Origin of the sequence: Pseudomonas sp. Irchel s3a12 (assembly GCF_900187485.1) — a bacterium.
In the GTDB taxonomy this organism is placed as follows: domain Bacteria; phylum Pseudomonadota; class Gammaproteobacteria; order Pseudomonadales; family Pseudomonadaceae; genus Aquipseudomonas; species Aquipseudomonas neuropathica.
The window spans coordinates 1-105,699 of record NZ_FYDN01000020.1 but is presented as its reverse complement, the minus strand read 5'-3'; the positions used below and the strand labels follow the sequence as shown (position 1 = coordinate 105,699).

101 protein-coding genes and 1 pseudogene are annotated in these 105,699 nt (G+C 59.3%); 22 read left to right on the top strand and 80 right to left on the bottom strand.

What is annotated here, in order from left to right:
- Window positions 1-953 precede the first annotated feature (953 nt).
- The 3 genes from CKW14_RS27525 to CKW14_RS27515 form a co-directional block, all read right to left on the bottom strand.
- Window positions 954-2,612: a cation acetate symporter gene (locus tag CKW14_RS27525; protein WP_095050218.1), complete on the bottom strand. Its 1,659-nt coding sequence runs from the start codon at window positions 2,610-2,612 to the stop codon at window positions 954-956.
- Window positions 2,609-2,920, bottom strand: a complete 312-nt coding sequence (locus CKW14_RS27520; protein WP_007919908.1) for a DUF485 domain-containing protein — start codon at window positions 2,918-2,920, stop codon at window positions 2,609-2,611. The genes CKW14_RS27525 and CKW14_RS27520 overlap by 4 nt, the downstream gene beginning before the upstream one ends.
- 242 nt (window positions 2,921-3,162) lie before the next feature.
- Entirely contained in the window at window positions 3,163-4,014 is an 852-nt protein-coding gene (locus tag CKW14_RS27515; RefSeq protein ID WP_095050217.1) for a glycine betaine ABC transporter substrate-binding protein, read from the bottom strand.
- A gap of 286 nt (window positions 4,015-4,300) precedes the next feature.
- Between CKW14_RS27515 and CKW14_RS27505 the strand changes: the two genes are divergently transcribed.
- Complete coding sequence (locus CKW14_RS27505; protein ID WP_095126521.1) at window positions 4,301-5,896, top strand: beta (1-6) glucans synthase; 1,596 nt, start codon at window positions 4,301-4,303, stop codon at window positions 5,894-5,896.
- A 95-nt stretch (window positions 5,897-5,991) separates the two neighbouring features.
- Here CKW14_RS27505 and CKW14_RS27500 read toward each other — a convergent pair whose 3' ends face one another.
- On the bottom strand, window positions 5,992-6,360 hold the full coding sequence (locus tag CKW14_RS27500) for a hypothetical protein (protein WP_095050215.1): 369 nt from the start codon (window positions 6,358-6,360) through the stop codon (window positions 5,992-5,994).
- 224 nt (window positions 6,361-6,584) lie between these two features.
- Here CKW14_RS27500 and CKW14_RS27495 point away from each other — a divergent pair, with 224 nt between their 5' ends.
- The gene (locus tag CKW14_RS27495; protein WP_007919928.1) at window positions 6,585-7,883 is read left to right on the top strand and encodes a serine protein kinase PrkA; all 1,299 of its coding nucleotides are present in this window, start codon (window positions 6,585-6,587) and stop codon (window positions 7,881-7,883) included.
- Window positions 7,876-8,664, top strand: a complete 789-nt coding sequence (locus CKW14_RS27490) for a VacJ family lipoprotein (protein ID WP_034151542.1) — start codon at window positions 7,876-7,878, stop codon at window positions 8,662-8,664. Before CKW14_RS27495 ends, CKW14_RS27490 begins: the two co-directional genes overlap by 8 nt.
- A 181-nt stretch (window positions 8,665-8,845) precedes the next feature.
- Here CKW14_RS27490 and CKW14_RS27485 read toward each other — a convergent pair whose 3' ends face one another.
- Window positions 8,846-9,760 (bottom strand): DUF808 domain-containing protein, encoded by a 915-nt coding sequence (locus CKW14_RS27485; RefSeq protein WP_095126520.1) that lies wholly within the window; start codon window positions 9,758-9,760, stop codon window positions 8,846-8,848.
- A 135-nt stretch (window positions 9,761-9,895) separates the two neighbouring features.
- Between CKW14_RS27485 and CKW14_RS27480 the strand changes: the two genes are divergently transcribed.
- Window positions 9,896-10,504: a TetR/AcrR family transcriptional regulator gene (locus CKW14_RS27480; protein WP_008083515.1), complete on the top strand. Its 609-nt coding sequence runs from the start codon at window positions 9,896-9,898 to the stop codon at window positions 10,502-10,504.
- 100 nt (window positions 10,505-10,604) lie between these two features.
- Here CKW14_RS27480 and CKW14_RS27475 read toward each other — a convergent pair whose 3' ends face one another.
- Entirely contained in the window at window positions 10,605-11,063 is a 459-nt protein-coding gene (locus CKW14_RS27475) for a transposase (RefSeq protein WP_095126519.1), read from the bottom strand.
- A gap of 212 nt (window positions 11,064-11,275) precedes the next feature.
- On the bottom strand, window positions 11,276-11,716 hold the full coding sequence (locus CKW14_RS27470) for a heme-binding protein (protein WP_095050212.1): 441 nt from the start codon (window positions 11,714-11,716) through the stop codon (window positions 11,276-11,278).
- 268 nt (window positions 11,717-11,984) lie between these two features.
- Between CKW14_RS27470 and gcl the strand changes: the two genes are divergently transcribed.
- The 8 genes from gcl to CKW14_RS27430 all read left to right on the top strand — a co-directional run bounded on the left by gcl (window position 11,985) and on the right by CKW14_RS27430 (window position 21,674).
- The gene (gcl, locus tag CKW14_RS27465; RefSeq protein WP_007919935.1) at window positions 11,985-13,760 is read left to right on the top strand and encodes a glyoxylate carboligase; all 1,776 of its coding nucleotides are present in this window, start codon (window positions 11,985-11,987) and stop codon (window positions 13,758-13,760) included.
- 138 nt (window positions 13,761-13,898) lie between these two features.
- On the top strand, window positions 13,899-14,681 hold the full coding sequence (gene hyi / locus CKW14_RS27460; RefSeq protein ID WP_095050211.1) for a hydroxypyruvate isomerase: 783 nt from the start codon (window positions 13,899-13,901) through the stop codon (window positions 14,679-14,681).
- Between the two features lie 152 nt (window positions 14,682-14,833).
- On the top strand, window positions 14,834-15,727 hold the full coding sequence (locus CKW14_RS27455) for a 2-hydroxy-3-oxopropionate reductase (protein WP_007919937.1): 894 nt from the start codon (window positions 14,834-14,836) through the stop codon (window positions 15,725-15,727).
- 163 nt (window positions 15,728-15,890) lie between these two features.
- Complete coding sequence (locus CKW14_RS27450) at window positions 15,891-17,165, top strand: glycerate kinase (RefSeq protein WP_095126518.1); 1,275 nt, start codon at window positions 15,891-15,893, stop codon at window positions 17,163-17,165.
- Complete coding sequence (gene pyk, locus CKW14_RS27445; RefSeq protein WP_095050209.1) at window positions 17,162-18,577, top strand: pyruvate kinase; 1,416 nt, start codon at window positions 17,162-17,164, stop codon at window positions 18,575-18,577. The genes CKW14_RS27450 and pyk overlap by 4 nt, the downstream gene beginning before the upstream one ends.
- Before the next feature lie 136 nt (window positions 18,578-18,713).
- A complete protein-coding gene (locus CKW14_RS27440; protein WP_095050208.1) occupies window positions 18,714-19,628 on the top strand; it encodes an urea transporter in 915 nt (304 codons plus the stop codon).
- Window positions 19,629-19,649: 21 nt separating this feature from the next.
- Window positions 19,650-20,474 (top strand): ion transporter, encoded by an 825-nt coding sequence (locus CKW14_RS27435; RefSeq protein WP_007919942.1) that lies wholly within the window; start codon window positions 19,650-19,652, stop codon window positions 20,472-20,474.
- Between the two features lie 201 nt (window positions 20,475-20,675).
- Window positions 20,676-21,674, top strand: coding sequence for a sulfate ABC transporter substrate-binding protein (locus CKW14_RS27430; RefSeq protein ID WP_095126517.1), 999 nt, complete (start codon window positions 20,676-20,678; stop codon window positions 21,672-21,674).
- A 238-nt stretch (window positions 21,675-21,912) separates the two neighbouring features.
- On the opposite strand, the gene CKW14_RS27425 is transcribed toward CKW14_RS27430, so the two are convergent.
- Window positions 21,913-22,533 (bottom strand): hypothetical protein, encoded by a 621-nt coding sequence (locus CKW14_RS27425; protein ID WP_095126516.1) that lies wholly within the window; start codon window positions 22,531-22,533, stop codon window positions 21,913-21,915.
- A 241-nt stretch (window positions 22,534-22,774) separates the two neighbouring features.
- Here CKW14_RS27425 and CKW14_RS27420 point away from each other — a divergent pair, with 241 nt between their 5' ends.
- Window positions 22,775-23,962, top strand: coding sequence for an MFS transporter (locus tag CKW14_RS27420; RefSeq protein ID WP_095126515.1), 1,188 nt, complete (start codon window positions 22,775-22,777; stop codon window positions 23,960-23,962).
- Between the two features lie 69 nt (window positions 23,963-24,031).
- Here CKW14_RS27420 and CKW14_RS27415 read toward each other — a convergent pair whose 3' ends face one another.
- The 12 genes from CKW14_RS27415 to ccmA form a co-directional block, all read right to left on the bottom strand.
- A complete protein-coding gene (locus tag CKW14_RS27415; RefSeq protein ID WP_064390887.1) occupies window positions 24,032-24,436 on the bottom strand; it encodes a type II toxin-antitoxin system HicB family antitoxin in 405 nt (134 codons plus the stop codon).
- A complete protein-coding gene (locus tag CKW14_RS27410) occupies window positions 24,436-24,648 on the bottom strand; it encodes a type II toxin-antitoxin system HicA family toxin (RefSeq protein ID WP_095050205.1) in 213 nt (70 codons plus the stop codon). The genes CKW14_RS27415 and CKW14_RS27410 overlap by 1 nt, the downstream gene beginning before the upstream one ends.
- A gap of 207 nt (window positions 24,649-24,855) precedes the next feature.
- The gene (locus CKW14_RS27405; protein ID WP_095126514.1) at window positions 24,856-25,260 is read right to left on the bottom strand and encodes a hypothetical protein; all 405 of its coding nucleotides are present in this window, start codon (window positions 25,258-25,260) and stop codon (window positions 24,856-24,858) included.
- A gap of 25 nt (window positions 25,261-25,285) precedes the next feature.
- Window positions 25,286-26,488 carry a c-type cytochrome biogenesis protein CcmI gene (ccmI, locus tag CKW14_RS27400; RefSeq protein ID WP_095050204.1) on the bottom strand — a complete coding sequence of 401 codons (1,203 nt, stop codon included), beginning with the start codon at window positions 26,486-26,488 and terminating at the stop codon, window positions 25,286-25,288.
- Window positions 26,485-26,955: a cytochrome c-type biogenesis protein gene (locus tag CKW14_RS27395; protein ID WP_095050203.1), complete on the bottom strand. Its 471-nt coding sequence runs from the start codon at window positions 26,953-26,955 to the stop codon at window positions 26,485-26,487. Before CKW14_RS27395 ends, ccmI begins: the two co-directional genes overlap by 4 nt.
- Complete coding sequence (locus CKW14_RS27390) at window positions 26,952-27,488, bottom strand: DsbE family thiol:disulfide interchange protein (protein WP_093439831.1); 537 nt, start codon at window positions 27,486-27,488, stop codon at window positions 26,952-26,954. The genes CKW14_RS27395 and CKW14_RS27390 overlap by 4 nt, the downstream gene beginning before the upstream one ends.
- Entirely contained in the window at window positions 27,485-29,473 is a 1,989-nt protein-coding gene (locus tag CKW14_RS27385; RefSeq protein WP_095050202.1) for a heme lyase CcmF/NrfE family subunit, read from the bottom strand. Before CKW14_RS27385 ends, CKW14_RS27390 begins: the two co-directional genes overlap by 4 nt.
- A 3-nt stretch (window positions 29,474-29,476) precedes the next feature.
- Window positions 29,477-29,932: a cytochrome c maturation protein CcmE gene (ccmE, locus tag CKW14_RS27380; protein ID WP_085699419.1), complete on the bottom strand. Its 456-nt coding sequence runs from the start codon at window positions 29,930-29,932 to the stop codon at window positions 29,477-29,479.
- A complete protein-coding gene (gene ccmD / locus CKW14_RS27375; RefSeq protein ID WP_003222944.1) occupies window positions 29,929-30,105 on the bottom strand; it encodes a heme exporter protein CcmD in 177 nt (58 codons plus the stop codon). Before ccmD ends, ccmE begins: the two co-directional genes overlap by 4 nt.
- Entirely contained in the window at window positions 30,102-30,857 is a 756-nt protein-coding gene (locus CKW14_RS27370) for a heme ABC transporter permease (RefSeq protein WP_016987487.1), read from the bottom strand. Before CKW14_RS27370 ends, ccmD begins: the two co-directional genes overlap by 4 nt.
- Window positions 30,858-30,935: 78 nt before the next feature.
- Window positions 30,936-31,604 carry a heme exporter protein CcmB gene (gene ccmB / locus CKW14_RS27365; RefSeq protein WP_008083427.1) on the bottom strand — a complete coding sequence of 223 codons (669 nt, stop codon included), beginning with the start codon at window positions 31,602-31,604 and terminating at the stop codon, window positions 30,936-30,938.
- Window positions 31,601-32,236: a cytochrome c biogenesis heme-transporting ATPase CcmA gene (gene ccmA / locus CKW14_RS27360; protein ID WP_095050200.1), complete on the bottom strand. Its 636-nt coding sequence runs from the start codon at window positions 32,234-32,236 to the stop codon at window positions 31,601-31,603. Before ccmA ends, ccmB begins: the two co-directional genes overlap by 4 nt.
- Window positions 32,237-32,433: 197 nt before the next feature.
- Between ccmA and CKW14_RS27355 the strand changes: the two genes are divergently transcribed.
- The 4 genes from CKW14_RS27355 (at window position 32,434) to CKW14_RS27340 (ending at window position 37,036) form a co-directional block, all read left to right on the top strand.
- A complete protein-coding gene (locus tag CKW14_RS27355; RefSeq protein WP_095126513.1) occupies window positions 32,434-34,008 on the top strand; it encodes a flagellar hook-length control protein FliK in 1,575 nt (524 codons plus the stop codon).
- Window positions 34,005-34,334 (top strand): EscU/YscU/HrcU family type III secretion system export apparatus switch protein, encoded by a 330-nt coding sequence (locus tag CKW14_RS27350; protein ID WP_095050198.1) that lies wholly within the window; start codon window positions 34,005-34,007, stop codon window positions 34,332-34,334. The genes CKW14_RS27355 and CKW14_RS27350 overlap by 4 nt, the downstream gene beginning before the upstream one ends.
- Window positions 34,335-34,611: 277 nt before the next feature.
- A complete protein-coding gene (locus tag CKW14_RS27345; protein ID WP_095050197.1) occupies window positions 34,612-36,336 on the top strand; it encodes a hypothetical protein in 1,725 nt (574 codons plus the stop codon).
- A 52-nt stretch (window positions 36,337-36,388) separates the two neighbouring features.
- The gene (locus tag CKW14_RS27340; RefSeq protein ID WP_095126512.1) at window positions 36,389-37,036 is read left to right on the top strand and encodes a hypothetical protein; all 648 of its coding nucleotides are present in this window, start codon (window positions 36,389-36,391) and stop codon (window positions 37,034-37,036) included.
- A gap of 77 nt (window positions 37,037-37,113) precedes the next feature.
- Here CKW14_RS27340 and CKW14_RS27335 read toward each other — a convergent pair whose 3' ends face one another.
- The 15 genes from CKW14_RS27335 to flhA all read right to left on the bottom strand — a co-directional run bounded on the left by CKW14_RS27335 (window position 37,114) and on the right by flhA (window position 53,520).
- Entirely contained in the window at window positions 37,114-38,760 is a 1,647-nt protein-coding gene (locus tag CKW14_RS27335) for a hypothetical protein (RefSeq protein ID WP_095050195.1), read from the bottom strand.
- A gap of 218 nt (window positions 38,761-38,978) precedes the next feature.
- Window positions 38,979-39,374, bottom strand: coding sequence for a DUF2802 domain-containing protein (locus CKW14_RS27330; protein WP_095126511.1), 396 nt, complete (start codon window positions 39,372-39,374; stop codon window positions 38,979-38,981).
- Entirely contained in the window at window positions 39,375-39,860 is a 486-nt protein-coding gene (locus CKW14_RS27325; protein WP_095050193.1) for a chemotaxis protein CheW, read from the bottom strand. It abuts the gene before it with no gap.
- A gap of 90 nt (window positions 39,861-39,950) precedes the next feature.
- Window positions 39,951-40,901 carry a CheW domain-containing protein gene (locus tag CKW14_RS27320; RefSeq protein WP_095050192.1) on the bottom strand — a complete coding sequence of 317 codons (951 nt, stop codon included), beginning with the start codon at window positions 40,899-40,901 and terminating at the stop codon, window positions 39,951-39,953.
- A gap of 116 nt (window positions 40,902-41,017) precedes the next feature.
- The gene (locus tag CKW14_RS27315) at window positions 41,018-41,806 is read right to left on the bottom strand and encodes a ParA family protein (RefSeq protein ID WP_008077691.1); all 789 of its coding nucleotides are present in this window, start codon (window positions 41,804-41,806) and stop codon (window positions 41,018-41,020) included.
- A 43-nt stretch (window positions 41,807-41,849) separates the two neighbouring features.
- Window positions 41,850-42,740 (bottom strand): flagellar motor protein MotD, encoded by an 891-nt coding sequence (gene motD, locus CKW14_RS27310; protein ID WP_093439795.1) that lies wholly within the window; start codon window positions 42,738-42,740, stop codon window positions 41,850-41,852.
- Between the two features lie 12 nt (window positions 42,741-42,752).
- Complete coding sequence (locus CKW14_RS27305) at window positions 42,753-43,493, bottom strand: flagellar motor protein (protein WP_003222929.1); 741 nt, start codon at window positions 43,491-43,493, stop codon at window positions 42,753-42,755.
- On the bottom strand, window positions 43,493-44,629 hold the full coding sequence (locus CKW14_RS27300; protein WP_095126510.1) for a chemotaxis response regulator protein-glutamate methylesterase: 1,137 nt from the start codon (window positions 44,627-44,629) through the stop codon (window positions 43,493-43,495). Before CKW14_RS27300 ends, CKW14_RS27305 begins: the two co-directional genes overlap by 1 nt.
- A gap of 49 nt (window positions 44,630-44,678) precedes the next feature.
- The gene (locus tag CKW14_RS27295; protein ID WP_095126509.1) at window positions 44,679-46,955 is read right to left on the bottom strand and encodes a chemotaxis protein CheA; all 2,277 of its coding nucleotides are present in this window, start codon (window positions 46,953-46,955) and stop codon (window positions 44,679-44,681) included.
- Between the two features lie 54 nt (window positions 46,956-47,009).
- Window positions 47,010-47,798 (bottom strand): protein phosphatase CheZ, encoded by a 789-nt coding sequence (locus CKW14_RS27290; RefSeq protein WP_007920000.1) that lies wholly within the window; start codon window positions 47,796-47,798, stop codon window positions 47,010-47,012.
- Window positions 47,799-47,816: 18 nt separating this feature from the next.
- A complete protein-coding gene (locus tag CKW14_RS27285; RefSeq protein ID WP_161986607.1) occupies window positions 47,817-48,188 on the bottom strand; it encodes a chemotaxis response regulator CheY in 372 nt (123 codons plus the stop codon).
- A gap of 166 nt (window positions 48,189-48,354) precedes the next feature.
- Window positions 48,355-49,095, bottom strand: a complete 741-nt coding sequence (fliA, locus tag CKW14_RS27280; RefSeq protein ID WP_093439777.1) for an RNA polymerase sigma factor FliA — start codon at window positions 49,093-49,095, stop codon at window positions 48,355-48,357.
- Window positions 49,092-49,922, bottom strand: coding sequence for a flagellar synthesis regulator FleN (gene fleN / locus CKW14_RS27275; RefSeq protein WP_003222917.1), 831 nt, complete (start codon window positions 49,920-49,922; stop codon window positions 49,092-49,094). Before fleN ends, fliA begins: the two co-directional genes overlap by 4 nt.
- A gap of 116 nt (window positions 49,923-50,038) precedes the next feature.
- The gene (gene flhF, locus CKW14_RS27270) at window positions 50,039-51,379 is read right to left on the bottom strand and encodes a flagellar biosynthesis protein FlhF (protein WP_008077677.1); all 1,341 of its coding nucleotides are present in this window, start codon (window positions 51,377-51,379) and stop codon (window positions 50,039-50,041) included.
- An 11-nt stretch (window positions 51,380-51,390) separates the two neighbouring features.
- The gene (gene flhA / locus CKW14_RS27265; RefSeq protein ID WP_093439768.1) at window positions 51,391-53,520 is read right to left on the bottom strand and encodes a flagellar biosynthesis protein FlhA; all 2,130 of its coding nucleotides are present in this window, start codon (window positions 53,518-53,520) and stop codon (window positions 51,391-51,393) included.
- 617 nt (window positions 53,521-54,137) lie between these two features.
- On the opposite strand from flhA, the pseudogene CKW14_RS30605 reads away from it, so the two are divergent.
- Window positions 54,138-54,233 (top strand): annotated as a pseudogene (locus CKW14_RS30605) (DUF6124 family protein); the annotation flags it as partial.
- 140 nt (window positions 54,234-54,373) lie between these two features.
- On the opposite strand, the gene CKW14_RS27260 reads toward CKW14_RS30605, so the two are convergent.
- A complete protein-coding gene (locus CKW14_RS27260; RefSeq protein WP_095050189.1) occupies window positions 54,374-57,505 on the bottom strand; it encodes an Ig-like domain-containing protein in 3,132 nt (1,043 codons plus the stop codon).
- 688 nt (window positions 57,506-58,193) lie between these two features.
- Between CKW14_RS27260 and CKW14_RS27255 the strand changes: the two genes are divergently transcribed.
- The 3 genes from CKW14_RS27255 (at window position 58,194) to CKW14_RS27245 (ending at window position 62,319) form a co-directional block, all read left to right on the top strand.
- Window positions 58,194-58,553 (top strand): DUF6124 family protein, encoded by a 360-nt coding sequence (locus tag CKW14_RS27255; RefSeq protein WP_095050188.1) that lies wholly within the window; start codon window positions 58,194-58,196, stop codon window positions 58,551-58,553.
- A 241-nt stretch (window positions 58,554-58,794) separates the two neighbouring features.
- Window positions 58,795-61,407 (top strand): hypothetical protein, encoded by a 2,613-nt coding sequence (locus CKW14_RS27250; RefSeq protein WP_095050187.1) that lies wholly within the window; start codon window positions 58,795-58,797, stop codon window positions 61,405-61,407.
- A gap of 552 nt (window positions 61,408-61,959) precedes the next feature.
- The gene (locus tag CKW14_RS27245; RefSeq protein ID WP_095050186.1) at window positions 61,960-62,319 is read left to right on the top strand and encodes a DUF6124 family protein; all 360 of its coding nucleotides are present in this window, start codon (window positions 61,960-61,962) and stop codon (window positions 62,317-62,319) included.
- 166 nt (window positions 62,320-62,485) lie between these two features.
- Here CKW14_RS27245 and CKW14_RS27240 read toward each other — a convergent pair whose 3' ends face one another.
- The 44 genes from CKW14_RS27240 to rfbF all read right to left on the bottom strand — a co-directional run bounded on the left by CKW14_RS27240 (window position 62,486) and on the right by rfbF (window position 104,992).
- The gene (locus CKW14_RS27240; RefSeq protein WP_095050185.1) at window positions 62,486-62,722 is read right to left on the bottom strand and encodes a hypothetical protein; all 237 of its coding nucleotides are present in this window, start codon (window positions 62,720-62,722) and stop codon (window positions 62,486-62,488) included.
- Window positions 62,723-62,862: 140 nt separating this feature from the next.
- Entirely contained in the window at window positions 62,863-64,002 is a 1,140-nt protein-coding gene (gene flhB / locus CKW14_RS27235; protein WP_093439755.1) for a flagellar biosynthesis protein FlhB, read from the bottom strand.
- 3 nt (window positions 64,003-64,005) lie between these two features.
- Window positions 64,006-64,791, bottom strand: a complete 786-nt coding sequence (gene fliR / locus CKW14_RS27230; protein ID WP_093439752.1) for a flagellar biosynthetic protein FliR — start codon at window positions 64,789-64,791, stop codon at window positions 64,006-64,008.
- A 3-nt stretch (window positions 64,792-64,794) separates the two neighbouring features.
- The gene (gene fliQ / locus CKW14_RS27225) at window positions 64,795-65,064 is read right to left on the bottom strand and encodes a flagellar biosynthesis protein FliQ (RefSeq protein WP_038363854.1); all 270 of its coding nucleotides are present in this window, start codon (window positions 65,062-65,064) and stop codon (window positions 64,795-64,797) included.
- Window positions 65,061-65,819: a flagellar type III secretion system pore protein FliP gene (gene fliP, locus CKW14_RS27220; protein WP_095050183.1), complete on the bottom strand. Its 759-nt coding sequence runs from the start codon at window positions 65,817-65,819 to the stop codon at window positions 65,061-65,063. The genes fliQ and fliP overlap by 4 nt, the downstream gene beginning before the upstream one ends.
- Window positions 65,819-66,271 (bottom strand): flagellar biosynthetic protein FliO, encoded by a 453-nt coding sequence (gene fliO, locus CKW14_RS27215; protein WP_093439747.1) that lies wholly within the window; start codon window positions 66,269-66,271, stop codon window positions 65,819-65,821. The genes fliP and fliO overlap by 1 nt, the downstream gene beginning before the upstream one ends.
- Window positions 66,272-66,721 carry a flagellar motor switch protein FliN gene (gene fliN / locus CKW14_RS27210; protein WP_008077656.1) on the bottom strand — a complete coding sequence of 150 codons (450 nt, stop codon included), beginning with the start codon at window positions 66,719-66,721 and terminating at the stop codon, window positions 66,272-66,274.
- A gap of 55 nt (window positions 66,722-66,776) precedes the next feature.
- A complete protein-coding gene (fliM, locus tag CKW14_RS27205; RefSeq protein WP_003222890.1) occupies window positions 66,777-67,745 on the bottom strand; it encodes a flagellar motor switch protein FliM in 969 nt (322 codons plus the stop codon).
- 9 nt (window positions 67,746-67,754) lie between these two features.
- Window positions 67,755-68,258 (bottom strand): flagellar basal body-associated protein FliL, encoded by a 504-nt coding sequence (gene fliL / locus CKW14_RS27200; protein WP_007920033.1) that lies wholly within the window; start codon window positions 68,256-68,258, stop codon window positions 67,755-67,757.
- 450 nt (window positions 68,259-68,708) lie between these two features.
- Window positions 68,709-70,079 carry a flagellar hook-length control protein FliK gene (locus CKW14_RS27195; protein ID WP_095126508.1) on the bottom strand — a complete coding sequence of 457 codons (1,371 nt, stop codon included), beginning with the start codon at window positions 70,077-70,079 and terminating at the stop codon, window positions 68,709-68,711.
- A gap of 104 nt (window positions 70,080-70,183) precedes the next feature.
- On the bottom strand, window positions 70,184-70,531 hold the full coding sequence (locus tag CKW14_RS27190) for an Hpt domain-containing protein (protein ID WP_095050181.1): 348 nt from the start codon (window positions 70,529-70,531) through the stop codon (window positions 70,184-70,186).
- A 31-nt stretch (window positions 70,532-70,562) separates the two neighbouring features.
- Complete coding sequence (locus tag CKW14_RS27185; RefSeq protein WP_095050180.1) at window positions 70,563-72,266, bottom strand: fused response regulator/phosphatase; 1,704 nt, start codon at window positions 72,264-72,266, stop codon at window positions 70,563-70,565.
- 5 nt (window positions 72,267-72,271) lie between these two features.
- A complete protein-coding gene (locus CKW14_RS27180) occupies window positions 72,272-72,577 on the bottom strand; it encodes an STAS domain-containing protein (protein WP_095050179.1) in 306 nt (101 codons plus the stop codon).
- A gap of 158 nt (window positions 72,578-72,735) precedes the next feature.
- Window positions 72,736-73,185: a flagellar export protein FliJ gene (fliJ, locus tag CKW14_RS27175; RefSeq protein WP_093439724.1), complete on the bottom strand. Its 450-nt coding sequence runs from the start codon at window positions 73,183-73,185 to the stop codon at window positions 72,736-72,738.
- A 6-nt stretch (window positions 73,186-73,191) separates the two neighbouring features.
- Window positions 73,192-74,550 (bottom strand): flagellar protein export ATPase FliI, encoded by a 1,359-nt coding sequence (fliI, locus tag CKW14_RS27170; RefSeq protein WP_093439720.1) that lies wholly within the window; start codon window positions 74,548-74,550, stop codon window positions 73,192-73,194.
- Entirely contained in the window at window positions 74,540-75,346 is an 807-nt protein-coding gene (fliH, locus tag CKW14_RS27165; RefSeq protein ID WP_095126507.1) for a flagellar assembly protein FliH, read from the bottom strand. The genes fliI and fliH overlap by 11 nt, the downstream gene beginning before the upstream one ends.
- Window positions 75,347-75,350: 4 nt before the next feature.
- Window positions 75,351-76,370, bottom strand: coding sequence for a flagellar motor switch protein FliG (gene fliG, locus CKW14_RS27160; protein WP_016771079.1), 1,020 nt, complete (start codon window positions 76,368-76,370; stop codon window positions 75,351-75,353).
- Window positions 76,363-78,150, bottom strand: a complete 1,788-nt coding sequence (gene fliF, locus CKW14_RS27155; protein WP_095050177.1) for a flagellar basal-body MS-ring/collar protein FliF — start codon at window positions 78,148-78,150, stop codon at window positions 76,363-76,365. The genes fliG and fliF overlap by 8 nt, the downstream gene beginning before the upstream one ends.
- Window positions 78,151-78,165: 15 nt before the next feature.
- Window positions 78,166-78,495, bottom strand: a complete 330-nt coding sequence (gene fliE / locus CKW14_RS27150) for a flagellar hook-basal body complex protein FliE (protein WP_038363826.1) — start codon at window positions 78,493-78,495, stop codon at window positions 78,166-78,168.
- Window positions 78,496-78,623: 128 nt separating this feature from the next.
- Entirely contained in the window at window positions 78,624-80,015 is a 1,392-nt protein-coding gene (locus CKW14_RS27145; RefSeq protein ID WP_095126506.1) for a sigma-54 dependent transcriptional regulator, read from the bottom strand.
- 5 nt (window positions 80,016-80,020) lie between these two features.
- Complete coding sequence (locus tag CKW14_RS27140) at window positions 80,021-81,214, bottom strand: PAS domain-containing sensor histidine kinase (RefSeq protein ID WP_176471350.1); 1,194 nt, start codon at window positions 81,212-81,214, stop codon at window positions 80,021-80,023.
- 125 nt (window positions 81,215-81,339) lie between these two features.
- The gene (locus CKW14_RS27135; RefSeq protein WP_007920053.1) at window positions 81,340-82,815 is read right to left on the bottom strand and encodes a sigma-54 dependent transcriptional regulator; all 1,476 of its coding nucleotides are present in this window, start codon (window positions 82,813-82,815) and stop codon (window positions 81,340-81,342) included.
- A gap of 172 nt (window positions 82,816-82,987) precedes the next feature.
- Complete coding sequence (locus CKW14_RS27130; protein WP_016984299.1) at window positions 82,988-83,284, bottom strand: hypothetical protein; 297 nt, start codon at window positions 83,282-83,284, stop codon at window positions 82,988-82,990.
- A gap of 11 nt (window positions 83,285-83,295) precedes the next feature.
- Window positions 83,296-83,694 carry a flagellar export chaperone FliS gene (gene fliS, locus CKW14_RS27125; RefSeq protein WP_093439698.1) on the bottom strand — a complete coding sequence of 133 codons (399 nt, stop codon included), beginning with the start codon at window positions 83,692-83,694 and terminating at the stop codon, window positions 83,296-83,298.
- Window positions 83,695-83,823: 129 nt separating this feature from the next.
- A complete protein-coding gene (gene fliD, locus CKW14_RS27120; RefSeq protein ID WP_095126505.1) occupies window positions 83,824-85,266 on the bottom strand; it encodes a flagellar filament capping protein FliD in 1,443 nt (480 codons plus the stop codon).
- Between the two features lie 82 nt (window positions 85,267-85,348).
- Window positions 85,349-85,705, bottom strand: a complete 357-nt coding sequence (locus CKW14_RS27115; protein ID WP_007920057.1) for a flagellar protein FlaG — start codon at window positions 85,703-85,705, stop codon at window positions 85,349-85,351.
- Between the two features lie 72 nt (window positions 85,706-85,777).
- The gene (locus CKW14_RS27110; RefSeq protein WP_007920059.1) at window positions 85,778-86,629 is read right to left on the bottom strand and encodes a flagellin domain-containing protein; all 852 of its coding nucleotides are present in this window, start codon (window positions 86,627-86,629) and stop codon (window positions 85,778-85,780) included.
- A 242-nt stretch (window positions 86,630-86,871) separates the two neighbouring features.
- Window positions 86,872-87,138 (bottom strand): hypothetical protein, encoded by a 267-nt coding sequence (locus CKW14_RS27105; RefSeq protein WP_095050173.1) that lies wholly within the window; start codon window positions 87,136-87,138, stop codon window positions 86,872-86,874.
- Window positions 87,135-88,424 carry a motility associated factor glycosyltransferase family protein gene (locus tag CKW14_RS27100; RefSeq protein WP_095126504.1) on the bottom strand — a complete coding sequence of 430 codons (1,290 nt, stop codon included), beginning with the start codon at window positions 88,422-88,424 and terminating at the stop codon, window positions 87,135-87,137. Before CKW14_RS27100 ends, CKW14_RS27105 begins: the two co-directional genes overlap by 4 nt.
- Window positions 88,425-88,511: 87 nt before the next feature.
- Window positions 88,512-89,438, bottom strand: coding sequence for a ketoacyl-ACP synthase III (locus CKW14_RS27095; protein WP_007920064.1), 927 nt, complete (start codon window positions 89,436-89,438; stop codon window positions 88,512-88,514).
- A gap of 226 nt (window positions 89,439-89,664) precedes the next feature.
- Complete coding sequence (gene pseI / locus CKW14_RS27090) at window positions 89,665-90,717, bottom strand: pseudaminic acid synthase (RefSeq protein WP_095050171.1); 1,053 nt, start codon at window positions 90,715-90,717, stop codon at window positions 89,665-89,667.
- On the bottom strand, window positions 90,710-92,215 hold the full coding sequence (gene pseG, locus CKW14_RS27085; RefSeq protein ID WP_095126503.1) for a UDP-2,4-diacetamido-2,4,6-trideoxy-beta-L-altropyranose hydrolase: 1,506 nt from the start codon (window positions 92,213-92,215) through the stop codon (window positions 90,710-90,712). Before pseG ends, pseI begins: the two co-directional genes overlap by 8 nt.
- On the bottom strand, window positions 92,212-92,907 hold the full coding sequence (gene pseF, locus CKW14_RS27080) for a pseudaminic acid cytidylyltransferase (protein WP_095050169.1): 696 nt from the start codon (window positions 92,905-92,907) through the stop codon (window positions 92,212-92,214). The genes pseG and pseF overlap by 4 nt, the downstream gene beginning before the upstream one ends.
- Entirely contained in the window at window positions 92,904-93,524 is a 621-nt protein-coding gene (locus CKW14_RS27075; RefSeq protein ID WP_034153278.1) for a pseudaminic acid biosynthesis-associated methylase, read from the bottom strand. Before CKW14_RS27075 ends, pseF begins: the two co-directional genes overlap by 4 nt.
- 31 nt (window positions 93,525-93,555) lie before the next feature.
- Entirely contained in the window at window positions 93,556-94,713 is a 1,158-nt protein-coding gene (gene pseC / locus CKW14_RS27070) for a UDP-4-amino-4,6-dideoxy-N-acetyl-beta-L-altrosamine transaminase (RefSeq protein WP_095126502.1), read from the bottom strand.
- Entirely contained in the window at window positions 94,710-95,711 is a 1,002-nt protein-coding gene (pseB, locus tag CKW14_RS27065) for a UDP-N-acetylglucosamine 4,6-dehydratase (inverting) (protein WP_095050167.1), read from the bottom strand. The genes pseC and pseB overlap by 4 nt, the downstream gene beginning before the upstream one ends.
- Before the next feature lie 23 nt (window positions 95,712-95,734).
- Window positions 95,735-98,650 carry a TIGR00180 family glycosyltransferase gene (locus CKW14_RS27060; RefSeq protein ID WP_095126501.1) on the bottom strand — a complete coding sequence of 972 codons (2,916 nt, stop codon included), beginning with the start codon at window positions 98,648-98,650 and terminating at the stop codon, window positions 95,735-95,737.
- 54 nt (window positions 98,651-98,704) lie between these two features.
- Window positions 98,705-99,442, bottom strand: coding sequence for a cephalosporin hydroxylase family protein (locus tag CKW14_RS27055; protein ID WP_093439633.1), 738 nt, complete (start codon window positions 99,440-99,442; stop codon window positions 98,705-98,707).
- A gap of 17 nt (window positions 99,443-99,459) precedes the next feature.
- Entirely contained in the window at window positions 99,460-100,530 is a 1,071-nt protein-coding gene (locus tag CKW14_RS27050; protein ID WP_095050165.1) for a class I SAM-dependent methyltransferase, read from the bottom strand.
- On the bottom strand, window positions 100,527-101,378 hold the full coding sequence (locus CKW14_RS27045; protein ID WP_095050164.1) for an NAD(P)-dependent oxidoreductase: 852 nt from the start codon (window positions 101,376-101,378) through the stop codon (window positions 100,527-100,529). Before CKW14_RS27045 ends, CKW14_RS27050 begins: the two co-directional genes overlap by 4 nt.
- A complete protein-coding gene (locus CKW14_RS27040; RefSeq protein WP_095126500.1) occupies window positions 101,375-102,601 on the bottom strand; it encodes a class I SAM-dependent methyltransferase in 1,227 nt (408 codons plus the stop codon). Before CKW14_RS27040 ends, CKW14_RS27045 begins: the two co-directional genes overlap by 4 nt.
- Window positions 102,598-103,158, bottom strand: a complete 561-nt coding sequence (locus tag CKW14_RS27035; RefSeq protein ID WP_093439614.1) for a dTDP-4-dehydrorhamnose 3,5-epimerase family protein — start codon at window positions 103,156-103,158, stop codon at window positions 102,598-102,600. Before CKW14_RS27035 ends, CKW14_RS27040 begins: the two co-directional genes overlap by 4 nt.
- The gene (gene rfbG / locus CKW14_RS27030) at window positions 103,155-104,237 is read right to left on the bottom strand and encodes a CDP-glucose 4,6-dehydratase (RefSeq protein ID WP_095050161.1); all 1,083 of its coding nucleotides are present in this window, start codon (window positions 104,235-104,237) and stop codon (window positions 103,155-103,157) included. Before rfbG ends, CKW14_RS27035 begins: the two co-directional genes overlap by 4 nt.
- Window positions 104,219-104,992, bottom strand: a complete 774-nt coding sequence (gene rfbF / locus CKW14_RS27025) for a glucose-1-phosphate cytidylyltransferase (protein ID WP_093439605.1) — start codon at window positions 104,990-104,992, stop codon at window positions 104,219-104,221. The genes rfbG and rfbF overlap by 19 nt, the downstream gene beginning before the upstream one ends.
- A 578-nt stretch (window positions 104,993-105,570) precedes the next feature.
- On the opposite strand from rfbF, the gene CKW14_RS30600 reads away from it, so the two are divergent.
- On the top strand, window positions 105,571-105,699 hold a 129-nt coding region (locus CKW14_RS30600; RefSeq protein ID WP_371857757.1), incomplete at its 3' end, for a transposase.

The following is a 105,699-nucleotide window of genomic DNA, read 5'->3' as shown; positions in this document are numbered from 1 at the left end:
CCATTATTACAATCGGATCAGGCTGCACAGTCACAATGGCTACCGAACTCCGGTGGACATGGAGGCCCTGGCGGCATGAAAAAGGGTAAAACCCTATAACCGTGTCCAGTATCGTTTGACCAGATCAAACCCAAAAGGCTTTGCCCCGGCGTACGGCACTTCGCTGAGGCTCAGTGTTCCCTCGCTACGGTGTCCATCCGGGGGCATCGCCTACGGTTTGCTTCGCTGCACCTCCTCTCGATGTATGCGGCTACGCCGCACGGCGCTGCGCGCCTACCCCGGATGAACACCTCCGCTCGGCCTGCCGATGGGGCAAAAGATCAAAAGCTGAAGCCAGATCAAGAGCCCCTCACCCTAGCCCTCTCCCGGAGGGAGAGGGGACTGACGGTGGAGTTTGGGAGAGTTACGCCGACGTGCGATACCGCGGTGAACTCAGGCTCTAAAAAGCAAACAAATCGGCCCCCTCTCCCTCGGGAGAGGGCTGGGCGGGCGGCGTTCCGATGAGGGGCAAATCCAACACCGAACAAAAGCCGACCGCATGCTCTTCACCACTCAACAGGATGAGCGTTAGCTCGGCTGCAGCTCTTGATCTGTAAGGCGACGTCGGAAGGCTGAGTGGAGGGATTGATCCGGGGGTGGGAGCGCAGCGACCGTTTGGCGAAGCCAAACACAGCGAGAGGAGGTGCAGCGAAGCAAACCGTAGGCGCTGCGCCCGGATCGATCCCGGAGCGAAGGAACCCCGAGCCCCAGCGAGCGGGCCGCACGTAGGAGCAAGCCTTTTTGGTTACTTTTTCGGCGTCTGGAAAAAGTGACCCGCCGTAAGGGCGGAACCCTAAGCCGCCGTTACCGCAGCAACGGATATGTACACAGCTCTAGCCGATAACCGCCCAATAAAAATGCCCCGATCTCTCAACCGGGGCATTCAGCACAACATTTACAAAACCATCAAACCATCAATGCGAAACCGCCCCACTCGCCCCCAACCCAGTCTGCGAACGCACAAACTGCGGGAAGAACAGCGCCCGCTCGTTATCCGCAGCCGCCGACTTGTCAGTAATCGAGAAGAACCAGATCCCGACAAAAGCAATGATCATCGAAAACAGCGCCGGATACTCGTAAGGGAAGATCGCCTTCTCATGATGCAGAATCTGCACCCAGATGGTCGGGCCGAGGATCATCAGACCCACCGCACTCACCAGCCCCAACCAGCCGCCAATCATCGCACCACGAGTGGTCAGCTTCTTCCAGTACATCGAAAGCAGCAGCACCGGGAAGTTACAGCTCGCCGCGATGGAGAACGCCAAGCCCACCATGAACGCAATGTTCTGGCTTTCGAACAGAATGCCCAAGCCAATCGCCAACACTGCCAAGGCAATGGTGGTGATCTTCGAGACACGAATCTCGTCCTTCTCGTTCGCCTTGCCCTTCTTGATCACACTGGCATACAGGTCGTGAGACACAGCCGAAGCACCGGCCAGAGTCAGACCGGCCACAACCGCCAGAATGGTCGCGAACGCCACCGCCGAGATAAAGCCGAGGAAGATACTGCCACCGACCGCGTTGGCCAAGTGCACCGCCGCCATGTTGTTGCCGCCCAACAGCGCGCCAGCCGCATCTTTGAAGGCCGGGTTAGTGCTGACCAGCAGGATCGCGCCGAAGCCGATGATAAAGGTCAGGATGTAGAAGTAGCCAATGAAGCCAGTGGCGTAGAGCACACTCTTGCGGGCTTCTTTTGCGTCACTCACGGTGAAGAAGCGCATCAGAATGTGTGGCAGGCCAGCCGTACCGAACATCAGCGCCAGACCCAGCGAGAAGGCCGAAATCGGATCTTTGACCAGACCGCCCGGGCTCATGATCGCTTCACCTTTGGCGTGAACCTTGATCGCTTCGGAGAACAGCGTGTTGAAGTCGAAGCCTACGTGCTTCATTACCATCAGCGCCATGAACGAGGCACCGGACAGCAACAGCACAGCCTTGATGATCTGCACCCAAGTGGTCGCCAGCATGCCGCCGAACAGCACGTACATGCACATCAGCACACCGACCAGAATCACCGCAACGTGGTAGTCCAGGCCGAACAACAGCTGGATCAATTTGCCGGCACCGACCATTTGCGCGATCAGGTAGAACGCCACCACCACCAGCGAACCGCAGGCCGACAGGGTGCGGATCTGGGTTTGCCCGAGGCGGTAGGACGCCACGTCGGCAAAGGTGTATTTACCCAGGTTACGCAGGCGCTCGGCGATCAGGAACAGAATGATCGGCCAGCCCACCAGGAAGCCGATCGAGTAGATCAGGCCATCGTAGCCGGAGGTAAACACCAGCGCGGAAATGCCCAGAAAGGACGCCGCGGACATGTAGTCACCGGCGATCGCCAGACCATTCTGGAAACCGGTGATCTTGCCGCCCGCTGCATAGTAGTCGGCCGCCGAGTTGTTTTTCTTCGAGGCCCAGTAGGTGATGTAGAGCGTCGCACCGACGAACGCCACGAACATCAGGATCGCGGGAATGTTCAGCGGCTGTTTGGCCACCTCCCCCGTCAACGCGTCAGCCGCCCAGACACCCGGCGCGAAAGCCGCAACACTCAATAAAGCCAGTAGACGCCGGATCATTGCTGAGCCTCCTTGAGAATCGCATTGTTCAGGTCGTCGAACTCGCCATTGGCGCGGCGCACGTAGATAGCGGTGAGGATGAATGCAGAAAGAATGAGTCCGACACCGATTGGAATTCCCCAGGTAATCGAGGATTCCGGACTGAGTTTCGCGCCCAGAATATGCGGCCCGTAAGCGATCAGAAGAATGAAGCCAGAGTAAAGCCCGAGCATGATCGCCGAGAGTATCCAGGCGAACTTTTCCCTTTTTCGCACCAGCTCCTTGAATCGGGGACTGTTTTGAATCGAGAGGTAAATGCTGTCGTTCATTGTTTTTATCCTCGCAGCACAGATTATTGTTGGAACATAGCTAATGTATGCGGCTGCGGGAGCGGTAACAGACGACCTTAGTAGTAGAACGCCATGACACTTTTGCCAATTTCCGGTACGCCACAAAACAACTGTAGGAGTGAGCCTGCTCGCGATGGCGTTTTATCAGTCGATATTTTCATCAGCTGACGGGACGCTATCGCGAGCAGGCTCACTCCTACACGGGTATGGCGGGGTGGCGGTTATTTGGTCCAGTCAGCCACGCGATCCGGGTGCTTGGCGACCCAATCCTTGGCCGCTGCGTCAGGCTTGGCACCGTCCTGAATCGCCAGCATGACTTCGCCGATTTCGTCTTTCGACGCCCACTGGAAGTTCTTCAGGAACTTGGCCACTTCCGGCGCTTTGGTCGCGAGTTCTTTGCTGCCGATGCTGTTTACGGTTTCAGCTGCGCCGTACACGCCTTTCGGGTCATCGAGGAAGCGCAGTTTCCACTTGGCGAACATCCAGTGCGGCACCCAACCCGTGACGGCGATGGATTCGTTTTTCTTCTCGGCACGGGTCAGCTCGGCAATCATGCCGGCGCCGGAACTGGCCTTGAGGGAATACTTGTCGAGGCCGTAATCCTTGATCGCCTGATCAGTCTTGAGCATCACGCCCGAACCGGCGTCGATGCCGACGATGCGATTCTTGAAGGTGTCGTCGGTTTTCAGGTCTTCGATCGACTTGGCTTTCACATACTCCGGCACGATCAAGCCGATTTTCGCATCCTTGAAGTTCGGACCGTAATCGACGACCTGATCCTTGTTTTTTGTCCAGTATTCACCGTGGGTCACTGGCAGCCAGGCCGAAAGCATGGCGTCGAGTTTGCCGGTGGCCACGCCCTGCCACATGATCCCGGTGGCGACGGCTTGCAGCTTCACGTCGTAGCCGAGTTTCTGTTTGATGACTTCGGCCGCCACGTGGGTGGTCGCGACGCTGTCGGACCAACCGTCAACGTAACCGATGTTCAGGGTCTGTTTTTCTGCGCTGGCGAAAGTGGAACTCATCGCAAGCACCAGAGCGGCACCTGCGCCTAAAAGTCGTCGCATCTTCATCGTTACTTCCCCGAAATGCTGCGCCCGACGGATGCCGGGCATCGTCAACGTATTGTTATGGTGCACAGCGCCCCCATCACGCCTGACCGCAAACCAACTCGAACATCAGCGGAGTACTGATGCCCTGATCATCAACCTGACGCCGCAGGCGACCTGCTCTGTCAGCGACCTCAAGGCAACGAGAAACGACATCAGAAGGCCATTAATCGCGACTATATAAATGACGCCAAATAATCCGCCCGAACTTTGCATGTGCAAATCATGCAGGTCACCAACCCCTCTATAAATGCAGGTAACATGCCTCGCTTTGCAGCCACTCGGCCTGACCATGTCCGCGACTTCCCGTTTCCCCGCTCTGCCTTATCTCTTCGCCTGCCTGCTCGGGCTGTTTGCCCTCGGTGGCTTCTGGTACGGCCTCGGCCAACCGGTGATTCTGCCGGATGCGGCGACGCCGACGCATAAATTGCAGTGCGCCTCCTATACCCCGTTCGATAAAGACCAATCGCCGTTCGACGTGCCGTTCAAACTGCGCCCGGAGCGCATGGACGCCGACCTCGCATTGCTGGCGACACGCTTTGAGTGCATACGCACTTACTCGATGACGGGCCTTGAGGCGCTGCCGGATCTGGCGCGCAAACACGGCTTGAAATTGATGATCGGCGCGTGGGTCAACAGCAACCCGGTGGACACCGAAAAGGAAGTCGACCTGCTGATCAAATCGGCCAACGCCAACGCGGATGTGGTCAGCGCGGTGATCGTCGGCAACGAGGCGCTGCTGCGCAAGGAAGTCACCGGCGCGCAACTGGCCCGATTGATCAACAAGGTCAAAAGTCAGGTGAAGCAACCGGTCACTTACGCCGATGTCTGGGAGTTCTGGCTCAAGCATCCTGAAGTCGCGCCAGCGGTGGACTTTCTGACTATTCATTTGCTGCCGTACTGGGAAGATGATCCGTCGAACATCGACGTCGCCCTGCAGCATGTGGCGGATGTGCGCCAGGTGTTCGGTAATAAATTCGCGCCGAAAGACGTGATGATCGGCGAAACCGGCTGGCCAAGCGAAGGCCGCCAGCGTGAGACCGCCCTGCCGAGTCGGGTCAACGAGGCCAAATTCATTCGTGGTTTTGTCGCGATGGCCGAGAAGGAAGGCTGGCATTACAACCTGATCGAAGCCTTCGACCAGCCGTGGAAGCGCGGCAGTGAAGGCGCAGTCGGTGGCTATTGGGGCTTGTTCGATGCCGACCGTCAGGACAAGGGCGTGCTGGCAGGGCCGGTGACCAACGTCCCCTATTGGAAGGAATGGCTGGCGGTCGGTGGTTTGATTTTTCTTGGCACGCTGATTCTTGGCGGTCGCGTTCGCACCACGCGTTCGGCGCTGGTGTTGCCGCTGCTGGGTGCCCTCGCCGCTTGCTCGATTGGCGCCTGGGGTGATCTGGCACGGGTAACCACGCGGTTTGCCAGTGAGTGGCTGTGGGTCGGCTTGTTGACGGCGCTAAATCTGTTGGTATTGGCACACGCGGCGTTGACGCTGAGCGCCCGTACTGGCTGGCGTGAGCGGGCGTTCAATCTGCTGGAGCGCCACGCAGGATGGCTGGTCGCGGCGGCAGGTTTTGCCGCAGCCGTGATGATGCTGGAGATGGTCTTCGATCCGCGTTATCGCAGCTTTGCGAGCATGGCGTTTGTGCTGCCAGCGCTGGTTTATCTGTGCCGGCCGGTGAGCGTGCCGCGTCGGGAGATTGCGTTGCTGACGTTTATTGTCGGCGCGGGAATTGCGCCGCAGCTGTATCAGGAAGGGTTGCAGAATCAGCAGGCGTGGGGTTGGGCGTTGGTGAGTGTGTTGATGGTGGCTGCTTTGTGGCGCTGCCTGCGTGTTCGCAAGGACTGATCAAAAGCAAGATCAAAAGATCGCAGCCTTCGGCAGCTCCTACAAGGTGTACGCCATCTCAATGTAGGAGCTGCCGCAGGCTGCGATCTTTTCCATCAGGCAGTACGAGACTCGCGGACCAACCGCAACCCGGCAATCACCAACGCAAACACCGCAAACGTGGTGTTGTACAACGCCAGTGCCGGCACTCCGACCGCCAGCGCCAGCACCGCCAGCCACCACCCTGCCCGCCCCGGCAATACAAACCCGATCAACGCCGCGCCCAGCGCCGTCCAGCCCAACACCTTGAAATGAATCATCAAGCCCAGGTTCGACCGCACCTGACATTCCCAGCGGCTGGCCTCGTCGACGCAGATGCCCACCCACTTTCCGTCTTCCATAAAGCCATAACGCGCGCCATAACTGGCGGCCAGCCACAACGGCAACAGAACGAGCAGCAAAATCACGGGCAAACGGCGGGACATGAAACACTCCAATCTTCGGAAATCGGCGGCCAGCTTAATCTGCCGCCAGCCGTGTGCAAGAACTAACAACTGTTAACTATTCATTCAGGGCATGCAAAGTGTATCGTCCAGCTACTATTACTCCGAATTCTGCCTGTTTGGTGCCGCAGCATGGCACTTTGGCGCAACCCCGGTGGTCATAGCCTGCGAACTTCATTCGGCACCTTCCTCTAAGGGATCTAGTCATGCTCCGTTCCTTGCGCTTCGCCGCGCTGTTCAGCGGCCTTATTTTGAGTGCGTCCGCACTGGCGGTGGATATCGATGCCGCCAGTTATGGCTACCCCCTGACCAACCCGTTCGAGGCGACCATCGCCACGACGCCGCCGGACTTGCGCCCGGAATTGCCGCTGGACGACGACATCAATCAGTCGGACCGCAGCCTGACGTTGCGCCCGGAGCGAGAGTTCATCCTGCCAGACAACTTCTGGGCGGTGAAAAAACTCACCTATCGCATCGCCACCCAGGACAAACCGGCACCGCTGATCTTCCTGATCGCCGGCACCGGCGCGCGTTATGACAGCACCCTCAACGAATACCTGAAAAAGCTCTACTACAAGGCCGGCTATCACGTTGTGCAGCTGTCTTCGCCAACCAGTTTCGACTTCATCAGCGCCGCCTCCCGCTTCGCCACCCCAGGCGTGACCAAGGAAGACGCTGAGGACATGTACCGGGTGATGCAGGCTGTGCGCGCGCAGAACCCGAAACTGCCGGTGACCGAGTATTACCTGACCGGTTACAGCCTCGGCGCCCTTGATGCCGCCTTCGTAGCGCATCTGGACGAGACGCGCCGCAGCTTCAACTTCAAGAAAGTCCTGCTGCTCAATCCGCCGGTCAACCTCTACACCTCGGTGACCAACCTCGACAAGTTGGTGCAAACCGAGGTGAAAGGCATCAACACCAGCACCACGTTCTATGAACTGGTGCTGTCGAAGCTGACCCGCTACTTCCAGCAGAAAGGCTACATCGACCTCAACGATGCACTGCTTTACGACTTCCAGCAGTCCAAGCAGCACCTGACCAACGAACAGATGGCGATGTTGATTGGCACCTCGTTCCGCTTCTCGGCGGCCGACATTGCCTTCACCTCGGATCTGATCAACCGCCGCGGCCTGATCACTCCGCCGAAATTCCCGATAACCGAAGGCACCAGCCTCACGCCGTTCCTCAAGCGTGCGCTGCAGTGCGACTTCGACTGCTACCTGACCGAACAGGTGATCCCGATGTGGCGTGCGCGCACGGACGGCGGCAGCCTGCTGCAACTGATCGATCAGGTCAGTCTGTATGCGCTGAAGGATTACCTGCATGACAGCCCGAAAATCGCCGTGATGCACAACGCCGACGACGTAATCCTGGGCCCGGGCGACCTCGGTTTCCTGCGTAAAACATTCGGTGATCGCCTGACCGTTTATCCACTGGGCGGCCATTGCGGCAACCTTAACTACCGCGTCAACAGCGACGCCATGCTGGAGTTCTTCCGTGGCTAAATATCTCCTGCTGATGGCAGCGCTCCTCTGCGCAGGCGTGGCCCAGGCCGACAACAGTAAAGCCAACGCACCGGTCGTCGTCGACAGCGACGGCTTCAAAGAGCCGCTGTCCAAACTCAAGTTCAACCCGGGGCTGGATCAGCGCGAGTTCGAGCGTTCGACGCTCAACGCGCTGAACGTCTACGACCCGCTGGAGTCGTGGAACCGCCGGGTTTACCACTTCAACTACCGCTTCGACCAATGGGTGTTCCTGCCGGTGGTCGATGGCTATCGCTACATCACGCCGAGTTTTGTGCGTACCGGGGTAAGCAACTTCTTCAACAACCTCGGTGACGTGCCGAACTTGGTCAACAGCCTGTTGCAGTTCAAAGGTCAGCGCTCGATGGAAACCACCGCGCGCCTGCTGCTCAACACCACCATCGGCATTGCCGGCCTTTGGGACCCAGCGACCGCCATGGGCCTGCCGCGCCAGAGCGAAGACTTCGGCCAGACCCTGGGCTTCTACGGTGTACCGGGCGGCGCCTACTTCGTGCTGCCAATCCTCGGCCCGTCGAACATCCGCGACACCGCCGGTCTTGCTGTGGATTACACCGCCGAATCAGCGATCAACTTCCTCAACGTCTCGGAAGTCAGCTCCAACCACCCGGAAATCTGGGCCCTGCGCGCGGTCGACAAGCGCTACCAGACCAGCTTCCGCTACGGCCAGATGAACTCGCCGTTCGAGTACGAGAAGGTGCGTTACGTGTATACCGAGGCGCGTAAGTTGCAGATCGCCGAGTAAAAACGGCAGGCACAAAAAAGGGCCATTCAATGAAAATTGAATGGCCCTTTTTATTGGCACAACACAAATCAACTGTAGGAGTGAGCCTGCTCGCGATAGCGGTGTACCAGCCACCATTTGCAGTGCTGACACACCGCTATCGCGAGCAGGCTCACTCCTACAAAGGGTTTTGTGTTGAATGTCAGTTTTTCAGGGCTTTCCAGATTTTGCCGACAACGGAAACCACCGCCAACACCACAGCACCAGCGATGATCCCCGCCACACCATTGAGCAACATCGGCACCGCAAACCCGGCACTCCCCGCCGCTGCGCCAACGCCTTCAATCCAGTGATGCACTACCGGCACACCGTGGGTGAGGATGCCGCCACCGACCAGGAACATCGCCGCCGTACCCACCACCGACAAGGTTTTCATCATGTATGGCGCGGCGCTGAGAATGGCGCTGCCGACTTTTTTCGCAAACTGCCCAGGCTTTTGCGTCAGCCACAGGCCGAGGTCGTCGAGTTTGACGATGCCCGCCACCAGGCCATAAACGCCCACCGTCATCACAATCGCAATGCCGGACATGACAATCACTTGCTGAGTCAGCGAGGCAGTTGCCACGGTGCCCAGAGTGATCGCGATAATCTCTGCCGAGAGAATGAAGTCGGTGCGAATCGCGCCTTTGATCTTGTCCTTCTCGTACGCCACCATATCGGTCGCCGGATCCGCTACCGCCTCAGTCAGTTGCGCATGTTCGGCTTCATCTTCAGCCGCGCTGTGCAAAAACTTGTGCGCGAGCTTCTCGAAGCCCTCGAAACACAAGTACGCACCACCGACCATCAACAATGGCGTGACCAACCACGGCACGAACGCACTGATCGCCAGCGCCGATGGCACCAGAATCAGTTTGTTGACGAACGAGCCCTTGGCCACGGCCCAGACTACGGGGATTTCCCGTTCGGCACGCACGCCGGAGACCTGCTGGGCGTTGAGCGCCAGATCATCGCCGAGTACGCCGGCGGTCTTCTTGGCGGCCATTTTGCTCATCAACGCCACGTCGTCCAGCACGGTGGCAATATCGTCGACCAGCACCAGCAAACTGCTTCCTGCCATGAATCCTGTTTCCTTTTATGTATGAATGTTGCGAAGCATAACGCGACCTTAGACCACGCGGGGCATTCTTGAGCGCTGCGCGAGGCCGGTGCTACCATGCGCAACCGCCAGAACAGGCAAGGAACCACCGGGTTTATGAGCACAATCCGCGAGCGCAACAAAGAACTGATCCTGCGTGCCGCCAGTGAGGAGTTTGCCGACAAGGGCTTCGCTGCGACCAAAACCAGCGACATCGCCGCCAAGGCGGGATTGCCCAAGCCCAATGTCTACTACTACTTCAAGTCCAAGGAAAACCTCTACCGCGAGGTATTGGAAAGCATCATCGTGCCGATTTTGCAGGCCTCGACTCCGTTCAATCCGGACGGCGTACCGAGCGAAGTGCTGAGCGGCTACATCCGCTCGAAGATCCGCATCTCCCGCGACCTGCCCTTCGCCTCGAAAGTATTCGCCAGCGAAATCATGCACGGTGCGCCACACCTGAGCGCCGACCTGGTCGAGCAACTCAACGGCCAGGCCAAGCACAACATCGATTGCATCCAGAGCTGGATCGACCGCGGGCAAATTGCCCCGATCGACCCTAATCACCTGATGTTCAGCATCTGGGCCGCAACCCAGACCTACGCCGACTTTGACTGGCAGATTTCTGCGGTGACCGGCAAGGACAAGCTGGACGAGGCAGATTATGAAGCGGCGGCGCAGACGATAATCCGGTTGGTGTTGAAGGGGTGTGAGCCGGATCAGTAAGACCGCGGTGACCGCTTCGCGAGCAGGCTCGCTCCCACATTTGGAATGCGTTCCCCTGTAGGAGTGAGCCTGCTCGCGATCGAGGCGACTCGGTTTCAGCTCAAACCCAAATGGCATCCCACAGCGGATAGTCGCCAAGCTTCTCCACCAGCCCGGCCCGCAAGGGGTTGGCCACGACATAACGCGCCATCCTCACCAAGTCTTCTTCCCGTCTCAGCGCGCGGTCATGAAACCCTCTCTGCCAGAGAACGCTGTTTCCACCGGAAGCGTGCCTGACAGCCTTGGTACTCAGCGATTTGGTTTTTTGCATCACCTCACTCAATGAACCTCGTCGCAATTCAATCAGCCAATGGAAATGATCTGGCATGACTACCCAGGCTAATGAGCTCACCAGCCCCGAATCTTGCGCGTGTCGGAATTGATCAGCGACCAATTTTCCCAAGGCAAAATTCGTGAAAATCGGCTTTCGTTGATAAGTGGTGCTGGTTAACAGATAGATTCGACTGACTTCGGTATAGCGCCCGACTCGCAATTTATGTGCAGCAGGTAGATCCGGCATTCCTTTGCCCTCTGTGATCAGGTCATGAAAAGGCTAGTACCGGGAAAGACAAATGGAGCGGTCAACTGTTGACAGGATGTGTCTGGTAGATAGCAATCGCGAGCAGGCTCACTCCTACAGGGGATCAGGGGTGTTCAAACATTTTGTGTCTGAACACAAATCCCCGTAGGAGTGAGCCTGCTCGCGATAGCGGTTATTCAATCAACGCAGATTCAGGCAGCCACCCCCGCATCCGCCCGCAACTCCAACGCCTCCACCGCCCTGATCGCCACCTGCTCATCAATATCCGACAAATCCCCGCTGATGCCGATCGCGCCCAGCACATTCCCCGCCTGATCCCGAATCAACACACCACCCGGTGCCGGCACGACGCTGCCTTGGCCCATGCTGTTGAGTGCGGCAATAAACGCCGGGCGTTGTTGTGCATCCAGTGCCAGCAGGCGTGAGCCTTTACCCAGGGCAATCGCCCCCCAGGCTTTGCCGATGGCGATGTTCGGACGTAGCAGGCTGGCGCCGTCTTCGCGTTGCAGGGTGATCAGGTGGCCGCCGGTATCGAGTACCGCGATGGTCAGCGGCGCGGCGTTGATGCCGCGCCCTGCAGTGATGGCTTGGTTGACCAGGTTGACTGCGACTTTCAAGGTTAAAGCGCTCATGGTGCCGTCCTCATTTTGTTATAGGGAAAGTCGTGGGCCTGCGGTTTTCTGCCGCAGCCCGATGCAACAAATAGAACACAATGAGTTATTTTTTTGTATACAATAATTCTCGAAAAGCGCCACATGCGACGAAAAGCCACAGTCAGACACGCTTCCGACGAATGAAACAGGCGCTTGAGAAAATGGATTGACCTGCGCCGTCCGCCGTGAATACACTCTGCGCAAAGCCACTTGTATACAATTACAAAACGTAAAGAGGCACAAAACCATGAGCAAAATGAGAGCAATCGAAGCCGCCGTTCTGGTGATGCGCCGTGAAGGGGTTGATACCGCTTTTGGCATCCCGGGCGCTGCCATCAACCCGCTGTACTCCGCCTTGCAGAAGGTCGGTGGCATCGATCACGTCCTTGCTCGCCACGTGGAAGGCGCCTCGCACATGGCCGAGGGCTACACCCGCACCAAGGCCGGCAACATCGGCGTGTGCATCGGTACTTCCGGCCCTGCCGGTACCGACATGGTCACCGGGCTATACAGCGCCTCGGCCGACTCGATTCCAATCCTCTGCATTACCGGCCAGGCACCCCGCGCCCGTATGCACAAGGAAGACTTCCAGGCTGTCGACATCACCAGCATCGTCAAGCCAGTCACCAAGTGGGCGACCACTGTTCTGGAACCGGGCCAAGTGCCTTACGCGTTCCAGAAAGCGTTCTTTGAAATGCGCTCCGGCCGTCCTGGCCCGGTGCTGATCGACCTGCCGTTCGACGTGCAGATGGCCGAAATCGAATTCGACATCGACGCTTACCAGCCGCTGCCATTGGCCAAACCGACCGCGACCCGCGTTCAGGTCGAGAAGGCTTTGGCTTTGCTGGATCAGGCTGAGCGTCCATTGCTGGTGGCCGGCGGCGGCATCATCAACGCCGACGCCAGCGATCTGCTGGTTGAATTCGCTGAACTGACCGGCATCCCGGTGATCCCGACCCTGATGGGCTGGGGCACCATCCCGGACGATCACCCATTGATGGTCGGTATGGTCGGTCTGCAGACGTCGCACCGTTACGGCAACGCGACAATGCTGAAATCCGACGTGGTGTTGGGGATCGGTAACCGTTGGGCCAACCGTCACACCGGTTCGGTTGACGTTTACACCGAAGGTCGCAAGTTCATCCATGTCGACATCGAAGGCACGCAGATCGGCCGCGTGTTCACGCCGGATCTGGGCATCGTTTCCGACGCCGCTGCTGCACTGACCGTGTTCATCGAAGTGGCCCGTGAATGGCAAGCCGCCGGCAAGCTGAAAAACCGCAGTGCCTGGCTGCAAGACTGCCAGCAGCGCAAAGCCAGCCTGCATCGCAAGACCCACTTCGACAACGTGCCGGTGAAACCACAGCGCGTTTACGAAGAAATGAACCAGGTGTTCGGCAAGGACACCTGCTACGTCAGCACCATTGGTCTGTCGCAGATTGCCGGCGCGCAGTTCCTGCACGTCTACAAGCCGCGTCACTGGATCAACTGCGGCCAGGCCGGTCCGTTGGGCTGGACCATTCCGGCAGCGCTGGGCGTGGTGAAGGCCGATCCGAGCCGGAAAGTCGTGGCCCTGTCGGGGGACTATGACTTCCAGTTCATGATCGAAGAACTGGCGGTCGGCGCTCAGTTCAAACTGCCGTACATCCACGTCGTGGTGAACAACTCGTACCTGGGTCTGATCCGTCAGGCGCAGCGCGGGTTCGAAATGGACTACTGCGTGCAGCTGTCCTTCGATAACCTGAACGCGCCGGAACTCAACGGTTACGGTGTTGACCACGTCGCAGTGGCTGAAGGCCTCGGCTGTAAAGCGCTGCGTGTATTCGAGCCCTCGGAAATCGCCCCTGCCCTGCGCAAGGCCGAACAGATGATCGAAGAGTTCAAGGTGCCAGTGATCGTCGAGATCATTCTGGAGCGTGTGACCAACATTTCCATGGGCACCGAGATCAACGCCGTCAACGAATTCGAAGACCTGGCGCTGGTCGGCAACGATGCGCCAACGGCGATTTCGCTGCTCGATTAACTGCTGACCGCTGATCGTTCCCACGCTCTGCGTGGGAACGCAGCCCGGGACGCTCTGCGTCCCAAAGCGGACGCAGAGCGTCCATTGAGGCATTCCCACGCAGAGCGTGGGAACGAGAATCTAGAACGGGAGACCACCATGCCGCGTTTCGCAGCCAACCTGTCCATGCTGTTCACCGAACAGGATTTCCTTGCCCGTTTCGACGCCGCCGCCAAGGCTGGTTTCAGCGGTGTCGAGTACCTGTTCCCGTACGACTTCAGCTCCGCTGAAATCAAGGCCAGGCTCGACGCCAACGGCCTGACCCAAGTGCTGTTCAACCTGCCGGCCGGTGACTGGGCCAAGGGCGAGCGCGGTATCGCGTGCCTGCCGGATCGGGTCGAAGAGTTCCGCGCCGGGGTCGATCTGGCGATTGCCTACGCGCAAGTGCTGGGCAACACCCAGGTCAACTGCCTGGCCGGTATTCGTCCGCAAGGCGTTGACGATGCCACGGTGGAAAAGACCTTCGTCGCCAACCTGAAATACGCCGCCGACAAGCTGCAGGCAGCGGGCATCAAACTGGTGATGGAAGCGATCAACACCCGCGACATTCCGGGTTTCTACCTGAACAACACGGCGCAAGCCCTGTCGATTCGCGAGCAGGTCGGCAGCGCCAATCTGTTCCTGCAATACGACATCTATCACATGCAAATCATGGAAGGCGATCTGGCCCGCACCCTGCAATCGCACCTGGGCGAGATCAACCATGTGCAGCTCGCGGACAACCCAGGGCGCAACGAACCAGGCACTGGTGAAATCAACTATCGGTTCCTGTTCGAACACCTCGATCGCATCGGTTATCAGGGTTGGGTGGGTTGCGAGTACAAGCCGCTGACTACCACCGAAGCAGGCCTCGGCTGGCTGAAAACCCACAACGCAATCTGACGCAGATCCCCTGTAGGAGTGAGCCTGCTCGCGATGAATTCACCTCGGTACACCTGATGTACCTCAGCGCCTGAATCGCGAGCAGGCTCACTCCTACATAAAAGCAGCTCCCTTTTTGCTTGAAGCAGCAATAAAAACAAGAGGATTTTCTCATGGCTAAAATCGGATTTATCGGCACCGGCATCATGGGCCACCCAATGGCTTCGAACCTGCAGAAAGCCGGTCACAGCCTGTTCCTGTCCGCGCACCACGACGCCGCCCCGGCCGACCTGGTCGCCGCTGGCGCCGTCGCCCTGGCCAACCCGCGCGAAGTGGCGCAGGAAGCTGAATTCATCATCGTCATGGTCCCGGATACCCCGCAGGTCGACGACGTACTGTTCCGCGCCGACGGCGTTGCCGCAGGCCTGAGCAAAGGCAAAATCGTCATCGACATGAGCTCGATCTCGCCAACCGCGACCAAGGCGTTCGCCGCCAAGATCAACGAGAAAGGCGCGCAGTACCTCGACGCACCGGTGTCCGGTGGTGAAGTCGGCGCCAAAGCTGCGACCCTGAGCATCATGATCGGTGGCGACGCCGATGCCTTCGAACGCGCGCTGCCGCTGTTCCAGGCCATGGGCAAAAACATCACCCTGGTCGGTGGCAATGGCGACGGTCAGACCGCCAAAGTCGCCAACCAGATCATCGTCGCGCTGAACATTCAGGCCGTTGCTGAAGCCCTGCTGTTCGCTTCGAAAAACGGTGCCGATCCAGCCAAGGTGCGTGAAGCACTGATGGGTGGTTTCGCCTCCTCGAAGATCCTTGAAGTGCACGGCGAGCGCATGATCAAAGGCACTTTCGATCCAGGCTTCCGCATCAGCCTGCACCAGAAGGATCTGAACCTGGCCCTGCAAGGCGCCAAAGAGCTGAACATCAACCTGCCGAACACCGCCAACGCCCAGCAAGTGTTCAGCACCTGCGCGGCCATCGGTGGCAGCAACTGGGACCACTCGGCGCTGATCAAGGGTCTGGAACACATGGCCAACTTCTCGATTCGCGACAACAAATAAGCCACTGCCCCGTCGCTCGTTCCCACGCTCTGCGTGGGAATGCAGCCCGGGACGCTCCGCGTCCCTGCCGAAGCGGACGCAGAGCGTCCATTGAGGCATTCCCACGCAGAGCGTGGGAACGATCATCAGCATTAACCAAGAACAATAAGATTGGGAGCCCGCCATGTCGGTCGATCCGCAACAACTGCTGCGCGAGCTGTTTGCCACAGCCATCGACGCGGCTCATCCGAACCAAGTCCTCGAAGCCCATTTGCCTGCTGATCGCAGCGGTCGGGTGATCGTCATCGGCGCCGGTAAAGCCGCCGCGGCGATGGCGCAAGTGGTCGAGCGCTGCTGGGAAGGTGAAGTCACAGGCCTGGTGGTGACCCGTTACGGTCACGGCGCCCCGTGCGAAAAAATCGAAGTGGTCGAAGCCGCCCACCCGGTACCGGACGCTGCCGGTCTGGCCGTGGCCAAACGCGTGCTGGAACTGGTCAGCAACCTGACCGAGGACGACCGCGTAATCTTCCTGCTCTCCGGTGGCGGCTCTGCCCTGCTGGCGTTGCCGGCCGAAGGCATCACCCTCGCCGACAAGCAATCGATCAACAAAGCCCTGCTCAAATCCGGCGCGACCATCGGCGAGATGAACTGCGTGCGCAAGCACCTCTCGGCGATCAAGGGCGGCCGCCTCGGCAAGGCCTGCTGGCCTGCCACTGTGTACACCTACGCGATTTCCGATGTACCGGGCGACCTCGCCACGGTCATCGCTTCCGGCCCGACCGTGGCCGATCCAAGCACCTCCGCCGAAGCGCTGGCGATCATCAAACGCTACGGCATCGAGATTCCGGTTTCGGTACGCACCTGGCTGCAAAGCCCTGAGTCGGAAACCGTCAAACCCGGTGATCCAAGCCTCGCGCGCAGCCACTTCCAGTTGATCGCTCGCCCTCAGCAATCGCTGGACGCTGCGGCGGTGAAATGCCGTCAGGCCGGTTTCAGCACGCTGATCCTCGGCGACCTCGAAGGCGAATCGCGCGAAGTGGCAAAGGTCCACGCCGGTATCGCCCGCCAGATCATCCATCACGGCCAGCCATTGGCGGCACCGTGCGTGATTCTCTCCGGCGGCGAAACCACCGTGACCGTGCGCGGCAATGGCCGTGGCGGACGCAACGCCGAGTTCCTCCTTAGCCTCACCGACAGCCTCAAAGGCCAGCCCGGGGTTTACGCCTTGGCCGGTGACACCGACGGCATCGACGGCTCGGAAGATAACGCCGGCGCAATCATGACCCCGGACAGCTACGCCCGTGCCGCCGCCCTCGGTTTGAGCGCCAGCGACGAGCTGGATAACAACAACGGCTACGGCTATTTCGCGGCGCTCGATGCGCTGATCGTCACCGAGCCGACCCGCACCAACGTCAACGACTTCCGCGCCATCCTGATCCTTGAGAGCTGCAAATCATGACGCCTGATAAAAAGGTCAAAATCCTCGCCACCCTCGGGCCTGCTGTCGATGGCATCGAAGACATCCGTGAACTGGTCGAAGCCGGGGTCAACATCTTCCGCCTGAACTTCAGCCACGGCGATCACGCCGACCACGCCAAGCGCTATCAGTGGATCCGCGAAGTCGAGCGCCAGCTCAACTACCCGCTGGGCATTCTGATGGACTTGCAGGGACCGAAACTGCGCGTCGGCAAGTTCGCCGACGGCAAGGTGCAGTTGCATCGTGGTCAGGCGTTCCGTCTTGATCTGGACGCAACACCAGGCGATGAGCGCCGAGTGAATCTGCCGCATCCGGAAATCATTGCCGCGCTGGAAGCCGGCATGGATCTACTGCTCGACGACGGCAAACTGCGTCTGCGTGTGGTCACCAAATACGCTGACGCGATCGACACCACCGTGCTCAACGGCGGCGAGTTGTCGGATCGCAAAGGCGTCAACGTGCCGCAAGCAGTGCTCGACCTCAGCCCACTGACTGCCAAGGATCGTCGTGACTTGAGCTTCGGTCTGGAACTGGGTGTGGACTGGGTCGCGCTGTCGTTTGTGCAACGCCCGCAGGACATCATCGAAGCCCGCGCATTGATCGGCGACAAAGCCTTTTTGATGGCGAAAATCGAGAAGCCTTCGGCCGTTGAGCAACTGCGCGAAATCGCTGAACTGAGCGACGCGATCATGGTTGCCCGTGGCGATCTCGGCGTTGAAGTGCCGGCCGAAAGCGTGCCGCAGATTCAGAAGAACATCATCACCACCTGCCGCGAACTCGGCAAACCGGTGGTGGTGGCGACGCAGATGCTTGAGTCGATGCGCTTCTCCCCTGCCCCGACCCGCGCCGAAGTGACTGACGTTGCCAACGCCGTGGCCGAAGGCGCCGATGCGGTGATGCTGTCGGCGGAAACCGCGTCCGGTGAATACCCGCTCGAAGCGGTGCAGATGATGAGCAAGATCATTCGCCAGGTGGAAAACGGCCCGGATTATCAGACCCAACTCGACGTCAGCCGGCCGAAAGCTGAAGCGACCGTTTCCGATGCGATCAGCTGCGCGATTCGTCGTATCAGCAACGTGCTGCCGGTGGCGGTGCTGGTCAACTACAGCGAGTCCGGTGCGTCGAGTTTGCGTGCAGCGCGGGAACGGCCGAAAGCGCCGATCCTCAACCTGACGCCGAACCTGCAGACCGCACGGCGTTTGAGCGTGGCGTGGGGCATTCATTCGGTGGTCAACGATCGCCTGCGTCAGGTCGATGAGGTTTGCTCCACCGCGCTGGAAATCGCCCAGGCGCAGGGTATGGCCGAGCGCGGCGACACACTGCTGATCACTGCGGGGGTGCCGTTCGGGCAGCCTGGGTCGACTAACTCGCTGCGGATCGAAACATTGATTTAACCGCCCACCATGATCGTTCCCACGCTCCGCGTGGGAATGCGGCCCGGGACGCTCTGCGTCCCAAGAGCAGACGCAGAGCGTCCTATGAGGCATTCCCACGCAGAGCGTGGGAACGATCAGTATCGAATGACATGCCATGCCTGCCAATCACTTCAACACCCACTGCCCCGACTGGGCCGAGGCTTTGCTCAACGGTTTCAGTCAAATATTCCTCCAGCGCCATCCGCTGTGCGGCCTGCTGTGCCTGTTGGCGATCCTGCTGACCGCGCCGGTGCTGTTCGCCGGTGCGCTGCTCGGTGCCGTCGCCGGTTTGCTCACCGCACAACGGCGCAACTACGCCAAGGCTGATCGCCAGGCCGGACTGTTCAGCTACAACGGCGTGCTGCTCGGCCTGCTGCTGAGCCTGTATTTCCCCTGGTCGCCAATGCTGCCACCGCTGATTCTTGCCGCTGGCGGCTTGAGCGCAATGGTCACGCAGCAATGGCTCAAACACGTCTACAGCAGCCGCTCCATACCGGCCTACACCTCACCGTTCGTGGCCATGAGCTGGATCCTGCTACTGTTCGCCGAGCCGTCGGCGCCGATGGCGCACATCGAGATGAACACGCTGAACCTGCTCGCCGCTGAACTGCGCGGCTTGGGTCAGGTGATGTTCCTCGGTCATCCACTGGCCGGCGCATTGATCGCCGTCGGTTTGCTGATCGCTGATCGCCGTGCATTCTGCTGGGCGCTGCTGGCGTCGGCGATCGGCCTCGGCTCCAGTCTGCTACACCACGAAACCAGCGCTGCACTTTTAGGCCTCGGCAGCTATAACGCCGTGCTCGCCGCCCTCGCCTTCTCCGCGCAACGCCAACAACCGTGGCTGCCGCTGGTCGGCATCGTGTTAGCGCTGCTGGTTACACCGCTGTTTGCCGCCGTCGGCCTCGCCACGTTGACCGCGCCGTTCATCCTCGCCGGCTGGCTGATCCGCGCCGGGATTCAGATGCTCGGCAAAGCCAGCGTCGGGCGTGCGCCTTGCGCTCATGGGGAGAATCAACCTAGGCTGCGCTGATCTTCGATTCAGGCGTTATCCATGGACAGCAGCAACAGTTGGCGCGAACGGCTTTACGTGATGATTTTCCAGAGCGACACCCGCGCCGGGCGTCGCTTCGACGGCATCCTGCTGTTGATCATCCTCGCCAGTCTGGTGATCGTGATGCTCGACAGTATCGACAGCATTCACCAGAACTATGCCGACGTGCTGGCCTACATCGAGTGGGGCTTCACGATCATCTTTCTCGGCGAGTACATCCTGCGTCTGTACTGCTCGCCCAAGCCGTTGCGCTACGCCTTCAGCTTTTACGGGCTGGTGGATTTGCTGGCGATCGTGCCGGGCATCCTCGCCCTGTATTACAGCGATGCGCAGTACCTGCTGATTATCCGGATCATCCGCATGCTGCGGATTTTCCGCGTGCTCAAGCTCAGCCCGTACCTCAAGCAAGCCAATTATCTAATGTCGGCGCTGCGCGGCAGCAAGCAGAAGATCGTGGTGTTTCTGGTCAGCGTCTGCACCCTGGTGACGGTGTTCGGCACCTTGATGTATGTGATCGAAGGCCCCGAGCATGGCTTCACCAGCATTCCCAAAGGCATCTATTGGGCGATCGTCACGCTGACCACCGTGGGCTTCGGTGACATCGTGCCGAAGACCCCGCTGGGCCAGGTGATTTCGTCGCTGGTGATGATCACCGGTTACTCGATCATCGCCGTGCCGACCGGGATTTTCACCGCCGAACTGGCCAACGCCATGCGCGGCGAACAGCTGCAACACGATTGCCCGGTGTGCAAGAAAAACAGCCATGAACATGGCGCCGCGTTTTGCTCGCGATGCGGCAATGCGCTGTTTAAGAAACTGGAATAAGCAAAGAGCTTTTTAATCTTTAAACGACTATGCGCGCGCCGTTATAGTCAGTGGCAATTGAACATCACCCCCGAACCTGTAGGAGCTGCCGCAGGCTGCGATCTTTTGATCTTGATGTTGTAAAAACAAAATCAAAAGATCGTCCGAACGCGGCCCGAGCCTTCGGCAGCTCCTACATAAATAGACAACAAGGAATGCGCAGTGAAAAAACTCTTTGGCGCCTCACTTCTCGCCGCCGGCCTGGCCTTGGCCAACATCGCTCAGGCAGCCCCGACGCTGCTCAACGTTTCCTACGACGTGATGCGCGATTTCTACAAGGACTACAACACTGCGTTCCAGAAACACTGGCAAGCCGAGCACAACGAAAACATCACCGTACAGATGTCCTTCGGCGGCTCGAGCAAGCAAGCGCGTTCGGTGATCGATGGCCTGCCGGCTGACGTCATCACCATGAACATGGCCACCGACATCAACGCCCTCGCCGACAACGGTAAACTGGTCCCGGAGAATTGGGTCACGCGTCTGCCGAACAACAGCGCACCGTTCACCTCGGCCACCGTATTCATCGTGCGCAAAGGCAACCCGAAAGCCCTGAAAGACTGGCCGGATCTGCTCAAGGATGGCGTGCAAGTGATCGTGCCAAACCCGAAAACCTCGGGCAATGGCCGCTACACCTACCTGTCGGCCTGGGGTTATGTGCTGAAGAACGGTGGCGACGAAAACAAGGCCAAAGACTTCGTCGGCAAACTGTTCAAGCAAGCGCCGGTGCTGGATACCGGTGGCCGCGCCGCCACCACGACCTTCATGACCAACCAGATCGGCGACGTGCTGGTGACCTTCGAAAACGAAGCGGAGATGATTGCCCGCGAGTTTGGTCGTGATCAGTTCGAAGTGGTTTACCCGAGCGTTTCGGCTGAGGCTGAGCCGCCGGTATCGGTGGTCGACAAAGTGGTCGACAAGAAAGGCTCGCGTGCAGCGGCGGATGAGTACCTGAAGTACCTGTGGTCGCCGCAAGGTCAGGAGATTGCGGCGGCAAACTACCTGCGTCCGCGTGATCCGGCGGTGCTGGCGAAGTACACCGATCGTTTCCCGAAAGTTGATTTCCTTTCGGTGGAGAAAACGTTTGGTGACTGGCGTACGGTGCAGAAGACTCACTTCAATGATGGTGGGGTTTTCGATCAGATTTATAGCGGGCAGTAAGGCTTGAGCTGACATAAAAAGGCGACCCACAGTGGTCGCCTTTTTTGTGGCCGCCTTACCCTCACCCCAGCCCTCTCCCGGAGGGAGAGGGAGCCAACCGAGGTGTCTGGCGAATTACATCGACCTGAAAGACCTTATCGATTATGGATTCACCACAGCACGTTCAGGTCGGTGTACCTCTCAAGCATCCCCCAATCAGTCCCCTCTCCTTTTGGGAGAGGGTTAGGGTGAGGGGCTTTTACATCGGCGGCGTCACCCCATCCTTACCCGCAGAAATCGACTGCGCCGTCAGCGTGCCATCCGCACTCTGCGTGACGAACGTAACAATCTTCACCCCAACCTTCAGCAAACTCCGATCCCCGGGCACCAGATTGACGATCGGCACATCCTCCGGCACTAGAATCTTCTGCTGCCCGCCCTTGTAGTTCACCGTCAGCACCCGCCCGTTGCTCACCACCAGGTCGCCGACGCTGCCATTGGTCATGCTGCTGCCCTTGGCCAGATCGAACGGCCGATGGCCGTCGCCGCTGCCCGCCAGTTCCGGCGGAAACACATGCACCTCCAGTGCCTTGAGCGTTCCATCCTCCTGAGGCATCGCCGCCGAACCAATGTAACTGCCGGGTTTGATGTCCTCGATATTGGCCAGGGTGACCGCGCGAACTTTGGTGTCACCAGTCAACTGGATCACCACGTTCTCACCGCTGTTGACGTGGACTTTGAGGCTGTCGGCGCTGCCCCCGGTGATCTCGCCGCGCACGCCGAGGCGCATCCCCGGTGCGTCGGCGGCCTGTGCGCTCATCGCGCCGAGCAGGCTGATCAGGGCAATCGTTGCGGTGTGGCGAAGCGTCTGTCGAAACATTGCAATCCTCCGGTCATGAATGTTGAACAAGCCAATGCAAACATAAGCACGCTATCGAACAGGATGTAAGTGAATGTATCATCGACCCGCAACGGTCGGACGCAAGGTCCGCCGATGGATGACACGCCGCTAGCACCCCGTCATTGCGCAACGGAATAACTGATATCAACCGAAGGCGTCTTCTGCCCATCCGGTTTGCCCCATAGCCTTAGCGCATTCTTTCGCTGGATCGAGAAACCTTATGACCACCACCACTCACGCAATGACCCGAGGCATGGTGCTGCTGTTCGCCTTTTGCTGCGGCGCCATCGTTGCCAACATCTACTACGCACAGCCGATCATCGGCCTCATCGCGCCCGATATCGGCCTGAGCGACACCATGGCCAGCTTCATCGTCTCGCTGACGCAGATTGGCTATGCGCTGGGCCTGTTCTTTCTGGTGCCGCTGGGTGATCTGCTGGAGAACCGCCGGTTGATGATCATCACCACCGTGGTGGCGATTGCCAGCCTGTTGGCGGCGGCGTTTACCGATCAGCCGAATGTGTTTCTGCTGATCTCGTTGTTGGTGGGCTTCAGTTCGGTGTCGGTGCAGATTCTGATTCCTTTGGCGGCACACTTGGCGCCGGAAGAATCCCGTGGCCGAGTGGTCGGCGGGATCATGGGCGGTCTGCTGCTGGGTATTTTGCTGGCACGGCCGGTGTCGAGCGTGGTCGCCGACCATTTGGGTTGGCGCGCGATGTTCATGATTGCTGCCGCACTGATGGCGGCGATCAGCGTGGTACTGGCGTTGACGGTGCCCAAGCGCCAGCCGGATCACAGCGCTACCTATGGCCAACTGATCGGCTCGTTGTGGACGCTGTTGCGCCAGCAACCGTTACTGCGCCAACGGGCGTTTTACCAGGGCTGCATGTTCGCCACGTTCAGCCTGTTCTGGACTGCCGTGCCGCTGGAACTGGCGCGTAACCATGGTCTGTCGCAAAGCGAGATCGCGATCTTCGCCCTGGTCGGCGCCATCGGTGCCATCGCCGCGCCAATCAGCGGACGTCTGGCTGACGCTGGCCACACCCGCATCGCCTCGCTGCTGGCCATGGTCTTCGCCAGCCTGAGCTTCCTGCCCGCCTTCATCCACCCGGCCTACAGCGTGATCGGTCTGGCCGTGACCGGCGTGGTCCTCGACTTCTGCGTGCAGATGAACATGGTCCTCGGCCAGCGCGCGGTCTATTCGCTGGACGCGAAAAGCCGTGGCCGTCTGAACGCGCTGTACATGACCAGCATCTTCATCGGTGGCGCCTTCGGCTCGTCGGTGGCCAGCGCGGTATTCGAGCATGGCGGCTGGTTGTGGATCGTGATTGTGGGAAGTGCGTTCCCGCTGTTGGCGTTGTTGCGGTTTTTGAGTGTTTCGCAGCGTGGTTCATTAGCGACGGCATAAGGCGCCAAAAGCTTCGCGAGCAGGCTCGCTCCCACAGGTTATTGATTGAACCTGGAGGAGCGATGAAGCTTAATAGCGAACCAGTTTCTCCATCGCCGCGTCTGCCAGAAAGGAGGAGCGGCTTTTGACGTTGTGTTCGCGCACATAACGATCGATGCGCTGAATCACATAACCGGGCAGCGTTACGTTGACCTTCTCGGTCTTGCCGAGATAGGGCGAAATGTCCAGCTCGAGCATGCCCCATCCCATGTCGGCAAAGTCCGGATTACTGCGATGAGCGGATGCCGAAGTCGGCATAGGAATCGACTCCCCGTCCGCCGCAATCTCCTGCAGCATGATGTGGGCGACTTCAACTGCCGCCTTGTAGGCATCTTCAAAGCTATCCCCTGCTGTAACGGCGCCGGGAATATCGGGGATCTGAATACCGATGGCAGTGTTCTCGTCTCCCCACTCGATACAGATTGGATATTGCATTATGGATCTCCTTCGAAACTGGCTGGCGGGTTGTACAACCCGGCACGTCTCCTGATGCTTTTGACTGTCCCCAACGGCAAATCCTTTTTCGGATGAGGAACGGGAATCGTGTAAGGGTTGTAACGGTGCCTGAAAATGTGATGACTGCCGGTAATCCGGTCCAGCGTCCAACCCGCCTCCTCCAGCTCCTTGATCAATAACCTGCTTTGCACCAATCGCCTCCTTGCCCCGGCCCATTAAAAGTAACCCTAGAGTTATCTTTACTCAAGCACGAAAATCCACAGAGCGACGTCCGGTTGTTTTACAGAGTGTGATTGAAACGCTAGATCCTGAGCTTTACGCAGCACTTCCTTGAGCAATTTCTGTGCGAACCCAACAGGCACACAGCAAAACGGCGATCCAAAGATCGCCGTTTTCGTTTACTGCCCAAACTGCTTGCCCAACCCCGGTGGCACGCCGTGGATGTTGGTGTCTTCCCACGGGCCGTTGGGGCTGACGGAGCGGCTCCAGCCGTTGTTCCAGCGGTAGTAGGTGCGCTGGCGGTAGAAGGTGTTGGTCTGGTCGTCGAGGACGTAGACGCCGAGTTTCTGGTCCCAGTGGCTGTTGCCGCCCGGTGGCGGAGCGAAGCTGGCCGAGGTGCGCGGCACCGGTTTGGCCGGTTTTGCCGGGATGCTTTTGCCTGAGGCCGGCGAGGTCGACGGGGTCGGGCTCGGTTGCGAAGGCGGGATCGGCGGCAAATTCGTCGTCGGTTCCGGTCGTTGCACCGCACATGCACTCAAGCCCAAGGCCAGTGTGAGGACTGTGATTCGGGCGATGGTGTGCATGGCGGTGCTTTCCTGTTGTGTCCGGTTATTTGTCCGGGCTGTCGATGGTCAGTTTTTGTAGCGCAGTGGTGCTGCTGGCCAGAGGGCCGCTGCGACCGACCCACTCACCGGCGGTCGGTTGGCCGGCGCGGGAGATGCGCGCAACCAGTTGGACTTCAGGGAAGTTCGACAGTTTCAACTGCGGCATCATTGCGTCGGCATCGCCCAGTTCGACGGTCACCGGTAGATCGGCCACGGTTAGACGCTTGGCGGCCAGCGGTGCCGGCGGGCCAGAGGTGGCGCGGGCGAAGATAAACACGCTGTCGCCCGGTTGCACTTTGCTTCTGAGTTCGCTAGCCAGATTGACGCTGACTTTCAACAGCGCGGCTTTCGCGGCTACGGGCGCCTGAGCAACCTTGCCACCGCTGGCTTCCAGACGCTCGGCGGCGCGTTTGATCCCGCCTTGCAGCGCGGCGCGGGAGTTGTCGTCCGGCGGCAATTGCGCCAGCAAGCGGTTCCAGTAATCGATGGCTTCCTGATAACGCTCGCCTTCGAACGCAGCGATGCCGAGCAGACCAAGGCTGGTGACCTCTTTCGGATCGGCCTTCAGCGCCTCGTCAGTCAGGGCCTGAATCTTCGCCGACCACTTTTTGCCATCAGCAAAATACTGCGCCTGCGCCCACTGGCCGAGCAGTTCCGGTTGACGACCGGCCAGATTCGCGGCGCGTTCAAACATCTTCGCTGCGTCCGCCGGACGCTCCTGAGCCATGTAAGTACGACCGAGGAAATACAGGCCTTCCGCAGAGTCCGGTTGCGCCGCGACAGCACGTTCCAGACGCTGGGTCATCTCTTCCATGGACTGCGGTGCTTGGGCGAATTCGCGGGTCAGTTCGACTTTGTCGGCAGCGCCGAAATGCAGATAGAGACCCAGGCCCAACACCGGAACCAGCACAGCCGCCAACAACGGCAAGGGTTTACCCAGCTTGGACACACGCGGTGCGGCAACGCCTTCGGTATCCGCCAGCAACTCACGCGCCGCCTCGGCACGGCCGCTGTCCATTTGTGCCGCGTCGAGTACACCTTCAGCCTGTTGCGATTGCAACTCGGCGACACGCTCCTGATACAGCGCGACGTTCAGGGCAGTGCGATCCTCTTCACGCTGGGCGCGACGCTCACGCAAAACCGGGATCAGCAGAAAACTCAGGGCGACCAGAAGCAACAGCCCTGCGGCAAGCCAGAAATCAATCATTCTTGGTTTTTATCCAACAGTTGGTCGAGGCGCTGACGCTCTTCGCTGGACAGCGCTTGCGGGGTTTCGGCACGCTGGCCGCGACGACGACGGACAATCACCGCGATCACCACCAAACCACCGAGCAACAGCCCGGCCGGGCCGAACCACAGCAGTGCGGTCTTGGCGTTGAGCGCCGGTTTGTAGCGGACGAAATCACCGTAGCGATCAACCATGAAGTCGATGATCTGCTGGTTGTCCTTGCCCTCGCCGAGCATGCGGAAAATCTCTTTACGCAGGTCCGCGGCAATCGGCGCGTTGGAGTCGGCGATGTCCTGGTTCTGGCACTTGGGGCAGCGCAGTTCCTTGGTCAGTTCACGGAAACGCTCGCGATCACCTTCTTTGGCGAACTCATACGTATCGATCGCGGCATGGGCGACGCCGGCCAGACTCAAGCCCAAAACCACGGCAGCCAGAAAGCGCTTCATGGCTTGGCCTCGTCGACCAGCGCCTGATACTTGGCGGCGAGTTTTTCGCGCCAGACCTGCTCGTCGATCACGCCAACGTACTTGTCACGAATGATGCCCTTGGCGTCGATGAAGAAGGTTTCCGGTGCACCGTACACACCCAGATTGAGGCCCAGCGAGCCCTCTTCGTCGCGGATATCCAGCGCATACGGATTGTGGAACTCGGCCAGCCACTTCAAGGCATCGGCGTTGGTGTCTTTGTAGTTGATGCCGTAGATCACCACGCCACGCTCGGCGAGTTTGTTCAGCACCGGATGCTCGACCCGGCAGGAAATGCACCAGGTGCCCCAGACATTGACCAGCGCCGGTTTGCCGAGAATGTCAGCCTTGGTCAGGGTCTTGTCGCCCTGCACTGCCGGCAACGAAAACTCCGGGAACGGCTTGTTGATCATCGCCGACGGCAGTTCCGCCGGATCGAGGTACAGACCGCGATAAAGAAATACCGCCACCAGCAGGAAAATCGCCAGTGGCACCAGCATCAACCAACGTCTCATGCAGCCGCTCCCGTCATGCCCAGTGCTTCACGCACCTTGGCTTTCACCTTGACCCGATAACGTCGATCCAGCGCCGCCAGCAAACCACCCAAACCTGTGAGCAAACCGCCGAACCAGATCCAGCGCACAAACGGTTTGACGTGCACGCGCACCGCCCATGCGCCATTGTCCAGCGGCTCGCCGAGGGCAACGTAGAGGTCGCGAGTGAAACCAGCGTCGATCCCGGCTTCGGTCATCATCGAACTCTGCACGGTATACAGGCGTTTTTCCGGGTGCAGCACGCTGATTTCCTTGCCGTCGCGGATCACCCGAATGGTGCCCTTGTCGGAGGTGAAGTTCGGCCCTTCGAAGTGCTTGGCGCCTTCGAAGATGAAGTGATAACCGGCCAGGTCCATCGACTCGCCCGGCGCCAGACGCAGATCGCGCTCGGCACTGTTCTGGCTCGACAACACCACGCCCAACGCACACACGGCGATGCCCAGGTGCGCGATCTGCATGCCCCAATAGCTGCGAGTCAGCGTCGGCAGACCTTTGATCAAACCTTTGTGGCGAGTCTTGTCGACAATGTCGCGCGCACCGGCGAGCAACACCCACGCGGCGAGCAGGAAGGTCGCGATCACTGCCCAGTTGAAATCGCCGTAAGCGACACCAGCCACCACGGCCAGCGCGACGCTGCCGAGCAATACCGGGGTCAGCATGCCGGCCAGCCATTTCACCGGCGTGTCTTTCCAGCGCACGATCACGCCGATCGCCATCACCACCATCAGCAATCCCATCAACGGGATGAACAGCGCGTTGAAGTACGGCGGGCCGACCGACATCTTGGCGCCGCTCAGGGCATCGAGAATCAGTGGATAGAGCGTGCCGAGCAGGATCATCGATGCAGCAACGACCAGTACCAGGTTGTTACCCAGCAGCAGGGTTTCCCGCGACCACAGGTTGAAACCGACCTGACTCTTGACTACTGGTGCGCGCAGGGCGAACAGCGTCAGCGAGCCGCCGACCACAAACAACAGGAAGATCAGGATGAACACGCCGCGCTCCGGGTCAGAGGCAAACGCATGCACCGAGGTCAGCACGCCGGAACGCACGAGGAAGGTGCCGAGCAGGCTCAGCGAGAACGCGGCAATCGCCAGCAACACCGTCCAGCTCTTGAACACGCCACGTTTTTCCGTGACCGCCAGCGAGTGAATCAGCGCGGTGCCGACCAGCCAAGGCATGAACGAGGCGTTCTCCACCGGGTCCCAGAACCACCAACCGCCCCAGCCGAGTTCGTAATAGGCCCACCACGAACCGAGGGTAATGCCGATGCCGAGGAAGGCCCAGGCGACGATGGTCCATGGACGCGACCAGCGTGCCCACGCCGCATCAAGGCGACCGCCCATCAATGCCGCGATGGCAAAAGCGAACGCCACCGAAAAGCCGACATAACCCATGTACAACATCGGCGGATGCACGATCAGGCCGATGTCTTGCAACAACGGATTCAAGTCGGCGCCATTGCTGGGCATTTGCGGCAGGATGCGTTTGAACGGGTTGGACGTCAGGATCAGAAACAGCAGGAAACCGGTGCTGATCATGCCCATCACCGCCAGTACACGAGCGAGCATGACTTGCGGCAACTGCCGCGAGAACACCGACACGGCAAAGGTCCAGCCACCGAGAATCAGTGCCCACAGCAGCAACGAACCTTCGTGGGCGCCCCACACCGCGCTGAATTTGTAATACCACGGCAACGCGGTATTGGAGTTGTTCGCCACATACGCGACGGAGAAGTCATCGGTCATGAACGCGTAGGTCAGAATGCCGAACGCGAACAGCAGAAAAGCAAACTGGCCCCACGCCGCCGGCTGGGCCAGGCTCATCCAGAAACGGTCGCCACGCCAAGCACCGACCAATGGCACCACGGCCTGCACCAGGGCAAAACACAGGGCCAGAATCATCGCCAGATGGCCGAGCTCAGGAATAAAAATCGTCGACGTCATCGATCAACCCTCCTTCGCAGGCGTTGGTGCCGATTGACCACTGTCTTTCAAGGCTTTGGTCACTTCCGGTGGCATGTACTTCTCGTCGTGCTTGGCCAGCACTTCATCGGCCACCACCACGCCATCGGCGTTGAGCTTGCCGAGGGCGACAATGCCCTGCCCTTCACGGAACAAGTCCGGGAGGATGCCGCGATAGGTGATAGTCACGGATTTGTTGAAGTCGGTGACGACGAATTTGACGTCGAGCGAATCCGGCGAGCGTTGCAGCGAACCCTTCTCGACCATGCCGCCAGCACGGATGCGCGTGTCTTGCGGTGCTTCGCCGTTGGCAATCTGGGTCGGGGTGTAGAACAGATTGATGTTCTGCTGCAGGGCGCTGAGCGCCAGGCCGACGGCAGCGCCGACCCCGACCAGAATGGCCAGAATGATGATCAGACGTTTCTTGCGCAGCGGATTCACTTGCCGTTCTCCCGGCGCAGACGACGCGCCTCTTGTTGCAGATAGCGCTTGCGGGCCGCAATCGGCGCCACCACGTTGAGGATCAGCACCGCCAGACAGATGCCGTAAGCCGACCAGACATACAGGCCATGATGGCCCATGGCGAGGAAGTCGCCGAATGAAGCAAAACTCATCGAGCGGCCTCCAGACTGTGCTGCACTTCTTCTTTCACCCAACTGGCGCGGGCCTCACGCTTAAGCACTTCAAGACGCATGCGCAGCAACAGCACGGCGCCGAAGAAGCAGTAGAAACCCAGCACCGTCAGCAGCAGTGGCAGCCACATTTCGGCAGGCATTGCCGGTTTTTCAGTCAGGGTGAAGGTCGCGCCCTGGTGCAGGGTGTTCCACCACTCCACCGAGTATTTGATGATCGGGATGTTGATCACGCCGACGATGGCCAATACCGCACAGGCCTTGGCGGCACTGTCACGGTTGCTGATGGCATTGCCCAGCGCGATCACGCCGAAATACAGGAACAGCAGAATCAGCATCGAGGTCAGGCGCGCGTCCCAGACCCACCACGAGCCCCACGTCGGTTTGCCCCAGATCGCCCCGGTGACCAGCGCGACGGCGGTCATCCACGCGCCGATCGGAGCGGCGCATTGCAGGGCGACGTCGGCCAGTTTCATCTTCCACACCAGCCCGACCACGCCGCACACCGCCAGCATCACGTAGATCGACTGAGCGAGCATCGCAGCAGGTACGTGAATGTAGATGATGCGAAAGCTGTTGCCTTGCTGATAATCCGGCGGCGCGAAGGCCAGGCCCCAAACGACGCCGACGCCAATCAACAGCAACGCTGCGATGCTCAGCCATGGCAAGAATTTGCTGCTGATGCCGTAGAACCACTTGGGCGAGCCGAGCTTGTGAAACCAGGTCCAGTTCATACTGTTTCCATCACGGGTGCCGCTCATCGGTGTGAGCAGTCTCAGGGTCTTTGCTGGTTAAATTTTAACCAGACCTCATTATTCGCCGACGCTGATCTTCAGGCCAGCAGCTATTGCAAACGGTGTCAGGGTGATCGCCAGAGCGGTCAGGCTACCAAGCCACAGCAGATACCCGGTCGCCGGCATGCCTTGGAGGGCTGCCTGCAAAGCGCCACTGCCGAGGATCAACACCGGGATGTACAACGGCAGAATCAGCAGCGCCAGCAACAGGCCGCCACGTTTCAAACCGACCGTCAGTGCCGCGCCCACCGCGCCGAGTAAGCTCAACACCGGTGTTCCCAGCAGCAACGAAAACAGCAAAACCGGCAGGCAGGCGGCAGGTAAACCGAGCATCAACGCCAGCAACGGTGAGAGCAAAACCAGCGCAAGACCGGAGAAAAGCCAGTGTGCCAGCACCTTGGCCAAGACCAGAAGTGGCAACGGGTGCGACGAAAGGACCCACTGTTCCAGGGATCCGTCTTCGAAATCACTGCGGAACAGCCCGTCCAGTGAGAGCAGGACCGACAACAGCGCCGCCACCCAGACTAACCCGGGGGACAGGTTTTGCAACACTTGAGTTTCCGGGCCGACGGCCAGCGGGAACAACGCGATGACGATGGCGAAGAAAATCAGCGGATTGGCCAGTTCCGCCGGGCGGCGAAACAGCAGTCGGGATTCACGGGCAACCAGCAGGCCAAACACACTCATACTGCCCAGTTCCCCAGATCGATATCGCGATAACCGGCCGGCATCCGGCTCAGCGTGTGATGCGTGGTCAACACCACCAGGCCACCGCGTTCGCAGTGTCCAGCCAGATGCTCTTCGAGCTGCGCCACGCCCTGTTTGTCGAGGGCGGTGAACGGTTCATCGAGAATCCACAGCGGCGGGCTGTCCAGATACAAACGCGCCAGCGCCACACGGCGTTGCTGACCGGCGGACAGGCTGTGGCAGGGAACATCTTCGAAACCGCGCAATCCTACAGCTGCCAGCGCTTGCCAGATGGCCTCGCGTTCGGCGGGATGATGCAGGGCGCAGAGCCACGACAGGTTCTCTTCCGGGGTCAGTAGATCCTTGATCCCGGCGGCGTGGCCGATCCACAGCAGGTTGCGTGCGAGTTCGCTACGTTGTTCGGTCAGCGGCTGGCCATTGAGCAGGACGTGCCCGGCGGTCGGCTGCATCAGCCCTGAAAGCAGACGCAACAGGCTGGTCTTGCCGCTGCCGTTGGGACCGCTGATCTGCACCATATCGCCACTGGCGAGTCTCAATTCGAGATTTTCGAAGAGCAGCCGCAGATCACGTTCACACGCGAGGGCAACGGTTTGCAGGACAGGACTGGTCAAGGGATCACGGGCCTTATACGGTTCAAGTCGGCTCTGGCGCGGCCGTTAAAGAGATGCAGCATAGATGCATTGACGGCTCGATCTAGAGAGCTGGGTCAAACAATTGCTATGTTTTTTATTCGAAGCGCAAGACGGGCGGCATTATACATGTCGTGCCTTACTCTCAAGAGTGCATTTTCCTCAGGTTGTGTCCGCGTATGACAGGCGAAATAAACATCCTCCCGCTCCCGCCCCCCCCCCCGGCGACCGTTCGCCCGCAGGTCGGTGAGCTGCTCAAGCTGCTGACCCCGGTCGAAGGCCTGATCGGCGCCGGGCAGAGCGCCAAGGCCGAGGTGTTGTCGCTCAAGCAGGCGGATCAGACTTTTCAGTTATTGCTCAAGGTGACCGTCGACGGCGGCCGCCAGACCACCGTGCAAGCGACCAGCAATCTGCCGCTACCCCAAGGCACCAGTCTGGCGATCACTCAGCCCTCGGCGGGCAATCTGGCGATTACTGTGCAACAAGCCATTGCCAACAGCGTCGCCACCCTCACCCGCATCGACACCGCACAATTGCCGGTCGGCACCCTGCTGCAAGGCAAGGTGCTGACCTCGCAGGCGCTGCCGCAGACGCCGGGGCAGGCAGCGGTGTTCCGCTCGCTGGTCAGTTTGCTCAACACCGCGCAGAGCGGCAGCACACTGACCATCGACAGCCCGCAGCCGCTGCGCATCGGCACTTTGCTGTCGGCGTTGGTCGAAGACGCACAAACCCTGAAATTCCTGCCGATGAGCAGTCGCCAGGAACAACTGGCCGTGAGTCAGCAACTGCTCGGCCAGCAAAGTCGTCAGGCGTCGCTGAGCGGGTTGTTGAACGCGCTGCAAAACCTGCCACCCGCCACCGACCAAACCTCTGCGGATCTACGCGCGGTGGTCGACAAGCTCCTTGCCAGCCTCCCGGACGTGCAACAACTGAGCACCGCCAAAGGCGTGGCCCTTGCCCTGGCCAACAGCGGCGTGTTCCTCGAAGGCAAACTGCTGACCGGGCAGAACCCGACGCTGGCACCGGACATGAAAGCCGATCTGCTCAAGCTGATCGCACAACTGACCCCCGGTTTGCCGAGCAGCACCAGTTTCAACGCAATCATCGCCGCCAACACCCTGGCGCAAGCGCTGCCGAGTTTCGTCCGTAACGCCCTCGGCATGCTCGGCCAGGTCAGCGCCAAACCTGTACCGAGCAGCTTCCCGCTGCCCGACCGCCTGCTGCAAAGTCTGGACGGCGAAGGCGATCTGGAACAGTTGTTGCGCCTCGCTGCTGCCGCTGTTTCGCGCCTGCAAAGCCATCAACTGTCGAGCCTGGAGCAGACCGGCGTCACCGACGATGGGCGCCTGCTCAGCACCTGGCAACTGGAAATCCCCATGCGCAATCTGCAGGACATCGTGCCGTTGCAGGTCAAGTTTCAGCGTGAAGAAGCGCCGGAGCGAGAACCGCAACCCAACGAACGCCGCGACGAGCGCGAGCCCAAGCAGCAACTGTGGCGCGTCGATCTGGCGTTCGACATGGAACCGCTCGGGCCGATGCAGATTCAGGCGCAACTGATCGCCGGCAGCCTGTCCAGCCAACTGTGGGCCGAACGGCCATACACCGCCGAACTCATCGAAAACAACCTGTTTGCCCTGCGCCAGCGCCTGCTCGATCGCGGGCTGAACGTCGGCGACATCGACTGCCACCATGGCACCCCGCCGCAAGGCAACCAAACCCGTCTTGAACATCGCTGGGTCGACGAAACCGCATGAACGACTCCACTGCCCCACGCCAGGCCATCGCCCTCAAATACGACGGCAACCACGCGCCAACCCTCACCGCCAAAGGTGATGACGAACTGGCCGAAGAAATCCTGCGCATTGCTCGCGATTGCGAAGTCCCAATCTACGAGAACGCCGAGTTGGTGCGCTTGCTGGCGCGGATGGAACTGGGCGACAGCATTCCCGAAGAGTTGTACCGCACCATCGCCGAAATCATCGCGTTTGCGTGGAACCTGAAGGGCAAATTCCCCGAGGGGCAGGACCCGAATGCGCCGATGGTCGAGAAGGATGTTACCGAGCGTGGGGATGATTATTAAGCCCTGAAAGCGAAAGATCGCAGCCTTCGGCAGCGCCTACAGGGGAAACGCTAATCCTGATGTAGGAGCTGCCGAAGGCTACGATCTTTTGATTTTGCTTGCCGCTTGAATCTTCTAGCGACGCGATCGCCCCGGCTCTGACTCGAAGCCCCACCCAGTTATACCGTTCATCGCAACTGTCAGATCTGACAGTTGCGCGAAAAGTCGCGGTTGTCGCCTGATGAAGTGACAGCTCCGATGGAATAGTTCTCGGCGCTGCCCTGACAGGAGCACTCCGATGACTTTGCCCCCCGAGACCGATGAGAACTCCACGGACAGCAATACGCTGGCCCTAGGAGCACCAGATATTCCCGCATGGATTTCACCGATTGGTGGTAATGAGGGTTACCACGGCGGCATTGGCGCCGCCCCCCTTAATGCCGATCTGCTCGTCAGCGTTGATCCGTGGCTCGATAACGCAATAGGCCAAAGGTGCCAGCTCTTCTGGGGCGACGACGTAACTCCCGTACTGACGGAAATCCTCGACACCTCCGAAAAACTTACAGCCCCCGTTTTTTTCCATGTACCGGCGGGCCAGATACTGGATGGAAGGGCGTTTCCGGTTTTTTATCGTATTATCCGTTCCAGCCACAACGAAGCCGACTCGTTCAAGCTCAACATTCTGATCAAGCGAACACTTCCGGGTGGTGTGCTCGATAAACCCGAACCACAAGGTCATCCCCGCCTGTTGTATAGCTTCATTCCCGATATCGGGAAGGGTGTCGATGCCGCAATGGCAAAAAACGGCATTGTCATGCTTATCGAACCTTATCCGAACATCACGCCATTCGACCGCATAATGGCGCGATGGGGCAATGAAGAACAGGTGATGTTTTATCCCGTCACTCCTGAGCAAATAAGTGACCCGAAAAACCATCCGATTTTAATCTTGTTCGATGAGAAGCTGATCAAGCGTGCGGGGGATGGTAAGCACTCAATTACCTTCCAGGTGATTGATCGCTGTGGCAACCGTCCACATGCCTTTGCCCCTTGGGCCATTCCCACTGAAGTCAGCGTAAACGTGAATCGCATACCTGCACCCACGGTTACAGGCGAACAAGGAGATGTACTGGATCCTGCTTACCTTTCCAGCATTCAGGTTGTTGCCTCAGGTGCCGGTCTATTGGCCGACGACAGCGTCCGCGTTCATTGGCAGGGGCGAATAGAGCGCGAGACTACGCCCAAGACCTATTCAGGAAACGGAGCACTAGAGTTCCCTATACCGTTGGCTTGGGCCAACGAAAGCGACCAAAGCGCGGTCGATGTCACCTTGCGCGTGGCTCGTGGAAGTGCATCGCCCGAGTCCGAGGCTAAATCCTTCACAGTCAAAACCACAATCATCTTGAAGCCCGCCAAAGTCCTGGAAGCCTATGGCGCGCAAGGTGATCGCCTGAAAATGTCCGACATCTACACTGCCAGGCACATAACAGTTCAGATTGAACAATATGTAGGAATGGCGATTGGGCAGACCATTCGTGTCCGTTACGCGTCCGCGCGGCATGTCTACGACAGTGCAATCACACCGGTGACGGCCGTTGGCGCAATGAACCTGAACGTTCCACGCATGGAAGTTGTGGATTCCATAGGCAGTACCGTTCCCGTCAGTTTCACGGTACGTACCTACCCGAACGGCCCATTGCACCGATCCGATCCGCTTAGCCTGGCGGTAGACGCCCAGGAATTCGTGCTGCCCCCTCCAAGGCTTACCCCCGACCAAACCACAGTGACGGTGCGATATCCGGCAATGGCCAACGGATATCAGGCACGCGTCCGTTTCGGCGGAATCATCACCCGCCGGACGCAATGGCAGGATATGAAAACAGGGGTCACTGCAGAGTTTTCAATCCCCGCGGACTGGGTATCAGAAAACAAAGGAAAAACCGTATTGATCAACTACAGCGTGAATCAGATCGGTATCGATGAGCAAAGCCAGTTCTCTCAGGTGTTGAGAGTAGAGCTGTAAGCAGTGCAGGCAATCCGCCGCGCACTTGATGTCCCCAAAAGGAGTTAAAGAGATGAGTACTGAACTCAATGCATTGGACCTTACTGCCCCCAAAGTTCTGGAGGCCTACGGTGCTGACGGTAAACGTCTGAACTTCAACGACGTTTATAACAGCACACATGTCAATGTGCAGGTGCCACACTACGTCGGCATGCTCGGCGGGCAAACCGTGAGGGTACGCTGGACAAATGGCCGTTATAAATATGACACCGAGACACTGACCGTAGGCATCCCCGGAAAGCTGAACTTTAGAATTCCTCGCCTGGAAGTTATCGATTCCATTGACAGCCTTGTCACTGTCAACTATAGCGTCCGCCCGACCCCTGGCGCGCCGCTGCTCATTTCCAAATCACTCTCATTGAGTATCGACCCACAACTATTTGATCTCAGTCAGCCGCGACTTTCTGCAGACAGAAAAAATGTAACCGTCAAGTTCTTGAACATGACTTCCGGTTATACCGTAAGAGTAAGGTGGCATGGCGTGGTGGTCCGGGATACCGAGAGCCAGCCGATTCAAAACAGTTCGTCGATGACCTTTAACATTCCGGCACACTGGGTAACAGAAAACGCGGGCAAGGTCGTGCCGATAAACTACAGCGTTCACCGCTCAGGCTCTAACGATAATCTAATGTTTTCTCGTGTATTGCGCGTCACGCTTTGAATCCCCCCGAAAAAAAAGGCATAAAGTGCAGATAATCCACACCTTATGCCTTTCAACCTCAATCGCGACGAGCGCGCTTAACGTCCTTTCACCGCTGTGGCCTGATCTGCTTCATGAAAACTGAACGCGGCCGCTGCCCCGGGTGCAAGATCCACTCTGATAACAGGCAACACATCACCGGTCATGTTGAAATAGTCCTGCTGGATGTACTTGGCCCCCGTCACCCCTGAACCACCGTCTTGGCGTTGAAGATAGAAAAACGCGTAAAGCGGTAGTTGCTTCGGAATATCCTGGGGCCAAAGAGACATGATTATCTCGTTGTGCTGTGGGCGCTCACCCGCAGGCGGCTCAAAATGAGCTCGCGCTTCAAGGCTGATGGCAAACTGTTCAACACTAGAAGTGAATCCACATTGATGTCTATTTCTGTTTGAAAAAGATCCGGAACCCGCCACTGATCGATAATGTGTTTTCCACTTCTCTAGAGTGGTGACACCTTCTTCGGGGCAGGAACGACTGTTGGCGGGATAGGAACTGTGCGCTCCACAACCACCAACGCCTGCGCGGTACCAACTCGCGGCATCCGTAGGAAACGAGCACAGTAGGCTGATCGGATAGGTGCCCAGCCGCTCTGCAGTGGCGAAGTCCTTGAAAATAAAACCGTGAAGATCTCCCCACGCCAGTGTTGTGATGCCTAAATCCTTACGCAGGTAAGAAAAAGGAACCCCTTTCTTGTTGATTGCCGTAGGGCTTGGATTCCAGGAATGGTAAGACGGCTTGGCCCCAGTGGTACGCACTATCACACCACTGCAATAATACGCAGGCTTTGCGCTACAGTTATTTGAAACATTGTTGTATCGGCTGTTCAGCCTTTCCGCGACCAACTGACCGAATCGTTGATCTTTCGCATCAAAACTGAATATCTGCTTGTTGGCTGCGGCCATATTGATTTTCACAATAGGGACGTACAAAGACGTCTCAAGATAATACTCACGTTGAAATTTCTGTGCGTCCGCCAATTTAGCCGGTGATGAAGCCTCGTAAAACACGGCCTCGACTGGAAGTTTCTCAGGCTTGCTTTCATCCCAGGTTTCAACCAGGACCTCAGTGGGCTTGGCCGTCCACGTTGCATCCATGAGCTTGTGTGCTTCCAGACTGGCCTTGAATTGCGCAGCGACAACCGTACTTAACGAACATTGGTTCTTTGGCAAAGAATCATGTTCCTTGAAATTTTTCAACCATGCCGCAGCCGTAGTGGGAGAGCCCCATAACTTTGCACAATTGGCAAGATCAGGATCCGCTTGTGCCACTTTCGGTGCAAATCCACAACCGTGGTCTGCCCGTTCATTGAGTGATTCGGTCGGAAAAGGGAAAATACAACGCAGACTCACGGCCTTACCCACCGCCAATGCTGAAGTCTGGTCCTTCAAGATAAAGCCGCTTTTTCTGTTCCCATTAAATGTAGTACTACCGACATCCGAGCGGATATAAGTGAATGCAACGGATCCAAGTTTTGTGGCCTGTGAACCATAATCCCAGAATTTGAAAAATGTGCTGTAGTCTACCGCCCGCAAAAGAACACCGGAACAATAATAGGCAGGAGTGCCATTTGAACACTGCGCAACATTGTTTTGATATTTTGCATTCAAGTCTGCCACTAACGCCGGACCAGACATGGCATTAACAGCAGCGGAAAAAACTAAAGTCAAGAACAGTAAGAGTTTCATATTCACACCCTGATGAAGTTGATTTCATCTTGAGTATGTTGAGCATCAAAGATTGTTATCTACTGTCAGATCTGACAGTCCCGACAGGCGGTACTTTATGCATAAATGAAAAGATCGCAGCCTTCGACCGCTCCTACATCAGGATTAGCGTTTCCCCTGTAGGCGCTGCCGAACGCTGCGATCTTTTGATATTGCTTGCCGCTATAAGCTCGAAGCTCTTAGCTGCCCTTATGTAACTTGCGCATCAACTCCGCCTCAGCCTGGGTCAACCCACACGACTGAGTCAGTTCATCCACGCTTGCGCCCATGCCCACCAGTTTCGCCGCCTGGGCGAATGACAGGCTCGACGGGTCGCGTTGTTCAAGCGCGACAATCTTGTCCGGCAACGGATTCACCACCGTGCGCAACTCGTGCAGGGCGTCGCCCATGCGCACGTTGCCGTTCTGGTAGTCGTCGACACGCTTGGCCAAGTCTTTGATGCGCTGGTCACGCAACGCATCGCCCTGAGCCTGTTGCGCAGCGATCACCCGCTGCGCCTTGATGTACGACACAAACATTGCCAGTGTGCCTGCCCAGAAGAGGAACAGGACAATGACCGCGACCTCGAGAATCAATCAGATGCTCTCCAGTTCCGACCATTCTTCTTCGCTCATCATCTTGTCCAGCTCGACCAGGATCAGCAACTCGTTGTTCTTGTTGCACACGCCCTGGATGAACTTGGCCGACTCTTCGTTGCCAACGTTCGGCGCCGTCTCGATTTCCGACTGACGCAGATAAACCACTTCGGCCACGCTGTCGACCATGATGCCGACGACTTGCTTGTCGGCTTCGATGATGACGATACGGGTGTTGTCGCTGATCTCACCGGTGCTCAGGCCGAAGCGCTGACGGGTGTCGATCACGGTGACCACGTTACCGCGCAGGTTGATGATACCCAGCACGTAGCTTGGCGCGCCCGGCACCGGAGCGATCTCGGTGTAGCGCAGCACTTCCTGAACGCGCATTACGTTGATGCCGTAAGTCTCGTTGTCCAGTTTGAAGGTCACCCATTGCAGGATCGGATCTTCAGAACCTTTTGCATTCGTCGCCTGACTACTCATACCCTGACCCCTCGAAAAAACCGCTCTGAGCGGTGTGTGTTCTGTGTGGCGGCATTCAACAATGCCGTCGCCTGATTGTTATGTCGGCTGCTATGTCGGTTTATGTAGCGGCTTGTGGCCGCCGAGGTGCTTTGCCCCACCGCTGGCGATCAACTCGGCCAGTGCGGAAACGTCAAGCAATGCACACATGTGCTCAATCACGGTGCCGGCGAGCCATGGCCGCTGACCCCGGTGACTTCTCCATTTGATTTCATTCGGGTCCAGACGCAACGAGCGGCTGACCTGATGCACCGCCAGCCCCCACTCGTAACCTTGTACCGAAATCACGTACTGCAGGCCCTGACGGAAGTCATCGCGGTAGCGATCCGGCATGACCCAGCGCGCGGTGTCCAACACTTTCAAATTACCGGCCTGGCTCGGCAGGATGCCGAGGAACCATTCCGGCTGACCGAACAGCGGCGTCAGCTCGTGGCCGGCCAGCGAGTAGATCGAGCCGAGGCACACCAGCGGCACCGCGAGGGTCAGCCCGGCGACGTCGAACAGCAGGCATTCGAACGCTTCCGAGGCCCAGGCCGGGCGACCATCGGTTTCCACCGGTGGCGGCGTATTGCTCGGCGGCAGATGTACCTCCACCAGCGGTGGAACCAGCGTCTGTTCGACAGGCGCGGGTGCAACCGGAGCTGGGGCCGGTTCGACCACTGCCGGTTCCGGCGCGGTTTTCAGCAATTGGGTTTGCAGCAGCGGTGCCAATGTCGAGACCGGCGCGCGAACCGGCTCGGCTTCTTCAATCAATGTAACCGATGCCTTGGCGACCGGTGCGGCGGCAGGCGCAACAACCGGTGCGACAGGTTTGGCAGCCTTCTGCGCGTCACGCGCCTGCTCTTCCAGCACTGCGGCCTGAAACTCGTCCAGCGCCTCGGTACTTTCTTCGACAACTTCGACTGGCGTCGGCAACGCGTCAGGAATTTCCTGGAGCAAACTGTCCAGATACGACTGCAAGGCCAACTGCGGCTTCGACGTCAACTTCAAAGGCCGGTTCATGCACAGTCCCCTGTAGGAGCTGCCGCAGGCTGCGATCTTTTGATCTTTTCAGGAGCGCCACTAAGCAAGATCAAAAGATCGCAGCCTGCGGCAGCTCCTACAAGGTTCAACGTCATTCAAGCCACCTGCGGAACAAGTTGTTGCGCCAACAGATGCTTGAGCAGCGCGCGATACGCCAGCACGCCACGGCTCTTGCCGTCGAATTGCGAAGGCGTGACACCGGCACGGCTGGCGTCGCGCAGACGGGTGTCGACCGGGATGTAACCCTGCCAGATCTCGTCGGGGAATTTGTCGCGCAGCACGCGCAAGGTATGCATCGATGCCTGGGTACGACGATCAAACAGGGTCGGCACGATGCTGAACGGCAGCGCCTGTTTGCGCGAGCGGTTGATCATCGCCAGGGTGTTGACCATGCGTTCCAGGCCTTTGACGGCCAGGTGTTCGGTCTGCACCGGGATCACCAGTTGCTGGCTCGCCGCGAGGGCGTTGACCATCAGCACGCCGAGCAACGGCGGGCTGTCGATGACGGCGTAATCAAAGTCCTGCCACAGCTGCGCCAGACTCTTGGCGATCACCAGACCCAAGCCACTCTGTCCCGGCGACTGCCGCTCAAGGGTTGCCAACGCGGTGCTCGATGGCAGCAGGGAAATGCGTTCGTCGCTGGTCGACAACAGCAACTGCCCCGGCAGGCCTTGCGGCACGCTGCCCTTGTGCAGAAACAGGTCGTAATTGCTGTGTTCCAGGCTGTCGGGGTCATAGCCGAAATAGCTGGTCATCGAGCCGTGCGGGTCGAGATCGACCACAACCACGCGCTTGCCCGCCTCCGCCAGCAATCCGGCTAAAGCGATGGAAGATGTGGTTTTACCGACACCACCCTTTTGATTGGCGACTGCCCAGACTCTCATTCGGTTCGTTCCTCCCGGCCGATATGCTCGACCGAGACATAGCTCAGCGTGTTAATGCGGGTGACGGAGAATTGACGGCACTCTCGCGTCCCGGCGTCTTGACCGGGGTCGGTGCAGTTTGTGTGCCAGCACGCTTCAACGCAGCATCCGGTTGCGCATGGGCGGTTCCAGTGCCGGTCAGGCTGCGGCGCACATCGAGGTTTCGCGACACCACCAGTACGACGCGACGGTTCTTCGCGCGGCCTTCAGCGGTGGCGTTGTTGGCCACCGGCTGAAACTCACCGTAACCCACTGATGCCAGGCGACCAGGGTTGACGCCCTGCATCGCCAGCATGCGCACGATGCTCGCCGAGCGCGCCGAGGACAGCTCCCAGTTGGTCGGGTACTGCGCAGTGCGGATCGGTTGATCGTCGGTGAAACCTTCGACATGGATCGGGTTATCGAACGGTTTCAGAATCGCTGCAACCTTGTCGATGATGTTGAAGGCGATGTCACTCGGCATGGCGTCGCCGCTGCCGAACAACAGGCTGGAGTTGAGCTCGATCTCGACCCACAACTCGTTGCCGCGCACGGTCATCTGATTGGAGCTGATCAAATCGCCGAACGCGGCGCTGATGTCATCGGCGATGCTTTTCAGCGGATCGCTGGCACCGGCAATACCGGCGTCAACCTGCTCAGCGTCCTTGACCAGCGGCTTGGCCGGGGTCACCGTCTTCGGTCGTTCATCGCCAATCGGGATCGGTTTGAGCGAGCGGTCGGAGTCGGTGAAGACGCCGATCAGCGCTTCGGAAATGACTTTGTACTTGCCTTCGTTGATCGACGAAATCGAGTACATGACCACGAAGAACGCGAACAGCAGCGTGATGAAGTCAGCGTAGGAAACCAGCCAGCGTTCGTGGTTTACATGCTCTTCCTGGTGGCGACGACGTGCCATGAGGTTATTCCCTTAATCCATGAAGCCTTGCAGCTTCAACTCAATGGAGCGAGGGTTTTCACCTTCGGCGATCGACAAGATCCCTTCCAGCAACATTTCGCGATAACGCGACTGCCGCAACGCGATTGACTTCAGCTTGGCCGCCACTGGCAGCAACACCAGGTTGGCACTGGCCACGCCGTAAATGGTCGCGACGAAGGCCACGGCAATGCCGCTGCCCAATTGCGTCGGATCGGCGAGGTTGCCCATCACGTGGATCAGGCCCATCACCGCACCGATGATGCCGATGGTTGGCGCGTAGCCGCCCATGCTTTCAAAGACTTTCGCCGCTTCGATGTCACGGGCTTCCTGGGTGTAGAAGTCCACTTCGAGGATGCTGCGGATCGCTTCCGGCTCGGCGCCATCGACCAGCAGTTGCAGGCCTTTGCGCGAGTAGTTGTCAGGTTCGGCATCAGCCACGCCTTCCAGACCCAGCAGGCCTTCCTTGCGCGCGGTGAGGCTCCAGTTGACGACGCGATCGATACCACCGGCCAGATCGACCCGTGGCGGAAACAGGATCCACGCCAGAATCTGCATGGCGCGTTTGAACGCGCTCATCGGCGATTGCAGCAGTGCGGCACCGATGGTGCCGCCCAGTACGATCAATGCCGCCGGGCCGTTGGCCAGCGCACCGAGGTGACCACCTTCAAGGTAGTTACCACCGATGATGGCGACGAACGCCATGATGATCCCGATAAGGCTTAAAACATCCATCAGAGACACGCCTCGACAATGTGCTTGCCGATGTCGTCGAGGCTGTACACCGCGTCGGCGAGGTCGGCTTTAACGATGGCCATCGGCATGCCGTAGATCACGCAGCTTGCCTCATCCTGTGCCCACACCGCGCTGCCGCCCTGCTTGAGCAGACGCGCACCTTCACGGCCGTCGGCGCCCATGCCGGTCAACACCACCGCCAGAACTTTGTCGCCGTAGGATTTCGCCGCCGAACCGAAGGTGATGTCCACGCACGGCTTGTAGTTCAGACGTTCGTCGCCCGGGAGGATTTTCACCGCGCCACGGCCGTCGATCATCATTTGCTTGCCACCCGGTGCGAGCAACGCCAGGCCCGGACGCAGGATGTCGCCATCCTCGGCTTCCTTGACGCTGATGCGGCAGAGCTTGTCGAGACGTTCGGCGAAGGCCTTGGTGAACGCTGCCGGCATGTGCTGGATCAGCACGATCGGCGCCGGGAAGTTCGCTGGCAACTGAGTCAGCACGCGTTGCAGCGCAACCGGGCCGCCAGTCGAGGTACCGATGGCAACCAGTTTGTAGGCCTTGCGTTTCGGCGCGGGCGACGAAACGCTGGCGGCCGGGGCGCGAGTCGGCGCTGGAGCTGGAGCCGGACGCGTTGGTGCACTGGTGCTGTGGCTGCTGAAGCTCGACGCTGCCGGAGCAGGCGTCGGCGCTGGTGCAGCAACCGGCGCAGGCGCGCTGTAGGCACTGAAACGACGGTTACTGCGCGAGATGCTATGCACTTTCTCGCACAGCAGTTGCTTGACCTTCTCGGGATTGCGCGAGATGTCTTCGAAATTCTTCGGCAGGAAATCCACCGCGCCGGCGTCCAGCGCATCCAGGGTGACCCGGGCGCCTTCGTGCGTCAGCGAGGAGAACATCAACACCGGGGTCGGGCAGCGCTGCATGATGTGCCGCACCGCCGTGATGCCGTCCATCATCGGCATCTCGTAGTCCATGGTGATCACGTCCGGCTTGAGCGCCAGCGCCTGATCAATCGCCTCTTTACCGTTGGTTGCGGTGCCGACCACCTGGATGCTCGGATCCGCTGAAAGAATTTCCGAGACGCGGCGGCGGAAAAAACCCGAATCGTCCACCACCAGGACTTTGACTGCCATAAACACTCCATTAGGTGCCGCGGGACGTTGTCGCCCCGCCGCCCCGGATTCAAATACGCCGTGCGGCGTAACGCTTGAGCATGCTTGGAACATCGAGAATCAGCGCGATGCGGCCGTCACCGGTAATGGTGGCGCCGGACATACCCGGAGTGCCCTGCAGCATTTTGCCCAATGGCTTGATGACCACCTCTTCCTGACCGACCAGTTGATCGACGACGAAGCCGATCCGCTGGGTGCCCACCGAAAGGATCACCACGTGGCCTTCACGCTGCTCTTCGTGAGCGGCGGAGCTGACCAGCCAGCGCTTGAGGTAGAACAACGGCAGCGCCTTGTCCCGCACGATCACCACTTCCTGGCCGTCGACGACGTTGGTAGTCGACAGGTCGAGGTGGAAGATTTCGTTGACGTTGACCAACGGGAACGCAAACGCCTGATTGCCGAGCATGACCATCAGGGTTGGCATGATCGCGAGGGTCAGCGGCACCTTGATGACGATCTTCGAGCCCTGGCCCTTGGTCGAGTAAATGTTGATCGAACCGTTGAGCTGGGAAATCTTGGTCTTCACCACGTCCATGCCGACACCGCGGCCGGACACGTCGGAGATCTCAGTCTTGGTCGAGAAACCCGGAGCGAAAATCAGGTTGTAGCACTCGGTATCGCTCAGGCGATCGGCTGCGTCCTTGTCCATCACACCGCGTTTTACCGCGATGGCGCGCAGGACGTTCGGGTCCATGCCTTTGCCGTCATCGGAAATCGACAACAGGATGTGGTCGCCTTCCTGCTCGGCGGCCAGAACAACACGACCGCCACGGGCCTTGCCCGATGCCTCGCGCTCTTCCGGCGACTCGATGCCGTGGTCAACAGCGTTGCGCACCAAGTGGACCAGCGGGTCGGCCAGGGCCTCGACAAGGTTTTTGTCGAGGTCGGTTTCTTCGCCCACCAGTTCCAGGTTGATCTCTTTCTTGAGCTGACGCGCGAGGTCGCGAACCAGACGCGGGAAGCGCCCGAAGACCTTCTTGATCGGCTGCATCCGCGTCTTCATCACCGCGGTCTGCAAGTCAGCCGTGACCACGTCGAGGTTCGACACGGCCTTGGACATGGCTTCGTCGCCGCTGTTGAGGCCCAGGCGCACCAGACGGTTACGCACCAGCACCAACTCGCCGACCATGTTCATGATTTCGTCGAGACGCGCGGTGTCGACCCGCACGGTGGTCTCGGCTTCGCTAGCCGGTTTTTCCGGTGGCGGCGCAGCGGCGGCACGGGCCGGAGCCGGTGCAGCAGCGGCAGCCGCTTTCGGCGCTTCGGCTTTCGGCTCAGGCTTGGGAGCTGCCTTCGGCGCAGCAGCCGGAGCGGCCGCAGCCTTGGCGGCAGGCGCAGCCACCGTGGAAGCAGCGCCGGCAGTCGCGGCGCCAACGTCAGTGAACTTGCCTTTGCCGTGCAATTCGTCGAGCAGCGATTCGAACTCGTGATCGCTGATCAGATCGCTGCCGGCTGCGGCGGCTGCCGGCGCGGCTGGCGCAGCCGGTGCCGAGGCGATCGCCGATTCCAGTGCTTCAACGGCAAAGTTGCCCTTGCCATGCAGTTGATCGAGCAGGGCTTCGAATTCGTCGTCGGTGATATCCGAGCTGTCGCCCGCCGCCGGGGCTACCGCAGCCGCTGCGGTCGGAGCCACGGCATCCGCCGCGAACTGGCCTTTGCCATGCAACTGATCGAGCAAAGACTCGAACTCGGCGTCAGTGATTTCGTCGCTCGCGGCTTCAGCCGCCGTTTGCGCAGGTGCAACAGCGGCCGGGGCTTCAGCTTCAGCCTTGACGGCGTTCAGCGAGTCCAGCAGTTGTTCAAATTCGTTATCGGTGATGTCGCCAGACGCGTCGCCTTCGACGACCAGTTCTTCGATCATCTCGGCCACCGGCGATGCCGGGGCGGCATCCGCCGATTGCGGTTCGGCCAGACGCGCCAGGGCGGCCAGCAGTTCCGGGGTGGCAGCGGTGATCGGTGCACGCTCACGGACTTCGCTGAACATGCTGTTCACCGCGTCCAGTGCTTCGAGGACAACGTCCATCAGTTCTGCATCAACGCGACGCTCACCCTTGCGCAGGATGTCGAACACGTTTTCGGCGATGTGACAGCACTCCACCAGCTCATTGAGCTGAAGGAAGCCGGCGCCCCCTTTTACAGTGTGGAAACCGCGAAAAATTGCGTTGAGCAGATCTGCGTCATCCGGACGGCTTTCCAGCTCGACCAGTTGTTCGGACAGTTGCTCAAGAATCTCGCCGGCCTCAACCAGGAAATCCTGAAGGATCTCTTCATCGGCGCCGAAGCTCATTAATGGGGTGCTCCTACAGGTCTAAAAACCCAAAAAACCTAAAATTCCACAACTCTAGAATCCGAGGCTGGATAACAAATCGTCCACATCGTCCTGACCGGACACAACGTCTTCTCGTTTATCGGCATGAATCTGCGGACCTTCACCCTGCGAGAGATGTTTTTGTGGATCTTTTTCTGCAAGCATCGCGGCGCGGTCATGTTCGATGCCCGCAAAGCGGTCGACCTGACTGGCCATGAGGACGAGTTTGAGCAAATTGCTTTCGACTTCGGTGACCAGTTGGGTCACACGCTTGATCACCTGACCGGTCAGGTCCTGGTAATCCTGGGCCAGCAGGATGTCGTTGAGATTGCTCGACACCGCACGGTTGTCCGTGCTGCTGCGTGACAGAAAACCGTCGACCCGGCGCGCCAGCTCGCGGAACTCTTCAGCCCCGACCTCGCGACGCATGAAGCGACCCCAATCGGCGCTCAAGGTCTGCGCTTCATCAGCCAGACTGTTGACCACCGGCGTGGCGCTTTCCACCAGATCCATGGTGCGGTTGGCCGCGGCCTCTGTCAGCTTGACCACATAGCCCAGGCGTTCGGTGGCGTCGGTGATTTGCGACACTTCCTCGGCCTGCGGCATGTTCGGATCGATCTGGAAGTTGACGATCGCACTGTGCAGTTCACGTGTGAGCTTGCCGACTTCCTGGTACAGGCCACGGTCACGGGTCTGATTGAGCTCATGGATCAGTTGCACAGCGTCGCCGAACCTGCCTTTTTCAAGGCTTTCGACCAGTTCGACCGCGTGTTTTTTCAGGGTCGACTCGAAATCGCCCTGTGAAGATTCGTTATGCTCCATAGCTCCCCCGCGCGTTCATCAGCCGATGCGTTCGAAAATCTTCTCGATTTTGTCTTTCAACGCCTGAGCCGTGAAAGGTTTGACTACGTAGCCGTTTACACCGGCCTGAGCGGCTTCAATGATCTGCTCGCGCTTGGCTTCTGCAGTCACCATCAGCACTGGCAGGTGCTTGAGTTTTTCATCGGCACGCACGTGGCGCAGCAGGTCGATACCGGTCATGCCCGGCATGTTCCAGTCCGTTACCAGAAAGTCGATGCTTCCGCTGTTGAGCACTGGAATGGCAGTCACGCCATCGTCAGCCTCGACGGTGTTGGTGAACCCAAGATCACGCAGCAGGTTCTTGATGATCCGCCGCATCGTTGAGAAGTCATCAACGATGAGGATTTTCATGTCTTTGTTCAATTCGACCTCCAAGCAGTCTTAAACGCGCCCAGCACCTGGACGCGCCACTTCAATCAATCGGCGCAGCACTCGAAGACTGTCTGGAGCACAACAGAGCAAGACCGGTGCCGTTCATCACCGCACCAGCCTCGTTCGCAGTGTCCCCACACTGCCTTCAGCGCGCTCGCCACTCCCCCAAACGCCCCCGCAAACGGGCCGCGCACTGGCTGTGTAACTGGCTGACCCGCGATTCACTGACGCCAAGGACTTCACCGATCTCCTTGAGGTTCAGCTCTTCGTCGTAGTACAGCGCCAACACCAGTCGCTCACGCTCCGGCAAATTGGCAATCGCGTCCGCCAACGCTGCCTGGAAACGTTCATCTTCCAGATCGCGTGACGGCTCCATATGAGCACTCGCGCCATCCTCGTGCAGCCCTTCGTGTTCGCCGTCCTGCAACAGGTCGTCGAAACTGAACAGGCGACTGCCCAAGGTGTCATTCAAAATCCCGTAGTAATCGTCGAGACTCAATTGGAGTTCGGCCGCAACCTCGTGATCTTTAGCATCACGGCCGGTTTTAGCTTCAATTGAGCGAATCGCGTCGCTGACCATACGGGTATTGCGGTGAACCGAGCGTGGCGCCCAGTCCCCTTTGCGCACTTCGTCGAGCATCGCACCGCGGATTCGTATGCCCGCGTACGTTTCGAAACTGGCGCCTTTGCTGGCGTCGTATTTGGTCGAGACTTCAAGCAGGCCGATCATCCCGGCCTGGATCAGGTCTTCGACCTGCACACTCGCCGGCAAGCGCGCCAGCAAGTGGTAGGCAATGCGTTTGACCAGTGGCGCGTAACGCTCGATCAACTCGTACTGCGCGTCACGTGCCGACTTCTTGTAGTAGTTCATACCGCTTGCGGTCATAGCACGGGCCCTGCCGTTTGCTGCACGAGGCGCTCGACGAAAAACTCAAGATGGCCACGCGGGTTGGCGGGCAGCGGCCAGGTGTCGACCTTCTGCGCGATCGCCTTGAACGCCAGCGCGCACTTGGAACGCGGAAAGGCTTCGTACACCGCGCGCTGCTTCTGCACCGCTTTACGCACGCTTTCGTCGTAAGGCACGGCGCCGACGTATTGTAGGGCCACGTCAAGAAAGCGATCCGTGACCTTGGTCAACTTGGCGAACAGGTTGCGCCCTTCCTGCGGGCTCTGCGCCATGTTGGCGAGGACGCGGAAGCGGTTCATGCCGTAATCGCGGTTGAGCAGTTTGATCAGCGCGTAAGCGTCAGTGATCGAGGTCGGCTCATCGCAGACCACCAGCAACACTTCTTGCGCGGCGCGAACAAAACTGACTACCGAGTCACCAATACCCGCAGCAGTGTCGATCACCAGTACATCGAGATTGTCACCGATGTCGCTGAACGCCTGAATCAGGCCGGCATGTTGCGCCGGGCTCAGGTGCACCATGCTTTGCGTGCCGGACGCCGCCGGCACGATGCGAATGCCACCGGGGCCTTGCAACAGCACGTCGCGCAGCTCGCACCGGCCTTCGATGACGTCGGCCAGCGTGCGTTTAGGGGTCAGCCCCAACAATACGTCAACGTTCGCCAGACCCAGGTCGGCGTCCAGCAGCATGACCCGACGGCCAAGCTCTGCCAGCGCCAGCGACAAGTTCACTGACACGTTAGTCTTGCCGACGCCACCTTTGCCGCCGGTCACCGCGATCACCTGTACGGGATGCATGCTGCCCATGTTATTTCTTTACCTTGTCTTGCATAGACGGAGGCCACATTACTGGCTGCGCGTTCACAACCGGAACAATGCATGGCAGACCATCGATGTAGGTACAAAAACTGTTCATGAATACCTCAGCCTACCTGCTTGGTCGGGCTGTGATAGATATCAGCGAACATGTCAGCCATGGCTTCTTCGCTGGGTTCTTCCTGCATTTGCACGCTGACGGCGCGGCTGACCAGTTGATGACGGCGCGGCAGATGTAAATCATCCGGAATCCGTGGGCCATCGGTCAGGTACGCGACCGGCAATTCATGACTGATCGCCAGGCTCAACACTTCGCCAAGGCTGGCCGTTTCATCCAGTTTAGTCAGGATGCAGCCGGCAAGCCCGCAACGCTTGTAACTGTGATAAGCGGCGGTTAGAACCTGTTTCTGGCTGGTGGTTGCCAAGACCAGATAATTTTTTGAACGAATGCCACGCCCGGCCAGACTTTCCAGCTGCATGCGCAGGGCCGGATCGCTGGCTTGCAGGCCGGCAGTATCGATCAACACCACGCGTTTGCGCAGCAGTGGATCCAGCGCTTGCACCAGCGATTGGCCCGGATCGACGTGGGTCACTGGCACATTGAGAATGCGGCCCAGCGTCTTCAGTTGTTCCTGAGCGCCGATACGGAAACTGTCCATGCTCACCAGCGCGACATTCTGCGCGCCGTATTTGAGCACATAACGCGCGGCAAGCTTGGCGAGTGTAGTGGTCTTGCCCATGCCGGCAGGGCCGACCATGGCAATCACACCGCCCTCTTCCAGCGGCTCGACTTCCGGTACGGCAATCATCCGTGCCAGGTGCGCGAGCAACATGCGCCAGGCCTGACGCGGTTCTTCGATATCGGTGATCATCGCCAGCAGATCGCGCGACAACGGGCCGGACAAACCGATACGTTGCAGACGGCGATACAGGTTGGCTTGCGCCGGACGGCTGCCTTGCAGCTGATTCCAGGCCAGGGTGCCGAGCTGAACTTCCATCAGCTCGCGCAGGCTGTTCAATTCAAAGCGCATCGAATCCAGTGCACGCGGATCGACACCGCCGGAGGACTGCGCAGGTGCCGGGGCCGGACGCGCCGGAGCGGCGTAAGTCGGCTCGCTCAGCGGTTCAGCGGCGGTCAGCGGCAGGCCGGCCGTCAACGGCAACCCGGCAAAGATCTGGCGATTGCTGTTGCCGTCGGCTTCGCCACGCAGGCTCAACTCGGCCTGGGCGGTGACGATGCGCGACTGGGTCTTGCGCAGCTCGTCTTCGAGTTCCATGTTCGGAACCCGTGGCGCCAGCGCCGACAATTTGTAATCCAGTGCCGCCGTCAGCTCGACACCGCCGGCAATGCGGCGGTTGCCAATGATGGCGGCATCAGCGCCCAGCTCATCACGAACCAGCTTCATGGCCTGACGCATATCGGCGGCAAAGAAACGCTTAACTTGCATAAACCACTACCTCAGCCGTTGGGCCCTACTGTCGCAACGATGGTCACTTGCTTGTTGTCCGGTATTTCCTGGTAGGCCAGCACATGCAATCCAGGGACTGCGAGGCGGCCAAAGCGCGAGAGCATCGCGCGGATCGGGCCGGCTACCAAGAGGATCACCGGCTGACCTTGCATTTCCTGACGCTGCGCCGCTTCGATGAGCGAACGCTGCAGCTTCTCGGCCATGCTTGGCTCCAGCAGAACACCCTCTTCCGAGCCTTGTCCTGCCTTCTGCAGACTATTGAGCAATATTTGTTCCAACCTTGGTTCCAAGGTGATCACAGGCAGCTCGGACTCAGTGCCTACAATGCTTTGGACGATGGCGCGCGATACGCCGACCCGCACAGCAGCCACCAGCGCGGCGGTATCTTGACTCTTCGCGGCGTTGTTGGCGATGGCTTCGGCGATGCTGCGGATATCGCGCACCGGCACATGTTCGGCAAGCAGCGCTTGCAGCACTTTGAGCAGCTGCGACAACGTGACCACGCCCGGCACCAGCTCTTCTGCCAGTTTCGGCGAGCTTTTGGCCAGCAATTGCATAAGTTGCTGCACTTCTTCGTGGCCGATCAGCTCACTGGAGTGCTTGTACAGAATCTGGTTCAAGTGGGTCGCGACCACGGTGCTGGCGTCGACCACGGTGTAACCGAGCGATTGCGCCTGGGCGCGCTGGCTGATTTCGATCCATACCGCCTCGAGGCCGAAAGCCGGATCTTTGGCGTTGATACCGTTGAGCGTGCCGTAGACCTGGCCTGGGTTGATCGCCAGTTCGCGGTCCGGGTAGATCTCGGCTTCGGCGAGGATCACGCCCATCAGGGTCAGGCGATAGGCGCTTGGCGCCAGATCGAGGTTGTCGCGGATGTGCACGGTAGGCATCAGGAAGCCCAGATCCTGCGAGAGCTTCTTGCGCACGCCCTTGATCCGCGCCAGCAATTGCCCGCCCTGGTTGCGATCCACCAGCGGAATCAGGCGATAACCGACTTCCAGACCGATCATGTCGATCGGCGTCACGTCGTCCCAGCCCAGCTCTTTGGTTTCCATGGCGCGGGCCGGCGACGGCAGCAAATCCTGCTGGCGCTTGACCTCTTCCAACGCCACGACTTTAGCGACGTTCTGCTTTTTCCAGAACAGGTACGCGCCGCCAGCGGCCAGCGCAGCCATGCTCAGGAACGAGAAGTGCGGCATGCCCGGCACCAGGCCCATGACCGCCATCAACCCGGCGGCCACGGCCAGCGCTTTCGGCGAGGCGAACATCTGGCGATTGATCTGCTTGCCCATGTCTTCCGAACCGGAAGCACGGGTCACCATGATCGCTGCCGCTGTTGATAACAACAGTGATGGCAATTGCGCCACCAAACCGTCACCAATGGTCAGCAAGGCGTAAACCTTGCCGGCATCGCCGAAGCTCATGTTGTGCTGGAAGATACCGACAGCCATACCGCCGATGAGGTTGATGAACAGAATCAGCAGGCCGGCAATGGCGTCACCACGGACGAATTTGCTGGCACCGTCCATCGAACCGTAGAACTCGGCCTCTTGGGCGACTTCCTGACGGCGCATCTTGGCCTGGTTCTGGTCGATCAGACCGGCATTGAGGTCGGCGTCGATCGCCATTTGTTTGCCGGGCATCGCATCGAGAGTAAAGCGCGCGCTCACCTCGGAAATCCGTCCGGCACCCTTGGTGACCACGACGAAGTTGATGATCATGAGGATCGCGAAGACCACGATACCGACCACGTAGTTACCGCCGATCACCACCTCACCGAAGGCCTGAATCACCTTACCGGCAGCGGCGTGGCCGTCCTGACCGTGGAGCATCACCACCCGCGTCGAGGCCACGTTCAACGCCAGCCGCAACAGCGTCGCGACCAACAGAATCGTCGGGAACACGGCGAAATCCAGCGGCCGCAGCGCATACACGCAGACCAGCAGGACGACGATCGACAGGGCAATGTTGAAGGTGAAGAACACGTCGAGCAGGAACGGCGGCACCGGCAACATCATCATCGCCAGCATGACCAGCAGCAACAACGGCACGCCCAGATTGCCTCGACTGAGGTCGGCAACGTTTGTGCGAGCAGTGTTGAATAACTGAGAGCGATCCACCGGTTTTCCCCGTTCCTTTAAAGCAAACTTTTGACGCCCAGAGCGGGCTCACGGCGGGTACTGCAAGAAGCTTTCCAACTTTGACCAGGGAGAGAAAACATGACCAATGTAGACCTTCGCCTGCTCGCGGTAGCGGTTTGTCTGGTTCGAATTGATCGACTGAAAAATCCTCATCGCGAGCAGGCGAAGGCCTACAGGGGATTGCATTCCAGATGTCAGATTGAAATGCATTCCAAAATGTGGGAGCGAGCCTGCTCGCGAAGGGGCCCTTATGTCCGGCACAAATTTTTCGATTTAAACGAAGCTGTTTAAAAGACACCTGCAGACACGGTCTCAAGGCTACAAATCCTTGCGCCATTGCCTACAGCCAAGCCAGAATCCGCCGGCTTGTGAGCCTTGGGGTCGGGTTCTATTGTGGTCCGGTCGCTGACGAATCAGCGATCGGGTCTCGCAGCCCGTCGATCTCTGGACGCACAACACCCGCTTTTTTATGGCGGCTGTACGTGGGAGACCTTCGGCTCTGCCGGTTCTAGAGTCCCGGTCTGCGACCCGCGTATAGCTGCCACCTTCATTCGTCTCGCAGCGAACGTTGGCAGCTCCAATGACTCTAGGAGCAGTCGCAGCGCAGGACGCTGCTGGGGATTGCGCAACTGATCATGCTGGGCGAGTTGGCGGTGAATCGGGTGATGGATAATCTGGAATTGCCGAATTAACGCCTGACTACCGTGCAGAAAATCGTTCCCGTACTATGCGCGGGAACGATCCACAGTGATGGCTCCAGAACGGCTTGCCCCGCCCGGAAAGCCGCTGAAAGCGCTGATCGCCGCCACTTTCAGCCATGACGCCTATCTGACTACGTCGGGAAATACCCCATTGCCCGAGAGCGAGTCGCCCCATCAGATAAAAACACGTTGCGACTGCCCATGACCCCGTTGCTCACCAGCAACGAATGTTCGATTGCATACAAGTGCGGGTATGAAAGATTGACCGACACAAACCGCCCGTAATACAAGCCCCGCCCGCCATAGATGGGCGTCACGTCAACAAAGTTGTTATGCAAAATCCCCCATCCCATGGGTTGTCCACTGTTGTCCATGCTAACGGCACCGAACTGCCTGAACCAGGCGCCGGCCTCGGCTGCAGTCATGAAGGTATTGTTCAATATCAGCCGGTAGACATTCATCACCCGCACCGGATAAGAAACCTGGTTTTCATCGGCATCCGTCACAGTGATAGTGGTTGATTGATTACTTAGCCCCGACACTTTGCCATTGGCATCGACCGATGCTATGCCCGCATTGGCTGAACGATAGGTGTAAGGCGGCCGCCCGCCCGTTGGAACGCGCACTTGCACATTGTTGACAACCTCGCGCTCGCGTAATCCATACGCTGTGCCGCCCAACAGTTTCCAGCCATTCAAAAGCATCGTTTGCGTATCAATTGCCAGTTTTTCTGTGACTTTGACGGTATACCGCGCCACAGGAAGCACCAATGCCGCGTCCTCATCATCCGTGCTTTTCAGTGCTATTTTGCAGGTCAACGCACATCCAGAAAGATCCTTCAGAGAGTAGAACCAGCTTCGCGCCGCCTTGACGCTGATGCCTTGAGTCACTTCTTCGGCAGTCAACGCGGTACCGGGGCGCAATACCAACGGCTCAACGCCCTCGCTGCTGACCATGATCCAGACGCGCTGCCCGACCTCGGCAATCGGCAGCGGCGGCTTGACCACACATGTGAGGTCAGTCTGGATGATTCTCAGATCGATCAGCGGTACAGCACCGGCTTCGACGATATGCGGCCGAGTCAGGACGGGATCACCGTCACTGATTGTCTTGACCGTCAACATCAACGGCCTGGACTGGATCGTCTTGCCGTTTCTGATCAGCTCGTAAAGGACTTCAACCAGTTTTCCCAGATTTTCCGCAATGAATGAAGGCCGCAGCACAAAGAATGCAACGTTGTCAGCATTCAACGGTAGAGGAGCAAACGTCGGCGAACCCTCCCCCGGCGCCCCTTTGACCAGCAAACGCACTTGATCACCCGGGCGCGGACTGGCCACATGGACTCGCGCTCGGGCACCGCCATTATTTTCCAGCGGGTCAAGTACGCCATCAGGCGCACGGCGTACAGTTGGCGGCTGCAACGACTGCGCCGGATCGCCGATATACAACTCGAGCAACGCGGATGATTGCGGCAGTTCGTCTGGCCGCTCGATCCACCAGAGCACACTGAAAAACTGCTCCCGATAGAACTTGATAGCTTCGCCGTCCAGCCAAAATTCCAGATCTTTGTCTGCCCGGGTTTGATCAATCGGCAACTTGTCCCGAAAAACTACCCCGCCCGCATCGCCCCGCCCCTCCACATGCACCACATCGCCCAGGCGGGTATACGAAGCTGCTGCAACCTGAATATCCGTTCCGTACGGCACATGCGCAGGATTGAGCACACCATCAATGGCGCTAATGACCACCGGCGCAGGCAAGACAGGTTTGAAATCGTCTACACGTGCATACAGCTTTTCCGATACCAATGCAGGATTCAACGTGGCATGGCTGACCTCATACGAGACACCGACCGACCCTCGGATCAATGGAGCGATGTTGTTGCCAGTGACATTAAAGGCAATGGCCTGCCCTACCAACCGGTCGCTGACGTCGCGATACGTCTGATACAGGTGCGGGCGTCCGGAAGCACTGGTCCCCATCCAAGTCAATGTGACTCTGAAACCCTTTTTGATCCGGTCATCGGGACCGCACAACACCACGGTCTGACTTAGCGCAGGATCCAGAGTGCCGCCCACCAGATCCGTCATCCACGGCGCCGGCAGTCGCAACGTCTTTCCTTGCAAGGTGAAAATATAGATCTCTGAACGATCCGGCTCCCCCTCATCTTTGATGCGCCGGTAATCCACTTGCACCTGCCCGGACGCACTGGCAAGCACTATCGGATTGGGAATTTTGAAAGACTGAATCCCGATACGAGTAATCGATTGCTCTTCATTGTGCTCGACCACCTCTCCGCTTTGCGCCGTAGCCGTCCATTGAAGCCGGAGTTTTTGCCCCTTCACAAAACCAGTGCGCGTAATGATCTGAACTTCCAGGTCGTCGAATCCAACCTCATCAAGGCTGACCAGATCTTCATCGGCGAGAGGAACGAATACCGGATCGAGCCAGTTTTTGTCTGGATCGCTGATGACGGTCGTACGCTCCGAAAAGTCGCTGACGTTCTCTACCTGATCTTCGATCTGATAGACCACCACCGCCGGATTTGCGGGGCCCGCATCCCGGATATTCTCTGGCGAAATGAAAACACTGATCTCTTTTCCGACCTCGCTTTCCAGCACCGTGTAGGGCGTGACAGCAATGCCGTGGAAACAGAGTTTCAACTTGTCCCCTTTGGTCATGAAGGGCCAGGGAGGGATAACCGCCGTGACGCCCTCGGCAGCCACTTCCTCGTCAATGACCTGCCCGGGCTTCAACTGAAGTCGAGCCGGCTTGAGTCGTTGATGGCCGGGCAAGTCCGGCTCGGGATCGTTGCCACCCGGCGGATCGATCTTGAACCAGACTTCGATCTGCGCCCCCTCAGGGGGCTGACCGCTTTTGCGCAGAATCTCGTAGCGCAAGGTATGCACGCCGGCCGGAACCAGCTTCGCAGCGATGTGCATCACCACATCGAGATTACCGTGGTCAGCAGGCAGCACCGACGTGTCAACCAAATTCTCACCGACGTACAGTCGAATGGTGTCGCCTTCGGCCATATTCAGATAGGCCTGTACCAGCACCCGAAGTCCGTTGGCACTCGTATAAAGCAAGGGGCGGTTGACCCCCACTTGCGCCGGCGGAAAATCGATGCCTGTGAACTGCCCGGGGATATTGGGCGGGAACAACGAAAAAAGCCCCATACCTCCGTTGGAGTCAAAAGGGGTTATGTCATGTTGCGTATCGTCGATATCGTCCTCAATCGGCATCACCATCAAACCAATCATCGCCCTGCTCCTGAAAAATTCCGTAGCGGTTTGCCAAGGATCTGCAGAGGCCATTGAAAACCTCACGACAACATTCGACCACTGTCAGAACTAACAGGTGCGCGGGTTTTTCAGACAAACGGCGCTGACACCCGAGGAGGAAAATACAATCTGGCGGATGCGCACAGGGGGACGGATTTATTTAACCAGTGAGCGGGGCTTGATCGAGATTTTTCTGCTGACCGGGATGGCCCATTCGCGAGCAAGCTCGCTCCCACTGGGAAATGCATTCCAAATGTGGGAGCGAGCTTGCTCGCGAAGGGGCCAGTGAAGTCAGCGCAAATCGCCTTTTAAACTCAGGCGTTTAAAAGACACCTCCAGACACGCCTTCCAGGCTACAAATTCTTGCGCCATTGCCTACAGCTACGCCAGAATCCGCCGGCTTGTGCGCTTTGGGGGCGGGTTCTATTGTGGGTCGGTCGCTGACGAATCAGCGATCGGGTTTAGCGACTCGGACCATCTCAGTGCATCAGCGTTCGTGGCTTCGTTGTGGGACTCTTCGCCCGCAATTACGTTATGGCGGCTGTATGCGGGAGACCTTTGGGTCTACCGGGGTGCCTGTGACCGGTTCGCTAACCTGCGTACAGCTGCCACCTTCACTTGTTTAGCGACAGGGAAAGAGTGGCTCCATAACCTCAGGAGCTTCACCATGATCAAACCAACACCCAACCCGCCCGAAACCGACTCCACCTCCCCCTACGAATCCCTCGATTCAAAAAAACTCAACGATGCCGCCGAACGCGCCCTCGATCACTACCTGTGCCCACCCGGCTCTACTCCACCACCGCGTAAAACCCGCCGGATGTACGCCGTGACCGCCGACTTCAAAAACGAAGAACTGCTGGCCGATGCCAGCGAAACACTCGCTTGCGCCAGAACCATCGCCCATGACTTCGCCCACCTCATACCCGCGTCGCAGCGCAGGACGCTGCTGGGGATCGCGCAACTGATCATGCTCGGCGAGCTGGCGGTGAATCGGGTGATGGATAATCTGGAATTGCCGCAATAAAGCGCCGCCACTGATGCCCTCCTGTGGGAGTGAGCTCGCTCACGAAGGCTGACTTACAGGCAACACAGCTTTTCAGGCAAAAAAACCGCCGTTCCGAATCAACCCGAACGGCGGTTTTTTTCATCCAGTAAACGACCACTCGTCTGATCATCACCCGCACCTGTCAGATCTGACAGGTGTGCAATCGGCAATTAAGCGTTCTGATGACACCTGACCCTTTTACCGCTCAGGAGCGTCAGTCATGACCACAACCCAGACACCCGACAACGCCGTGTTGGCGCTCTCCCCACCTCGCGCTCCTGAAGCGACTACGCCTGTAGTGGGTGCCCATTATGGTGTGCCCAAACGCGAATATGACCTCAAACCCATGGGCCTGACCATTGACGTCGATCCTCCGCTAGCCGGTACGGTCGATGCGGGCGACGTGATCCGCCTGGTGCTGAACAACGCCAGCACCGAAGCGACAAAAACCATCCAGCCTGGCCAGGAAAATGCCGTTCATACCCTCTACCTGCCCAAAGGCTTGTTGCGGCCAAATCAACTCAACACGCTTGTTTACACCATCACCCGCGGCAGCGAGAACAGAGGCACGTCGACGCCTGAGTTGACCTTGCTGTACAACGCCATTCGCCCCGGCAATCAGGATCGCACGCCCGGCGACGGCGCCCACTCCGAACTGCAACTGATCCTGCCGCAGGACGTGATCGATGACGGCATTGATGCCGAGCGCGCCAAACAAGGTGTGCAGGTGTGCTTTACCTACCCCTACTGCCGCGCCTACGACGTAATCCGCTTGAACTGCAACGGCAAGGATGTCGTGCGAACCGTCTCCGCCGCTGAAGCCCCGGCCAGCCCTTCAGCCGAACTGACGACAATTTGCGTGATGGTTGGGGAAGATGTGTTCCAGCAGGCCGGGGACAATTCGAAGTTCGTGTTTTCCTACACCGTAACCGATCAGCTTGGCAACGGGCCAGACACCGACTCGCCGTACTCTGGAACGGTGGAGGTCGATGTTCACCTGAAGGAAACCCGACTGGTCGCCCCCGATCTGGCCGAAGACCCGGACGATCCGAGCGATGACCCAAGCACCATCGATCTGGCCAAACTCGGCGGCAAGGATCTCACTGTTCTGGTACACGCCTTCGCGCCGACATGGCAGCCCAACGACAAAATCCGCGTGACCTACACCGCCACCAAGCCAGACGCCCCGGTCGTATCGCACACCGTCGAGGCCGATGTCGGGCGCATTCCGTTCACCTACAAACTGATGGTGCCCAATGCCAAAGTGATCGCCGGCAGCGTGGCGCGGGCGAAATATGAACTGGTGCGCGACGGCATTGCTACTGCAACCTCCGAGACTGCCACGCCCAACGTGATCGGCGGCAGCACCATTGTGTTGTTGCCCCCTTTTCTGGTGGCACCGGCCGTTGATCCGATTGATGTGCTTGCCTATCCGAACGGGGTGACGGTGCGCATCGAGTATCTTGGCGCTGTGAAAGGAGACCGTGCACGACTGGTCGAGGTCAATCCGCCGGCGGGCTCGCCGCAGTTTCCATTGGTGGAGTTCAACAGCAATAAGCGGGTGAATACGGTGTTGAGCCAGGCGTTTTTGGCGGCCAGGCATGCCAAGGAAATTCGGTTGCGCTGGAATTTGAATCGGGACGGTGGTCAGGCAGCTAAATCTCCGCCACTGGCTCTTACAATCCAGCCAATTTCTCCTGAAGATTCGCGCTTGCCTAAACCGCAAATCAATCAAGGGCCAGAACTGGATGTCACTCAGTTGCAGGTCAGTGACCGTTTGACTGTGTCTCCCTGGCCCGGCGAAGCAAACGGACAAAGGTTGTGGTTGCGTTACGAAGTGGTGACGGACGCCATTCCCGCTGAGCCCTTCAACGACCTTGTCGGCGGACTTCACACCCAACTACCCGGTCTGAGCCGTGAGTTACCAGTTAGCTGGCTGAAGACACTCAAGCACGGCAGTACACTGAAAATCAGTTTTTGGGTAAACCTGGCCGGAGGAACAGCAGAAACTGAAGCTGTGCTTTTTCCAGTGCGAACCTACTTGATTAAATCACTGGTATTGACTGCTCCCAAACTTCTGGACATACCGGGCCCGACGCTGGACTTTGACGACATCGCCGATACAGGGGCGCGTATTGAAGTTCCGGCTTATACCGGGATGTCGGTAGGGCAGTCAGTAAAAGTCGAACTTGAAGGTGTGGCTCCGGGACACACAACAGAATCAAAAGATGTTGCAGAAATTGCTGCCCTGATCTTTTCGATCCCGCGACCGGTATTCATTGCCAATGCAGGCCAACCGGTCACTATCACCTATCTGGTTGCTAACACTATGGGCCAGTGGGAAAAACCTGCCTCCCCTCCACTGCAATTGAACGTTCTCGCCAATACTTGGCAAGACTCGATAACTGATTTCAATGGTAATACTGGGGGGTGGGTGTTTGGACCTGCATCGAGAAGGGCCACACTACAAAATGGCTACTATGAGAACAAGTCTTGGGAACACTCGGGAAATTCGGGTGTTGCATTGCACCGGACCTTTCAGTTCAAAGCGGCAAGAACCTATCGCTTTACCTACCGAGTAGCGAATATCAATCCGCAGCCTGACAATCTTCCACCGAGGATCAGCATAAGCACCTCAAGCGGTTTAGCAATTCTGGGAGTGTTTGTCGTTCCCCGAACAGGTGCCTATTACGAACAAACCGCTATTTTTAGAGTCCCGGTTAGCGGTTCTTACACAATTAATGTTGTGAGTCATGAAGATCGGGGAGGTGGTGCCAATGCGGATGGGGGGAATGAATACCGTATCGACAGTATTTATGTAAGGCGGCTATAAGCAGTCGGACAACCAAGCACAAAGGGAACGGATTTATTGAACCAGTGATTTAAACAGCGGGGCTTGATTAAGGTTTTTCTGCTGACCGGGATGGCCTTTTCGCGAGCAAGCTCGCTCCCACAGGGAAATGCATTCCAAATGTGGGAGCGAGCTTGCTCGCGAAGGGGCCAGTGAAGTCAGCGCAAATCGCCTTCTAAACTCAGGCGTTTAAAAGACACCTTCAGACACGCCTTTCAGGCTACAAATTCTTGCGCCATTGCCTACAGCTACGCCAGAATCCGCCGGCTTGTGCGCCTTGGGGTCGGGTTCTATTGTGGGTCGGTCGCTGACGAATCAGCGATCGGGTTTAGCGACTCGAACTCAAGTCAAAGGTGCATCAGCGTTCCAGGCTTCGTTGCGGATCTGTATTTTCGCGATTTCGTCATGGTGGCTGTATGCGGGAGACCCTCGGGTCTGCCGGGTGCCTTTGACCGGTTCGCTAACCTGCGTACAGCCGCCACCTCTCCTGTTTAGCGACAGGTTGTCGCGGCTCCACCTCAAAGGAGCTTCACCATGATCAAACCAACACCCAACCCACCCGAAACCGACCCCACCTCCCCCTACGAATCCCTCGATTCAAAAAAACTCCACGAAGCCGCCGACCGCGCCCTCGATCACTACCTCTGCCCACCCGGCTCCACGCCACCACCGCGTAAGACCCGCCGGATGTACGCCGTCACCGCAGACTTCAAAAACGAGGAACTGCTGGCCGATGCCAGCGAAACACTCGCTTGCGCCAGAACCATCGCCCATGACTTCGCCCACCTCATACCCGCGTCGCAGCGCAGGACGCTGCTGGGTATCGCGCAATTGATCATGCTCGGTGAGCTGGCGGTGAATCGGGTGATGGATAATCTGGAGGTGCCGCAGTAGCGACACGCGATGATCGTTCCCACGCGCAGCAAAGGAATGCCTCAACGGACGCTCCGCGTTCGGCTTTGGAAGGGACGCGGAGCGTCCCGGGCTGCATTCCTTTGCTGCGCGTGGGAACGATCATAAAAAACCGCCGCCCCGTTTTCAGCGGCTTTGCGAACAGTGGTCAATACCGGAGGATTTTTACTTTTCCATTCTTGCTCTTGGGCAATTCGAACTCGACCTCGCCGCCGACTTTGACGCTCGCCCGCAGGGCATCGGGCAATGGAATGCTGAATCGGTATTCTTTGGCCGTCAGAAAAAAACCCGTGGCTTCGGCAAAGGAAATACATCGTCCCGAGGGCTTCGGCGTGATGGTGCCCCTTCCGGTTTTTTCGTCATAACTGCTGAAAATACCTTTCATTGTCGTGCTCCCTTGCACTCGCCCGCATGACCGCGCCAGGTTCACGGCGCCACCTTGCATCAAACTGCAAAATCACGACAAGCGCACCTGTCAGAGTTGACAGTAAAGGGAGATCTCAGACCAATGGCTGCACAACGACGTCAGGAGTCGCGACGCAGATCCGGCGGAATCGGCAAGTCGTCCTTGAGCGGATCCGGGCGTTTGCCCTTGCCCGCACGGTACTGGCGGATCTGGTAGACGTAGGCCAGGACCTGCGCGACCGCGAGATACAGACCACCAGGAATTTCCTGCTCGAGTTCGGTGGAGTAGTAGATCGAACGCGCCAGCCCCGGCGATTCGAGGAGCATGACGTTGTTGGCTACGGCGATTTCGCGGATTTTCAGGGCGAGGAAGTCGCTGCCCTTGGCCAGCAGCACGGGTGCGCCGCCCTTCTCCGAGTCGTACTTGAGCGCGACGGCGTAGTGGGTCGGGTTGGTGATGACCACGTCGGCGTCGGGAATCGCCGCCATCATGCGCCGCTGGGACATCTCGCGCTGGGTCTGGCGGATGCGCTGTTTGACCTCCGGGCGACCCTCCTGATCCTTGTGCTCGTCGCGCACTTCCTGCTTGGTCATCAGCAGTTTCTTGTGGGCTTCCCAGAGCTGCACCGGCACATCGACAGCCGCGATGATGATCAGGCCGCAGGCCAGCCACAATGTGCTCCAGCCGACCAGCGTCACGCTGTGGATGATCGCCATTTCAAGTGGCTCGTGGGCGATCCGCAAAAAGTCATCGACGTCCGCCGACAACACTGCCAACGCCACGCCCAGTGTGATCAGGAACTTGGCCAGGGCCTTGAGCAGTTCGACCACAGCCTTGAACGAGAACATCCGCTTCAGGCCTGCCGCCGGGTTCATCCGGCTGAACTTGGGCGCCATGGAGCCCGCTGCGAACAGCCAGCCACCGAGGGAAATCGGCCCGATCAACGCGGCGAGCAACAGAGTGATCATGATCGGCTGGATCGCCAGCAGCGCCATCTGGCCCGACTGCAACAGAAACGCGCCCATGGAACCCTGATCCATGATCACTTCGCGCGACAGCGTGAAGTTCAGGCGCATCAGTTCCATCAGGTCTTCGGCCAGCATGCCGCCAAACACCAGCAGCGCACCGGCACCGGCCATGGTCACGGCCAGGGTGTTGAGTTCTTTGGAACGGGCAATTTCACCCTTTTCACGGGAGTCCTTTTTACGTTTCTCCGTGGGGTCTTCTGTTTTGTCCTGACCGCTTTCGCTCTCTGCCATGACTCAGCGCGCCCGTGCCAGTTCGCGTAACAACTGCAAGGCCTCGGTGGCCAGCGGCTGGTACTGATTGAGAATGTCCGCCAGACCGACCCAGACGATAAACAGACCGAGCACCAGGGTCAGCGGAAAACCGATGGAGAAAATGTTCAGTTGTGGCGCCGCGCGGGTCATCACGCCAAACGCGATGTTGACCACCAGCAACGCCGTCACCGCCGGCAACACCAGCAACAATGCGGCGCCCAGCACCCAGCCGAGTTTGCCGGCCAGTTCCCAGTAATGCGCGGTCATCAGACCGCTGCCGACCGGTAGCGTGGTGAAGCTTTCGGTGAGGACTTCGAAGACCACCAGATGGCCGTTCATCGACAGGAACAGCAAAGTCACCAGCATGGTGAAGAACTGCCCGATCACCGCCACCGAGACACCGTTGGCCGGGTCGACCATCGAGGCGAAGCCCATGCCCATCTGAATCGCGACAATCTGCCCCGCGACGGCAAAGGCCTGGAAAAACAGTTGCAGGGAAAACCCCAGCACCGCACCGACCAGAATCTGCTCGGCTATCAGCAGCAAGCCACTGAGATCCAGCGGGCTGACCGCCGGCATCGGCGGCAGGCTCGGCGCAATACACACGGTGATGGCCACGGCGAAATACAGGCGCACCCGGCGCGACACCAACGTCGTGCCGAACACCGGCATGACCATCAGCATCGAGGCGACGCGAAACAGCGGCAACATGAACGAGGCCACCCAGGTACTGATCTGGGTGTCGGTCAGCTGAAGCAGCGATTGCATGGCTTAGCCGATGACCATCGGGATGTTTTTGTACAACTGGATGATGTATTCCATGAACGTCTGCACGATCCACGGACCACCGATGATCAACGTCACCAGCATCACCAGCAGACGCGGGAGGAAGCTCAGGGTCTGTTCGTTGATCTGCGTAGCGGCCTGGAACATCGCCACCAGCAAGCCGACCAACAGGCTCGGCACTACCAGAATCGCGACCATCAATGTGGTCAGCCAAAGGGCTTCACGAAAGATATCGACCGCAACTTCCGGCGTCATGGCGAGACACCTCCAAAACTGCTGGCCAGGGTGCCGATGATCAGCGCCCAGCCATCAACCAGCACGAACAGCATGATTTTGAACGGCAGCGAGATGATCAGCGGCGAGAGCATCATCATACCCATCGCCATCAGCACACTGGCCACGACCAGGTCGATGATCAGGAACGGAATGAAGATCATGAAGCCGATCTGGAACGCGGTTTTAAGCTCGGACGTGACGAATGCCGGCACCAGAATGGTCAGCGGCGCCTGATCCGGCGTGGCAATGTCGGTACGTTTGGACAAGCGCATGAACAGCTCCAGATCGCTGGTGCGGGTCTGCGCGAGCATGAAGTCCTTGATCGGCACCTGGGCCTTTTCGACCGCTTGCTGGGCGGTAAGGGTTTCCGCCAGATACGGTTGCAGCGCGTCCTTGTTCACCCGGTCGAACACCGGGGCCATGATGAACATGGTGAGGAACAGCGCCATGCCGGTGAGGATTTGGTTCGACGGCGTCTGTTGCAGGCCGAGGGCCTGACGCAGGATCGAGAAGACAATGATGATCCGGGTGAAACTGGTCATCAGAATCACGGCCGCCGGAATGAAGCTCAGGGCGGTCATGATCAGCAGGATCTGCAGACTGACCGAATACTCCTGCGCGCCATCGGCGTTGGTGCCCAGCGTGATCGCCGGGATCGACAACGGATCGGCGGCGAATGCCAGCGGCGCGGCCAGCAACAGGGCCAGCGTCAAGACGATGCGTAACGCACCCATTACTTCTTATCCTTCTGATCCTTGCCGAGAATCTTCAGCAGATGCTGGGCAAATTCCGGGGTCGCTTTCTCGCTGGTATTCGGCACCTCGACCGGCTCTTTGAGCACATGCAGCGCGGTGATGGTGCCGGGGCTGAGGCCGAGCAGAATCTGCTCGTTGCCGACCTGCACCAGCAGCAAACGGTCACGCGGGCCGAGCGCGCGCGAACCGATCAGCTCGATCACCTGGCCCTTGCCTGCCGGACCTGCCTGCTGCACCCGGCGCAACAGCCAGGCGAGGAAGAAGATCAACCCCAGCACCAGCAACAGGCCGAATACCAGTTGCGTCAGTTGCCCGGCCACGCCGCTGTTGACCATCGGCGCGGTGGCGGCTGGCACTGTGGTCGCCGTTGAAGGCTCGGCGGCCAGCACGCTCAATGGCAATGCCAGCAAAGCCCAGAGAAACCGTTTCACTCAGCGCAGCTTCTTGATGCGTTCGCTTGGGCTGATCACGTCAGTCAGGCGGATGCCGAACTTCTCGTTGACCACAACTACTTCACCGTGCGCAATCAGCGTGCCGTTAACCAGCACGTCGAGCGGCTCACCGGCCAGACGATCAAGCTCGATTACCGAACCCTGGTTGAGTTGCAGCAGGTTGCGAATGTTGATGTCGGTGCTGCCGACTTCCATCGAGATCGACACCGGGATGTCGAGAATCACGTCCAGGTTCGGGCCATCGAGGGTCACCGGATCGTTGTTCTTCGGCACGCTGCCGAACTCTTCCATTGGCAGACGCGAGCCGCTGGATGCGTCGGCGGCCAGCAGGGCGTCGATGTCAGCTTGACCGTCACCGGTTTCTTCCAGGGCCGCAGCCCATTCGTCAGCCAGTGCCTGGTCGTCCTGGGCGTTCATATCGTCGTTCATCATTTGTCCTCGGCGGGCAAAAATTCAGTTAAATGCTTGGGGTAGGAGCGCCGTTTCAGCGACGCTCGATCGGCTCGATCACTTGCAACGCGAGGTTGCCTTTGTGCGAGCCCATCTTGACCTTGAAGGCCGGCACGCCGTTGGCGCGCATGATCATGTCTTCCGGCATCTCGACCGGGATCACGTCACCCGGCTGCATGTGCAGGATGTCGCGCAGTTTCAACTGGCGGCGCGCCACGGTGGCGCCGATGGGTACGTCGACATCGAGGACGTCCTGACGCAGCGCGTTGACCCAGCGCTCGTCCTGATCGTCGAGGTCGGACTGGAAACCGGCGTCGAGCATTTCGCGCACCGGCTCGATCATCGAGTACGGCATGGTCACGTGCAGGTCGCCGCCACCGCCATCGAGTTCGATGTGGAACGTGGAGACCACGATCGCTTCGCTTGGGCCGACGATGTTGGCCATAGCCGGGTTCACTTCCGAGTTGATGTACTCGAAATTGACTTCCATGATCGCCTGCCAGGCTTCTTTCAAATCGACGAAAGCCTGTTCCAGCACCATGCGCACCACACGCAGTTCGGTCGGGGTGAATTCACGCCCTTCGATCTTGGCGTGACGGCCGTCGCCGCCGAAGAAGTTGTCCACCAGTTTGAACACCAGTTTGGCGTCAAGGATGAACAGCGCGGTGCCGCGTAACGGTTTGATCTTGACCAGGTTGAGGCTGGTCGGTACGTACAACGAATGCACGTATTCGCCGAACTTCATCACCTGCACGCCACCGACGGCAACGTCCGCCGAGCGGCGCAGCATGTTGAACATGCTGATGCGGGTATAGCGGGCAAAACGCTCGTTGATCATTTCCAGAGTCGGCATGCGTCCACGGACGATGCGGTCCTGACTGGTCAGGTCGTAGCTTTTGACACTGCCGGGTTCGGCAGCGTTATCGGTCTGTACCAGACCATCGTCGACGCCGTGCAACAGCGCGTCGATTTCATCCTGGGACAGCAGATCCTGCACGGCCATGTCGTGTTCCTACTGCAGTACGAAATTAGTGAAAAGCAACTGTTCGATCACCACTTTGCCCAGCTCTTTCTGCGCCACTTCCTGGACGCTGGCGGTGGCCTTCTGGCGCAACATCTCTTGGCCGACCGGGGTCGCCAAGGTGGCGAAATCCTGACCGGAGAAGAGCATCACCAGGTTGTTGCGGATCACCGGCATGTGCACTTTGAGCGCTTCCAGATCGGCCTGATTACGCGCCAGCATGGTGATGCTCACCTGCATGTAGCGCTGACGGCCGTTCTGGTTGTAGTTGGCAACAAAGGCCGGCGCCATCGGCTCGAAAATCGCCGGCTGCTTGCCGACAGGCGCTGCATCAGCGGCTTCGGCAGGCTTGCTCTGAGCGCTGTGCATGAAGAACCAGGTCGCCCCCACGGACGCGCCAATGGCCAGCAGCAACGCCAGCACGATCACAATGATCAGCTTGAGTTTGCCTTTGGTTGCGGGGTCTTTCACTGCTGCTGTTTCGCTCTTCGCCATGCCAATAATCCGTCACTAATCGGGTTTTCACAGTCGCACGGCAAGGCAAGAGCAAGTGTTATGCCAGAAGTGTCGGCCGTAGCGCAGACAACGCTAAAGTCAAAGGCACCCTCACCCCAGCCCTCTCCCGGAGGGAGAGGGAGCCGACCAAGGTGTCAGACGCCAAACATCGACCTGAAAAACCGAGTCCATTATGGATTCACAACAGGAGTATCCGGTCGGCGTACTTCGCAAGCATCCCCCAATCAGTCCCCTCTCCCTCTGGGAGAGGGCTAGGGTGAGGGTTTTCAGGGGGCCGACCGAGGTGCAAGACGTCAAACATCGACCTGAAAAACCGAGTCCATTATGGATTCACAACAGGAGTATCCGGTCGGCGTACTCCGCAAGCATCCCCCTATCAGTCCCCTCTCCCTCTGGGAGAGGGCTAGGGTGAGGGGCTCTTGATTTTGCTCAGGCGTAATAGTCGACCGCGCTGCTGCCAATCACGCTGGTGGTTTGAGCGGCGGCTTCAGCAATGGTTGCAGGCACCAATTCGTCATCCGCCGAATCGAGGCGACCGCCGGCCGCGCTGGTGCGACCACTCTGGCCCTGCTGCGCCTGTTCCTGACCTTGTTGCCCCTGCCAGCCACGGTTCTGGTCGGAGACATTGACGTCGACCTGACCCATGCCCTGCTGGTTGAACATTTCGCGCAGGCGATGCATCTGGCCGTCCAGCGCTTCTCGCACGCTTGGATGCGCGCTCATAAAGGTCACTTGGGTCTGCTGGTCCGGAACCATGTTGACGCGAATATCCAATCGCCCCAGTTCAGCCGGCTGCAGCTGAATGTCGGCCGCCTTCAGATTGGCACTCGACAGATACATGACGCGATTGACCACTTCTTCAGTCCAGCCGCTCTGGTGCATGGCGATCGGCTGATTCACCGGTACCGCGTTCGCAGTCTTCGGCGTGGCCGCCTGCGTCAGTGCCGCCAGACGGTTGGCGAAGTCATCGACGCGGGTATCGCTGGTCGCCGTTTTGAGATCTTTGAGGCCGTCGTCGATCAAGCCGCTGAACGCTTTGTCACCACCCTGGCTGGTGCTGTCCTTGTCGGCTTGCACGTCGAGCATACTGGCCATGCCGGCGGCGAAGGTTTGCGCGGAAGTCAATTCACCGTCGGCCTGAGCCTGAGCCGGCGACGCTTTCGGTTGCGCCTGGCTGGCGGCGGAAATGTGCCCGCCCTGCTCCATCGCCATGCGCACGGCCGGCATTGAGTCGAGCGGATCGGCCGAAGGGTCGAAATCGCTGTCAGTGGCCGGTGCCGGATCTTTGACCGTCCCCGGCAGAGCGGCAAGCGCAGGCGTTTCGGTTTCAGGCTGGCCAGTCGCGACGACCGCCGGATTCTGCACAACTGGCGTCGTGACTACCGGCTGCACAGCGGTTGCCAATGCCGGATCGAGCGTCGGATCAACCGGCGCCGCGTCTACGACTGGCGTCTGGGCGGTGCCTGTGTTGTCGTCGCTGCTGGCGCTGCTGTCATCGGTCGCTGCGGTTTTGTCGGCAGGCAAGTCGTTGCCGCTATCGGCAACCGCCGGTTGTGCAGCGGCAGACGGATCTTTGGCGATGTCCTTTTTGCCGCTGTTGTCAGCGACCTTGTCGCGCGCCGACTTGGGCGAATTGTCAGCGGTGGCGACAGGCTTGTTTGACCCCTGATCGGCGAACACTTTAGCGAAGCTTGAGGCTTTATCCCCGGTGTCTACGGCCATAGCCGACGATTTGGCCGAGGCGGCCTGCGCCTTGGCCTGAGCGGCATTCTGAAGAAGGATGTTGGGGGTCGCAGGCATGAAACGGTCTCCGCTGCACTGGGATCGTAGGTACAGTTGCAGAGATAGCTGCAAGTGCCGGGCCAGATTTGCCTGGCGCTCGTAAAAAGCGCCGGACGGCGGGATCAGTGAGTAGTGGCGTGCTGTCGCTCGTCTTCGTAAACAGTGCGAATTTCAGCGAATTCGACGCTGATATCGGCGACCAGCCTGACGTTTTCTGCCGGACTCTTGTCCCTTGCTTCGCTTTCCAGCTTCTGGCACAGCACGGCCAGTCGAACCGCGCCCATATTGCTGGCGCTACCCTTGAAGCTGTGAGCAACCTCCGATAGCACTTCGGCATCGGCGGTCGTTTGCAGCACCTGCACGCGACTTTCGGAATCTATCAGGAAGGTATCCAGCAAATCCGGATAGTTCTCCTCCATGACGTCACGCAATGTATCGAGTACGTCGCGATCCACATGTTGGTCAGTCACTTGTTCACTCCTTGATCAAGAATTGCGCGAATTATGCCTCAACCTCCCAGGAAAACTCCACGCAGGCACTACGACCTTCGTCCGACCAACTGGCGTTATGCCCCAATTGCCGGACCAGACTGACGCCGCGCCCCGACAAACGGACACCGTCCAGCGGCCTTTCCATGACTCGCGCCACATCAAAACCCTTGCCGCTGTCCTCAACGCGAATCACCAGCCGGCCGCCCCCGCCTTGTGGCTGCACCTGCAGATGCACACGGACAAAGCCATCCTGCAGCGCCTCCAGCCGATCGTTGCGCTGCTGATAATAGCGAGCAAAACCCGCCGCATCGCGCTTGAGGCTGGAGTCCAGACCCAGCACGCCATGTTCCAGCGCATTGGAATACAACTCGGCCAGCACACTGTACAAAGCACCACTCTGCGCCCGCAACCCATGCACCTCAAGCAGCAACTGCAACAGGTACGGCAACGGATTGAAACGCTTTAGTGTGGCACCACGGAATTCGAAGCTCACCGACCAGTCAAGCGGGCACGACTGGCCGCTGTCGGAATACACCGGCGCCGACGGTTTGACCTGCGCCGGCTCCAGCAGGCTAACCTCGACCATGCTGACATCGTCGCGCGCCTCGCCACGAAAATCCCGCAGCGCCTGCTCGATATCCTCGAACAAGCGATCCGGCTCGCGATTGGCGGCGAACACCTGCTGCAAACGCTCGACGCCGAACAGCTGATCACTGGCGTCACTGGTGTCGATCACCCCGTCGGACAACAGAAACACCCGATCACCGACAGCCATCGGATGCACTTCCGTACGATCATCGAACGCCTGCGCACTCAGCACACCCAGTGGCAAGTGCCGCGCTGCCAGCGGTACACGCTCACCACTGGCGATCCGATGCAGATAGCCGTCAGGCATGCCGCCGTTCCACACTTCGACCGAACGCCGCTGAAAACTCAGGCACAGCAACGTGGCGCAGCAGAACATGTCCACCGGCAGGATGCGTTTGAGCTTGGCGTTCATCTCGCGCAGGGTTTCCGCCAGGCCGTAGCCCTTGGCGGTCATGCCATAGAACACCTCGGCCAGGGGCATCGCCCCGACGGCTGCCGGCAGGCCATGGCCAGTGAAATCGCCTAACAGCACATGCATGTCCCCTGCCGGCGTGTAGGCCGCCAGCAGCAGGTCACCGTTGAACAAGGCATAGGGCGATTGCAGGTAGCGGATGTTCGGCGCACTCAGGCAACCGGAATGCGCCACTTTGTCGAAAACGGCTTTGGCCACACGTTGTTCGTTGAGCAGGTAATCATGGTGTTTGGCGATCAGGTCGCGCTGCTGCAGCACGGTTGCCTGCAAGCGGCGCAAGCGATCCATCGCCTTGATTTTGGCGGCGAGGATCACCTGGTTGTAAGGCTTCGCCAGAAAGTCGTCGCCACCGGCCTCCAGACAACGGGCCAGCGCTTCGCTTTCGGTCAGCGACGTGAGGAAGATGATCGGCACCAGCGTCTCGCCCGCCAGCGCCTTGATCTGCCGCGCGGCTTCGAAGCCGTCCATGACCGGCATCATCGCGTCCATCAAGACCAGATCGGGTTGCTGCCGGCGAAACAGATCGACCGCTTCGGCACCGTTGGCCGCCGTCAAGACGTTATGGCCCTGACGACGGACGATGGTCGACAGCAACAGGCGATCGGCGGCGCTGTCTTCGGCGATCAACAGGGTCAGCGGCTCTTGCGCCTGCATGGCCGTCAACTGATGTCGAAGAGTTTGTCGAAATTGGAGATGGCGAGGATCTTGCGCACATCGGAGTTGCTGTTGACGACTCGCACGTCCGAATTATCGCCACCGGCGTGATCCCGCAGCAGGAGCAGCATGCCCAGTGCGGAGCTGTCGAGGTAGGTGGCCTCTTTCAGATCGACCACGATGGACTCAGGTTTCTTTTGGAGTCGCTCGTAGGACTCGCGAAACTCCTGATGGCGCCCGAAATCGAACCGCCCCCTGACCGAGATCGTCAGTTTGTGACCATCCGGAGAGACTTCTGTAACGACTGACATTGACTGGCTTCCTTGTCATTGACGAACCTGTACAAGGTTTAGCACTTGCACAGGGTTGCGGCAAGGTTAGAAGACAGATCAAAAGATCGCAGCCTTCGGCAGCTCCTACACTGATCCTCTGTAGGAGCTGCCGAAGGCTGCGATCTTTTGATCTTGCTTTAAAACGGATTCTGTCGCGGCAAACGCTGCGACAATTCATCGAGCAGCTTCTGCTCGCGCTTGTCTTCAAGGCGTTGCGCCTCTTCGCGATAACGTTGCACCAGTTTGCGCAAACCTTCGACCTTGGCGAACGCCTGCTGCCATTCCTCACGCGCCTTGTCGAGCTTGTTCTGGTGCCAGACCAGACTCTGGCGCTGCTGGTCGACGGCGGTGTCGAGTTGCGCCAGAAAGCCCTGAAAACCGAGCAGCCATTGCCCGCTCACGCCGGTGCTGCCGCGCACGATCCATTGCTGCGAGTAATCCAGACGAAAGGCATTGAGGTCGGCGAGTTTGCTTTCTGCGACTTTGACCTGACCCTGAAAATAGCCCAGCCGTTGCACGGCGGTTTTTTCGGCCTGTTCGGCCATGTCCACCACCGGAGCCAAGCGCGCAGCGCGGCTGACGGCCATGGCCGGTTACCCGCCCGCCGCAGGGGCGAACAAGGTCTCGAGATAGGCCTGGCTTTCACCCATGTTGATTTTGTCGTTGAGGCCCTGACGCTGGTAGCGCACTAACTGCGGTTGCAGGGAAATCGCCAGATCGGTCTCGCGGTCGCCGCCGGCAACGTAGGCGCCGACGCTGATCAGATCGCGGCTCTGCTGATAACGCGACCACAACTGTTTGAAGTACTGCGCGCGCTGCATGTGTTCCGGCGAAACCACCGCCGGCATTACCCGGCTGATCGACGCTTCGATGTCGATGGCCGGATAGTGCCCTTCCTCAGCCAGACGTCGGGACAGCACGATGTGACCATCAAGTACGCCTCGAGCCGAGTCGGCAATCGGGTCCTGCTGGTCATCGCCTTCGGACAACACCGTATAGAACGCGGTAATCGAACCACCGCCCTTCTCCGCATTACCGGCACGCTCAACCAGTTTCGGCAATTTGGCGAACACCGACGGCGGATACCCCTTGGTTGCCGGCGGTTCGCCGATGGCCAAGGCGATTTCCCGCTGCGCCTGGGCGAAACGGGTCAGCGAATCCATCAGCAGCAGGACGTTCTTGCCCTTGTCGCGGAAATACTCGGCAATTCGCGTGCAATACATCGCGGCGCGCAGACGCATCAGCGGCGCATCGTCCGCAGGGGATGCGACGACCACGGAACGCTTGAGACCTTCTTCACCGAGGATGTGCTCGATGAATTCCTTAACTTCTCGACCCCGCTCACCGATCAGGCCAACGACGATAATGTCGGCCTCGGTGAAGCGGGTCATCATGCCCAGCAACACCGATTTACCGACACCGGTACCGGCGAACAGACCCAGACGCTGGCCGCGACCGACCGTCAGCAAACCGTTGATGCAACGGATGCCAACGTCCAGCGGTACGCTGATCGGGTCACGGTTGAGCGGGTTGATCGTCGGGCCGTCCATTGGCACCCAGTCTTCGGCCTTCATCCCGCCCTTGCCGTCCAGCGCACGTCCGGCGCCGTCGAGCACGCGCCCGAGCATGCTCATGCCCATCGGCAAGCGACCGGTATCAGCCAGTGGCACCACACGGGCGCCCGGGGCAATACCAGCGACGCTGCCGACCGGCATCAGGAAGACTTTGCTGCCGGAAAAGCCCATGACCTCCGCTTCCACCTGGGACGGGTGATAGCTGTCGTCATTGATTACCAGGCAACGCGTGCCCATGGCGGCGCGCAGGCCTTCGGCTTCGAGGGTGAGGCCGACCATACGTAGCAGGCGACCTTCAAGAATCGGCGCGCCGGCAATCTCGGTGGCCTCAGCGTAAGTGCTCAGGCGCTTGGCGAAACTGGTGCGTTCAAGGCGCATCGGATTCGTCCGCGAGCGGCTCGTCAGGTGTGGCCGCCGGTTTTACATCTTCTGGAATGTCCAGAGTCAGATCCGCCTCGGCCGGGTGCAAAGCCTGCTCGTGCAACTGATCGAACAGTTTGGCCATGACCTGAGCGACGCGGGTTTCGATGCTGGCATCGATGCGGCTGTGCTCGGTTTCAACCCGGCAGCCACCCGGCAACAGCGCTTCGTCTTCGACAATGCGCCAGGTTTCCTCATGACGTTCGCGCAAAGCCTTGGCCTGCTCGAAGTCCTGCGGATTGACGTACAGACGCACATTCTCGACACCCAGCGGCAACAGCTTGAGCGCATCGCGCATGACGTGTTCGATCTGGCTGGAATCGATGGCCAGCTCGCGCTTGATCACCTGTTTGGTGATGTGCTGCACGAGGTCGACCAGTGATTTCTCAATCTGGGTGTCTTGCTCGGCGATCGGCTCGAACAGGTTCGCCATCAGTTGCTCAAGGCTGGCCAGCTTCGCCGCCAACGCCACTTCAGCTTCCTGACGAACCTTGAGCGTGGCGCTGTGAAAGCCTTCTTTCTCGCCGATGCCAAAGCCCTCGTTGTAAGCCTCCTGACGGATGCTTTCGAGTTCTTCCAGGGTCAGTGGCTGGACTTCTTCCAGCGGCACCTCTTCCATTTCCGGCGGTTCGGGTTCCGGCTCGGGCTCGGGTTCCGGCTTCGGCGGGTCGAAGCTGGGCATGGCCCAGGATTCGAAACCACGGACATCGCGGGCACGGATCAGATCCGTCACATCGTCGTCGTGCTTGTCCATGGGCTTAGATCATTTCCTCGCCGCCTTTGCCACCGAGTACGATCTCGCCGGCTTCGGCCATACGACGGGCAATGGTGAGGATTTCTTTCTGTGCCGTTTCGACGTCGCTGACGCGCACCGGGCCTTTGGCCTCGAGGTCGTCGCGCAACAGTTCGGCAGCACGTTTGGACATGTTCTTGAAGATCTTCTCTTTGACGCCTTCGTCCGAACCCTTGAGGGCCAGCACCAGCACGTCCGAGGACACTTCGCGCAGCAACGCCTGAATGCCACGGTCGTCGACATCGGCGAGGTTGTTGAACACGAACATGAGGTCTTCGATCTGACCGGACAGGTCTTCGTCGACTTCGCGGATCGAATCCATGAGCTGGCCTTCGATCGAGCTGTCGAGGAAGTTCATGATGTCTGCCGCACGCTTGATGCCGCCCAGGGTGGTGCGCGAGGCATTCGAGTTGCCGGAGAACTGCTTCTCGAGAATCTGGTTCAGCTCTTTCAGTGCTGCTGGTTGTACGGTGTTCAACGACGAGACGCGCAGGATGATGTCCAGACGCACCTTGTGGTCGAAGTTGCCCAGCACTTCACCGGCCTGATCCGGGTCGAGGTACGCCACCACGATCGCCTGAATCTGCGGGTGTTCGTAACGGATCACGTCGGCAACGGCGCGTGGCTCCATCCATTTCAGGCTGTCGAGGCCACTGGTGTTGCCACCGAGCAGGATGCGGTCGATCAGGCCGTTGGCCTTGTCTTCACCCAGGGCCTGGGTGAGCATTTTGCGCACGTAGTCGTCGGAACCGACGCCTAGGCTGGTCTGGTCGCCGACGATATCGACGAACTCGCTCATGACCTGCTCGACCTGCTCGCGATGGACGTTGCCCATCTGGGCCATGGCCACGCCGACACGCTGAACCTCTTTCGGGCCCATGTGGCGCAGCACTTGTGCGGCGTCGGTCGAACCCAGGGACAGCAGCAGAATCGCGGCTTTGTCGACCTTGGTCAGTTTGACGGTAGCGGCTCGGTTATCACTCATCTGCGTTAATCCACTCTTTCACGACCTGAGCCACGCGACCCGGATCCTCGGCCACCAGACTCTTGATTGCATTCAGTTGCGCGTCATAACCCTCACTTGGGCTCGGCAACAGAATGCTCTGCGGACCACCGAGGCTTACGCGGTCGTTGGCCAGGTCGCCGTCCAGGCCGCCCATCCCACCGAGTTCCACGTCGCTGCCAAGACCGGCCAGCTCCTTGCCTTTGCCGCCGCCGGTGATGTTGTTGAGCACCGGACGCAGCACACCAAACACCAGCACCAGGATGAACAACACACCCAGCACTTGTTTGACGATGTCCCAGAACCATGGCTGGGAGTAGAACGGAATATCGGCAATCACTTCGCCGCGCTCGGCGGAGAACGGCATGTTGATCACGCTGACGCTGTCGCCACGGCTGGCGTCGAAACCGACGGCGTCCTGGACCAGACGGGTGAAACGCGCCAATTCGTCGGCGCTCCACGGCGCGCGTGTGGTTTCGCCGTTGGCCGCGTTGACCTTGACCTGATCGTCGACCACCACCGACACCGACAGACGATTCAGGCGACCCTGCTGCTGTTTGGTGTGGCTGATGGAACGGTCGAGTTCGAAGTTCTTGGTCGATTGTTGACGCTTGTCTGCCGGGTATGGCGCGAGCATCGGCTGGCCGGTGGCCGGGTCCATGATCTGCTGACCGTTGGCATCAACCAACGGCTGGCCTGGCTGCACCATAGCGGCCGGCGCTGCGGCGCCACCGGTGGTTTGCGGCGCCGAGGCTGGCGACGGCGGCTGGTTGCTCAGAGCACCCGGCACACCTTGCGGGCCATTGCTGGCGGTGCGTTGTTCGTTGACCGACTGCTCGCTGCGCAACGCCGGTTGATCCGGGTTGAACTGCTCGGCAGTCGACTCGACGGCATTGAAATCGATGTCGGCCGAGACCTCAGCCTTGTAGCGATCATTGCCCAATACCGGCTGCAGAATGTTGTGCACGCGCTGGGTGAGCATGCTTTCCATGCGGCGGCTGTAATCGAACTGCTTGCCGGCCATGGTCATTTCGGAGTTCTCCGCCTGATCAGAGAGCAGGTTGCCCTTCTGGTCGACGACGGTGATCTGCGACTTGCTCAATTCAGGAACGGAGGTGGCCACCAGGTTGATGATCGCCACCACCTGACCCGGCTCCAGCGAACGACCGGAATACAACTCGACCAAAACCGAAGCACTTGGCTTGCGTTCATCTCGCACGAACACCGAACTCTTCGGAATCGCCAGGTGCACGCGGGCACCCTTGACGTTGTTCAGGCTGGAGATGGTCCGCGCCAGTTCACCTTCGAGGCCACGACGGTAGCGCGTCGCTTCCATGAACTGACTGGTGCCCAGCCCCTGTTCCTTGTCGAGGATTTCAAAACCGATGTTGCCGTCGCTGGGAGTGACACCAGCAGCGGCGAGTTTCATCCGCGCACGGGACAGGTCATCGGCCTTGACCAGCAAGGCGCCGGAGTTCGGTTCGACGGTGTAAGGAATGTCAGCAGAGGCCAGGGTGTCCATGACCTGCTTGGCGTCCATGCCGGCAAGGCTGCCGTACAACGGACGGTAATCCGGCTGCTGCGACCACAGCACCACGGCAAAGCCAATCGCCACGCTCGCAGCCAGGCCGACCAACAGGCCCACCTGACGCAGCATGGTCATCTCGGAGAGGTTTTCCAGGAAGGACAAGCCGAACAGCGGCGGTTTGCCGTCTATTGGGGTGGCCTTGGCCGGAACGTTATCGGCGACTGCTTCTGCCATGACTCAATCTCGTCCTTAAACCGGCATCTGCATGATGTCTTGATAAGCCTGAACCAGCTTGTTGCGTACCTGGGTCAGAGCCTGGAACGACACGCTGGCTTTTTGCGAAGCGACCATCACGTCCGTCAGATCGACGCCGCTCTTGCCCACTTCGAATGCGTTGGCCAACTGAGTCGACGCCTGCTGGGTATCGCTGACCTTGTTGATCGCCTGACCGAGCATGTCGGAAAAGCTGCTGCCCGCCAGTTCAGGGACAGCGGTCGTCGATTTCGGTGCAGACATGGCGTCCAGTTTCATGGCCTTCATGTCCATCATCAACCGATTAAATTCAATACCTTGGCTCATGGTCTACTCTCTTGGGCGGCCCGCAATTTTTTGACACTCACTCGGCGGGTACACAGGTATTAGCAACAAGGGTGCCAGCTCATGGGCACCCCTTTCAGAAAAGCGTTTTCAAATCGTTGCGCCAGACGTCAGGTGGCGAACAGATAACCTTCGACGTCCATTCCGGCATCGCGCATTTGCGCCAGCTTGTAGCGCAGGGTGCGCGGGCTGATACCGAGCTTTTCCGCCGCTTCTTTACGTCGGCCGCGCTCGGCGCGCAGGGTGTCGATGATCATCTGAAACTCCCGGCGGCGCAGGTCATCGCCCAGTGCACCGGCCGAATCCGCTTCGATTTCAACCTCGCGAAGCACCGCTGACACCGGCGCGACGACGGGCATCGTGGTGTACGTCACGGGACCGGCCAGACAGAAATCCTGCGGCTGAATCAAGCCGCCCTGCTGCAAGATCAGCGCACGCTGAATGGCGTTATCCAGCTCACGCACATTGCCCGGCCACGGGTAAGCGGTCAGGCACGTCTGCGCTTCAGGCGAGAGTTTCGCCGCCGCGTGCTTCATTTTATTGACGTGTTTGGCCAGCAACCTTTCGGCCAGCGGCAGGATATCGGCAGTGCGTTCGCGAAGTGGACGCCAGGCCAAGGGGAAAACCGACAGACGGTAAAAAAGGTCTTCACGGAACCGCCCCGCCGCCACCTCGCCCGCCAGATCGCGGTTGGTGGTCGCGACCACGCGAATATCCAGAGCAATCGGTTTACGTGCCCCGACGCGCTCGACCTCGCGCTCCTGCAACACGCGCAGCAGTTTGGCTTGCAGGCCGAGGGGCATTTCGGAGATTTCGTCGAGCAACAGCGTGCCACCGTCGGCTTGTTCGAACTTGCCGGCTTGTGCGGCAATGGCGCCCGTGAACGAACCCTTCTCGTGGCCGAACAACGTGGCTTCGAGCATGTTGTCCGGGATCGCCGCGCAGTTAATCGCGATGAACGGCTGACTGGAGCGATGGGATTGCTGATGAATGTAACGCGCCAGCACTTCTTTACCGGTGCCGGATTCGCCAGAGATCAGCACCGTGGAATCGCTGCGCGCCACCCGCGCCGCCAGCTCCAGCAACTGCGCACTGGCCGGCTCGACGGCCACCGGACCGTCGCCGTCGCTTGTACCAATACTGCCTAGCGCATGCCGTGCCACCAGATCCAGCAAGGCCTTGGGTTCAAACGGCTTGACCAGATAGTCGGCCGCGCCCTGGCGCATCGCATCGACCGCACGCTCGACCGCGCCGTGCGCCGTCATCAGCAACACCGGCAATTGCGGTTGGCGGGCCCGCAACAGCGAGAGCAACTGGTGACCGTCCATGCCCGGCATGTTGACGTCGCTGACCACCAGATTGAACGCCTCACGCGCCACCGCCGTCAGCGCGTCTTCAGCGCAACCGACCGCGTGGTAATCGTGCCCGGCCAGCAACAACGTATCGGCCAGCGCCTCGCGCAATGAGCGGTCATCCTCGACCAGCAAAACCTTGATGCCCATGTCTTTTACTCAGCTCCGTGTACAGCGGAAAACAGCGGCAGGATCACCTGCGCGCACGTGCCGCGCCCGACCCGCGAACGCAGCAGCAATTCTCCCTGATGCGCACGGGCCACAGCCTTGACCACGGTCAGGCCGAGGCCGGTGCCGGTGACTTTGGTGGTAAAAAATGGCTCGCCGAGCCGCGCCAGAACCGCAGGCTCGATGCCGCTGCCACTGTCGCTGATACTCAGATGCAGGTTGTTGTCACGGGTGTAGCAATGCACTTTCAGGCGGACGTCGCCGACACTGGCCTGAATGGCGTTTTCGATCAGGTTCAGCAGCGCTCCGACCAGCGTGTCGCGGTTGCACAGCAGCTCACCGACATGACTGTCGCACTGCCAGCGGATGGGCAGATCCTGGACATGCGTCAGCGCCGCCGCTTGCAGAGCCTGCATCAAGGTGTTCGGGGTCAGGCGATCGGTCAGCGGCAACTCACCGCGAGCGAAGACCAGCATGTCGCGCACCTGGTGCTCCAGCTCGTGCAGGCGCTCTTTCAGGCGCCCGGCGAAACGCTGCTGGGTAGCGACCGGCAATTGCTGCTCAGTCAAATGACTGGCGTAGAGCAAAGCAGCGGATAGCGGCGTGCGGATCTGATGGGCCAGCGAGGCGACCATGCGCCCCAGCGAGGACAAGCGCTCGTGGCGTGCCAGTTGATCTTGCAGATGACGGGTTTCTGTCAGGTCGTTGAGCAGCACCAGTTGCCCCGGCTCGGCATCCAGCGAACGGGTGGCGATCGACAGGCGTCGACCATTTTTCAAGGAAACTTCATGACCGTCGTCTTCACGCGGGGCAAAGCAACGCGCAATCACATGGCGCCACAGCTCGCCCTCAAGCGGCAAGCCGAGCAGTTCGATAGCGGCAGGATTAGATTCGCGCACCATGCCGTGACCGTCGATGACGATGACGCCACCGGGCAACAGATCAAGGAGATTTTGCAGGCGGTTGGCCAAGCGTTCTTTTTCCGCCAGCTCCTGCATGCGCTGGGCACTGACGACTGCGAGCTCACCCTTGAGCTCGGTCACCCGCGCTTCAAGCATGCTGTAGGAGTCCGTCAGCTGGCTGGACATCTGGCTGAACAGCTCGAATGCCTGCTCCAGGCCCTGTCGGCTTGCCTGCTCTACGGAGGACGGCTGCCCCTCGGGACTGGAGGCAGTAGACATCTGGGCGTGGGGCATTGTGCTTTCTCGCTTGGCTGACCGTCAGTTAAACGGAACGTTGCGAGGGCTGTAGCAATACCCGTGCCTAAAAAAAACTGCTTATAAATGAAGCAGTTGAAAAACAGGCGTCAATCCTCCGCCTGTTCATCTCCATCGCGCCGGCTCATGCCGTACTTGCGCATCTTCTCCACCAGGGTGGTGCGACGGATACGCAGGCGTTCAGCCGCACGCGCCACAATGCCATTGGCATCGTCCAGCGCCTGCTGAATCAGGCCTTGCTCCAGACCACCGAGGTAGTCTTTCAGGTCCAGGCCTTCCGGCGGCAGCATGGCGTTGGCGGTGAAGTCCGGCGTATGGCCGTTGATCGCCACGCGCTCTTCGAGATCGCTGCGCAGGCTGTCGACCATTTGCTCGTCTTCGTCGTCGACGTAGCGGAATTTCTTCGGCAACTCGACCACGCCGATCACCCCGTACGGATGCATGATCGCCATGCGCTCCACCAGGTTGGCCAGCTCGCGGACGTTGCCCGGCCAGCCGTGACGGCACAGCGACATGATCGCTGCCGAGTTGAAACGGATCGAACCGCGCTTCTCGTGCTCCATGCGCGAGATCAGTTCGTTCATCAGCAACGGAATGTCTTCGACGCGCTCACGCAGCGGCGCCATCTCGATCGGGAACACGTTCAGGCGATAGTAAAGGTCTTCGCGGAAGGTGCCGATCTCGATCATGCTTTCGAGATTCTTGTGGGTCGCGGCGATGATGCGCACATCAACGCTCTGGGTCTTGTTGCTGCCCACGCGTTCGAAGGTGCGCTCCTGCAGGACGCGCAGCAGTTTGACCTGCATCGGCAGCGGCATGTCGCCGATTTCGTCGAGGAACAGCGTACCGCCATTGGCCAGTTCGAAGCGGCCGGCACGGCTGGTGATCGCTCCGGTGAAAGCACCCTTCTCGTGACCGAACAATTCGCTTTCGAGCAGCTCTGCCGGGATCGCCCCGCAGTTGACCGGCACGAACGGTGCGTCGCGGCGCTTGGAATGGTAATGCAGGTTGCGCGCAACCACTTCCTTGCCAGTGCCGGACTCACCGAGGATCAGCACGCTGGCATCGGTGTCGGCGACTTGCTGCATCATCTGGCGCACGTGCTGAATCGCACGGCTGGTGCCGACAAGGCTGCGGAACAGATTGGGTTCGCGATGACGGCCGCGCTCGCGTGCCTGGTCGTACATCTCGCGATAGACCTGGGCGCGGTGCAGGGAGTCGAGCAATTTGCTGTAGCTGGGTGGCATTTCGAGGGTCGAAAGCACGCGGCGACGCTGGTCTTCAGGCAAGTCAACGGAAGAATTATCGCCCATCAACAAAACCGGAAGGAACTCATCCCAGGTTGAGAGTGTCTTTAGCAAGCCCAAAAGCGCACCAGGAGCATTAACCGTCCCGATCAGTACGCAAATGACCTCACGACTAGACGACAAAGAGCCGACTGCCTGCTGCCAGTCATGGCTGCCGCAGGGTAAATTTTCTTCGCCAAGAAAATTTAGAATCACCGCCAAGTCGCGGCGGCGGACGCTATCGTCATCGATCAGCAGAATTTTGGTTTCACGCCACATGCAATAGCAACTTCCCTAGTCAACTCAATGCCCAAAATAAGGGGCAAGCGAGACGCTTGCAGGACACCATGTGCCTGTAGACGCCTGAAATCTGAAAACAGCCACTAGTTAAGTCAAAAAACCGTGCACAGTCAAATTTATGGCGCACATGTCTGGATTAACTGGAGGTTAATTAACCAAACAGATGGTAAACCTTTGCCGCCTTTTGCGCTTGCGTGATCTGCGACATCTCATTGGCTATCGCCTGCCGCTCACCCATGGCCACCTCAAGAAGCTCCTTGTAGACGTGGAGCAACTCCTCAAGGTTGTCGCGCAACGCGACCTCGTCCAGCGCAGCCTCAGCCATGACGTCTTCCATGCAGGAACGGCAAGCCAGATCCAGTTCACCAATGGCTTCCCAATTGCGTTCAGCGAGGGCAGTAACCAACGCCTCTCGGGTATCGGCGATTCGCTGCAATACAAGACTCATGACGATCTCCTTTAAAACTGCGGAGCAGGCACAGGGGCAATAGCATCCCAGCCTTCCTTGACCGTGCTCAGCAAGCCGGCAACCTCATCAAGAATGCGCAGGTCGCTGCTGATGTTCGCCTCGGCGAGGCGCTTCATCATGTAGATATACAGCCCATCCAGATCAGCCAGGGTATCTGCGCTGTTTTCCAGATCAAGGCCTTCACGCAGACCGCTGACAATGCCAATCGCCTTGCTGATCGAAGTGCATTTGCCAGGAATGTCCTTGCGCTCGATGGCGCCTTTGGCCTGAGCAATACGGGCCAGACCACCTTCCATCAACATTTGCACCAGACGGTGCGGACTCGCTTCGGATGTCTGAGCGTGTGCGCCGACTTTCTGATACTGCCGAAGGGCTAACATCGGATTCATGTTCTACCTCATTGCCACAATGACTCGTATAACCAGTGTATCGCCAACGAATCACAGAACTTTAGATCAAAAGACAAAAACCCGGCGCACGCCGATGAAGCGTAGCCGGGTTTTTGTCGTGCCCGCGCGTTACTTCGCGGACTGCTGAGCGTTAAGCGAGCTGAAGAACGACGTAATATTGCTCGCCGTAGCCTTCATCTGCCCTACCAGCAAGTCCATGGCGTTGTACTTGGCAGTCAACGTCTTGGTCAGGTTGGCGACACGCAGATCCAGCGCCAACTGCTGCGACGTGAGGCTGCGGGTGTTGTTGTTCAGAATGGTCATACGCTGATCAAGCAGACCGCTGGTGGTTTTACCATCAGCAGAAGCTTTGAGGTACGGATCGACCGCTTTGCTCATTCGCGCCAACAGACCGTTTTTATCGTCGGTGCCGGAGAACAGCTGCTGCACCTGACCAGTCATGCCTGGCTGAGACATGGCCTTGTTGAAAGCCGTCGCGTCCAGCGTCAGCTTACCGGTGTCGCGATCGGTCATGACGCCGATCTGCGACAGCACACCCAGCTCGCCAGGCGACGAAGTGGTCAATTGGGCACGAATGTCCGCAATCAACGTCCGCGGCAGAGAATCACCGGTAAACGCGGCCTGCACCGTCAACTTGCCATCTTCGTCCGGCGTTGCCTTGGACAGGCTATCGATGGTGGTCTTGAGCGTGTTGAAAGCGTCGACGAATTGCTGAACCGAAGCCTGCAAGCCCTTGGTGTTGGTATCGACAGAGACCTTGACCGCGGTGGGGCTGGCTTCCACCAGGTTCATGGTCAAGCCACTGATGGCGCCGCTCACTGTGTTGCTCTTGCTGGTAACGGCAAGACCATCAATGGTCAGCTTCGCATCCTTGGCAATATCGCCCACAGCCCCTGAGTCACCAGCGGCCGGGGTCGCAGACATGACCTTGGTGCCATCGATTTCCAGACCGGCAATACCACTGACCGTCAGGTCGGAGCCCGCGCCCGTCTTGTTGGAGCTGATCACCAGACGCGAAGCGCCCGAGCTGTCGGTCACGATGTTAGCGGAAACACCGTTGACACCCTGCGCCTTGTTGATGGCATCACGGGTAGTCTGCAAGGTGGCATTGGCCGGAATATCGACATTGTAATCAGTGCCATTCTGACTGATTTTCAGAGTACCACTCGGAATGGCACTGGCCGCGCCGCCGGCAAAGGATGCACTAGCTACTTTCGAGCCGGTGGCCAAGTTATTTACCACGACACTGTATGTGCCCGAAACAGCCGTGTTATCGGAAGTAGCGGTCAGCGTTGTCGGGGTAGACGAGGTCGCCGCGTAACCAGCAAACGCAGGGTTAGTCTTGCTGCCCAGATCGGTCATTGCCTTCTGGTAGGCCGCCAATGCGTTTTTCAGCGCACCGACACCGGAAATCTTCAGGGTGTTGGTTTTGGTCGCAGAATCGATCTGCGTCTGCTTCGGCGACTTGTCGGCGTTTACCAGCGCGGTCACGATCGCGCCGATGTCCAGACCGGAACCCAGTCCGGAACCCGGTAGAATTGGACTTGCCATGTGCATCTCCCTTCAGATTGTTGCCATTCTTTTGACCGTTACACGCATCTCGAGAACGGACAAACATAATTCATGCCAGCTATCAGACTTTGGCGTCAAACAATACGTGACTGGCATTGGCGAGGCTGTCTGCCAGCTTGAGGGCCTCTGCGGAGGGAATCTGTCGAACGACCTCCCCCGTCTCGCTTGCGATCACCTTGACGATGACCTTTCCAGAGTGTTCATCGATGGAAAACTCCAGATTGCGCTTGATCGACTGTACAAACTTTTCGATCTCCTGCACCGCCAGTTTCAATTTGGCGTCGTCCGAATCCTGACTCTTGGCAGCGACCGGCGCTTCAGTCTTGGCAACTTTAGGCGTCTCTGACGGTTTGTCAGCAACCGGCGTTACTGGCTTGGGAGCCGGATAAGACACGTTAAGCTTTACGCTCATGTCCATGCTCATCACCTCCTAACGAAAAAAGCGAGAGAGCGCGACCAGCGCACTCCCCCGCTCAAACTCATTCCGAAATTACTGAAGCAGCTTCAGTACAGCGGAAGGCAGTTGGTTGGCTTGAGCCAGTACGGAGGTCGAAGCCTGTTGCAGGGTTTGCTGCTTGGTCAGGTTAGCAGTCTCTGCGGCGAAGTCGGTATCTTGTACGCGACCTTGTGCAGCAGTGGTGTTCTCGGTGATGTTCTGCAAGTTCTGGATGGTGCTGGTCAGACGGTTTTGCGAAGCACCCAGGCTGGCACGAGTTGCACCGATGGCAGCGATTGCAGCGTCGATCGCGGTGATCGCGTTGTCGATGTTCTGCGAAGCGCCAGTTACGGTAGCACCGGTCAGGGACAGAGTACCGCTACCTACCGACAGGCTTACTGCGTCGAACTTGGAGCTCAGTACCAGGTCGATGTGGTTAGCCGAACCGGTGTTTGCGCCCACTTGCAGGGTCACAGTACCAGCCGAACCGTCCAGCAGGTTTTTGCCGTTCAGGTTGGTCGAAGCCGAGATACGGGTGATCTCGTCGGACATCTGAGCGAATTCAGCGTTGGTAGCGGTCTGGTCAGCAGTGCCGTTGGTACCGTTACGTGCTTTAACAGCCAGTTCACGCATACGCTGCAGGATGTCGGTAGTAGCTTGCAGAGCGCCTTCAGCGGTCTGGGCAACGGAGATACCGTCGTTGGCGTTCTGGATGGCTTGGGTGTTACCACGGATCTGCGAGGACATACGGTTCGAGATCTGCAGGCCAGCGGCGTCGTCTTTAGCGCTGTTGATTTTCAGGCCGGAAGACAGGCGCTGCATCGAAGTCGACAGAGCGTCGGAAGCGCGGTTCAGGTTTTTCTGAACGTTCAACGACGTGGTGTTGGTGTTTACTGTTAAAGCCATGACGAATTCCTCGTTGGTTGGGTACTGCGGCTTCCGGCCCTGGCAACCGCCGGGTATGGCCTAGAGAACCTTCGTAATAGTTATCGTCGGGTTTGCAGGTTGCTTGAGGGCTTTTTGAAAAAAATTTGCCATCACCCTGCCACCCCCGAGAAAACAAAGACTTAGCAGTACGTCAGCCGCGATAAAATGACGTCATAAAACCGACTGCGGCGCAAACCTGCGGGCCAGTGCTGTCGGCCTGCTCAGACCGGAACACTTTCCAGCAACTCGATCAATTCGTACTCCATATAATCAGCCAGCCCCAACCAGTCCTGGCGCTCCTGACATTCGAGCATTTGCATTAACAGCTGCGCCCACACCTGCTGAACCTCTACCGGGGCAGACGCTAAACATTGCTGGGCCTTTTCAAACACATCGACCATCGTCAGCGCCGCCTCGACATCGCGCCCGAGGCGAAACAAACCCGCACACTGGCGACATTCATCCTTACAGAGGCTCAGCGTACTCATTGCACAAACTCCGGGTTGAAGTCGGTTCCGGCGATCAGCGCCCCGGAGCGGCTGCTGTTGAGAAATTCGACCTGTGGATGTGCAGCGATATAGCGCTCCAGCACACACAAATAACCGCGAAAGTTGAGCTGTGTGGTCACCCGCTGACCATGGCCATCGCGCACCCAATGCCGCGCCTGATTCACCGGTGGCCCCAGATCGCCATCGCTCCAGCCCGCGTGAGTCTTGTTCATCGGGAAGGCGAAATCGGCGCCAAATAGCGTGATGCGAGACGCGCCCATTTGCACCGCCAGATCGACCGCCGGATGGATCACGCTGCCGCCGACGTGCAGCAGCGCGCGTGGATGCTGTTCACGCAACCCGGCGTACACCGGACTGGCCGAGTAACCGCCATAGCGCTTGCCCTTCCAGGCCCGCAAAACTTCGGGATCGCTCATGGGCAAATACACCAGCGGGATACCGTCAGACGCCTCGAACGGCAAATGACGGAAGCTGATGCGCTGATCAATGGTCACCACCAGATCCGGAACGATCCCGTGCTCAATCAACGGCCGATACGCCGTGTCGACACAGATGAACAGCGGGCGCTGAGCCTGATTCCGGAGCGCTGCCAATCGTTCAAAGTGCCCTTCCAGAGTCGGCCCGGTAGCGATCACGTAGATCTCGCGATCGGTGCAGGTACCAAACAACTGCGCCACATCGTCATCACCCAGCAGCACCGGCAAGCAGTCCTGCAAGCGCTGTTGAATGAACGGCGACTGCGCGTCGAATTCGCGATTGTTAAAACTCAGATGGACTTCATTGACCAGCCGATCGCGAATCTTCGCGTTGTAGTCATCGGCCAGCAACATCTCGGCAGGCAGGGCAAAAAACGGCGTGAACAAGTCCGGATGATCGGCAGCGTAAAACAACTCGACCCGCGGGTCTTCCAGCCACTGACGCTGATCGAGCAGTTGCACCACCAGCGCAAACAGCGCGCCATTGAGGATGTGCACGTACAAGCGTTGCAATCCCGTCCGCTCAAGCAGCACACCGGGCAAATCACCGAGACCGGTGCCATAGACGTGCAGTTGCGCCTTGTCCGGCAGGCTGGCCGCCTGAATCTGCGCTTCTTGGAGGCGATCGTGACGACTGGTGAGCTGGATGCCGTTGATGCTCAGCGTCGAGCCTAGCCCCTCAACCAATTGAGCCGCAATGGCCGTACTGTCTTGCGCCATCAGTCGTTCGAACAGCGCCGGCCAGCGCCGTTGCAACACCTCGGCATTGGCTTGAAAAAACTCGCTCATGGCGCCTCGCGCTCCCTTCCAGGCAAAAAAATAGCGTTCAAGGTTAACCTTGAACGCTATTTTTGTATCCGCCGTTTTTGCTCGGACTCAAGGGCGATAGATGATCGCCGAGCCCCATGACAGACCGACACCAAAACCGCTCAAGGCAATACGCTGCCAGTCGGAATCGATGACGTGTTTCTCCAGCAGCAACGGAATGCTCGACGACACGGTATTACCGGTCTCGACCATGTCCTTGATGAACTTCTCCGGCTCGCCTTCGAAGCGCCGCGCCACGGCATCGACAATCGCCGCACTGCCTTGGTGAATGCAGAAGGCATCGATGTCATCGGCTTTCAGACCGGAATCGTCGAGCAGTTCGTGCAAGTGTGCCGGGACTTTGAGCAGCGCAAAGTTGAAGACCTGACGACCGTTCATGAAGAACACGCCATCGGTGACTTTCAAGTGCGGTGCACCGGAGCCGTCGGTGCCAAACTTGGCCTTGCCCAGCGCCCAGGTCGGATCTTCACCCATCCACGTAGCGGTTGCGGCATCGCCGAACAGCATGGTGGTGTTGCGGTCTTCCGGATCGACGATTTTCGAGTACGGGTCAGCGGTAATCAGCAGGCCGTTCTTCAGGCCGGCGGCTTCCATGAAGCCCTTGATCGCGTAGATGCCGTAGACATAACCGGAGCAGCCCAGGGAAATGTCGAAGGCCGCCACGTTGGTCGGCAGACCGAGTTTGTCCTGCACGATTGCAGCCGTGTGCGGCAGGCCTTCTTCGTCACCGTTCTGGGTGACGACGATCAAGGCGTCGATCGATTCACGTTTCAGATCCGGGTTGCTGGCAAACAGCGCATTGGCCGCTTCCACGCACAGGTCGGAGGTTTCTTGTTCAGCGTCTTTGCGCGGCAGGAATGCCGAGCCGATCTTGCCAAGGATGAATTCTTCATCCTTCTCGAATTTTGCACCTTGTGCGTAATTGTCCACGCCGGCTACAGGAACGTAGCTCGCAATGCTTTTTATGCCAATCATTACGGCTTCCCAATAAAAAACAGCCCAAGACCACCGCTCGCAAGGATTTCGAGGGGCGCCGACAAACAGAAAACGGCCGCCACAACGGGCAGCCACGGGGAGCGCAAAGGGCTATCACTGGAATCGAAAACGAGCCAGGCGCCATCTCCCCGATCAATACAATACAGTGAAGATGCGCGTTATGACTCGCAGGTCACGCTATTTTGCCGAATCGGTGCAGATCGGGTTATTCGACCAACGACCAGTCCAGCGGTGTGCCGCGCTTGATCGGGGCGCGGGCGCGGCGACCAAGAACAGCGTCGGTGTGCTTGGGCGGCAGACCGAGGCCGGGGCGAATGGCGCGCAGATTGTCCCCGGTAAAGGTGTCACCGGCGGCCATGTCGGCCGTGACATACAGCGAACGGCGATAGACCAACGACTTGCGTTCAGCCTCTGTGACACCGTAATGCACTTGGCCCATGGCTTGCCAGGCGCGCTCGGTTTCCACCACCAGACTGGCCATTTCCGCCGGTTCCAGGGAGAAACTCGCATCGACGCCACCTGCTGAACGGTCGAGGGTGAAGTGTTTTTCCACCACCGTCGCACCGAGCGCCACGGCGGCCACGGACACACCAACGCCCATCGAGTGATCCGACAGCCCCACTTCGCAACCGAACAATTCGCGCAGATGCGGGATCGTGCGCACGTTGCTGTTGAGCGGGGTCGCCGGATAGGTGCTGGTGCATTTGAGCAGCACTAGATCCTTGCACCCCGCCTCGCGGGCAGCGCGCACGGCTTCATCCAGCTCAGCGATGCTGGCCATGCCGGTGGAGATGATCAGCGGTTTGCCGGTGGCGGCCACACGACGGATCAACGGCAAGTCAGTGTTTTCGAAACTGGCAATCTTGTAGGCCGGCACATCAAGGCTTTCGAGAAAGTCCACGGCGCTGTCATCGAACGGTGTCGAGAACGCGAGCATCCCCAGTTCCTTGGCACGAGCAAAAATCGGCGCATGCCATTCCCACGGTGTATGGGCTTTTTCATACAAATCGTAGAGCGAAGTGCCGGCCCACAGACTGCCCGGATCCTTGATGAAGAACTCACCTTCAGACAAATCCAGCGTCATGGTTTCGGCGGTGTAGGTTTGCAGTTTCAAGGCATGCGCCCCGGCCTTGGCCGCTGCCTCGACGATTTGCAGGGCCACGTCCAGCGACTGGTTATGGTTGCCACTCATCTCGGCGATGATGAAGGGCGGCGCATCGGCACCGATCAAGCGGTTGCCGATCTTGAAACTAGTCATGCGGGTGATCCTTCAAAACACGGGTGAACGTACAGGCACTCTGAGTGAACCCGGCGTCATGAAACACATTCAACGAGGCACGATTGCCCGGCAGTACCTGAGCGGTAATGCCGGTCAATTGCGGCCAGTGGCGGGTGACGAACGCTTCGCCCCGCGTCAGCAGCGCCTTGCCCCAACCCAGGCCGAAACGTCCCTCAAGCAGGTAGATCGAGACTTCGGCTTCAAACCCGCGCAGGTCATAACGCACAACGCCGACCGCGCCGTCGTCCGCCTCGGCGATCAACAACAGGCGTTGCGGATTGCGCAAACTCGCCGTCAACCAGTTCAGGTGCTGCGGCCAATCGATCACGCCGCTGTCCAGCGACCAGCGCCGTACCGTTTCGGCATTGCGCCCATCGAACAGCAACTGCGCGTCATCCAGAGTCGCCGCACGCACCTTGAGCACCGCACCGGCCAGTGCCACCGCGACACGCTCGGCACCCCGCCCGTCGACCAGTTGCCGCGAGCGTTCGGCCAGGCTCTGGCGCAAATAATGATTGCCGCTGACAAAGCCAATTGCGTCGCGCAACTGCTCGACACTGACCTGCTCACGGGCGCCCATGAACACATGCGCGCCCGCCGCGGCCATGACTTCGCCGTTGGCCTGCTGATTGTTCGACACGGCAATACAGATCGTCGGCAACCCCAGCGCCGCCCGCTCCCAACTGGTGCCGCCCCCGGCGCCGATAAACAGATCAGCTTCGGTCATGCGCTGGTAGAAGTTGCTGACAAAACTGTGCAGACGCCAGTTCGGCCGTGTCTCGGCCAAGGCCTGCATCTTGGCCCATGCCGGGTTATCGGCGCCTGCGACGAAGTCCACCTGCAACTCGGGAAAGTCCGCCAGCGCGAGCATCGCGTGGTAGGTTTGCCGCGCGGCATCGAAACCACCGAAATTGACCAACACCCTTCGCGCCGCGGGTTTGATCTCGATGGCCGGGCAGCTGAATTCTTCACGCAACATGGCATAGCGTGGGCCGAGCAAGGTGCGACACCCTTCAGGCAACAGCGGCTGATAATTTTCGTGCAGGCCCGAGAGATTCTGATTGAGCAGCAGATCGACGCTGTAGCGCCGCGTAGCAAGATCATCCACTGCCGCAATCCGTGGTGCCCACCGTCGAGCAGCCGTCTGCCATTGGTGATCGAGGCCGTAGTGATCGACAATGACCCAGTCGAATTCGGCGTGCCCCTCGAGCACCGTAGCCAACGCGTCGATGTCGGCCTGCCACGGCAGCATTGATTCGATGGCCTGCTGTGGATCTTCAGCGACATAGCGCTCAGGCAGCGCAAAAGTCTCGAAGCCCTCGGCGCGCAAGGCATCAAGGCGATGCCCCGGCAGACAGCGGCAGGCAAACGCGACGTGGCTGCCCTGCCCGCGCAACACTCGCGCCAGCGTCAGGCAGCGGGCAATGTGGCCGCTGCCGATGGTTGGCGAGGCGTCGGCGCGAATCAGCACTCTCATTGCAGCTCTCCACCGGCCTTGAGCGCGGCGTATAGGTATTCGGCGCGCTTCCAGTCTTCAAGGGTGTCGATGTCCTGCACCAGATGCCGGGGCAGAATCACCGGCAGGCTGGCTGGCGAATAGAGCACCTCGCCGCGCAACCACGCCTCAGTGCGCCCCCAGTAAAACTGACCGGCGTCCTGAAATGCTTCGGGCAAATCCTGCGAACGTGTATTGCGAAATTCCGGATACAAAGCGCTCAACCCACCCTGCCCGTCCAGCGTCAACGCACGCTGCACCGGAAAACCGAAACTGCACACGGAGAACGCGAAGGACTTGTCTGAACGCTGCTCCAGCAACTCGATGCCCTGGCGCAGATAACGTACCTGCAACAGCGGCGCCGTGGCATACACGCAACAGGCGTAATCGAACGCCGGCAACTGCTGCAAGGCATGCACGATCACTGCCGCCGTGCCGGTGAAATCATCGGCCAGGTCTACCGGGCGCAGAAATGGCACCTGCGCGCCATGGGCTCGCGCCACATCGGCAATTTCAGCATCGTCGGTGCTGACCACGACCTGATCGAACAAGCCCGATTCCAGCGCAGTGCGGATCGAACGGACAATCATCGGCACGCCGTCGAACGGCAAAAGGTTCTTGCGCGGGATGCGTTTGCTACCGCCACGGGCCGGGATGATTGCAACGTTGCTCAAGGGCGCTTTTCCAACAGGAACCAAGTGATGTCGTCCACAGGAAACTGCGGATCGCGGTGATAGACGAAACCATAATCCAGCAAGTGCAAATCGGCATAGCGATCGAGCATTTCACCGGCAAAATCGCGCTTGAACAGCTTGCCGCTGTTGCCACGATAGGACACTTCCACCGGTGCCGGATTGTAATACTCGGCGATCAGGATGTAGCGCTGGCTCAACTCGTACAACTGCGCATAAGCGGTCGGCAACAGCTCCGGGGCCAAGTGAATCAGCACGCCTTTACTCAGGGTCAGGTCGTAGCGGCGCTCGCGCGGGAAGTCGAACAGCGAGCCATGCCAGATCTGGGCAATGTCCAACGCCCGTGCCTGAGCACAGGCGCTGTCGTTGATCTCGACGCCGAACAGCTCACAGCGCGGCAGCAGTTGATGCAATGCCTGCAAATTATTGCCGGCGTTAGTGCCCAGTTCGACCAGGCTCTCGATGCCTGCAGCCCGACTCAGCGCTTTGGCAAACAACGCCAGGTTCGCCGCCACTAGCGGCTGACCGACATTGCGCGCGACGTACTGGTTGCCGAAGTCGCCCTGCCAGAACTTTTCCTGCTCACTCAAATGACGCATTGCAGATACTCATCCTTTGCCTCAGCGGCAATTATTCGGTCAGCCGACGCAATTGCTCGACCACGTAATCCTGTTGCGCATCGCTCAATAGCGGAAACAGCGGCAGGCTGATCGCCTCGGCGTAATAACGCTCGGCCTCGGGGAAATCGCCCTCGGCGAAACCCAGGTCGCGATAGTACGGCTGCAGGTGCACAGGAATGTAGTGCAGATTCACGCCAACACCGACAGCACGCAAGCCTTCAAACACTTGACGATGACTGAGGCCGATGCGGTCGGTCTGCAGCCGAATCACATACAGGTGCCAAGCCGATTGCGCCTCAGGCTGAGAGCTGGGCAACGTCACCGGCAGATACGCCAGCAAGCGATCGTATCGCGCCGCGAGGTCACGACGTCGGGCGATGAAGTCGTCGAGTTTGCTCAGTTGCGACAAACCCAGCGCGGCTTGCAGATCGGTGATGCGGTAATTGAAACCCAGCTCGATCTGCTGGTAGTACCACGGGCCGTGGCTCGGTTCGCTCATCTGCTGCGCATCGCGGGTCATACCGTGGCTGCGCAAACGCTGCAGGCGCTCGGCCAGTTGCGGCCGATTGGTCAGCACCATGCCGCCCTCGGCGCTGGTGATGATTTTCACCGGATGAAAGCTGAACACCGTCATCGCTGCGAACTCACCGCAGCCGACCGGCCGCCCGGCGTAGGACGCACCGACCGCGTGAGACGCATCTTCGATCACGGTGAAGTTGTAGCGCTCGGCCAGTTCGGCAATCTTGCGCATGTCGCAGCTCTGCCCGGAGAACGCCACCGCTACTAGCACTTTGGGCAAAGTGCCGTCCTGCTCGGCTTGATCGAGTTTCGCTTCGAGGGCGAACGCATCAACGTTCCAGGTCAGCGGATCGATGTCGACGAAATCAACCTCGGCACCGCAATAACGTCCACAGTTGGCCGAGGCAAGAAAGGTGTTTGGCGTTGTCCACAAACGATCACCCGGCCCCAGGCCTGCGGCCAGACAGGCAATGTGCAGCGCCGCCGTGGCGTTGCACACCGCGACGGCGAAGTCAGCCTGGCAACGCTCGGCCATTGCCTGTTCGAAACGCTCAATGCTCGGCCCTTGGGTCAGCCAGTCCGACTGCAGCACTTGGACGACGGCATCGATATCTGCCTGATCGAGGCTTTGCCGACCGTAGGGAATCATACCGAGAGCTTCGCGTGCAGATCAGCGATCTGCCCGACCGAAAGGAAATGCGGATTGGTGTCGGAGCGGTACTCGAAATCCTCGCTCACGGCACGCCCCTGCTCGCCGAGTTTGTCGACGGCAAAATCGACATCGACGCTGGTAAAGCGAATCGACGGCTGGATGGTGTAGTGATCTTCGAACTCGAGGGTCATCCGCGCATCGTCCAGCGGCACCATCAATTCATGGAGCTTCTCGCCGGGACGAATGCCGACGTTCTTGTGCGGCAGGTGTTCAGCCATGCCGCGCGCCAGATCGACAATGCGGATCGACGGAATCTTCGGCACAAACACTTCACCGCCGTGCATCCGCGCAAAGCTGTCGAGGACAAATTGCACGCCGTGGTCGAGGGTGATCCAGAACCGCGTCATGCGTTCGTCAGTGATCGGCAGTTCCTGTGCGCCATCGGCGATCAGTTTGCTGAAGAACGGCACCACCGAACCACGGGAACCGGCAACATTGCCGTAGCGCACCACGGCAAACCGGGTTTCCTGCTCGCCGGCAATGTTGTTGGCGGCGACGAACAATTTGTCCGAGAGCAACTTGGTCGCGCCGTACAGGTTGATCGGGCTGGCGGCTTTGTCGGTCGACAGCGCCACAACCTTTTTCACGCCATTGTCGATGGCGGCGGCAATGATGTTCTCCGCGCCATTGACGTTGGTGCGAATGCATTCGGTCGGGTTGTATTCCGCCGCCGGCACTTGCTTCAACGCCGCGGCATGCACCACGTAGTCGATGCCGCGCATGGCCTGACGCAGACGGTCAGCGTCACGCACGTCACCAATAAAATAACGCATGCACGGCGCGTTGAACGTCTGCTGCATTTCGTACTGCTTCAACTCGTCGCGGGAGAACACCACCACGCGCTTGGGCTGGTATTGCTCGAGCAGGCGCGTGATGAATTTGCGCCCGAACGAACCTGTGCCGCCGGAGATGAAAATCGATTTACCGTTGAACATATGCTGATTCCTGTCCGGCGCGCTTAAGCGAGCAACTGTGCCCAGTTGATCGAGGCATTTTCACCCAGGGTGAAACCTTTGCCGCTCAGCGCCAGGTTGGCGTTGTAAGCCGGATCCTGCGCGAAGACGCCGCTCCATTTCTCACGCAGTGCCGCCAGCGCTTCTGGCGCCTGCGGCAACTCGCCGGTATGCAGCACCTGCACCAACGGCGTCCACACGGTGAGGTAGCCGGCCTGACTCGCCTTGAGGCACAGATCGACATCGGCATAACCCTCGACGAACGTCACTTCATCCAGCCCGCCAAGCGCGTTGAACAGCCCTTTGCGCACCATCAGGCAGACCTTCGACACGGCCGAGTAATTCTGCTCGACGGCCAAGCGATGCATGTAGCCGTCTGCTGCGTGACTTTCGCCGATGAAGGCCGAACCCACGCCGTCGTTCAGGCCAAGAATCAAGCCGGCCTGGGCCACCTTGCCGTCACGGTCGACCAATTTCGCACCGACGATGCCCACTTCCGGACGCTGGGCGTGGTTGAGCAGCGAATCGATCCAGTTCGGGTTGACGACTTCACTGTCTGCGGCCAACAGCACCAGATACTCACCTTGAGCCTGCTCGCTGGCGGCGTTGTACAGCGCGACTTCGCTCAGCGGCTGATCGGCACGCAACACATTGACTTTGGCGTGGCGCAGCGTGCCCAGCCAGTCGTTGACCGCTGCCGATTGATTGGCGTTTGCCGCCAGCAACACTTCATAACGACTGTAACGGGTTCTGAGCAACACGCCTTCCAGGCAGCGGCGCAGCACTGGCAGATCATCGATGACCGGCACAATGATCGAAACCAGTGGCTGCTCGGTGTGGCGGTAATCGATTTGCCAGGTGCCCGGCGCCGTCGACGTGACCTTGGCCTTGTAGCCGCGATTGCCCAGATGACGCAGCAACGCCTGACGTTCGTGGGCGTTTTCTTCAAGCTCTGCCGCCTGAGTGATCAGCAACGGCTCGTCGAGATGCGCCAGACCGTCGAGGCCACCCTGCTCGATGATGCGCAACAGCAGGTCGAATTCCAGCGCTTTGCTGAAGTCAGCCTGATATCCGCCGGCGTCAAGCAACACTTCGCGGCGGATCAACCAATGGCGCGCCATCAGTGCCGGCACGCTTTGCAGCAGATCCAGGTTGAAACCCGGACGGAACACGTCAACCAGCGCGCCATTGTCCTTGCGCTGGATTTCATCGGTGGCCACCGCACGCACACCTTCGGCCGACATCAGCTCCAGACTGGCGCGCAACAGGCCGCTGGCGGTGAACTGGTCACCCGCTTCACCCAGCAGTAACCAATCGCTTGGCGACTGCTGGGCGCTCTGATTGAGCTTGTCGACAAAGTTGCTTTGGGTGACACGAACAAAGTGCAGGGTGTTTTGTGCCGTCGTCGCCGTCGGTGCTTCGCCGGTGGTGAACACGACAATCCTGAACGCTTTGCAGTGACCTTCCAGCAGGCTGTCGAGCGACACCTGCAACTTGTCGATGTCGTTGTCCAGATCGAGTAGGAAAATGCCGAATTGCGGGCCACCGCCTTCAGTCGCCAGATGTTGACCTATCGACTCGAGTTGTTCGATCGTCGGCGCGCGAGCCGCCAGCCACTGCAACAGGCGACCGGACTTCATTTTGCCGAAGACTGGCTGATGATCTTCGACCAGTAGCGCTTCGAGACGGGCGATCCACTCGCGCATGGCTTGCGCAGCGCTTTCGTCGCCGACGATGTCCAGTTGGGTCGCCAGACGTTTGACCACGGTCAGGTTGAACGCATTCAGATCATGGGCCTGCCACAACCGGTCAACCACACTTTCCGCCGTGTCGTTATTGCGCGCCTGCAACAGGTGCGCTTGACGGGCCCACACGCCTTCCAGTCCTTCCAGTTGCATGCGACCGGCCGGCAGGGTGTGCAACATGAATTCGAACTGCTCCAGACGCTCAAAGAATGCCTGGTTGTAGAACGGCATTTCAACGTACTGCAGCGGGCCAAAACGACGATCCGGCGCCTTCAGTTCCTGGTTCCAGGTCGATTCGATAATCAGCTCGGCAGTCAGCGCCCGCCCGGCCTTCAGGCTGTCGGCCATTGCCTCGAAACTCTCCAGGGCAAAGGCCTTGGCCTGCCCTGCATCCAGCCCTTCGATAGCGGTAGGCAACGAGACGAGAAACTCGGCAAACGCCTCTCGTTCGGCGACCGATTTGGCGTCGACGTAGGTCAGCGAGTGATACACATCGGTATTGTGCTCGGAGACACCGTAGTTGATCTCGCGCACTACGTACGGAATCGGCAGGATGCGGGCCTTGGCACTGGCCAGCAGGTAGTAGACGTGGCCGATTTCCTGCCACTGGAAATTGGTCCCCGGCGGCAACGCCGAGTGCCAGTTTTTCATCAGATCAGTACGGGTCACCGCGTAGAACGGCGGGATGTACTGGTTCATGTAGTCGAGGACGCGATCCTGCGCCCGCTCGGACGCATAGTCTTCCTGGACTTTCTTGTCGCGGCGGTAGTAGTTCACGCCATGGGCCAATGACAGGTACATCAGGCAATAGCCGTGGCACATGCCGTAGTCAGGGTTGGCATGCAGGAAACCGACGGACTCTGCCAGCGAATCATGCAGGATGAAATCGTCGTCGGCCGCCAGCACCATGTATGGCGTGGTCAGTTTCTCCACGCCATACGCCAGTTTGGCCTGCATGCCCCAGTAGGCGAACTGCGGCACATGGTGGTAATCGACGGCGTCAAAGTCGCCTTCAGGTCGTTCGAGTGTCGAATCGAGCACCATGATTCTGCAGGGCAAGCTGCTGTAATACTTCACCGCCCGGCGCAAAAACGCCGGCCGATTGTGAGTAATCAGGACGACGGTCAATAGCTCTTCGAGCGGTAGCGCCAGTTCAGAACTGTACTTGCCTTGCATAACTTCTCTCCACAACCGGCGACTCGCCGAAACAACGCTTGGTGATGTTGCGAATTAACGGACGCGACGCAGATAGCCGTCCGGCGCCACGGTGATCAACAGCTTGTTCTGCAACTGCTGGTCGATCTCGAAATCCTGGTTCTCTTCCAGGTATTTCCACACGGCGGTTTTCGGGTTGTCGCCCGGGCCCCACGGACGATCCGGGAAGAAATCGGCCGGCATGTCTTCAACCACGGTGTCCATGACCACGCAGTAGCTGTCGACCGACACCAGCGGTGCGTACAGACGCAGCTCTTCCAGTACGTGATCGTGGGTGTGGTTGGAGTCCAGAACCAGAATGACTTTCTTGCCTTTGGCCGCCGCCTGCACCTGGGCAGCAATGCCGGCGTCGATGCTCGAGCCTTCGATCATCTTGATGCGCTTGGCCATCGGGTGGCTTTCGATCGCTTCGCGGTTGTGCGGGCGAATGTCGAGGTCGATGCCCAGCACTTCGCCGTGGCCCTGCAGCTCCAGCAACGAGGCGTAGTAGATAATCGAACCGCCGTGAGCGATGCCGCACTCGATGACCAGATCCGGTTTGACCTGCCAGATGATCTCCTGCATCGCCATCATGTCTTGTGGCAACTGGATGATCGGACGGCCCATCCACGAGAAGTGGTAGCTGTATTTGTGCTTGGCCGATTCGTTGAAGAAATCGCGGGCCAGGCCGGTCAGTTTCTGGTCGTCACCCTGCTGGGCAATCTGTTCCCGGCACTCGGCTTCGAAGGCTTGGTTGATGCTGTTGTCGGTCATTTTAATAATCTCAAGGGTCACTGAAACGAAGCGCTGTCGACGGCGTGATAGACGTAGCGTCCACCGGTCATCCGCTTGATCTCTTCGAGGTAATTGGAATTCATCACAAACAGGTTGGCGCCCTCGGGCAGCGCGTCCATGGCCTCTTGCGGCGAGGACACCCGCGCGCCGCTCAACGGCAGATAACGCCCCTGTTTGGCCGGGTTGATATCCACCACACGATCCACCGCCACACCGGCACGTTGCAGGAACAGCGAATAGATCACGCCTTTGGACGAAGCGCCCCAGATCGCCGAACCCTGCTCGGGGGCGGACTGAATGATCTGCACGGCGCGATCGAGGCTGGCGGTGAAGCCGTCAGGCAGGGCCAGGCGCGGCACCGGTTGATCCGGAGTCAGGCGCAAGGTCGACAGGTCGGCGACGATGTACAGGTATTGGCCACCGAACAGGTGACCGGCCTCGTGCACGGTGCCGAACATCCGGCGCAGGTCATCGAGACGGAAATAATTGACGTGCTCGTAGAACAGGTCGAACCAGGCTTTGTGTTCGAGGATCCAGTCAAAGCACGGCACTTCGATGTAGATCTGCCCGCCCTGATTGGCATTGGCGATTTCCACGAGGAAACTGACCGGATCCTGAATGTGCTCCAGCACATGGCGCAGGACGATGGCGTCCGCAGCCAGACCCAGGCCCCGAGTGAAAGGTGCCTTGATCACGTCGGCATTCTCGCCTTCGTACGCCGGATCAATGCCGGTGATCGAATAGCCGAGGCCCTTGAGCAATTCCAGGAAATAGCCTTTGCCACAGCCGACTTCGATCAGCTCCTGGCCCTTGAAGTGCTTGGCGATGATGCCTTCGACGTCACTCAAGTGCTTCTGGAACTGGCCGGAATGCGCCTGCTCGTTCTGGTAATCGGCGTCGTAGCTGAGCTTGTCGGCGTCGAACGCCGCGTTGAAGATCAGACCGCTGCGCTCGTCCTGCACCAACAGCATGTCGGCACTGGCCGAGGCCTGCGCCGACGCGGGATCGGCAAAGGTGCGGTTCTGCAGCACCGGCAGGTCGGTGACCCGGTACAACTCGTGCCTCATTGCGGCTCTCCCAATAACTGTTGCAAGCGCTCGGTCACCGCCCAGAACGCTAAGGGCTCGTGGGTCGGATACGGGTAGTGGCCGAGGTTCAGATTCAGTGTCGCGCCACGTTCGCACAGGCGTTGTTCAACCAATGAACGCACCGACACCGGTTGGCCGCTGGCGCAATTGATCACGCCGTCGAAGTCGTGTCGTTGCAGGATCGCGGCGAGGTAACCCGCAGCGTTTTCAATCGGCAGAAAATCACGCAACTGCTCGCCGGCCGACATGTTGAACGACGGCTCACCGGTATCGATCGCCCGGTCCAGTGCCGCCAACAGGCTGTTGGGGTTCTGCCCTTCGCCATGCAGATAGAACAAGCGCGCCCACTGCAACGTGAACGGCAGTTCCTGCTGCAGGTTTTGCAAAAACAGGTGCAGCGTGTGCTTGGCCAGACCGTAAGGGTTGCTCGGCTGCGGCGCGGAGCTTTCGCTGAGCGGGCCGCTTTGCATGCCGTATTCGAAACAGGTGCCGGTGACCAGCACCTGCTGCACGCCCGCCTCGACCGCGCTTTTGATAAAGCGGTAATCGGCCATCAGGTTGTGCTCGAAATGAAACAGCGCCCGATAGTTCGGCAAACCTGGCCAGGCCAGATGCGCCAGTGCATCGACACCTGCGGTCAACGCAGCGACATCGAGATCGGCGGCGTGAATATCCGCGCTCACAAACTCGACGTCGTTGATCCACGGCATGCCTTGCGCGGTTTCTGCGTTGCGCGCCACCGCCCGGACGTCACAGCCACGGGCCAGCAACGCCGCAACCAGATGGCGGCCGACAAAACCGGTAGCGCCGGTAACCAGTACCTTCACAGCACTTTCAACTCGGGCACGGCGATCACAAAGCGGCCGTCCCACTGACGCACCTGCGCCAGTTGCTGACTGACTTCGTGCAGCAGGTTCCACGGCAGCACCAGCACGTAGTCCGGTTTTTCGATGTCGATCTGCGCGGGCGCAACGATCGGAATGCGACTGCCCGGCAGGAATTTGCCCTGCTTGTGCGGGTTGGCATCAGCCACCCAGGCGAGCAGGTCCGGTTTGACCCCGGCGTAGTTGAGCAAGGTGTTGCCCTTGGCCGCCGCGCCGTAACCGACTACCCGCTTGCCGTCGGCCTTGGCCTGCAACAGAAAGCGCAGCAAGTCATGCTTGATGCGTTCAGCGGCAGGCGCGAGGGTTGTGTAGTACTCGGCGGTTTTCACCCCGGCCTCCAGCTCGGCCTGCAACTGTTGTTGCACCGCTGGCTGAACCGGGCGGCGCTGGCCGTCCTTGCGCTGGACGAACACGCGCAGCGAACCGCCGTGGGTGCTCAGTTGGCTGACGTCGAAGACTTCCAGACCATTGCGCTCGCACAGGGTCTGCACGGCGGTCAGCGACAGGTAGGAATAGTGTTCGTGATACAGCGTGTCGAACTGCGCGCCAGCCATCAGCGTCAGCAGTTGCGGGAATTCGAAGGTGGCGACGCCGGTCGGCTTGAGCAGCGTCGCGAAGCCTACAAGGAAATCGTTGATGTCCGGCACATGGGCGAGCACGTTGTTGGCCGCCATCAGGTCAGCGCCCCAACCTTCGCTTTTCAGTTGCGCAGCAGTGTCGCGACCGAAGAACAGCTCACGGATCTCCAGGCCTTTTTCGCGTGCCGCTTGTGCAGTGCTGCGCGTCGGTTCAACGCCCAGGCAGGCAATGCCGCGAGCGGCGACGTATTGCAGCAGGTAACCGTCGTTGGCGGCGACTTCCACCACACGGCTGTCGGCAGTCAGGCCAAAGCGCTCGACCATCTCGGTGACATAGCGCTCGGCATGGGCCAGCCAGGTGCTGGAGAACGAACTGAAGTAGGCGTACTCGGCGTCGAACAGGCTATCGGCGCGGGTGTAATCCTCGGTCTGCACCAGCCAGCATTGCTGACACACCGCGACCTTCAGCGGCACCCATTGCTCGGCCTGCTCCAGGCGATCAGCGTGGACGTAGGCGTTGGACGGTGGCGAGGTGCCGAGGTCGATCAGCGGCAGGCTCAGCGGTGCTGCGCACCCACGGCAGTTCATAGACGCACTCCAGCAAAGTGTTGATCGAGCGCGGGATGGCTGGAGTCACGCGCTGACAAATTATTGACAGGCAACGGCCAGGCAATCGCCAGCCGTGGATCATTCACCGACAGCCCGCCCTCGTGCTCCGGCGCGTAATCGGCGCTGTGCAGGTAAAGCAATTCGGCGTCTTCGGTGAGGGTCTGGAAACCGTGGGCGAACCCGGCCGGAATCAACAGGCTGCGGCCGTCGCCAGCCTTCAGATGCTCGGCGTGCCAGTGCAGAAAGGTCTCGGAGTCTGGGCGCAGATCCACCGCCACGTCCCACACTTCACCGCGCAGGCAAGTGATCAGTTTGGCTTCCGGGGCATTGGCATTCTGATAATGCAGACCACGCACACTGCCCTTTTCACGGGTGCAGGAATGGTTGATCTGACGGATATGGAACTCACTGCCGAACGCACTCAGGCTGCCTTCGCAGAACAGCCGGGCAAAGTGCCCGCGCTGATCTTCGAAGCGTTTGTGCTGGACGCTGAACAGTCCGGCCAGCGGCAATGCCTTCAGGGAGAATTCGCTCACAACGCGCCTCGGTAAAGGTTCAGTTGGCCGAGAGTGACGTTGCGCATGTCATCGCCGTTCTGCCACGCCAAGTGCCAGTCGAGGGTCTGGGCCAGACATTGTTGCAAGGTCCAGCGCGGATGCCAGCCAAGTACTTGGCGTGCGCGGCTGCTGTCCAGACGCAGCAGGCCGGCCTCGTGCAGTTCGCTTTTTTCGATGCGCAAACCGCACGCCTGCGGCCAGCGGCTGGCGAGCAATTCGACCACTTCGCCGACACTGCACATGTCCGCTTCACCCGGGCCGAAGTTCCACGCCCCGGCGTATTCCGGGCCTTGTTCGTAGAGACCTGCGGCCAGTTGCAGGTAACCGGCCAGCGGCTCCAGCGCGTGCTGCCACGGGCGCACGGCTTGCGGATAACGCAGGGTCACCGGTTCATCGGCGCTCCACGCTTTGAGCACGTCAGGAATCAGGCGCTCAGGGGCAAAATCGCCGCCGCCCAGGACGTTGCCAGCGCGCGCGGTGGCCAGGGCCAGACCGTGCTCGGCGTACTTGTCCGCCGGGAAAAACGACGCGGCATAAGACTGTGCGAGCAATTCACAGCAAGCCTTGCTGCTGCTGTACGGATCGTGGCCACCGAGGGCTTCGTCTTCGCGGTACGGCCACAGCCATTCCTTGTTGGCGTAGACCTTGTCGGTGGTCACCAGCACACAGGCGCGCACGCAGCCGACCTGACGAATCGCTTCGAGCAGGTTCAGCGTGCCCATGACGTTACTGGAGTACGTGCCGAGCGGATCGCGATAGCCTTCGCGCACCAATGGCTGAGCAGCCAGGTGCAGAACGATCTCAGGCTCGGTGTCGGCGATGATTTCCAGCAAGGCACCGAGATCCCGCAGATCACCGCGCTGATCGTTGATGCCCTCATGCACCCGCGCCAGTTCGAACAAGCTCGGCTCAGTCGACGGATCCAGGGAAAAGCCGCTGACTTGCGCGCCGAGGCTTTGCAGCCACAGGGTCAGCCAGCTGCCTTTGAAACCGGTGTGTCCGGTGACGAGGACGCGTTTGCCGCGCCAGAAATCCGCACTCAGGCCCATTGCTTCCATGGGGCCTCCCCGCTCTGCCACAACGCTTCGAGATGGTTCTTGTCGCGCAGGGTGTCCATCGGATGCCAGAAGCCTTCGTGCTCGAAGGCTTTCAACTGTTCGTCAGCGGCCAGACGCGCCAGCGGTTCGGCTTCCCAAGTGGTGGCGTCATCGGCGATGTATGGCAGCACTTTCGGCGAGAGCACGAAGAAGCCGCCATTGATCCAGCCACCGTCACCGCGAGGCTTTTCGGTGAAGCCCAGCACTTGATCACCCTGACGCTCAAGCGCGCCGTAGCGGCCCGGCGGTTGCACGGCAGTGACGGTCGCCAGACGGCCGTGGCCTTTATGGAAATCGACGAGTTGCGCAATGTTGATATCAGAAACGCCGTCGCCATAGGTGAAGCAGAACGCCTCTTCATCCTTGAGGTAACGGCCGGCACGCAGCAGACGGCCACCGGTCATGGTTTCTTCGCCGGTGTCGATGAGCGTGACGCTCCACGGCTCGCTGTAATTCTGGTGCACGTCCATGCGGTTTTCACGCATGTTGAAGGTGACGTCAGAGGTGTGCAGGAAGTAGTTGGCGAAGAAGTCCTTGATCGCATAGCCCTTGTAGCCGAGGCAGATCACGAAGTCGTGAATTCCATGGGCGGAATACTGCTTCATGATGTGCCAGAGAATTGGCTTGCCGCCGATCTCGATCATTGGCTTGGGCTTGAGGTGCGACTCTTCACTGATGCGCGTGCCGAGGCCACCCGCCAAAATAACTGCCTTCATCGTCTCCCCTCTTGTTCTTCACCGGGCTGCGCATGGCTTTCTTGAGCTTTGCGGGCCGTCTGGCTAAACCTTTTGCCGCTCCGGGCGCCGCTGGAGTGACCGCGAGCGCTCGTTTTATGGCGATTTACAGGGGACTTGCAGGAAACGCGCCAGCTCCACAAGCCCCCTCACCCTAACCCTCTCCCAAAGGGAGAGGGGACTGACCGAGGTGTTTGGGAGAGCTACGCCGACGTGCGATACCGAGTCGAACTCAGGTTTTGAAAAGCACACAAATCGGCACCTCTCCATTTCAGAGGGAAAGGGAACTGACCGAGGAAATTGCGAGAAGTACGCCGACGTGCGATACCGAGTCGAACTCAGGTTTTGAAAAGCACACAAATCGGCACCTCTCCCTTCCAGAGGGAGAGGGGACTGACCGAGGAAATTGCGAGAAGTACGCCGACGTGCGATACCGAGTCGAACTCAGGTTTTGAAAAGCACACAAATCGGCACCTCTCCCTTCCAGAGGGAGAGGGGACTGACCTGATCTGGCTTAATGATTCTGGACACCCCTAAAGGGCGTTAATCTACGCCCAACGATGAGGTGTGATTTGACCAGACGATATTTTTCGACAGATTTCAAACGGGATGCGGCTTGCCTGGTTTTGGATAAAGACTATTCGGTGAGTGAAGCCTGCGAAGCAATGGGCGTGGGCCCTACAGCTCTG

Bases quoted from the DNA above. Each gene is read 5' to 3' on its own strand.
- fleN (WP_003222917.1), bottom strand. From the start codon at position 49,922: ATGGGCAGCATGCATCCCGTACAGGTGATCGCGGTGACCGGCGGCAAA.
- CKW14_RS27485 (WP_095126520.1), bottom strand. From the start codon at position 9,760: ATGGCAGGAAGCAGTTTGCTGGTGCTGGTCGACGATATTGCCACCGTG.
- gcl (WP_007919935.1), top strand. From the start codon at position 11,985: ATGAGCAAAATGAGAGCAATCGAAGCCGCCGTTCTGGTGATGCGCCGT.
- fliR (WP_093439752.1), bottom strand. From the start codon at position 64,791: ATGCAATCGCTGCTTCAGCTGACCGACACCCAGATCAGTACCTGGGTG.
- CKW14_RS27250 (WP_095050187.1), top strand. From the start codon at position 58,795: ATGACCACAACCCAGACACCCGACAACGCCGTGTTGGCGCTCTCCCCA.
- CKW14_RS27455 (WP_007919937.1), top strand. From the start codon at position 14,834: ATGGCTAAAATCGGATTTATCGGCACCGGCATCATGGGCCACCCAATG.
- CKW14_RS27180 (WP_095050179.1), bottom strand. From the start codon at position 72,577: ATGTCAGTCGTTACAGAAGTCTCTCCGGATGGTCACAAACTGACGATC.
- pseG (WP_095126503.1), bottom strand. From the start codon at position 92,215: ATGAGAGTGCTGATTCGCGCCGACGCCTCGCCAACCATCGGCAGCGGC.
- CKW14_RS27040 (WP_095126500.1), bottom strand. From the start codon at position 102,601: ATGAACTGCCGTGGGTGCGCAGCACCGCTGAGCCTGCCGCTGATCGAC.
- CKW14_RS27255 (WP_095050188.1), top strand. From the start codon at position 58,194: ATGATCAAACCAACACCCAACCCGCCCGAAACCGACTCCACCTCCCCC.
- CKW14_RS27285 (WP_161986607.1), bottom strand. From the start codon at position 48,188: ATGAAAATCCTCATCGTTGATGACTTCTCAACGATGCGGCGGATCATC.
- CKW14_RS27185 (WP_095050180.1), bottom strand. From the start codon at position 72,266: ATGCAGGCGCAAGAGCCGCTGACCCTGTTGATCGCCGAAGACAGCGCC.
- CKW14_RS27130 (WP_016984299.1), bottom strand. From the start codon at position 83,284: ATGAGTCTTGTATTGCAGCGAATCGCCGATACCCGAGAGGCGTTGGTT.
- CKW14_RS27115 (WP_007920057.1), bottom strand. From the start codon at position 85,705: ATGGACATGAGCGTAAAGCTTAACGTGTCTTATCCGGCTCCCAAGCCA.
- fliM (WP_003222890.1), bottom strand. From the start codon at position 67,745: ATGGCCGTGCAGGATCTGCTGTCCCAGGATGAAATCGACGCGCTGTTG.
- CKW14_RS27415 (WP_064390887.1), bottom strand. From the start codon at position 24,436: ATGCAATATCCAATCTGTATCGAGTGGGGAGACGAGAACACTGCCATC.
- CKW14_RS27100 (WP_095126504.1), bottom strand. From the start codon at position 88,424: ATGAGCGAGTTTTTTCAAGCCAATGCCGAGGTGTTGCAACGGCGCTGG.
- CKW14_RS27495 (WP_007919928.1), top strand. From the start codon at position 6,585: ATGCTCCGTTCCTTGCGCTTCGCCGCGCTGTTCAGCGGCCTTATTTTG.
- CKW14_RS27450 (WP_095126518.1), top strand. From the start codon at position 15,891: ATGTCGGTCGATCCGCAACAACTGCTGCGCGAGCTGTTTGCCACAGCC.
- CKW14_RS27305 (WP_003222929.1), bottom strand. From the start codon at position 43,493: ATGGATGTTTTAAGCCTTATCGGGATCATCATGGCGTTCGTCGCCATC.
- CKW14_RS27505 (WP_095126521.1), top strand. From the start codon at position 4,301: ATGCAGGTAACATGCCTCGCTTTGCAGCCACTCGGCCTGACCATGTCC.
- ccmB (WP_008083427.1), bottom strand. From the start codon at position 31,604: ATGAGTGTGTTTGGCCTGCTGGTTGCCCGTGAATCCCGACTGCTGTTT.
- CKW14_RS27195 (WP_095126508.1), bottom strand. From the start codon at position 70,079: ATGCCTGCGACCCCCAACATCCTTCTTCAGAATGCCGCTCAGGCCAAG.
- CKW14_RS27405 (WP_095126514.1), bottom strand. From the start codon at position 25,260: ATGCACACCATCGCCCGAATCACAGTCCTCACACTGGCCTTGGGCTTG.
- fliA (WP_093439777.1), bottom strand. From the start codon at position 49,095: ATGACCGCAAGCGGTATGAACTACTACAAGAAGTCGGCACGTGACGCG.
- fliH (WP_095126507.1), bottom strand. From the start codon at position 75,346: ATGGACAAGCACGACGACGATGTGACGGATCTGATCCGTGCCCGCGAT.
- CKW14_RS27050 (WP_095050165.1), bottom strand. From the start codon at position 100,530: ATGAGGCACGAGTTGTACCGGGTCACCGACCTGCCGGTGCTGCAGAAC.
- flhF (WP_008077677.1), bottom strand. From the start codon at position 51,379: ATGCAAGTTAAGCGTTTCTTTGCCGCCGATATGCGTCAGGCCATGAAG.
- CKW14_RS27260 (WP_095050189.1), bottom strand. From the start codon at position 57,505: ATGATTGGTTTGATGGTGATGCCGATTGAGGACGATATCGACGATACG.
- fliJ (WP_093439724.1), bottom strand. From the start codon at position 73,185: ATGGCCGTCAGCCGCGCTGCGCGCTTGGCTCCGGTGGTGGACATGGCC.
- CKW14_RS27315 (WP_008077691.1), bottom strand. From the start codon at position 41,806: ATGAGAGTCTGGGCAGTCGCCAATCAAAAGGGTGGTGTCGGTAAAACC.
- fliG (WP_016771079.1), bottom strand. From the start codon at position 76,370: ATGAGTGATAACCGAGCCGCTACCGTCAAACTGACCAAGGTCGACAAA.
- CKW14_RS27145 (WP_095126506.1), bottom strand. From the start codon at position 80,015: ATGGGCATCAAGGTTTTGCTGGTCGAGGATGACCGCTCATTGCGCGAG.
- CKW14_RS27320 (WP_095050192.1), bottom strand. From the start codon at position 40,901: ATGAACCGGCCTTTGAAGTTGACGTCGAAGCCGCAGTTGGCCTTGCAG.
- fliS (WP_093439698.1), bottom strand. From the start codon at position 83,694: ATGAATCCGATGTTAGCCCTTCGGCAGTATCAGAAAGTCGGCGCACAC.
- CKW14_RS27105 (WP_095050173.1), bottom strand. From the start codon at position 87,138: ATGAGTACGCTGAGCCTCTGTAAGGATGAATGTCGCCAGTGTGCGGGT.
- CKW14_RS27325 (WP_095050193.1), bottom strand. From the start codon at position 39,860: ATGAGTAGTCAGGCGACGAATGCAAAAGGTTCTGAAGATCCGATCCTG.
- CKW14_RS27110 (WP_007920059.1), bottom strand. From the start codon at position 86,629: ATGGCTTTAACAGTAAACACCAACACCACGTCGTTGAACGTTCAGAAA.
- CKW14_RS27425 (WP_095126516.1), bottom strand. From the start codon at position 22,533: ATGTTTCGACAGACGCTTCGCCACACCGCAACGATTGCCCTGATCAGC.
- CKW14_RS27245 (WP_095050186.1), top strand. From the start codon at position 61,960: ATGATCAAACCAACACCCAACCCACCCGAAACCGACCCCACCTCCCCC.
- CKW14_RS27075 (WP_034153278.1), bottom strand. From the start codon at position 93,524: ATGCGTCATTTGAGTGAGCAGGAAAAGTTCTGGCAGGGCGACTTCGGC.
- CKW14_RS27335 (WP_095050195.1), bottom strand. From the start codon at position 38,760: ATGAAACTCTTACTGTTCTTGACTTTAGTTTTTTCCGCTGCTGTTAAT.
- CKW14_RS27480 (WP_008083515.1), top strand. From the start codon at position 9,896: ATGAGCACAATCCGCGAGCGCAACAAAGAACTGATCCTGCGTGCCGCC.
- hyi (WP_095050211.1), top strand. From the start codon at position 13,899: ATGCCGCGTTTCGCAGCCAACCTGTCCATGCTGTTCACCGAACAGGAT.
- CKW14_RS27440 (WP_095050208.1), top strand. From the start codon at position 18,714: ATGCCTGCCAATCACTTCAACACCCACTGCCCCGACTGGGCCGAGGCT.
- CKW14_RS27420 (WP_095126515.1), top strand. From the start codon at position 22,775: ATGACCACCACCACTCACGCAATGACCCGAGGCATGGTGCTGCTGTTC.
- CKW14_RS27395 (WP_095050203.1), bottom strand. From the start codon at position 26,955: ATGAAGCGCTTTCTGGCTGCCGTGGTTTTGGGCTTGAGTCTGGCCGGC.
- CKW14_RS27295 (WP_095126509.1), bottom strand. From the start codon at position 46,955: ATGAGCTTCGGCGCCGATGAAGAGATCCTTCAGGATTTCCTGGTTGAG.
- fliD (WP_095126505.1), bottom strand. From the start codon at position 85,266: ATGGCAAGTCCAATTCTACCGGGTTCCGGACTGGGTTCCGGTCTGGAC.
- CKW14_RS27240 (WP_095050185.1), bottom strand. From the start codon at position 62,722: ATGAAAGGTATTTTCAGCAGTTATGACGAAAAAACCGGAAGGGGCACC.
- rfbG (WP_095050161.1), bottom strand. From the start codon at position 104,237: ATGGAAGCAATGGGCCTGAGTGCGGATTTCTGGCGCGGCAAACGCGTC.
- CKW14_RS27515 (WP_095050217.1), bottom strand. From the start codon at position 4,014: ATGAAGATGCGACGACTTTTAGGCGCAGGTGCCGCTCTGGTGCTTGCG.
- motD (WP_093439795.1), bottom strand. From the start codon at position 42,740: ATGGCACGTCGTCGCCACCAGGAAGAGCATGTAAACCACGAACGCTGG.
- CKW14_RS27140 (WP_176471350.1), bottom strand. From the start codon at position 81,214: ATGTCTACTGCCTCCAGTCCCGAGGGGCAGCCGTCCTCCGTAGAGCAG.
- fliE (WP_038363826.1), bottom strand. From the start codon at position 78,495: ATGAGCCAAGGTATTGAATTTAATCGGTTGATGATGGACATGAAGGCC.
- ccmI (WP_095050204.1), bottom strand. From the start codon at position 26,488: ATGATTGATTTCTGGCTTGCCGCAGGGCTGTTGCTTCTGGTCGCCCTG.
- CKW14_RS27370 (WP_016987487.1), bottom strand. From the start codon at position 30,857: ATGAACTGGACCTGGTTTCACAAGCTCGGCTCGCCCAAGTGGTTCTAC.
- CKW14_RS27300 (WP_095126510.1), bottom strand. From the start codon at position 44,629: ATGGCAGTCAAAGTCCTGGTGGTGGACGATTCGGGTTTTTTCCGCCGC.
- CKW14_RS27355 (WP_095126513.1), top strand. From the start codon at position 32,434: ATGACAGGCGAAATAAACATCCTCCCGCTCCCGCCCCCCCCCCCGGCG.
- CKW14_RS27135 (WP_007920053.1), bottom strand. From the start codon at position 82,815: ATGTGGCGTGAAACCAAAATTCTGCTGATCGATGACGATAGCGTCCGC.
- rfbF (WP_093439605.1), bottom strand. From the start codon at position 104,992: ATGAAGGCAGTTATTTTGGCGGGTGGCCTCGGCACGCGCATCAGTGAA.
- CKW14_RS27475 (WP_095126519.1), bottom strand. From the start codon at position 11,063: ATGCCGGATCTACCTGCTGCACATAAATTGCGAGTCGGGCGCTATACC.
- CKW14_RS27500 (WP_095050215.1), bottom strand. From the start codon at position 6,360: ATGTCCCGCCGTTTGCCCGTGATTTTGCTGCTCGTTCTGTTGCCGTTG.
- CKW14_RS27290 (WP_007920000.1), bottom strand. From the start codon at position 47,798: ATGGAGCATAACGAATCTTCACAGGGCGATTTCGAGTCGACCCTGAAA.
- ccmD (WP_003222944.1), bottom strand. From the start codon at position 30,105: ATGAGTTTTGCTTCATTCGGCGACTTCCTCGCCATGGGCCATCATGGC.
- CKW14_RS27470 (WP_095050212.1), bottom strand. From the start codon at position 11,716: ATGAGCGCTTTAACCTTGAAAGTCGCAGTCAACCTGGTCAACCAAGCC.
- CKW14_RS27345 (WP_095050197.1), top strand. From the start codon at position 34,612: ATGACTTTGCCCCCCGAGACCGATGAGAACTCCACGGACAGCAATACG.
- fliF (WP_095050177.1), bottom strand. From the start codon at position 78,150: ATGGCAGAAGCAGTCGCCGATAACGTTCCGGCCAAGGCCACCCCAATA.
- fliN (WP_008077656.1), bottom strand. From the start codon at position 66,721: ATGAACGACGATATGAACGCCCAGGACGACCAGGCACTGGCTGACGAA.
- flhB (WP_093439755.1), bottom strand. From the start codon at position 64,002: ATGGCAGAGAGCGAAAGCGGTCAGGACAAAACAGAAGACCCCACGGAG.
- CKW14_RS27095 (WP_007920064.1), bottom strand. From the start codon at position 89,438: ATGATTGGCATAAAAAGCATTGCGAGCTACGTTCCTGTAGCCGGCGTG.
- CKW14_RS27525 (WP_095050218.1), bottom strand. From the start codon at position 2,612: ATGATCCGGCGTCTACTGGCTTTATTGAGTGTTGCGGCTTTCGCGCCG.
- fliI (WP_093439720.1), bottom strand. From the start codon at position 74,550: ATGCGCCTTGAACGCACCAGTTTCGCCAAGCGCCTGAGCACTTACGCT.
- fliQ (WP_038363854.1), bottom strand. From the start codon at position 65,064: ATGACGCCGGAAGTTGCGGTCGATATCTTTCGTGAAGCCCTTTGGCTG.
- CKW14_RS27055 (WP_093439633.1), bottom strand. From the start codon at position 99,442: ATGACCGACAACAGCATCAACCAAGCCTTCGAAGCCGAGTGCCGGGAA.
- pyk (WP_095050209.1), top strand. From the start codon at position 17,162: ATGACGCCTGATAAAAAGGTCAAAATCCTCGCCACCCTCGGGCCTGCT.
- CKW14_RS27340 (WP_095126512.1), top strand. From the start codon at position 36,389: ATGAGTACTGAACTCAATGCATTGGACCTTACTGCCCCCAAAGTTCTG.
- pseI (WP_095050171.1), bottom strand. From the start codon at position 90,717: ATGACTAGTTTCAAGATCGGCAACCGCTTGATCGGTGCCGATGCGCCG.
- CKW14_RS27350 (WP_095050198.1), top strand. From the start codon at position 34,005: ATGAACGACTCCACTGCCCCACGCCAGGCCATCGCCCTCAAATACGAC.
- CKW14_RS27435 (WP_007919942.1), top strand. From the start codon at position 19,650: ATGGACAGCAGCAACAGTTGGCGCGAACGGCTTTACGTGATGATTTTC.
- fliL (WP_007920033.1), bottom strand. From the start codon at position 68,258: ATGGCGAAGAGCGAAACAGCAGCAGTGAAAGACCCCGCAACCAAAGGC.
- CKW14_RS27390 (WP_093439831.1), bottom strand. From the start codon at position 27,488: ATGAGACGTTGGTTGATGCTGGTGCCACTGGCGATTTTCCTGCTGGTG.
- CKW14_RS27060 (WP_095126501.1), bottom strand. From the start codon at position 98,650: ATGCAAGGCAAGTACAGTTCTGAACTGGCGCTACCGCTCGAAGAGCTA.
- CKW14_RS27520 (WP_007919908.1), bottom strand. From the start codon at position 2,920: ATGAACGACAGCATTTACCTCTCGATTCAAAACAGTCCCCGATTCAAG.
- pseC (WP_095126502.1), bottom strand. From the start codon at position 94,713: ATGATTCCCTACGGTCGGCAAAGCCTCGATCAGGCAGATATCGATGCC.
- CKW14_RS27385 (WP_095050202.1), bottom strand. From the start codon at position 29,473: ATGACGTCGACGATTTTTATTCCTGAGCTCGGCCATCTGGCGATGATT.
- fliP (WP_095050183.1), bottom strand. From the start codon at position 65,819: ATGGGTGCGTTACGCATCGTCTTGACGCTGGCCCTGTTGCTGGCCGCG.
- pseB (WP_095050167.1), bottom strand. From the start codon at position 95,711: ATGTTCAACGGTAAATCGATTTTCATCTCCGGCGGCACAGGTTCGTTC.